The organism is Arthrobacter sp. 10L424, from assembly GCF_056395325.1.
The window spans coordinates 1-115343 of the sequence record NZ_JBFTJH010000006.1; the positions used below are offsets into that span (position 1 = coordinate 1).

General features: G+C 68.1%; 98 protein-coding genes and 6 tRNA genes (1 of these 104 running past the window's edge). 45 read left to right on the plus strand and 59 right to left on the minus strand.

What is annotated here, in order from left to right:
* Positions 1–672: 672 nt before the first annotated feature.
* Both AC1DC5_RS11995 and AC1DC5_RS12000 read right to left on the minus strand, forming a co-directional pair.
* The gene (locus AC1DC5_RS11995; protein WP_476865292.1) at positions 673–1521 is read right to left on the minus strand and encodes a cytochrome; all 849 of its coding nucleotides are present in this window, start codon (positions 1519–1521) and stop codon (positions 673–675) included.
* Between the two features lie 105 nt (positions 1522–1626).
* Positions 1627–1698, minus strand: a tRNA-Val gene (locus AC1DC5_RS12000).
* A 326-nt stretch (positions 1699–2024) separates the two neighbouring features.
* Here AC1DC5_RS12000 and AC1DC5_RS12005 point away from each other — a divergent pair.
* The 6 genes from AC1DC5_RS12005 (at position 2025) to AC1DC5_RS12030 (ending at position 3027) form a co-directional block, all read left to right on the plus strand.
* Positions 2025–2097: transfer RNA gene (locus AC1DC5_RS12005), tRNA-Gly, on the plus strand.
* Positions 2098–2142: 45 nt separating this feature from the next.
* Positions 2143–2213 (plus strand) — tRNA-Cys (locus AC1DC5_RS12010).
* Positions 2214–2252: 39 nt separating this feature from the next.
* Positions 2253–2327 (plus strand) — tRNA-Val (locus AC1DC5_RS12015).
* A 55-nt stretch (positions 2328–2382) separates the two neighbouring features.
* Positions 2383–2455: transfer RNA gene (locus tag AC1DC5_RS12020), tRNA-Gly, on the plus strand.
* Between the two features lie 38 nt (positions 2456–2493).
* A tRNA-Val gene (locus AC1DC5_RS12025) sits at positions 2494–2568 on the plus strand.
* 189 nt (positions 2569–2757) lie between these two features.
* Positions 2758–3027 (plus strand): antitoxin, encoded by a 270-nt coding sequence (locus AC1DC5_RS12030; protein WP_476865293.1) that lies wholly within the window; start codon positions 2758–2760, stop codon positions 3025–3027.
* 263 nt (positions 3028–3290) lie between these two features.
* On the opposite strand, the gene zapE is transcribed toward AC1DC5_RS12030, so the two are convergent.
* On the minus strand, positions 3291–4328 hold the full coding sequence (gene zapE / locus AC1DC5_RS12035) for a cell division protein ZapE (RefSeq protein ID WP_476865294.1): 1038 nt from the start codon (positions 4326–4328) through the stop codon (positions 3291–3293).
* Between the two features lie 242 nt (positions 4329–4570).
* Between zapE and AC1DC5_RS12040 the strand changes: the two genes are divergently transcribed.
* The 3 genes from AC1DC5_RS12040 to ybaK are packed head-to-tail and all read left to right on the plus strand — an operon-like array spanning position 4571 to position 6551.
* Entirely contained in the window at positions 4571–5488 is a 918-nt protein-coding gene (locus AC1DC5_RS12040; RefSeq protein WP_476865295.1) for a sulfurtransferase, read from the plus strand.
* 59 nt (positions 5489–5547) lie between these two features.
* Positions 5548–6006: a SufE family protein gene (locus AC1DC5_RS12045; RefSeq protein ID WP_441406937.1), complete on the plus strand. Its 459-nt coding sequence runs from the start codon at positions 5548–5550 to the stop codon at positions 6004–6006.
* 47 nt (positions 6007–6053) lie between these two features.
* Positions 6054–6551, plus strand: coding sequence for a Cys-tRNA(Pro) deacylase (gene ybaK / locus AC1DC5_RS12050; RefSeq protein WP_476865296.1), 498 nt, complete (start codon positions 6054–6056; stop codon positions 6549–6551).
* A gap of 85 nt (positions 6552–6636) precedes the next feature.
* Here the strand turns inward: ybaK and AC1DC5_RS12055 are convergent, their stop codons facing one another.
* Complete coding sequence (locus tag AC1DC5_RS12055) at positions 6637–7992, minus strand: alpha/beta hydrolase family protein (RefSeq protein WP_476865297.1); 1356 nt, start codon at positions 7990–7992, stop codon at positions 6637–6639.
* A 187-nt stretch (positions 7993–8179) separates the two neighbouring features.
* Between AC1DC5_RS12055 and AC1DC5_RS12060 the strand changes: the two genes are divergently transcribed.
* The 9 genes from AC1DC5_RS12060 to AC1DC5_RS12100 all read left to right on the plus strand — a co-directional run bounded on the left by AC1DC5_RS12060 (position 8180) and on the right by AC1DC5_RS12100 (position 18667).
* Complete coding sequence (locus tag AC1DC5_RS12060; RefSeq protein WP_441406934.1) at positions 8180–8668, plus strand: hypothetical protein; 489 nt, start codon at positions 8180–8182, stop codon at positions 8666–8668.
* A gap of 14 nt (positions 8669–8682) precedes the next feature.
* On the plus strand, positions 8683–9183 hold the full coding sequence (gene msrB / locus AC1DC5_RS12065; RefSeq protein ID WP_476865298.1) for a peptide-methionine (R)-S-oxide reductase MsrB: 501 nt from the start codon (positions 8683–8685) through the stop codon (positions 9181–9183).
* Between the two features lie 265 nt (positions 9184–9448).
* Positions 9449–10858, plus strand: a complete 1410-nt coding sequence (locus AC1DC5_RS12070; protein WP_476865299.1) for a DUF6421 family protein — start codon at positions 9449–9451, stop codon at positions 10856–10858.
* A complete protein-coding gene (locus tag AC1DC5_RS12075) occupies positions 10855–11631 on the plus strand; it encodes an SDR family oxidoreductase (protein ID WP_476865300.1) in 777 nt (258 codons plus the stop codon). Before AC1DC5_RS12070 ends, AC1DC5_RS12075 begins: the two co-directional genes overlap by 4 nt.
* Before the next feature lie 74 nt (positions 11632–11705).
* Positions 11706–12794: a threonine aldolase family protein gene (locus AC1DC5_RS12080; protein WP_476865416.1), complete on the plus strand. Its 1089-nt coding sequence runs from the start codon at positions 11706–11708 to the stop codon at positions 12792–12794.
* Between the two features lie 102 nt (positions 12795–12896).
* On the plus strand, positions 12897–13541 hold the full coding sequence (locus AC1DC5_RS12085; RefSeq protein ID WP_441406944.1) for a DUF3000 domain-containing protein: 645 nt from the start codon (positions 12897–12899) through the stop codon (positions 13539–13541).
* Between the two features lie 86 nt (positions 13542–13627).
* Positions 13628–15019 (plus strand): HRDC domain-containing protein, encoded by a 1392-nt coding sequence (locus AC1DC5_RS12090; protein ID WP_476865301.1) that lies wholly within the window; start codon positions 13628–13630, stop codon positions 15017–15019.
* 232 nt (positions 15020–15251) lie between these two features.
* Complete coding sequence (locus tag AC1DC5_RS12095; RefSeq protein ID WP_476865417.1) at positions 15252–16508, plus strand: thiolase family protein; 1257 nt, start codon at positions 15252–15254, stop codon at positions 16506–16508.
* Positions 16505–18667, plus strand: a complete 2163-nt coding sequence (locus AC1DC5_RS12100) for a 3-hydroxyacyl-CoA dehydrogenase NAD-binding domain-containing protein (protein ID WP_476865302.1) — start codon at positions 16505–16507, stop codon at positions 18665–18667. Before AC1DC5_RS12095 ends, AC1DC5_RS12100 begins: the two co-directional genes overlap by 4 nt.
* Positions 18668–18693: 26 nt before the next feature.
* Here the strand turns inward: AC1DC5_RS12100 and AC1DC5_RS12105 are convergent, their stop codons facing one another.
* The 12 genes from AC1DC5_RS12105 to AC1DC5_RS12160 form a co-directional block, all read right to left on the minus strand.
* Positions 18694–20244 (minus strand): ABC transporter ATP-binding protein, encoded by a 1551-nt coding sequence (locus AC1DC5_RS12105; protein ID WP_476865303.1) that lies wholly within the window; start codon positions 20242–20244, stop codon positions 18694–18696.
* Positions 20241–20999: an energy-coupling factor transporter transmembrane component T gene (locus tag AC1DC5_RS12110; protein WP_476865304.1), complete on the minus strand. Its 759-nt coding sequence runs from the start codon at positions 20997–20999 to the stop codon at positions 20241–20243. The genes AC1DC5_RS12105 and AC1DC5_RS12110 overlap by 4 nt, the downstream gene beginning before the upstream one ends.
* 32 nt (positions 21000–21031) lie before the next feature.
* Entirely contained in the window at positions 21032–21928 is an 897-nt protein-coding gene (locus AC1DC5_RS12115) for a PT domain-containing protein (RefSeq protein ID WP_476865305.1), read from the minus strand.
* A gap of 63 nt (positions 21929–21991) precedes the next feature.
* Positions 21992–23023 carry a nucleoside hydrolase gene (locus AC1DC5_RS12120; protein ID WP_476865418.1) on the minus strand — a complete coding sequence of 344 codons (1032 nt, stop codon included), beginning with the start codon at positions 23021–23023 and terminating at the stop codon, positions 21992–21994.
* Positions 23024–23095: 72 nt separating this feature from the next.
* Entirely contained in the window at positions 23096–24073 is a 978-nt protein-coding gene (locus AC1DC5_RS12125) for an aldo/keto reductase (protein WP_476865306.1), read from the minus strand.
* 153 nt (positions 24074–24226) lie between these two features.
* Complete coding sequence (locus tag AC1DC5_RS12130; RefSeq protein WP_056431439.1) at positions 24227–24445, minus strand: helix-hairpin-helix domain-containing protein; 219 nt, start codon at positions 24443–24445, stop codon at positions 24227–24229.
* A gap of 67 nt (positions 24446–24512) precedes the next feature.
* Positions 24513–25070 carry a hypothetical protein gene (locus tag AC1DC5_RS12135; protein ID WP_476865307.1) on the minus strand — a complete coding sequence of 186 codons (558 nt, stop codon included), beginning with the start codon at positions 25068–25070 and terminating at the stop codon, positions 24513–24515.
* A complete protein-coding gene (locus AC1DC5_RS12140; protein ID WP_476865308.1) occupies positions 25067–25636 on the minus strand; it encodes a DUF402 domain-containing protein in 570 nt (189 codons plus the stop codon). The genes AC1DC5_RS12135 and AC1DC5_RS12140 overlap by 4 nt, the downstream gene beginning before the upstream one ends.
* Positions 25633–27606, minus strand: coding sequence for a 1-deoxy-D-xylulose-5-phosphate synthase (gene dxs / locus AC1DC5_RS12145; protein WP_476865309.1), 1974 nt, complete (start codon positions 27604–27606; stop codon positions 25633–25635). The genes AC1DC5_RS12140 and dxs overlap by 4 nt, the downstream gene beginning before the upstream one ends.
* A 154-nt stretch (positions 27607–27760) precedes the next feature.
* Positions 27761–30574, minus strand: coding sequence for an aconitate hydratase (locus tag AC1DC5_RS12150; protein WP_476865310.1), 2814 nt, complete (start codon positions 30572–30574; stop codon positions 27761–27763).
* 171 nt (positions 30575–30745) lie between these two features.
* Positions 30746–32092 carry a class I SAM-dependent RNA methyltransferase gene (locus tag AC1DC5_RS12155; RefSeq protein WP_476865311.1) on the minus strand — a complete coding sequence of 449 codons (1347 nt, stop codon included), beginning with the start codon at positions 32090–32092 and terminating at the stop codon, positions 30746–30748.
* Positions 32089–34065 carry an APC family permease gene (locus AC1DC5_RS12160; protein WP_441406919.1) on the minus strand — a complete coding sequence of 659 codons (1977 nt, stop codon included), beginning with the start codon at positions 34063–34065 and terminating at the stop codon, positions 32089–32091. The genes AC1DC5_RS12155 and AC1DC5_RS12160 overlap by 4 nt, the downstream gene beginning before the upstream one ends.
* Positions 34066–34196: 131 nt before the next feature.
* Between AC1DC5_RS12160 and AC1DC5_RS12165 the strand changes: the two genes are divergently transcribed.
* Positions 34197–34868 carry a potassium channel family protein gene (locus tag AC1DC5_RS12165; protein WP_224049324.1) on the plus strand — a complete coding sequence of 224 codons (672 nt, stop codon included), beginning with the start codon at positions 34197–34199 and terminating at the stop codon, positions 34866–34868.
* Positions 34869–35594 (plus strand): potassium channel family protein, encoded by a 726-nt coding sequence (locus AC1DC5_RS12170; protein WP_441406918.1) that lies wholly within the window; start codon positions 34869–34871, stop codon positions 35592–35594.
* A 78-nt stretch (positions 35595–35672) separates the two neighbouring features.
* Here AC1DC5_RS12170 and AC1DC5_RS12175 read toward each other — a convergent pair whose 3' ends face one another.
* The 4 genes from AC1DC5_RS12175 to dut all read right to left on the minus strand — a co-directional run bounded on the left by AC1DC5_RS12175 (position 35673) and on the right by dut (position 38369).
* Entirely contained in the window at positions 35673–36467 is a 795-nt protein-coding gene (locus AC1DC5_RS12175; protein WP_476865312.1) for a DUF3159 domain-containing protein, read from the minus strand.
* A complete protein-coding gene (locus AC1DC5_RS12180) occupies positions 36464–36919 on the minus strand; it encodes a single stranded DNA-binding domain-containing protein (RefSeq protein WP_476865313.1) in 456 nt (151 codons plus the stop codon). Before AC1DC5_RS12180 ends, AC1DC5_RS12175 begins: the two co-directional genes overlap by 4 nt.
* Positions 36912–37688 carry a DUF3710 domain-containing protein gene (locus tag AC1DC5_RS12185; RefSeq protein WP_476865314.1) on the minus strand — a complete coding sequence of 259 codons (777 nt, stop codon included), beginning with the start codon at positions 37686–37688 and terminating at the stop codon, positions 36912–36914. The genes AC1DC5_RS12180 and AC1DC5_RS12185 overlap by 8 nt, the downstream gene beginning before the upstream one ends.
* A 180-nt stretch (positions 37689–37868) precedes the next feature.
* Positions 37869–38369 carry a dUTP diphosphatase gene (dut, locus tag AC1DC5_RS12190; protein WP_476865315.1) on the minus strand — a complete coding sequence of 167 codons (501 nt, stop codon included), beginning with the start codon at positions 38367–38369 and terminating at the stop codon, positions 37869–37871.
* Between the two features lie 120 nt (positions 38370–38489).
* Here dut and AC1DC5_RS12195 point away from each other — a divergent pair, with 120 nt between their 5' ends.
* Complete coding sequence (locus AC1DC5_RS12195; protein ID WP_476865316.1) at positions 38490–38972, plus strand: DUF3093 domain-containing protein; 483 nt, start codon at positions 38490–38492, stop codon at positions 38970–38972.
* A 14-nt stretch (positions 38973–38986) separates the two neighbouring features.
* On the opposite strand, the gene AC1DC5_RS12200 is transcribed toward AC1DC5_RS12195, so the two are convergent.
* Entirely contained in the window at positions 38987–39286 is a 300-nt protein-coding gene (locus AC1DC5_RS12200) for a DUF4193 domain-containing protein (RefSeq protein ID WP_476865317.1), read from the minus strand.
* 356 nt (positions 39287–39642) lie between these two features.
* Here AC1DC5_RS12200 and sepH point away from each other — a divergent pair, with 356 nt between their 5' ends.
* Positions 39643–41061, plus strand: coding sequence for a septation protein SepH (gene sepH / locus AC1DC5_RS12205; RefSeq protein WP_476865318.1), 1419 nt, complete (start codon positions 39643–39645; stop codon positions 41059–41061).
* A gap of 66 nt (positions 41062–41127) precedes the next feature.
* Here sepH and AC1DC5_RS12210 read toward each other — a convergent pair whose 3' ends face one another.
* The 3 genes from AC1DC5_RS12210 to AC1DC5_RS12220 form a co-directional block, all read right to left on the minus strand.
* Positions 41128–42351, minus strand: coding sequence for an alkaline phosphatase family protein (locus tag AC1DC5_RS12210; protein ID WP_476865319.1), 1224 nt, complete (start codon positions 42349–42351; stop codon positions 41128–41130).
* A gap of 16 nt (positions 42352–42367) precedes the next feature.
* Positions 42368–43111: a DUF5998 family protein gene (locus AC1DC5_RS12215; protein ID WP_441406952.1), complete on the minus strand. Its 744-nt coding sequence runs from the start codon at positions 43109–43111 to the stop codon at positions 42368–42370.
* A gap of 111 nt (positions 43112–43222) precedes the next feature.
* Positions 43223–45913 carry a bifunctional acetate--CoA ligase family protein/GNAT family N-acetyltransferase gene (locus AC1DC5_RS12220; RefSeq protein WP_476865320.1) on the minus strand — a complete coding sequence of 897 codons (2691 nt, stop codon included), beginning with the start codon at positions 45911–45913 and terminating at the stop codon, positions 43223–43225.
* Positions 45914–45980: 67 nt separating this feature from the next.
* Here AC1DC5_RS12220 and AC1DC5_RS12225 point away from each other — a divergent pair, with 67 nt between their 5' ends.
* Positions 45981–48500, plus strand: a complete 2520-nt coding sequence (locus AC1DC5_RS12225) for a DNA gyrase/topoisomerase IV subunit A (RefSeq protein WP_476865321.1) — start codon at positions 45981–45983, stop codon at positions 48498–48500.
* A gap of 264 nt (positions 48501–48764) precedes the next feature.
* Positions 48765–49283 carry a DinB family protein gene (locus AC1DC5_RS12230; protein WP_476865322.1) on the plus strand — a complete coding sequence of 173 codons (519 nt, stop codon included), beginning with the start codon at positions 48765–48767 and terminating at the stop codon, positions 49281–49283.
* Positions 49284–49298: 15 nt separating this feature from the next.
* Here AC1DC5_RS12230 and AC1DC5_RS12235 read toward each other — a convergent pair whose 3' ends face one another.
* Genes AC1DC5_RS12235 through AC1DC5_RS12250 form a run of 4 tightly spaced genes read right to left on the minus strand, consistent with a single transcriptional unit; the run spans position 49299 to position 56548 of the window.
* Positions 49299–50297, minus strand: coding sequence for a GNAT family N-acetyltransferase (locus AC1DC5_RS12235; protein WP_476865323.1), 999 nt, complete (start codon positions 50295–50297; stop codon positions 49299–49301).
* Positions 50298–50318: 21 nt separating this feature from the next.
* On the minus strand, positions 50319–53858 hold the full coding sequence (cydD, locus tag AC1DC5_RS12240; RefSeq protein ID WP_476865324.1) for a thiol reductant ABC exporter subunit CydD: 3540 nt from the start codon (positions 53856–53858) through the stop codon (positions 50319–50321).
* A gap of 6 nt (positions 53859–53864) precedes the next feature.
* Positions 53865–54914: a cytochrome d ubiquinol oxidase subunit II gene (gene cydB, locus AC1DC5_RS12245; RefSeq protein ID WP_476865325.1), complete on the minus strand. Its 1050-nt coding sequence runs from the start codon at positions 54912–54914 to the stop codon at positions 53865–53867.
* A gap of 38 nt (positions 54915–54952) precedes the next feature.
* Positions 54953–56548 carry a cytochrome ubiquinol oxidase subunit I gene (locus AC1DC5_RS12250; RefSeq protein WP_476865326.1) on the minus strand — a complete coding sequence of 532 codons (1596 nt, stop codon included), beginning with the start codon at positions 56546–56548 and terminating at the stop codon, positions 54953–54955.
* A gap of 357 nt (positions 56549–56905) precedes the next feature.
* Between AC1DC5_RS12250 and AC1DC5_RS12255 the strand changes: the two genes are divergently transcribed.
* Together AC1DC5_RS12255 and AC1DC5_RS12260 are read left to right on the plus strand one after the other, a co-directional pair.
* On the plus strand, positions 56906–57292 hold the full coding sequence (locus AC1DC5_RS12255; RefSeq protein WP_476865327.1) for a BlaI/MecI/CopY family transcriptional regulator: 387 nt from the start codon (positions 56906–56908) through the stop codon (positions 57290–57292).
* Positions 57293–57298: 6 nt separating this feature from the next.
* The gene (locus AC1DC5_RS12260; RefSeq protein ID WP_476865328.1) at positions 57299–58291 is read left to right on the plus strand and encodes a M56 family metallopeptidase; all 993 of its coding nucleotides are present in this window, start codon (positions 57299–57301) and stop codon (positions 58289–58291) included.
* Positions 58292–58393: 102 nt separating this feature from the next.
* Here the strand turns inward: AC1DC5_RS12260 and AC1DC5_RS12265 are convergent, their stop codons facing one another.
* The gene (locus AC1DC5_RS12265) at positions 58394–60502 is read right to left on the minus strand and encodes a DNA gyrase/topoisomerase IV subunit B (protein ID WP_476865329.1); all 2109 of its coding nucleotides are present in this window, start codon (positions 60500–60502) and stop codon (positions 58394–58396) included.
* 241 nt (positions 60503–60743) lie between these two features.
* On the opposite strand from AC1DC5_RS12265, the gene AC1DC5_RS12270 reads away from it, so the two are divergent.
* Positions 60744–60965, plus strand: coding sequence for a DUF7455 domain-containing protein (locus tag AC1DC5_RS12270; protein ID WP_441406963.1), 222 nt, complete (start codon positions 60744–60746; stop codon positions 60963–60965).
* Positions 60966–61125: 160 nt separating this feature from the next.
* On the opposite strand, the gene AC1DC5_RS12275 is transcribed toward AC1DC5_RS12270, so the two are convergent.
* The 4 genes from AC1DC5_RS12275 to AC1DC5_RS12290 all read right to left on the minus strand — a co-directional run bounded on the left by AC1DC5_RS12275 (position 61126) and on the right by AC1DC5_RS12290 (position 66624).
* Complete coding sequence (locus tag AC1DC5_RS12275; RefSeq protein WP_441406964.1) at positions 61126–62463, minus strand: RNA polymerase sigma factor; 1338 nt, start codon at positions 62461–62463, stop codon at positions 61126–61128.
* Positions 62464–62867: 404 nt separating this feature from the next.
* Positions 62868–64175, minus strand: a complete 1308-nt coding sequence (locus tag AC1DC5_RS12280; protein ID WP_441406965.1) for a DUF4192 family protein — start codon at positions 64173–64175, stop codon at positions 62868–62870.
* A 136-nt stretch (positions 64176–64311) separates the two neighbouring features.
* Positions 64312–65649, minus strand: coding sequence for an MFS transporter (locus tag AC1DC5_RS12285; protein WP_441406966.1), 1338 nt, complete (start codon positions 65647–65649; stop codon positions 64312–64314).
* A 36-nt stretch (positions 65650–65685) separates the two neighbouring features.
* The gene (locus tag AC1DC5_RS12290; RefSeq protein ID WP_441406967.1) at positions 65686–66624 is read right to left on the minus strand and encodes a proteasome assembly chaperone family protein; all 939 of its coding nucleotides are present in this window, start codon (positions 66622–66624) and stop codon (positions 65686–65688) included.
* Between the two features lie 307 nt (positions 66625–66931).
* On the opposite strand from AC1DC5_RS12290, the gene AC1DC5_RS12295 reads away from it, so the two are divergent.
* The 4 genes from AC1DC5_RS12295 to AC1DC5_RS12310 all read left to right on the plus strand — a co-directional run bounded on the left by AC1DC5_RS12295 (position 66932) and on the right by AC1DC5_RS12310 (position 72474).
* Positions 66932–68458 carry a leucyl aminopeptidase gene (locus AC1DC5_RS12295; RefSeq protein ID WP_441406971.1) on the plus strand — a complete coding sequence of 509 codons (1527 nt, stop codon included), beginning with the start codon at positions 66932–66934 and terminating at the stop codon, positions 68456–68458.
* A 251-nt stretch (positions 68459–68709) separates the two neighbouring features.
* A complete protein-coding gene (gene lpdA / locus AC1DC5_RS12300) occupies positions 68710–70095 on the plus strand; it encodes a dihydrolipoyl dehydrogenase (RefSeq protein ID WP_476865330.1) in 1386 nt (461 codons plus the stop codon).
* A 126-nt stretch (positions 70096–70221) separates the two neighbouring features.
* On the plus strand, positions 70222–71976 hold the full coding sequence (gene sucB, locus AC1DC5_RS12305) for a 2-oxoglutarate dehydrogenase, E2 component, dihydrolipoamide succinyltransferase (RefSeq protein WP_476865331.1): 1755 nt from the start codon (positions 70222–70224) through the stop codon (positions 71974–71976).
* 147 nt (positions 71977–72123) lie between these two features.
* Positions 72124–72474, plus strand: coding sequence for a hypothetical protein (locus tag AC1DC5_RS12310; RefSeq protein ID WP_441406970.1), 351 nt, complete (start codon positions 72124–72126; stop codon positions 72472–72474).
* 88 nt (positions 72475–72562) lie between these two features.
* Here AC1DC5_RS12310 and AC1DC5_RS12315 read toward each other — a convergent pair whose 3' ends face one another.
* On the minus strand, positions 72563–72934 hold the full coding sequence (locus AC1DC5_RS12315) for a VOC family protein (RefSeq protein WP_476865332.1): 372 nt from the start codon (positions 72932–72934) through the stop codon (positions 72563–72565).
* Positions 72935–73097: 163 nt separating this feature from the next.
* Between AC1DC5_RS12315 and AC1DC5_RS12320 the strand changes: the two genes are divergently transcribed.
* Positions 73098–73526: an OsmC family protein gene (locus tag AC1DC5_RS12320; protein WP_476865333.1), complete on the plus strand. Its 429-nt coding sequence runs from the start codon at positions 73098–73100 to the stop codon at positions 73524–73526.
* 106 nt (positions 73527–73632) lie between these two features.
* On the opposite strand, the gene AC1DC5_RS12325 is transcribed toward AC1DC5_RS12320, so the two are convergent.
* On the minus strand, positions 73633–77211 hold the full coding sequence (locus AC1DC5_RS12325; protein ID WP_476865334.1) for a S41 family peptidase: 3579 nt from the start codon (positions 77209–77211) through the stop codon (positions 73633–73635).
* A gap of 74 nt (positions 77212–77285) precedes the next feature.
* Between AC1DC5_RS12325 and AC1DC5_RS12330 the strand changes: the two genes are divergently transcribed.
* Positions 77286–78188, plus strand: coding sequence for a TIGR01777 family oxidoreductase (locus AC1DC5_RS12330; RefSeq protein WP_476865335.1), 903 nt, complete (start codon positions 77286–77288; stop codon positions 78186–78188).
* Positions 78189–78204: 16 nt separating this feature from the next.
* Here the strand turns inward: AC1DC5_RS12330 and AC1DC5_RS12335 are convergent, their stop codons facing one another.
* Positions 78205–80106: a serine/threonine-protein kinase gene (locus AC1DC5_RS12335; protein WP_476865336.1), complete on the minus strand. Its 1902-nt coding sequence runs from the start codon at positions 80104–80106 to the stop codon at positions 78205–78207.
* Positions 80107–80215: 109 nt separating this feature from the next.
* Between AC1DC5_RS12335 and lipB the strand changes: the two genes are divergently transcribed.
* The 4 genes from lipB (at position 80216) to AC1DC5_RS12355 (ending at position 83230) form a co-directional block, all read left to right on the plus strand.
* Positions 80216–80884 (plus strand): lipoyl(octanoyl) transferase LipB, encoded by a 669-nt coding sequence (lipB, locus tag AC1DC5_RS12340; RefSeq protein WP_476865337.1) that lies wholly within the window; start codon positions 80216–80218, stop codon positions 80882–80884.
* Entirely contained in the window at positions 80881–81888 is a 1008-nt protein-coding gene (lipA, locus tag AC1DC5_RS12345) for a lipoyl synthase (RefSeq protein WP_476865338.1), read from the plus strand. Before lipB ends, lipA begins: the two co-directional genes overlap by 4 nt.
* 89 nt (positions 81889–81977) lie before the next feature.
* Entirely contained in the window at positions 81978–82739 is a 762-nt protein-coding gene (locus tag AC1DC5_RS12350; protein WP_441405380.1) for a DUF4191 domain-containing protein, read from the plus strand.
* A gap of 116 nt (positions 82740–82855) precedes the next feature.
* Complete coding sequence (locus tag AC1DC5_RS12355) at positions 82856–83230, plus strand: DUF3817 domain-containing protein (protein WP_476865339.1); 375 nt, start codon at positions 82856–82858, stop codon at positions 83228–83230.
* A gap of 628 nt (positions 83231–83858) precedes the next feature.
* Here the strand turns inward: AC1DC5_RS12355 and AC1DC5_RS12360 are convergent.
* Positions 83859–84296 (minus strand): RDD family protein, encoded by a 438-nt coding sequence (locus tag AC1DC5_RS12360; RefSeq protein ID WP_476865340.1) that lies wholly within the window; start codon positions 84294–84296, stop codon positions 83859–83861.
* Between the two features lie 297 nt (positions 84297–84593).
* On the opposite strand from AC1DC5_RS12360, the gene glnA (AC1DC5_RS12365) reads away from it, so the two are divergent.
* A complete protein-coding gene (gene glnA / locus AC1DC5_RS12365) occupies positions 84594–86018 on the plus strand; it encodes a type I glutamate--ammonia ligase (protein ID WP_224049282.1) in 1425 nt (474 codons plus the stop codon).
* An 82-nt stretch (positions 86019–86100) separates the two neighbouring features.
* On the opposite strand, the gene AC1DC5_RS12370 is transcribed toward glnA (AC1DC5_RS12365), so the two are convergent.
* From AC1DC5_RS12370 to glnA (AC1DC5_RS12390), 5 genes are all read right to left on the minus strand, one after another.
* Positions 86101–86301, minus strand: coding sequence for an AsnC family protein (locus AC1DC5_RS12370; RefSeq protein WP_476865341.1), 201 nt, complete (start codon positions 86299–86301; stop codon positions 86101–86103).
* A gap of 88 nt (positions 86302–86389) precedes the next feature.
* Complete coding sequence (locus AC1DC5_RS12375) at positions 86390–86905, minus strand: GNAT family N-acetyltransferase (protein ID WP_441405376.1); 516 nt, start codon at positions 86903–86905, stop codon at positions 86390–86392.
* A gap of 69 nt (positions 86906–86974) precedes the next feature.
* Positions 86975–87391 carry a VOC family protein gene (locus tag AC1DC5_RS12380; RefSeq protein ID WP_476865342.1) on the minus strand — a complete coding sequence of 139 codons (417 nt, stop codon included), beginning with the start codon at positions 87389–87391 and terminating at the stop codon, positions 86975–86977.
* Positions 87392–87472: 81 nt separating this feature from the next.
* Complete coding sequence (locus AC1DC5_RS12385; RefSeq protein WP_476865343.1) at positions 87473–90484, minus strand: bifunctional [glutamine synthetase] adenylyltransferase/[glutamine synthetase]-adenylyl-L-tyrosine phosphorylase; 3012 nt, start codon at positions 90482–90484, stop codon at positions 87473–87475.
* A 9-nt stretch (positions 90485–90493) separates the two neighbouring features.
* A complete protein-coding gene (gene glnA, locus AC1DC5_RS12390) occupies positions 90494–91834 on the minus strand; it encodes a type I glutamate--ammonia ligase (RefSeq protein WP_346926188.1) in 1341 nt (446 codons plus the stop codon).
* Positions 91835–92122: 288 nt separating this feature from the next.
* Between glnA (AC1DC5_RS12390) and panB the strand changes: the two genes are divergently transcribed.
* The 3 genes from panB (at position 92123) to AC1DC5_RS12405 (ending at position 94473) form a co-directional block, all read left to right on the plus strand.
* Complete coding sequence (gene panB, locus AC1DC5_RS12395) at positions 92123–93061, plus strand: 3-methyl-2-oxobutanoate hydroxymethyltransferase (RefSeq protein ID WP_476865344.1); 939 nt, start codon at positions 92123–92125, stop codon at positions 93059–93061.
* A gap of 206 nt (positions 93062–93267) precedes the next feature.
* On the plus strand, positions 93268–93663 hold the full coding sequence (locus AC1DC5_RS12400; protein WP_441405372.1) for a PLDc N-terminal domain-containing protein: 396 nt from the start codon (positions 93268–93270) through the stop codon (positions 93661–93663).
* Positions 93664–93705: 42 nt separating this feature from the next.
* Positions 93706–94473, plus strand: a complete 768-nt coding sequence (locus AC1DC5_RS12405) for an MBL fold metallo-hydrolase (protein ID WP_441405371.1) — start codon at positions 93706–93708, stop codon at positions 94471–94473.
* A gap of 39 nt (positions 94474–94512) precedes the next feature.
* Here AC1DC5_RS12405 and AC1DC5_RS12410 read toward each other — a convergent pair whose 3' ends face one another.
* The 3 genes from AC1DC5_RS12410 to AC1DC5_RS12420 are packed head-to-tail and all read right to left on the minus strand — an operon-like array spanning position 94513 to position 97322.
* Complete coding sequence (locus AC1DC5_RS12410; protein WP_441405370.1) at positions 94513–96555, minus strand: phage holin family protein; 2043 nt, start codon at positions 96553–96555, stop codon at positions 94513–94515.
* A gap of 56 nt (positions 96556–96611) precedes the next feature.
* Positions 96612–97145: a P-loop nucleotide/nucleoside kinase family protein gene (locus tag AC1DC5_RS12415; RefSeq protein ID WP_441405369.1), complete on the minus strand. Its 534-nt coding sequence runs from the start codon at positions 97143–97145 to the stop codon at positions 96612–96614.
* A gap of 9 nt (positions 97146–97154) precedes the next feature.
* On the minus strand, positions 97155–97322 hold the full coding sequence (locus AC1DC5_RS12420; RefSeq protein WP_441405368.1) for an SPOR domain-containing protein: 168 nt from the start codon (positions 97320–97322) through the stop codon (positions 97155–97157).
* A gap of 71 nt (positions 97323–97393) precedes the next feature.
* Here AC1DC5_RS12420 and map point away from each other — a divergent pair, with 71 nt between their 5' ends.
* From map to AC1DC5_RS12435, 3 genes are all read left to right on the plus strand, one after another.
* A complete protein-coding gene (gene map, locus AC1DC5_RS12425; RefSeq protein ID WP_441405367.1) occupies positions 97394–98272 on the plus strand; it encodes a type I methionyl aminopeptidase in 879 nt (292 codons plus the stop codon).
* A gap of 89 nt (positions 98273–98361) precedes the next feature.
* The gene (ppgK, locus tag AC1DC5_RS12430; RefSeq protein WP_441405366.1) at positions 98362–99165 is read left to right on the plus strand and encodes a polyphosphate--glucose phosphotransferase; all 804 of its coding nucleotides are present in this window, start codon (positions 98362–98364) and stop codon (positions 99163–99165) included.
* Between the two features lie 4 nt (positions 99166–99169).
* Entirely contained in the window at positions 99170–99928 is a 759-nt protein-coding gene (locus AC1DC5_RS12435) for an SDR family oxidoreductase (RefSeq protein ID WP_441405365.1), read from the plus strand.
* Between the two features lie 113 nt (positions 99929–100041).
* Here AC1DC5_RS12435 and nrdR read toward each other — a convergent pair whose 3' ends face one another.
* The 3 genes from nrdR to AC1DC5_RS12450 form a co-directional block, all read right to left on the minus strand.
* Complete coding sequence (gene nrdR, locus AC1DC5_RS12440) at positions 100042–100533, minus strand: transcriptional regulator NrdR (protein WP_441405364.1); 492 nt, start codon at positions 100531–100533, stop codon at positions 100042–100044.
* A 160-nt stretch (positions 100534–100693) separates the two neighbouring features.
* On the minus strand, positions 100694–102061 hold the full coding sequence (gene hisD, locus AC1DC5_RS12445) for a histidinol dehydrogenase (RefSeq protein WP_476865419.1): 1368 nt from the start codon (positions 102059–102061) through the stop codon (positions 100694–100696).
* A 109-nt stretch (positions 102062–102170) separates the two neighbouring features.
* Positions 102171–102824: a hypothetical protein gene (locus tag AC1DC5_RS12450; protein WP_476865345.1), complete on the minus strand. Its 654-nt coding sequence runs from the start codon at positions 102822–102824 to the stop codon at positions 102171–102173.
* A 206-nt stretch (positions 102825–103030) separates the two neighbouring features.
* Here AC1DC5_RS12450 and AC1DC5_RS12455 point away from each other — a divergent pair, with 206 nt between their 5' ends.
* Positions 103031–103489, plus strand: coding sequence for a flavin reductase family protein (locus tag AC1DC5_RS12455; protein WP_441405393.1), 459 nt, complete (start codon positions 103031–103033; stop codon positions 103487–103489).
* Between the two features lie 108 nt (positions 103490–103597).
* Here the strand turns inward: AC1DC5_RS12455 and dnaE are convergent, their stop codons facing one another.
* The 11 genes from dnaE to murC form a co-directional block, all read right to left on the minus strand.
* Positions 103598–107155, minus strand: a complete 3558-nt coding sequence (gene dnaE, locus AC1DC5_RS12460) for a DNA polymerase III subunit alpha (protein WP_476865346.1) — start codon at positions 107153–107155, stop codon at positions 103598–103600.
* Between the two features lie 94 nt (positions 107156–107249).
* Positions 107250–108347 (minus strand): RluA family pseudouridine synthase, encoded by a 1098-nt coding sequence (locus tag AC1DC5_RS12465; RefSeq protein WP_476865347.1) that lies wholly within the window; start codon positions 108345–108347, stop codon positions 107250–107252.
* Complete coding sequence (gene lspA / locus AC1DC5_RS12470; protein ID WP_476865348.1) at positions 108337–108921, minus strand: signal peptidase II; 585 nt, start codon at positions 108919–108921, stop codon at positions 108337–108339. Before lspA ends, AC1DC5_RS12465 begins: the two co-directional genes overlap by 11 nt.
* 140 nt (positions 108922–109061) lie before the next feature.
* Positions 109062–109748, minus strand: coding sequence for a DivIVA domain-containing protein (locus AC1DC5_RS12475; RefSeq protein ID WP_476865349.1), 687 nt, complete (start codon positions 109746–109748; stop codon positions 109062–109064).
* A gap of 149 nt (positions 109749–109897) precedes the next feature.
* Positions 109898–110206, minus strand: a complete 309-nt coding sequence (locus AC1DC5_RS12480) for a YggT family protein (RefSeq protein ID WP_476865350.1) — start codon at positions 110204–110206, stop codon at positions 109898–109900.
* A gap of 139 nt (positions 110207–110345) precedes the next feature.
* The gene (locus AC1DC5_RS12485) at positions 110346–110876 is read right to left on the minus strand and encodes a cell division protein SepF (protein ID WP_441405358.1); all 531 of its coding nucleotides are present in this window, start codon (positions 110874–110876) and stop codon (positions 110346–110348) included.
* An 87-nt stretch (positions 110877–110963) separates the two neighbouring features.
* The gene (locus tag AC1DC5_RS12490) at positions 110964–111755 is read right to left on the minus strand and encodes a YggS family pyridoxal phosphate-dependent enzyme (RefSeq protein ID WP_476865351.1); all 792 of its coding nucleotides are present in this window, start codon (positions 111753–111755) and stop codon (positions 110964–110966) included.
* A complete protein-coding gene (locus AC1DC5_RS12495) occupies positions 111748–112518 on the minus strand; it encodes a purine nucleoside phosphorylase YfiH/LACC1 family protein (protein WP_476865352.1) in 771 nt (256 codons plus the stop codon). Before AC1DC5_RS12495 ends, AC1DC5_RS12490 begins: the two co-directional genes overlap by 8 nt.
* Positions 112519–112617: 99 nt before the next feature.
* A complete protein-coding gene (gene ftsZ / locus AC1DC5_RS12500; protein WP_441405355.1) occupies positions 112618–113838 on the minus strand; it encodes a cell division protein FtsZ in 1221 nt (406 codons plus the stop codon).
* Between the two features lie 308 nt (positions 113839–114146).
* Complete coding sequence (locus AC1DC5_RS12505; RefSeq protein ID WP_476865353.1) at positions 114147–115034, minus strand: cell division protein FtsQ/DivIB; 888 nt, start codon at positions 115032–115034, stop codon at positions 114147–114149.
* Positions 115027–115343 carry the 3' portion of a UDP-N-acetylmuramate--L-alanine ligase gene (murC, locus tag AC1DC5_RS12510; RefSeq protein WP_476865354.1) on the minus strand. 1135 nt of this gene lie beyond the right edge of the window, so only the last 317 of its 1452 coding nucleotides appear in the window; the start codon falls outside the window, past its right edge; its stop codon occupies positions 115027–115029. The genes AC1DC5_RS12505 and murC overlap by 8 nt, the downstream gene beginning before the upstream one ends.

Sequence of the window (115343 nt, forward strand, 5' to 3'; positions counted from 1 at the left end):
CCTGCTCTGCTCACACCACCACCACCTGATCCACAAAGAACAATGGACCATCCAACTCCGCACCGGCATCCCCTGGTTCATCCCGCCCCCACACATCGACCCACGCCAAAAACCCCGACGCAACTACTACTTCCACCCCACAGACCTCAGCCACGCCGCCTGACTCCGGCCGTAGGTTCAGGCCAAGCCAGATCGGCTCTCCTCCGGACATTCGAAGGGCACCGGGACCTTAGAGGAATCCTCAACCCCAACTGGCTCGGCCGCGGTTTCCGGGGGGCGCGGGACTCAAATGCCCCAGGCAGGCAGGCGGGCCGAGGCGAGACGTCGTCACGGGAACGGGCAGACGTCTGGCACGTAGACGGGCATGGCATGGCCTGCGATGGCGATGCAGCGCAAGGCAAGGGCACGCCATCGGCGCGACACAGCGTAGCTTCGTCGCGGTCGTCCAGCTGCGATGGCAGACGGCCGGCTCGGGAACGGACAGGACGCACATTCGGTCGCGTCCGGCCTACCGGAGGACGCGCGGCGGGCGCGTCAGTCGCGTCAGGACTACCGGAGGACGCGCGGCGGGCGCGTCAGTCGCGTCAGGACTACCGGAGGACGCGCGGCGGGCGCGTCAGTCGCGTCAGGACTACCGGAGGACGCGCGGCGGGCGCGTCAGTCGCGTCAGGACTACCGGGTGATGGGCGGCGGCGCGAGCGGGAGTAGCGCCGTTCCGGCGGCTGTGGTGTCGGCCGACATTTCCCAGACGCGGCGCAGGGCGCAGAACTTCCACCAGTGATGCTTCAGGACGTCCGGGTTGGCGCGCAGGGGGCGGACTTCCGTCTGGCCGACAGCAACCGCCAGCAGGATCGGAGATTCGCCGTGCTGCCAGGCCTCCCACTCCCCTGCAACCGGGTCCACGAGGCTTTCCTCGGCCTTCATGCCGGCCACGAGTTGCATGACTACCTTGTCATCCAAGGGTTTGACGGTGCCGTCTCGGCTGGTGCCCTTGGTCTTGTAATCGATGAGGCAGGTCCGGCCGTTGATTTTGGCAACGAGGTCCAGGGTGCCGGCGTAACCAACGGTCTTGTTCCAGACGGTGATTTCCGGGGCGATCGGCTCCACCTGGAAGAGATCCCACCATTCGTCGAAACGGGCTGCGAAGGCTTCTTCACCGTTCGCGGCGAGGGCTTCGCGGGTTTCCTTCATCTGGTGCGGACGGCCCAGAGCGCGCAAAGCAACCTGCTCACAGTAGTTGTGCACCCTGTCCCCGCGCTTCGCCGCGTCATCGCGGTAGGTCTCCGCCGCCTTCGCCGCGCGGCTCACCGCCTGGCGTACCTTGGCGGGACTGCCCAGGATGCCGGGCAGGGTTGGATCCTGGGCGAGGCTGTTGGCACCCATGTACCCAAACCAGCCGTCCAGGCCGTGCGGCTGCTGGCCGATCACGGTGGTGATTGACGGGACGGAGAACTGCTCCGAGGTGGAGCGGGCATACATCCGGCCGTAGTCCGTGGCGTGGGCGAGAAGTGGGGCGGTCATGGAAAGACTCTTTCACGGGGCTCTGACAGTGGCGAAACAGCGGTCCGGCTGTACTAACAACAATGGTCCGCCCCGCTCGGTGAGCGGAACGGACCATTTCTTGGGTGGGCGATACTGGGTTCGAACCAGTGACCTCTTCGGTGTGAACGAAGCGCGCTACCACTGCGCCAATCGCCCCAATGCCATTGAATGCTAGCCCACCCCGGCGGAATTTAGAAATCGGGGCGCCGCGATGCTCCAGTGTTCCCGAATGCGTCATTTACAGACGCACTACGGACACACCCAGAAACTCCGCAGCCCACCAAGACGCCGTGTCAGGGCCGGAGAAAGTCCAGCGAATTACAGTGCTGTAATTAGCAAGAACCCCTAGAACTCAAGGATGCGACGGCGATGGCGCCCGCCGTCGTCGTTTCGATTTGTAAGTTCCCTGAACCTCCTATAGAGTTCTTACTCGTTGGAACGCGAGGAAATGCCGATTGCGGCGGGGAATTGCAGCCAATAATGCGGACGTAGCTCAGCTGGTAGAGCACCACCTTGCCAAGGTGGATGTCGCGAGTTCGAATCTCGTCGTCCGCTCGCAGGACACTGTCACGGTAAGGTTCTTCGGAATCCTATCTACACGGTGGGTTGGCCGAGAGGCGAGGCAGCGGCCTGCAAAGCCGTATACACGGGTTCGAATCCCGTACCCACCTCGGTGAAAACCCTGGTTTCCGGTCTAGGTCGGATGCAAGGGGCGATTGGCGCAGCGGTAGCGCGCTTCCCTGACACGGAAGAGGTCACTGGTTCGATCCCAGTATCGCCCACCAGAGCAAGGCAACTTGCTTGATGCAGTACCACCGGCCCAGCCGGCATGGACTAAATGCGGACGTAGCTCAGCTGGTAGAGCACCACCTTGCCAAGGTGGATGTCGCGAGTTCGAATCTCGTCGTCCGCTCTCTTCATTACAACTCCACTCCGGATTCTTCCGGTTGCGGGCGATTGGCGCAGCGGTAGCGCGCTTCCCTGACACGGAAGAGGTCACTGGTTCGATCCCAGTATCGCCCACCATAAGAGCAGCTCCCACGGAGCTGCTCTTTTTTGTGTGCGGCTCCCCTGGACCGCCCGGGTCCTTCTCCCCTGTTCTACCGCCGCGATTTCTTTTACCCTATGGGCGGACACCCTTGGCACCCCCGCCACCTCCGGCTAGGGTAGAAAACGCAAGGAGCGATCTGGCTCCGAGACCGAAGGGAGGTGCCCGTGGGATTACTTGACGATCTAAAGGGCAAGGCTCAGCAAGTAATTGGTGGCAACGAACAAGCCATCAAGGACGGCATCGAAAAGGCCGGCGACTTCGTCGACTCCAAGACCGGCGGAAAGCACGCCGACAAGATCGATGCTGTGCAGCGCGGCGCTTCCGACTTCGTGGACAAGGCGAACGACCGGCCCGATGAGGCCCCCGTCGCCGAACAGCCTCCCGTAGCCGGCCAGCCCCCCGTTGCCGGGGAACCCCGCCAGCCAGGCCTCTGACCCAGATACGTCAGCGAGGTGTCGGTCCCGCCGAGAGGCGGCGCCGGCACCTCCGGCGTTTAACGGCCCGGCGTTCAACCACAGGGTGGCCAGCGCCGCGGCTCCCAACAGCACCCAGCGGCCCCCAACAACACCCAGCATTCAACGGAAAGCCCTCTGGCAGCACCTCGTGTAACGGCACTTAACGCAGCAACGCGGGGTCACCTATCGTCCATCCTGTGCATCAGGATGGACGATAGGTGACCCCGCGTCGCTCGGAAACGTTAGGAGGGTTCGTGGTTCTGGCCTTCGCGGGCCAGGGCGGTGAGCCGCGAGACGGCGCGGAAGTACTTCTTCATGTACCCGCCGGTCATCATTTCCTCGGTGAAGAGCTGGTCGAACGGCACGCCGCTGGCCAGGATCGGCACGTCCTTGTCGTACAGCCGGTCCGCGAGCACCACAAAACGCAGCGCGACGGCCTGCTCGGTGATGGTGTGGACGTTTTTCCAGACCACGCCCTCGATGCCGTCGAGCAACTGGCGGTAGCGGCTGGGGTGGACGCCGGCCAGGTGGTCGATCAGCGTGCTGAACTCATCCCGTGCCACCGTCTTGCCATGGAACTCGTTCTGCATGTGGTGCGTCAGCTGCTCGTTCGGCAGCGGCTGCGGCGCGGCCGGCAGTCCGCGGTGGCGGAAGTCCTCGCCGTCGATGCGGACGACGTCGAACTGGTCCGCCAGCACCTGGATTTCCCGGGCGAAGTCGACGGCGGCGAAGCGGCCGTCGCCCAGGGAGCCCGGAAGGGTGTTGGAGGTGGCCGCGAGCTTGACGCCGGCGTCGGCCAGTTCGCGCATGAGCCGGGACATCAGCACGGTGTCGCCCGGATCGTCGAGCTCGAATTCGTCGATGCAGACCAGCTTGTAGTGGCTCAGCGCCTCGACCGTCTTGCGGAAGGACAGGGCGCCAACGAGGTTGGTGTATTCGACGAAGGTGCCAAAGGCCTTGGGCCCTGGGGCGGCATGCCACAGCGACGCGAGCAGGTGGGTCTTGCCGACGCCGAAGCCGCCGTCGAGGTAGATCCCGGCCCGCGAGGTGTCCTTCTTGCCGAAGAGGCGCTTGAAGAGTCCATCGCCGTCGCGCGCTCCGACGTTGGCCGCGAATCCTTCCAGCGCCTTGACCGCGGTGGCCTGGCTGGGCTGGGTCGGATCCGGCCGGTAGCTGGAAAACGAAACCTCACCGAAGCGCGGCGACGGATAAAACCCATTGAGGAGTTCATCCACTGAAACTGCCGGGGTGCGGGCGGCGAGCTGTTCGATCTGTACCAAGGTGGTCCGTTCTGCTGGTCTCTTGTCCCCAGAAAGAATACCGGCAATGCGCGGTCCCCCCGACGGGAGGTATGGACGGGAGGTATGGACGGGCGGACGCCGCGTGACGAAGGCCATATTTCCGAGTGTGAACGCGGTGGAGCAATCCCCGCAGGGCGTGGCTAGTGTTGGAGAAGGCCCGGCGCCGCATTCGATCCTTCCATGGCCCGGCCTCCTGACCGTTTGAGTGAAAGGCTATTCAAATGCCCTACCCCGTTGAGCAGAACGAGAAGTTCGCCGCCTACGCCCACCCCGAGCGCCTCGTATCCACCGAGTGGCTGGCTGCCGCGATCGAATCCGGCGCACTCCAGGACGGCAAGCTCGTGGTGGTGGAATCCGACGAGGACGTGCTGCTCTACGAGACCGGCCACATCCCCGGAGCTGTGAAAATCGACTGGCACACTGACCTGAACGACGAGGTCACCCGCGACTACGTCGACGGCGCAGCGTTCGCCGCCCTCGCCGCGGCCAAGGGGATCTCCCGCGACAGCACCGTGGTCATCTACGGCGACAAATCCAACTGGTGGGCCGCCTACGCCCTGTGGGTTTTCGAACTCTTCGGCCACGAGGACATCCGGCTGCTCGACGGCGGCCGGGACAAGTGGATCGCCGAAGGCCGCGCCATCACCACGGACAAGCCCGCCACCACGCCCGGTGAGTACCCCGTCGTCGAACGCAACGACGCCCCGATCCGCGCCTTCAAGGAAGACGTCCTGGCGCACTTCGGCAAGCCGCTGATCGACGTCCGCTCCGCCGAGGAGTACACGGGCCAGCGCACGCACATGCCCGCCTACCCCGAGGAAGGCGCCCTGCGCGGCGGCCACATCCCCACCGCGGCCTCCATCCCCTGGGCCCGCGCAGCAGCCGAGGACGGCACCTACCGGACCCGCCCCGAGCTCGAGGCCCTGTACCTGGGCGAAGCCGGGCTGAAGGAGGGCGACGACGTCGTGGCGTACTGCCGCATCGGCGAGCGGTCCAGCCACACCTGGTTCGCGCTCAAGTACCTGCTGGGCTTCGATACGGTCCGCAACTACGACGGTTCCTGGACCGAATGGGGCAACGCCGTCCGTGTCCCGATCGCCAAGGGAACCGAACGCGGCACGGTGCCGGCTGCCCTGTAACCCCCCGTGCGCTTCCCCCGACAAGGACACATTCGCCGCGCGTGCGTAAGCTGGAAGTGATGAATACTTCTGCCCTCCCCACCGCACTGGCGGAAATTGTTGACGACTTCCAGGCCGTTACCGAGCCCGAACGGCTCCAGCTGCTGCTCGAGTTCTCCCGCGACCTCCCGGAACTCCCGGATAGGCTCAAGGACCACCCGGAGCTGATGGAGCAGGTTGTCGAGTGCCAGTCGCCGCTGTTCCTGACGATCGAAACGGAAAAGTCCGACGGCGGCGCAGCCGGAAGCGTCCGGCTCTTCTTCAAGGCGCCGCCCGAGGCCCCAACAACCCGCGGCTTCGCGGGTGTGCTGCACGAGGGCCTCGACGGGTTGAGCCCGGCGGAGATCCTGGCCGTCCCCGACGACATGCCGGAGCTGCTGGGCCTCACCCGGGCCATCACTCCGCTGCGGATGCGCGGGATGACGGCGATGCTGGGCCGGATCAAGCGCAAAGTTGCTGCCCTCCCGCAGCAGTCCTGACCGGCCCCGGTCACCCAGGCATTCCGAGACCCGGATCTCCGAACAGAATGGCACGCAAGCAGGCGTCACAGGGAACCCCGGCCACCGCAGCCCTTGCGGCCGCCGGGGTTCCCTTCGTCGCCCACCCCTACAGCCACGACCCATCGGCCGCCAGCTACGGGCTGGAAGCGGCGGAGGTGCTTGGCGTCGACCCGGCCCGGGTGTTCAAGACCCTGATGGTCGACATCGACGGCCGGCTCGCCGTCGGCGTCGTGCCCGTGAGCGGGAACCTGGACCTCAAAGCGATGGCCGCGGCGCTGGGCGGCAAGAAGGCGGCGATGGCGGACCCGGCAGTGGCCGCGCGTCGCACCGGCTATGTGCTGGGCGGCATCTCGCCGCTGGGCCAGCGGCAGCCCTCCCCCACCGTGGTGGATGCCAGCGCCCTGGGCCTGGACACGATCCTGGTCTCGGGCGGGCGGCGGGGCCTGGACATCGAGCTGAGCCCGGCCGAACTGATCCGCCTCACCGGGGCGCAGACGGCACGGATCGGCACCGGCCGGGACTGACGGGTTCCCGAAGCCCCGGGAGCGCACAGGACGCGTCGAGTGTGCAGCAAACGGCAATGTTGTCGCGCAACACTGCCGTGAAGTGTCAACTCGGCGGGGCAGGCGCCTCGGGAGTGGCCGCATCAGGGGCAGGCGCCTCGGGATTGGGCTGGCCGGGGTTCGAGCGGGGCGCGAGCTGCTGCCCGAGCCAGGCTGTCACCAGGCGCTCCCAACGCTCCGGATCCACGTTCCACTCCTTGGTGTGCCGGGCACGCTCGAAGGTCTCGAAGGTGACCATCTCCGGGTTCTTCTCGGCCAGGACCGCGGACGGGCCGTAAGGGACGTATTCGTCGTCGACGCTGTGGATGATCAGGGTGGGCGTCCGCAGCTCCACGGCGCGGGAAACCCAGTCCATCGCCTTCAGGTCCACCGGCGCCGCGAGTCCTGTGAGCCGACGGCCCAGCTTATGGCTCATCATCAGCTGCCCGTACCTGCCCACCGCGGACGGGATCCGGTTGAGTTCGGCATGATGCGCCAAAACGTTGACCCAGTTGATGACGGGGGCGTCCAGCACCATGGCCCGGATCAGGGTGCGGTAGCGGGACAAGTCGGCGGTCTGGAGGCAGATGGCCCCGCCCATGGACCAGCCGAAAAGCACCACTTCGCGGGCACCATGCTCCAGCGCATACCCGATGGCCGATTCGACGTCGCGCCATTCGGTGGAGCCAAGGCCGTAGCGCCCGTCCTGCGCGGAGGGAGCCAGCCCGTCGTTGCGGTAGGTGATCAGCAGGCTGGACATGCCCAGTTCCCGTGCCGTCCGGACCGCCCGCAGGCACTCCTGCCGGCTCGCGCCGCGGCCGTGCACCATAATCGCCCAGACGCCCGACTCCTGCGGGGCCCGGACCAGCCATGCCGGCGCGGTCCCGCCGTCGACGTCGATGTCCACGTCTTCCGACGGCAGGCCGGTGCCGGCCGGGTCCGGGTACACGGCTCCGCTCCAATAGCCGCGGCGCACAGAGCTGAGGTCGCCGCTGTAGACGGCTTCAACTTCGCGCTGCACCGTGCGCTCGGCGGGCGAGTAGGACACGATCCGGCCGATCCGGGCATGCCCCCGGCCGCCGTCGAAGAAAAACCCGTAGACACCCTCGACCGTGGCATCGGGCGTAGCCGCGAGGATAATCTGCAGCCCGTGATCGCCCCGGATCACCGCGAGCACCTCCTGGTCCTCCTCCCGGACCCGGGAAGGCGTGATCACGCGGCGGGCGAAATAGAGGGCAAGGGCTGAGGAACCGGCGGCCAGCAGGCCGGCCGCGGCGCTGCCGCCGATGATGCCCCCCAACGCCCACTTGGCACTGCCCGGGACGGAAACGTCGGCGGCAGAGTTCGCGACGGCGCGGGCGGCCTTCCCACGCGCGGTGGTGATCCGCTGCGGGTCCGGCAGGAGGCGTAGGGAGGAAGCCATGGCACCATTCTTACCGAACTCCCCGCCGGGAGTGGCATTTGGGGGCGCCACGCACCACCGGAGGGCAGGTCGAGCTGGTTGGCAACGCATGCCCCGGAAGCGCCGTCCGGAGCGTTCAAACAGCCCCTCGCGGGTTCTCCGCGCCCTATTCTGTGCGGGCGCACCGGCGCGCGACTAGGCTGGGGGCATGAGTGATCCAATCGTCATTTTGACAGAAGAGCCCCTCGGCGCGGACGACCGCGTCAACATCGAAACCCTGATTGCCGGCGGTGATGCGCCCGTGGTGGTCCTGGTTCCGGCCAGCACCGAGCGGCACCTCCTGGTGGATTTCCTGGAGAACCTGTCCCTGCTGGAAATCTCCAAGGCCTTCCGTGAACTGACGGCACACTCCGATCCCGCAGGGGAACGCGCCGAAGCGGCTGAGACCCTGGCCGCCTCGCTCGCGGCCCTGGCCGGGCTCGGCAGCGGCGTGACCGGCGAAATCGTCGAGGGCAAGGCCGTCGACGGAATGGTCGCCCGGGTAAGGGAGCTCGGCGCCGGACAGGCCGTCGTGATCACGCGCCCGCACGCCGTCGCGGACACCTTCCACACCGACTGGGCCACCAAGGCCCAGGACAAGCTGGGCCTTCCTGTCCTGCATCTGTACGCGGGATCGGGATTTATCGGGGACTCCTGAGCGTTATTCAGGCTATGAGCATCTTTAGCAACAGGCCCAAAGTCTCACCCGTCGCCGCTCCCGAAGGGACCGCGGCCGAAAGTGCCACCGGACCGGGCGACAATCCGCCGGTTGAAAAGTCCGACGCGCAGTGGCGCCAGGAGCTGACGCCGGACGAGTATCGCGTGCTCCGCCAGGCCGGGACCGAGCGCCCCTACACCGGCGAGTACTGGGACACCCACACCACCGGCGTCTATCAGTGCCGCGCCTGCGGCACGGAGCTGTTCACCAGCCAGGAGAAATTCGATTCGCACTGCGGCTGGCCCTCCTTCTGGGCCCCGCTCGCGGAGGGGACGGTCCGGTACATCCACGACCGCACCCTTGGCATGGAACGGGTCGAGGTCCGCTGCGCCACGTGCGACTCCCACCTTGGCCATGTGTTCGAGGGCGAAGGCTACGGAACCCCGACCGACCAGCGCTTTTGCATCAACTCGGTCTCCCTGAAGCTGGTCCCGGCGGACGACGCCGGCCAGTAGCCCGGGCGTGCAGGTAGACAACGCATACCGGACAACTTAGGGCCCTCTTCCGGCACCGCATCAGCAGTTGCCGAGGGGGCCCTTTGCCGTCCAGGCGGGGCGGGAAGCCACGCCTCCGCTGGAGCTGGCCCGGCTTGCGCAGCCCGTTTGCCACAGACCTTCTTATGCTCGGGTTGATTTTGCATTAGGGATCCTGATTGCTTGCTACGCTCGATCTAGACACTGAAGAGCGACGCTCCCAGTCAATAGAAAGGCGCCTGCTGCGATGACCACCACCGCTATCACCACCACTGCCCCGATCTCGGCCACCTCCCCGGAGTGGCTCCAGCTCAAGGCTGCCGCCACCGCCCTGCAGGCGCTCCAGGTCCAGGACGGCTCCGTCCCGGACGCCGCCAACCACGAGGCGGCCGGCGGATATGTCCGCAGCATCTCGGCGGCCATCCAGGCCCTGGCGCCGGCCTTCCCGCACGACGCCGACTACCTCTCCCTGCTCGTCACCGACTTCGGCCGCTGGGCCGACGGCGGCTTCGGCGTGCCGGACTTCCTGGACTCCCTGCAGGCCTTCCAGCCGCAGCAGCACCGGGTCAACGGACTGCAGCACCTGGTGGTCTTCCCGATGTACACGCAGAACGGCAGCAGCAGCCGCCTGGTCGAGGCCGTGCTGATCGAGGTCATCTGGCCCGAGTTCATTGGGGGCCTGGAAGAGGGCGAATACTCCAACAAGCTCTTCGTCCCGATCCGCTTCCTCGACTTCACCCCCGGCTACAACACCAACTCCGCGGTGCTGTTCCCCGAGACGGTCGCCGTCCGCGAGACCCCGACCTTCACGTGGGGCGCGATCTTCGCCGACCGCGAGGCCGCCCGCTTCCGCCGCGTCCTGCGCGCCGCCGCGGACATCACCTCCCTGCAGCTTCCCGAGGACGCCGCCGCGCTCCTGGAGGACCAGGAGCTGACGCAGGAAACGTTCGTGATGTGGGACCTCATCCACGACCGCACCCACATGCGCGGAGACCTTCCCTTCGACCCGTTCATGATCAAGCAGCGCATGCCGTACTTCCTCTACTCCCTCGAGGAACTGCGCTGCGACCTCACCGCCTTCCGCGAATCCGTGAAGATCGAAAAGGATGAGGACGCCGACCCGGAGGCGCGCCGGCACGCCAAGCTGGTCCAGTACGCCGTGATTTTCGACCGGATCTTCCGCTTTGCCATCACCGGCAGCCGGGTCCGCAACTACGACGGCCTCGGCGGCCAGCTGCTCTTCGCCTGGATGCACCAGCACCACGTCCTGCACTGGACCGACAGCAAGCTCAGCATCGACTGGGACGAAGCCGCCGGCGTCGTGGTTGAACTCGGCGCCAAAATCGAGGAGCTGTACTGGCGCTCGATCGACCGCCCGAAGATGGCCCACTGGCTCGCCGCCTATGAGCTGATCTCCGGGACCGTCACCCCCAACCCGGCCTCCGTCTGGGCCAAGGGTCCGGACGCGCTGCCGCTGGCCGGGCCGCCGCGAGGCCTCACCGACCAGGTGCTCGACGACGAGTTCCCGCTCTCCATGTTCTACGAGGCACTCGAGAAGAAGATGCGCCCCGTCATTGAATCCACGGCCGGCATCACGGGCACGTCGGACACGGGCACGGCCGGCACCGCCACAAACGCCGCAATGAACGCCGGATGAGCACCGGGCGCGCCCTGAACGTGCTGGTCACGGGCGGCAGCGGCCCTTCGGGGATCGCCGCCGCCCGCGCCCTGCGCAACGCGGGGCACACTGTCTTCACCGTGGGCTCGGACGGGCCCCGGATCGAGGCGGCCGCCGCCGAGGCCGGCAGCGGCGTCACGCCGCTCGTCTGCGACCTCGCCGACCTCGCGGACGTCCGCAAACTGCACGCCACCGTGCGGGCCCGACTGGCCGAAACGGGCGGGGCCGTCGACGGCGTCATCCATCTCGTCGGCGGCTGGCGCGGCGCCAAAGGCATCACGGACCAGAGCGACGCGGACTGGGAGTTCCTGGAACGCGGCGCGATCACCACGCTGCGGAACGTCACCCGGGTCTTCTATGACGACCTCGCGGCCTCCGACGCCGGGCGCTTCGCCATGGTGTCCTCCACCGCCGTGAGCCAGCCGACGGCGGGCGGCGCCAGCTATGTGGCCGCCAAGGCCGCCGCCGAGGCCTGGACCCTGGCCGTCGCCGACGGATTCCACCGCGGGCAGTCGGGACGCAAGCAGGAGCCCGGCAGTGACACCGTCGCCGTGGAACAGCGCAGCGCCGCCGTGATCTTCGTAGTGAAGGCCCTCGTGGACGCAGCCATGCGGGCAAAGTCCCCGGAACGCACCTTCCCGGGCTTCACCGACGTCGAAGACCTGGCCGCTGCCGCCGTCGGGCTCTTCACCTCCCCCGCGGCTGAACTGAACGGCCGGCGGCTGCTGCTGGGCCCAGAAATCAGACGCTGATCCGAAACCTCAGCCCTGCCCTGGACTTAGCCGTTGGGCCCGAACCTCCTTAGACTGAAAGCGTGAGCAAATCGATGACAAGCACAGTTGAAACTGCCCCTGCCAGCACTCCGGCGCGGCTCCACGATCCCTCCGTCCGCGGCTTTGCCTCGGACAACTACTCGGGTGTCCACCCCGAAGTGCTGGCGGCCCTGGCCGCGGCCAACGAAGGCCACCAGGTCTCCTACGGCGAGGATGACTACACCGCCCGGCTGCAGCAGCTGATGGAGGATCACTTCGGCGAGGGGATCGAATGCTTCCCGGTCTTCAACGGCACCGGCGCCAATGTGCTCTCGCTGCAGTCCCTGCTGCCGCGCTGGGGCGCCGTGGTCTGCGCTTCGACCGCCCACATCAACATGGACGAGAACGGCGCGCCGGAGCGGATCGGTGGCATCAAACTGCTCCAGGTCCCCACGACGGACGGCAAGCTCACCCCCGAACTGATCGACAAGGAAGCCTGGGGCTGGGGCGACGAGCACCGCGCCCAGCCGCTGGCCGTCTCCATCACCCAGACCACCGAACTCGGCACCTGCTACACGCCTGAGGAAGTCCGGGCCATCGCCGAGCATGTCCACGCCAAGGGCATGAAGCTGCACATGGACGGCGCCCGGCTGGCCAACGCCGCCGCCCACCTGGGCGTGCCGCTGCGGGCCTTCACCCGCGACGCCGGCGTGGACATTCTGTCCTTCGGCGGCACCAAGAACGGCCTGCTGTTCGGCGAAGTCGTGATCGCCCTGAACCCGGCAGCCGCCCAGGGGCTGATCTACCTGCGCAAGATGAACATGCAGCTGGCCTCCAAGATGCGGTTTATGTCCGCCCAGTTCATCGCCCTGCTCGAGGGTGACCTCTGGCTGCGCTCGGCATCGCACGCCAATGCGATGGCGGCCCGGCTGCGGGCCGGCGTCGAGTCCATCCCCGGCGTCGAACTGAGCCAGAAGACCGAGTCCAACGGCGTGTTCGCCATCCTCCCGGCCGGCGTGGCCGGCCGGCTCCGCACGTCCTTCCGCTTCTACGACTGGAACGAGGCGGCCCGCGAGGTCCGCTGGATGTGCTCCTTCGACACCACCGAGGACGACGTTGATTCCTTCATCGCTGCCATCAAGCGCGAGCTCGCTGCCGGCTGATCCGGGCGGCGCGCCTGCCGCCATCGCCCGGCCCGGCGCAAGCCGGACCGGGCGGCGGCGGCGAGCCTGCCGGGCTGGAGAGCGCCCCTTGCATAATCTGCCATTGTGAACGCACTCGACCAGGTTCCGGCAGATTTTCTCTTTGCCTTGGGAACCCTTCGGCAGGCACGAACCCGCAGTGAACTGCGCCTCGAGGAAATCCCGGCGCCCGCGCGGCTTGCACCGTTCGCCGTCGCGCTCGGGGCGGAAGTTGTCGCCCCCGGCGAACCCTCCGGAGCCGTCCACGGCCCGGCCGCCGCGGCCCTGGCCCGCGCGTCCGGAAGCGATGACGTCGAGCTGGCCACCGGCCGCTTCATCCTGCTGCACGACCCCGACGGCTCCGCCGTCTGGGAGGGCGAATTCCGGGTGGTCACCTACATCCGCGCGCAGCTGGAACCCGAAATGGGCAACGACGAAATGCTCGGCTCCGTCGCCTGGACCTGGCTCGTCGAAGCCCTGCAGAACCACGCCGCGCCCTACCGCTCGGCCGGCGGAACTGCCACGCGGGTGCTGTCCGAAAGCTTCGGAACCCTCTCGGACCGGCCCGACTCGATCGACATTGAACTCCGAGCGTCCTGGACGCCGGCCACCCCGGACATCACCTCGCACCTGGAGGCGTGGTCCGATATGGTCTGCACCTTCGCGGGCCTCCCGCCGCTGCCCGAAGGCGTCACGCCCCTGGCGCGCTGGCGCCGCGGACAGGCCTGAAATGCGGGGCGGGAACCGGGACAATCCGCCCGGTTTTGGCGAATGCGCGGCCCTCAACACCGTGTTGTCGCTAAACTGAAGTCATCATGACCCCTCATATTCCGGAAATCACCGCCGCGGGCGCGGCCGCCAACACAGCACCAACCACAGCAGCGGCCGCGGACGCCACAACCCACATCGCGGTGGACGGCTTCGACAGCCTGGTCCCCGAGGTCATCGACCTTGACGCCCCCCGCGACGGCGTGCCGCTCGTCATTGAAACCCAGTCCGGCCTGGAGCGCTGCGCCGCGGCCCTCGCCGCAGGACATGGCCCCGCGGGCGTGGACGCCGAACGCGCCTCCGGTTTCCGCTACGGCCAGCGCGCCTTCCTGGTCCAGATCCGCCGCGAAGGATCCGGCACCTGGCTGATCGATCCGGAACCCTTCGGGGACCTGAGCATCATCAACCACGCCCTGCGCGGCGTCGAATGGATCCTGCACGCGGCCAGCCAGGACCTGCCCTGCCTGTCCGAACTCGGCATGTGGCCGGACAAACTCTTTGACACCGAGCTCGCCGCCCGCCTCGCCGGGCTCCCCCGCGTCGGCCTCGCCGCGGTGATCGAACAGCTCCTTGGCTTCGGCCTCGCGAAGGAACACTCCGCCGCCGACTGGTCCACCCGGCCGCTGCCGGAACCCTGGTTGCGCTACGCCGCGCTCGACGTCGAGGTCCTCACCGAACTGCGCGAGGAACTCATCGAACTGCTCGTCGCCGACGGCAAGCTGGACTACGCCGAACAGGAATTCGCCGCCATCCTCGAGGCCGGCCAGGCGCCGCCGCGCGTGGACCCTTGGCGCAAGACGTCCGGGCTGCACCAGATCCGGGACCGGCGCCAGTTGGCCGCGGTTCGGGAACTGTGGCTGGAACGCGACTCCCTGGCGCAGAAGCGCGACGTCGCTCCCGGCCGACTCATCCCGGATTCCGCCCTCGTCGCCGCCGCCAAGGCCATGCCCACCACCGTCCCGCAACTCCTGGGCACCAAGGGCTTCCACGGCCGCGCAGCCCAGCGCGAGGCGCCGCGGTGGCTGCGCTGCATCAGCACCGCCAGGGCCCTGGAGGAACTCCCGCCCCTGCACCTGCCCACCAATGCTCCCCCGCCCCCGCGTGTATGGGCCGACCGGGACCCGGAGGCCGCCGCGAGGCTCGCCACGGCCCGGCCGCTGCTGCAGGCCAAGGCCGAAGAGCTGAACATGCCCGTGGAGAACCTGCTGACACCGGATTTCCTCCGCCGCGTCTCCTGGCGACCGCCGGCCGAGACCAGCGAGGAAGGCATTGCCGAGGAACTGGCGAACCTAGGGGCGCGGCAGTGGCAGGTTGAACTTGTCGCGCCGCTGATAGCCGCGGCCTTCCAGGATCCGCAGCCGCTCCCGCCCCGGGAAGCGAAATCCGTGCCGGCCACAGCTGCCGCTGCAACCGCGCCGGACACGGCACCCCAGCTGTAGTCCAAACCCGCCCCGCCCGCCTCACGGGGACTCGTTCGACGGCACCATGCCCTGAGGGCAGCACAGACTCCTTGCCAGCTATGTTACTCACGAGTAACATGTTGTCTGATGTCGCGCGGATCCGTGCTGCCCTGGCGTTGCGCCCAGGGTACGGAACCGGCACCCATGTCTCGATGAGGAGTATCACGTGAGCCAAAGCCCGAGCAGCGGAAGTAACAGCAGCGGACCCAGCATTGCAAAGCCGGGCATCGGCAGAGACCGCTCCATCCGCGACGTCGTCTTCGTCGACGGCGTCCGCACCCCCTTCGGCCGCGCCGGCGAGAAGGGCATCTACGCGGGCACCCGCGCCGATGACCTCGTGGTCAAGTGCATCCGCGAACTGATGCGCCGCAACCCGTCCCTGCCGGCCGAGCGGATCGACGAGGTGGCCATCGCCGCCACGACCCAGACCGGCGACCAGGGCCTGACCATCGGCCGCACGGCCGCCCTGCTGGCCGGGCTGCCGCGGACCGTGCCGGGCTTCGCGATCGACCGGATGTGTGCCGGCGCCATGACCGCCGTTACGACGACGGCGAGCGGCATCGGCTTCGGCGCGTACGACGTTGCGATCGCCGGCGGCGTCGAGCACATGGGCAACCACCCGATGGGCGCCGGCGCGGACCCCAACCCGCGTTTTATGTCCGAACGGATCGTGGACCCGGCAGCCCTGAACATGGGCAACACCGCCGAGAACCTGCATGACCGCTTCCCCGCGATCACCAAGGACCGCACGGACGCCTACGCCGTCGCCTCCCAGGACAAGCTGGCCGCCGCTTACGCCAAGGACCAGATCCAGCCGGACCTGGTGCCCGTCGCGACGATGAAGCCGGGCCAGGGCTGGACCGTGAACACCGTGGACGAGCCGCCGCGGCCGGGCACCTCGGTGGCCGACCTCGCCTCGCTCAAGACCCCGTTCCGCGCCCACGGCCGTGTCACCGCCGGCAACGCCGCCGGCCTCAACGACGGCGCCACCGCGGCCCTGCTGGCCTCCGCCGACGCCGCCGAGGAGCTCGGCCTGCCGGTCAAGATGCGCCTGGTCAGCTACGCCTTCGCCGGCGTCGAACCCGAGGTCATGGGCATCGGCCCGGTCCCGGCCACCGAAAAGGCCCTCAAGAACGCCGGCCTGGGCATCGCGGACATCGGCCTGTTCGAAATCAACGAGGCCTTCGCCGTCCAGGTGCTCAGCTTCCTGGACCACTTCGGCATTGCCGACGACGACCCCCGGGTCAACCGCTACGGCGGCGCGATCGCCGTCGGACACCCGCTCGCATCCTCCGGCGTCCGGCTGATGAACCAGCTGGCCCGCCAGTTCGAGGAGGACCCCACGGTCCGCTTCGGCATGACCACCATGTGCATCGGCCTGGGCATGGGCGCCACCGTGATCTGGGAGAACCCGCACCACGCCGACTACGGTACCGAATACACCACCAAGACTGGAGCCGCAGCATGAGCGCCGCCGATTTTCGCAAGCTTGCGGATCTGTTCCCGAACGAGACGGTGACCCACTCCTACGTCCAGGACATCCAACTCCCCGCCGTGAACGGCACGAGCCCCGGCACCTTCGCCCTGGTCACGCTGGACAACGGGCTGGACCACTCCAAGCCCACCACGCTGGGCCCCAACACCCTGATCGAACTCGGCACCGTGCTGGAGGGACTCAAAGAGCGTGCCGCCCGCGGCGAGATCGTGGGCGTGGGCGTCACCGGAAAACCCTATTTCCTTGTTGCCGGCGCCGACCTCTCCACGGTCAAGTCCATCAGCGGCCGGGAACACGGCCTCTGGATGGCGCAGCTCGGCCACGACGTCTACGGCACCCTGGCGAACCTCGGCGTCCCGAGTTTCGCCTTCATCAACGGCCTCGCCCTGGGCGGCGGGCTGGAGATCGCCCTGCAGTCCACCTACCGCACCGTGTCCACCGGCGCCGGGGCGCTGGCCCTGCCGGAGGCCTTCATCGGGCTGATCCCGGGCTGGGGCGGCGTGTACATCCTGCCGCGGCTGATCGGCCCGGAGAATGCCCTCAAGGTGATGATTGAGAACCCGCTGAGCAACAACCGCACGCTCACCGGGCCGCAGGCGTTCAAGCTCGGCGTCGCCGACGCCATGTTCGAGCCGGCGGACTTCGTCGAGCAGTCCGTCGCGTGGGCGGCCCAGGTCATCGCCGGCGCCGTGGCACCGGAGCGTGCCAACGCCGTCGACCCTTCCGCTCCGGAGGTCGCCGCCCGCTGGGCCGGCGCCATAGCCGCGGGCCGCGCCTTCGTCGAGGCCAAGACCTCCAACGCCTCCCCCGCACCGGCCAAGGTCCTCGAGGTCATGGAGGCGAACCGCACGCTGACGCAGGCCCAGTCCGCGGAGCTGGAATGCGAGACCCTCGCGGACCTCATGCAGACCGACGAGTTCCGCTCCACCGTCTACGCCTTCCTGGACCTCGTGCAGCGCCGGTCCAAGCGCCCGGTCGGCGCCCCGGACCGCAAGCTCGCGCGCCCGGTGACGAAGGTCGGCGTCGTGGGTGCCGGCCTGATGGCCGGCCAGCTGGCCCTGCTCTTCGCCCGCCAGCTCAAGGTGCCCGTCGTGATGACGGATATCGACCAGGCCCGCGTGGACAAGGGCGTGGGCTACGTGCACGCCGAGGTGGACAAGCTCCTGCAGAAGGGCCGGATCAGCCCCGATGCCGCCAACCGGACCCGGGCGCTGGTCACCGGCTCGGTGTCCAAGGAGGCCTTCGCCGACGCCGACTTCGTGATCGAGGCGGTCTTCGAGGAGCTCAACGTCAAGAAGCAGGTCTTCAAGGAAGTGGAAGCGATCGTTTCGCCGGAGTGCATCCTCGCGACGAACACCTCCTCGCTGTCCGTCACCGCGATGGCTGAGGATCTGGAGCACCCGGAACGCCTGGTCGGCTTCCACTTCTTCAACCCCGTGGCGGTGATGCCGCTGCTGGAGATCGTCCGCGCCCCGAAGACCGACGACGCCGTGCTGGCCACCGCGTTCGAGCTCGCCAAGGGCCTCAAAAAGTCCGCCGTGCTGGTCAAGGACGCCCCGGCGTTCGTGGTGAACCGCCTCCTCTTGCGCCTGATGGGCGAAGTGACGGCGGCTTTCGATGAGGGCACGCCCGCCGATGTCGCGGACAACGCGCTGCGCCCGATGGGCCTGCCGATGACGCCGTTTGTACTCGGCGCCATGGTGGGACTGCCGGTCGCGCAGCACGTCCAGGAATCCCTCCACACCGCGTTCGGGGACCGTTTTCCCGTCTCGCAGAACCTACAGAACCTGATCGACAACGGGGTGAAATCCATCTGGGATCCGGCCTCGGTGCAGGCCGCCCAGCCCGCGATCCCGGCCGAGACCCTGGCGCTGATGTCCTTCGGCAGCACACCATCCACCGGCGAAGAGGTGCTGCGCCGCACACAGGACGCCCTGGCCGAGGAGATCGGGCTGATGCTGGACGAAGGCGTGGTGGCGGGCCCGGAGGACATCGACCTCTGCATGATCCTCGGTGCGGGCTGGCCGATGTTCCTCGGCGGCATCACCCCGTACCTTGACCGGGTGGGTGCCTCCGAGCGGGCCACCGGCCGGAAGTTCCTGGCCCCCGGGGTGGCGTCCGAACCCGCCTAGGCAATGTACTGCGGCGGCGGTGGGCTTCAGGACTCCTGGAGCCCGCCGCCGCTGAGCTTTAAGGCGCGGTGCGCCGCGGCCCGGGCGTAGGCGGCATCGTGGGTGACCAGCACGACGGCGGCGCCCCGCGCCGCGGAGTCCAGGATGGCCCGGTGCAGGTACTCCAGTCCGTGCCGGTCCAGCCCCACCGTGGGCTCATCGAGGGCGAGCACGGCGGGTTGCCGGGCCAGCAAGGTGGCAAGGGCAAGCAACCGCTGCTTCGAGGCCGGCAGCTCCGCCGGGTGCACTCCCGCATCCCCGGACAGCCCCACGGCCTCCAGCGCCTCGTAGGCCCTGGCGCTGGCGTCCTTGCCCACGAGCCTCCGCAGCCCGAAGCTGACCTCCCGCAGCACCGTCCGTTCGAACAGCTGGTCCCTGGGCTGCTGGAAGAGCAACCCCACCGAACTGGCCACCCGGCCGGCCGGAAGACCGGCAATGCTGGTGCCCGAGACCCGCACGTCCCCCGCTGCCGGGCGCAGCAGGCCGTTGAAGTGGCGCAGCAGCGTAGACTTGCCGGCCCCGTTCCGCCCGGTGATGGCCACAATTTCGCCCGGCCGCACGGTGAGGTCCAGATCCCGCAGCAGCGGCTCCGCCACGGATCCGCCTGCCCGCGGGAAGGTGAAACCGACGCCGTCCAACTCCAGCGCCGGCGCGGGTGCCACCGGGTCCGTCCCGGCGTCCCGGACGGCAGCCGAAGCACGCGTACCCGCCGCAGTGACCCCCGCCGGATGGGTCACCGCGTCGATCACGGTCCCCGTCCGGCCGAGCTCCGCGGACCGGATCAACTCCCCGGGCGGACCGCTGGCGGTGGCGGTGCCGCCGTCGAGGACGAGCCAGTGCGAGGCCGAACGGGCCAGCCCGTCGGCTGCCTGGCCCAGCACCACGACGGCGGTGCCGGCACCCGTGAGCCTGCCGATGAGGTCACGGACCAGGATGACGCCGGCAGCGTCCAGGGAGGCCAGCGGCTCGTCAAGCACCAGCACTCCGGGGCCCTGGATGAAAGCGCAGGCGATGGCCAGGCGGCGCAGTTCCCCGCCGGACAGGGTGGCGGGGTCCCGGTCCAGGAGCGCGGCCAGGCCGGTCAGCTCCGCGGCGCGGGCCACCTCCCGGAGCATGTCCGGCCGCGCGGCGCCCCGGTTCTCGAGGCCAAAGGCCAGTTCCTCGGCCACCGTGGAGCGGATCGTGGTGAGCATGCCGGCCGCCTCCTGCGGGACGTAGCCGACCCGGTCCGACCAGGCGGAGGGGTTGATCCGGGGGTCGTCGTGGCCGCCGCTGAACTCCAGCACCTCGCCGGCCTGGGCGAGCGAACCGGTGAGCGTTCCGGAGTGTCCGGGCCGCAGCCAGCCGGCCAGTAGTTTGCCGAATGTGGTCTTTCCACTGCCGGATCCGCCGAGGACGGCTGTCAGCGTGCCGGGACGGACGCTGAAGGCGATGTCGTGCAGCGCAGCGGCGGACTCGCCGTGGAAGCTGAAGGTGCCGATCCGGGCGGCCAGCACGGCGTCAGTCCGGGGCGCGGCGGTGGAGTCAGCGGTTGTCATGGCAGTCCCGCCCCCGGCCAGGAGACGGCCAGCCGGACTGCCACGGCGGCCGCGGCCAGCAGCAGCAGGACGCCCCGGACCCGGCGCTGGGCGGGCGGGTCCGTGAGCTCCCGGTAGGCGGTCCGGGGACCCTGGCGGCCGAATCCGCGGGCGTCGAGCGCCTGGGCCCGGCTTCCTGAGTCCTCGATGAGGCCCAGCACCAGTGGGACCATCTGCACCCGCACCGCAGCGAGCCGGGACACCAGGCCGCGGCCCACCACCAGCCCGCGGGCCTCCTGCGCCGCCCGGATCGCCGCCAGCCTGCCGGCCATGGCCGGCAGGAGCGTCAGCGCGGAGGCCAGGACGAAGCCGAACTGCGGCGGCAGCCCCTTCGCGGCCAGCGCGGCGACGAGATCGGGGGCGCTGACGGTGAAGGAGAAGAGCAGCAGGACCAGCACGCAGGCGCCCGTGCGGGTGCCCGCCTCCAGGGCGAAGGCCAGTCCTTCCTGCGTGACCCGGGCGGGGCCCCAGGCCGCCAGGACAGTGCGGCCCTCCGGGAAGAAGAGCCCGTGCAGCATCAGCAACGACAAGCCCAGGGGCACCAGGACCGCCGCCCCCGCGGCGAGCACACGTCGGCCGACGCCGGCACGCCCGGCCAGCACGGCCGCCGCGAGGGCGACCGCGAGGGACAGCGGCCAGCAGCCTGCCGCCGTCGTGATCACCGCGGCGGAGCCGGCCGCCGTCAGCGCGGTCAGCGGGTGGAGGGTGGAGGTCATGGTGCGGAGAGTCGGCTTCCGGCGGCTCGGGCTCAGGCTTCCGGCTGGTTCGCCGGCTGAGTCTCCGGCTGGTTCTCCGGCTGAGTCTCCGGCTGGTTCTCCGGCTGGGCCGGATCCTTGCCGGCGAGCACCCGGAAGCGGCGGACGAAGGCGAACTGGAAGGTGGTGCGGCGCGGCAATGCGTAGACCAGCAGGGCTGCGATGGCGAAGACGATGGCCTTGTCCATGGGGTCCGAGATCAGTGCCTGCTTGGTGATGGCAGCGAGCAGGGTGTCGCCCATGGCGCGGAATGCGCTGACCACTGCTCCCGTGCCGAGGCCGGCTGTGCCGCCAAAGACGAAGGCCGCGATCGGGGCGGACACGACGCCGGCGAGAATGCCGGTGACGAAGCCGGCGACCGGTGCGAGGTAGAAGCGGCGGAACAGTCCGCCGCGGGCGGCCAGGCCGGCGAGGAAGCCGATCAGCGCCGCGCCGGCGGCGAAGGGCAGCACCGTCGGGTTGAAGAAGGACCACACGATGGTGCTGAGGGCGCCTGTGGCGGCACCTGCGGCCGGGCCGGCGAGGACCGCGATCAGGACGGTGCCGATGGCGTCGAGGTAGAACGGCAGCCCGGTGGTGCCCATGAGCTGGCCCAGGACAACGTTCAGGACCAGGGCCACGGGCATCAGGACCAGTGTGGACGTGGGAAGGACCGGAAGCGCCGCGGCGATCAGCAGGACGGCGCCAAGCAGGAATCCGCCGAGGGCCACTAGCGCCGCGAAGCTGGCCGGTCCGTTGGCGATGTCCGCGGGCTGGGTCAGGACCAGGAACAGGTAGGTGGCTGCGATCGCGGCGGCACCGGCGAGTTCCAGCAGGCGGCGGTTGCGCCGTGACTTGGCTGTGCCGGGGCCGGAGCCGGTGGCAGGAAGGGTCAGGGACTGCTGTGACATGGGGATGGTCCTTAAGTGGGAGCTGCAACATCCGCCTCATGTCACCTCGGCGCAGCTACCATCCTAACCAGAGGCGGGGGTACCGGCGGACGTGCTCCCCCGGGCCAGCGCGCCGACCGAGGAAATCAGCTCCGCGAAGCACTGCTCCGGGTCGTTGGAGGACACGATTCGGGCGTTGGGCGGCAGTCCCCAGAGGCCGCGGAAGTCCGCCACCGTGGTGCCGGTCAGCAGCGGCGAGGCGGTTTCGACGTCGACTGTGGCCAGGCGGGCCGTGAACGGGGTGCGTCCGACGGCGGCGCAGGCCGCGAAGGCGTCATGCATGTGCGCGACGTAGCCCTGGTCGTAGAGCCGGTGGAATTCCATGTAGAACCTGATCGCGTCGGACAGGCAGGCCACGAGCGGGCTGGCGGAGGTGCTGCGGAGGCCCTCCGGCTGCTCCGGCAGGACCAGCTCCGGGCCGGCCCCGGCGGCCTCCCCGAGGCGCCGGAGGTGTTCGGGGAGCATTTCGATCCGCTCCGTCGTTTCCAGCGCGCACACCAGGGGAAGCTTGTCTTCCGGCAGGCCGCGGTACGCGGCGAAGACCTCCTTGGCCGCGTGCGGGTCCACCGAGGTGTTCCATTCCGCCGTCGGCGTCGTGTTGCCCTGGTAGTAGTAGCTCCCGCCCATGATGACGAGGCCTTTGAGCAGCCGCGGCAGCTCCGGTTCGCGGCGCAGGGCGAGGGCGAAGTTGGTCAGCGGCCCGGTGATGAGCCCGGTGATCTCCCCCGGGTGCGCCCGCACTTCGTCCACCCAGACGTCGACGGCGTGCCGCTGCGAGATCTGCTGCGCGGGCGCGGGCAGCTCGGCGTGGCCGATCCCCTGTGGCCCGTGGGTCTCCTCGGTGGTGACCAGCGGGATTTCCAGGGGCACCTCGGCGCCGATGGCCACCTCGACGCCGGACCGGCCGCACAGTTCCAGGAGCGCCAGGTTGTTGAGCGCGACCTGGCGGGCACCGACGTTGCCGGCCGTGCAGGTAATGGCCTGCAGGTGCACCCCGGGCCGGGACAGCAGGTAGACGAGGGCCAGGGCGTCGTCGATCCCGGTGTCGACGTCCATCAGGACGGTGTGGCGCGCTGCAGGCACGTCAGGCAGGGCCCCCGGGCTGGGAGCCGTTGAGGACAGACCCATCTAGAACAGTGCGACCTTCGGCGTCCGCGGAAAGAGATCGTTCAGTTCGGCACGCTCCGCGGCGCTGGGGACCCAGGCCACGGCGGCGGCGTTCTGCCGGACCTGTTCCGGCCGGGTGGCACCGGCGATGACACTGCTGACGGACGGCTGGGCCGCAAGCCAGGAGAACGCGACCTGGATCTCGTTCAGGCCGCGTTGGGCCGCGAAGCCGCTGAACGCGCCCAGCTGGTCCCAGTCGGCGTCGTGGACCAGGTTGGTGCGGGTGTGGCTGAGGCGCGAACCCTCGGGTGCCGTGTCCTTGGCGTATTTGCCGGTCAGGAGGCCGTTGGCGAGCGGGAAGTACGGCAGGACGCCCAGGCCGTACGCTTCGGCGGCCGGCGTGACCTCGAGTTCGGCGCGGCGGTCCAGCAGGTTGTAGTGGTTCTGGCTGGAGATGAACCGTGCTCCCCCGCGGGCGCGGGCCACGAATTCGGCCTCGGCGATCTGCCAGCCGGCGCGGTTGGAGTGGCCGATGTAGCGGACCTTGCCGCTGGTGACGAGCTCGTCGAGGGCGTCGAGGGTCTCCTCGATGGGGGTCAGCGGGTCCGGGGTGTGGAACTGGTAGAGGTCGATCCAGTCCGTTCCCAGCCGGCGCAGCGAGGCCTCCGCGGCCTTGATGATGTACCGGCGGGAGCCGCGGGCACCGAAGTCGTTGCCGTTGGCCCCGCGCATGTCCATGCCGAACTTGGTGCCGATCACGGCGTCGTCGCGGCGGCCCCTGAGGGCCTTGCCCAGCATCGTCTCGCTGAGGCCGGGTTCCTTGCCGTAGGTATCGGCGACGTCGAAGAACGTAATGCCCGCGTCCAGGGCGGCATGCACGACGGCGTCGGTCCCCTCCTGCGACTCGGTGGCAGTATTAGCCCGGCCCAGGTTGTTGCAGCCAAGGCCGACGACGGAGACGGACAGTCCGGAGTTTCCTACACGGCGGTATTCAGTCATGGGGTTCAGCCTATAACGGCCGGCAGCGGCTCCCGGGCATGGCGGCCAGGTTGCTGCCGGGTGCCGGCGGCCGGAGTTAGGCCGGGCCCCGTTCCGCCAGCGGCGGGAGTTAGGCCGGGCTCCGGCGTTCGGCCGGCAGCCGGCCCGCGCGGGTCACCCCGCGGGCAGTTCCAGTCCGCGTTCGTCCAGGGCATCCTCGAGCTGGGCAAGGGTCCGCGGGCAGATCCCGTGCATTCCGGCAAGTCGGCGCCGGCCCAGCTGCACAAGATGCTCGAGAGTTTCCACCCCCGCATGTGCGAGCGACTTGCGTGCCGGTGCCGCCAGGCCCGCCGGGAGCGGGGTGCTGCCTGGTTGAGAGGATTTGCGCGTCATGGCGTTGCCTTTCAGTCGGTTGCCCCCAAACTGATGTGAGCCGTGCCCGACTCCTTGCAGGTGTTACCTAAAGCGTGAAGCTGTTGGCCGGCTTCGGTGAGTGCTTGAGCTTAAAGGACTCCTCGCCGAAGGCTGCGGCGCCGATGCTCAGCTTGGTGAAGTCCAGGTCTTCGCCACGGATGCAGACCTTGATGGCGTTGACCGTCTTGTTGACGTCCGGGGTGAGGATGAAGATGTTGAGTTTGGCATCGGCAAATTCGGAGCGGTCCACAATCCCGAGACCCCGCCAGGCCAGGTGGCCGATCAGGGCGTCCTTGGCTTTTTCCTCGAGGTACCGGTCGCGGGTGGTCCCGTCCTTGGTTTTCAGGGCGTACTGGGCCACCACCCAGAACTGTTCCTCGTCCGGAATTTCGGCGTACCCGTCCTCGGCGCACTGCCCGGCGAAGGCGTCCATGAGCCGCTCCGCGGCCTCGGCGTCGGCGGCGTCGGTCTCTTCGGTGGTGCTCTGGTGCCCCACGACGCCGTGGTTCATGACGAATTCGTTGAACTCCTCGTCAATCCAGGCCTCCCTGAACTGCAGGGTGCCTTCTTCGTCACGCTTATAAACCCGGATAATTCCGCTCATGCCCGTCCTTTCCTGAACCATTCGCGGTCTGTGCCGTCGAACGGTGGCTGTTGTGCCTTGACGGCCTGGTACAGCTGATCCGATGCCGTGGTGATCCGGTCCACCACGTCCGCGGGGTAGTCCATCTCGATCCGGTGCTCGGCAAACTCGTCCTCATCGTCCACGTACACGCCGCGGTCCACGGTCCGGATCACATCCAGGTCCATGTCGATCAGGTGGAACTCGGTGACGCCCGGCCGGATCGTCGTCCAGCCGTGGTCCGTCGCCAGGTCCACGTAGACCTGAACGCCCGCGGGGTGGGCTTCGTCGTAGAAGGTGGCCACGAACTCGCCCGAGCGCGGGACCAGCAGCACGGCGTCGGATTCGGCGTAGAACGCCGCGCCCGGGCGGGAGCAGAACTCATTGGTTCCCTGGAAGATCCACCAGCCGTGGGCGTCCTCGCCGAGATACGTCCCGGGCACCACCCAGTGCGCCTTGCCGTTCCATTTCCGGTTCCGGGCGACCACCAGGTCGCCCGGCACCAGGCTCTCGGGGGTCCTCACGGGGGTTCTCGCGGGTGTCCTCACAGAATCGGCAGGCTGCCGGTGCTGGGGTGTTCCTGGCCCGGGAGGGGCCGGGCGAACGGCACCTTGGTGCCCAGAACCTGCGCCACGACGTCGTGCGTGATCTGCTGCGCGGTCAGGCCGACCCGCTCGAGCACCTGGCTGCGGGAGCCGTGGTCCAGGAACTCCACCGGGAGGCCCACCTCATTGAGGGCGGTGTCCACCCCGGCGGCCCGCATTTCCTGCCGGATCCGGGACCCGACGCCGCCGGCGCGGACCCCGTCCTCGATGCAGATGACGAGGCGGTGGTGCGAGGCGAGGGCGACGACGGATCTGGGGACCGGGAGGACCCAGCGCGGATCCACGACGGTGGAGCTGATGCCCTGCGCGCCGAGCCGGTTCGAGACGTCCAGTGCGAGTTCGGACATCGCCCCGACGCTGACGATCAGCACGTCGTTGTCGCTGGCGCCGGCCGGACGGCGTGCCAGCACGTCCACGCCGTCGCTGAGCCGCTCGATGGCCTCCACCTCGGCACCGACAGTGCCCTTGGAGTAGCGGATCACGCTGGGGGCGTCCTCGATGGCGACTGCTTCGCGCAGTTCCTCGCGGAGCCGGCTGGAGTCGCGGGGCGCGGCGAGGTGCAGGCCTGGCACGATCTGGACCATGGCCATGTCCCACATGCCATGGTGGCTGGCGCCGTCGGGCCCGGTGACGCCGGCCCGGTCCAGGACGATCGTGACGCCGGCTTTGTGCAGGGCGACGTCCATCAGGAGCTGGTCGAAGGCGCGGTTCAGGAAGGTCGCGTAGACCGCGACGACGGGGTGCAGCCCGCCGAATGCCATGCCGGCGGCCGAGGTGAGGGCGTGCTGTTCGGCGATGCCGACGTCGAACACGCGTTCCGGGTGCCGCGCGGCGAACTTGTGGAGCCCGACGGGGATGAGCATGGCGCCGGTGATGCCGACGATGTCCTGGCGCTCATCGGCGATGTCGGCGATCTCGTCGGCGAAGACGGACGTCCAGGACTTGGCGCCGCCGGCCTCGGTGGGTTCGCCGGTCTCCGGGTCGATGATCCCGACAGCGTGGAACTGGTCGGCTTCATGGGCGCGGGCGGGTGCGTAGCCGTGGCCCTTCTCCGTCATGGCGTGCACAATGACGGGCCCGGCGTAGGTCTTGGCGGTGGACAGGGCGTTCTCCAGGGCCTGGAGGTCATGGCCGTCCACGGGTCCGATGTACTTCATGCCGAGGTCCTCGAACATGCCCTGCGGGGCCCACCAGTCCTTGACGCCCTTCTTCATGGCGTGCAGGCTGCGGTAGGTGAACTGGCCGGCGGGTCCGCCGTTCTGCAGCTTCCGCCGCCACAGGTCCAGGGTGCCTTCGTAGCCGGGTGCGGCGCGGAAGGAATCGATGGTGGGGCGCAGCGAGGCGAGGTAGTCCGCGAAACCGCCCACGGTCGGGGCGTAGGAGCGCCCGTTGTCGTTCACAACGATCACGACGCGGCGCTTCTTGTCGGCGGCGATGTTGTTGATGGCCTCCCAGGCCATGCCGCCGGTGAGTGCGCCGTCGCCCACGACTGCGATCACGTACCGGTCGCCGTCGCCGGTCAGCTGCCGGGCACGGGAGATCCCGTCCGCCCAGGAGAGCGAGGAGGAGGCATGCGAGCTTTCGACGATGTCGTGCTCGGATTCGGCGCGGTCCGGGTAGCCGGACAGGCCGCCCTGCTGGCGCAGGGTGCTGAAGTCCTGGCGGCCGGTGAGGAGCTTGTGCACGTACGACTGGTGGCCGGTGTCGAAGACGATGCTGTCGCGGGGGGAATCGAAGATCCGGTGGACCGCGATGGTGAGTTCGACGACGCCGAGGTTTGGGCCAAGGTGCCCGCCGGTCTGGGAGACGTTGCCGATCAGGAATTCCCTGACCTCGGCTGCCAGCTGATCCAGCTGCGCCTCTGACAACTTGCTCAGGTCCTGCGGATTCCGGATGGTCTCCAAGATTCCCAACGGCCCCTCCTTCGGGTGGTAGACATGCCTTCTAACTCTAACGCCTCCGGAGTGGCCGTGGTGCCGGAACGGGAAAGCCCCGGTCCGTCGGTGACGGGCCGGGGCTTTCTCGTTGGACTGCTGGGTCTCCGCTGGTTGGCGGGGACGATCTCCGCTAGTTGGCGGAGATCTGGCGCAGCACGTACTGCAGGATGCCGCCGTTGCGGTAGTAGTCAGCCTCGCCCGGGGTGTCGATGCGCAGGACCGCATCGAAGGACGTGACCGTGCCGTCAACCGCAGTGGCAGTGACCTTGAGCGTCTTGGGCGTGGTGCCCTCGTTCAGGGCGGTGACGCCCTCAACCGCGAAGGTCTCCGTGCCGGTCAGCCCGAGGCTGGCAGCGTTCTGGCCGGCCGGGTACTGCAGGGGCAGGACGCCCATGCCGATCAGGTTGGAGCGGTGGATGCGTTCGTAGCTTTCGGCCACGACAGCCTTGACGCCCAGGAGCGCGGTGCCCTTGGCTGCCCAGTCACGGGATGAGCCGGAGCCGTACTCCTTGCCGGCCAGGACAACCAGCGGGATGCCGGCGGCCTGGTAGTTCTGCGCGGCGTCGTAGACATAGGCCTGCGGGCCGTCGGCCTGGGTGAAGTCGCGGGTGAAGCCACCCTCGACGCCGTCCAGGATCTGGTTCTTGATCCGGATGTTCGCGAACGTTCCGCGGATCATGACCTCGTGGTTGCCACGGCGTGAGCCGTAGGAGTTGAAGTCCTTGCGCTCCACTCCGTTGGCCAGCAGGTACTGCCCGGCCGGGGTGTCGGACTTGAAGGAACCTGCCGGTGAGATGTGGTCGGTGGTGACCGAATCGCCAAGCTTCAGCAGCACGCGCGCGCCGGTGATGTCCTTGACGGGCTCCGGCTGCGCCTTGATGCCGTCGAAGTACGGGGGCTTCCGGACGTACGTGGACTTCGGATCCCAGGCGAAGGTGTCGCCGGCGGGGGTGTCGAGTGCCTTCCAGCGCTCGTCGCCTTCGAAGACGCCCTCGTAGCCGCGGGCGAACATGTCCTTGTCGATCGAGGAATCGATGACCTGCTGGACCTCGACCGGGTTCGGCCAGATGTCCTTCAGGAAGACGTCGTTGCCGGCCTCGTCCTGGCCCAAGGCGTCGGCGTCGAAGTCGAAGTCCATGGTTCCGGCCAGGGCGTAGGCGATGACCAGCGGCGGGGAGGCCAAGTAGTTCATCTTCACGTCCGGGTTGATCCGGCCCTCGAAGTTGCGGTTGCCGGACAGCACGGCGGTGACGGAAAGGTCGTTGGCCTGGATGGCCTCGGAGATTTCGGCGTCGAGCGGGCCGGAGTTGCCGATGCAGGTCGCGCAGCCGTAACCGACGATGTAGAAGCCGAGCTTCTCCAGGTACGGGGTCAGGCCCGACTTGTTGTAGTAGTCGGTGACAACCTTGGAACCGGGAGCAACGGAGGTTTTGACCCACGGCTTGGAGGTGAGGCCCTTGTCGACGGCGTTGCGGGCCAGCAGTGCGGCGGCCAGCATCACGGACGGGTTGGACGTGTTGGTGCAGGACGTGATTGAGGCGATGGACACCGCGCCGTGGTCCAGCTCGAACTCGCGGCCGTCGGCGGTCTTGACGCTGACCTTGTTCGACGGGCGGCCGTCCGACTTGGGGCCGTGCGCGTGCGGAGCCTGGTCGGTCAGGTGCGTTCCCGACGCAGTGAACGACGGCGCATCGGAAGCCGGGAAGCTTTCGTCAATCGCCTCGTCCAGGCTGCCGTCGGCCAGGTCTTCCTTCACGTAGTTGCGCAGGTCCTCGCGGAACTGGTCCTTGGACTCCGTGAGGATGATGCGGTCCTGCGGGCGCTTCGGGCCGGAAATCGACGGGACAACCGTCGACAGGTCCAGCTCGAGGTACTCGGAGAACTTGATCTCCTTGGAAGGATCATGCCAAAGGCCCTGTTCCTTCGCGTAGGACTCCACGAGGGCGACGTTCTCGTCCGAGCGGCCGGTGAGGCGCAGGTAGTCGAGGGTGACGTCGTCGATCGGGAACATGGCGGCCGTGGAGCCGAACTCCGGGCTCATGTTGCCGATGGTGGCGCGGTTGGCCAGCGGCACGGCCGCGACGCCTTCGCCGTAGAACTCTACGAACTTGCCGACCACACCGTGCTTGCGCAGCTGTTCGGTGATGGTCAGGACGACGTCGGTGGCGGTCGCGCCGGCCGGGATGGACCCGGTCAGCTTGAAGCCCACGACGCGCGGGATCAGCATGGAGACGGGCTGGCCGAGCATGGCCGCCTCGGCTTCGATGCCGCCGACGCCCCAGCCCAGCACGCCCAGGCCGTTGACCATGGTGGTGTGGGAGTCGGTGCCGACGCAGGTGTCCGGGTAGGCGCGGAGCGCGCCATCAACTTCGCGGGTCATGACGGTGCGGGCCAGGTACTCGATGTTGACCTGGTGCACGATGCCGGTTCCCGGCGGAACGACCTTGAAGTCATCGAACGCGGTCTGGCCCCAACGCAGGAACTGGTACCGCTCGCCGTTGCGCTGGTATTCGATCTCCATGTTGCGCTCCAGTGCGCCGGAGTTGCCGAAGGCGTCGATCTGCACGGAGTGGTCGATCACCATTTCGGCAGGTGCCAGCGGGTTGACCCGCTTGGGGTCACCGCCGAGTTCCTTGACTGCTTCACGCATGGTGGCAAGGTCCACAACGCAGGGCACGCCAGTGAAGTCCTGCATGATCACGCGCGCCGGCGTGAACTGGATTTCAGTGTCGGGCTCGGCGCTGGGGTCCCAGCCGGCCAGTGCTCGGACGTGATCGGCCGTAATGTTGGCGCCGTCCTCGGTCCTCAACAGGTTTTCAAGCAATACCTTGAGGCTGAACGGAAGGTTTTCTGCACCTTCAACGGAGTTCAACCGGAAAATTTCGTATTCGGTACCGGCTACATTAAGTTTGCCTTTTGAACCGAAGCTGTCCACAATGCTCATCGCAGGACTCCTCTCGCAACAGTTTCATCTTTGTCGCGCCGCAGACCCCTTGCTAGTTAGGTGGCCCTAACTAGTGCTTGGCCTTGTTTGGACAAGACTCGGTACAGGGTGCAGGAGGTCAGCCGTGATTACGGAGCGCGACGTCGGACTACTCCGCCCATCCTAGTGGCCTCAGGCCCCGGGAGTCAGCAGCGCCACAGTCTCCATGTGGTGGGTATGCGGGTACAGGTCGAAGGCCCGCAGCCCGTTCAGTTCCCAGCCGGACTCCTGGAAGTAGCCCACATCGCGGGCAAAGGACGCCGGATCGCAGGACACATAGGCGACGGCACGGGGGCCGGCCTCAACCAGCTGGTTCACGACGGCCTTGCCCGCGCCGGCCCGGGGAGGATCGAGCAGGACGGCGTCGAACGTGCGGGCTTTCTCACGCAGAACCCGTTCCACCCGGCCCTGGACGATCTCGACCTGGGAGGCATCATGGAGGTTCTTGCGCGCGTCCCTGCTGGTGCCGGGCGACCCTTCGACGGACAGGACGGAGCCGGTGACGCCGACGGCGTCCGCGAGCGGTGCGGTGAACAGCCCGGCCCCCGCGTACAGGTCGGCCACCGAGGCGCCGGCGTCCAGGAAGCCGCCGTCCTGCAGGAAGCCGGTGACCGCTCCCACGAGGGTGTCCGGCCCGTCCCGATGGATCTGCCAGAACCCGTCGCCGGTGACGCGGAAGCTGTGACCGGCGGCGCTCTCCTGCACGTAGGTACGTCCGCGGAGCCGCAGGACCTCGCCCTTGACCGGATCGAAGCTGGCCACGGACACGTCCTCGGGCAGCTGGGCAAGGACCGCGCTGAGCCGCTTCGCGCGGGTTCCGGCGGCCGGGACCAGGAGCACCAGCGGGCGGGAGCCGTTGGCCGGGGCGGCGACCTCAATGCGTTCGATGCCCTGCAGGTCGATGTCCCAGAGCCGGAGCGCGTTGATGGCATCCGCTGCCAGGGGCATCTCCCCGACCGGGAGGACCGTGTCGGAACGGTGCGCGTGCATGCCGAGTTTCCCGGCCGGCGTCACCGCGAACCCGGCGCGGGTCCGCCAGGCGAGGCCCGCCGTCGCCGGCGTGCCGGGCTCCCCCACGGCTTCCACGGTGATGGGACGTTCGACGCCGGCCAGGCGGCGCAGCTGTTCGGCGAGCACCTCGGCCTTGAGGCTGCGCTGGCGCTCCAGGGAGATGTGGCCGAGTTCGGCGCCGCCCACGGGAGGGTGGCGGTGGGACCAGGAGCGGGCGGAATCCGCCAGGTCCCAGAAGTGTTCCACCCGGTCCGGGGAGGGTTCCAGGACTTCCACGACGTCGCCGCGCCAGAACTTGGCGTCCTGGCCGGACTCAGTGAGGCGGACCCGGACCTTTTCGCCGGGGATGCCGTGGCGGACGAAGACCACCCGTCCCTCATGCCGGGCCACGCAGTGGCCGCCGTGGGCGACCGGGCCGACGTCGACGGTCAGTTCGGTGGAGGATTGCGTCTGGGTCTCGGAGCTCATTGGATGTCCTGCAGTCTCTTGGCTTCTTCGGATGATTTCAGCTGCCACGGCACACTGGCCACCATCACGCCCGGCTCGAAGTGCAGCCGGGTCTTGATGCGCAGCGCGGTCTGGTTGTGGACCAGTTGCTCCCACCACTTGCCGACGACGTACTCGGGGATGTAGACGACAATCAGGTCGCGGGGCGAATCGCGGCGCATGTTCTTGATGTATTCCATGATGGGCGTCACCGTTTCGCGGAACGGACTGGCCAGCACGGTCAACGGTACCGGGATTTCCAGCTTCTCCCAGTCCGCGACCGTTTGTTCGGTCTCTTCGGGGCTGATGTCCACGGTGATGGCGTCCAGCCGGGAGGGCCGGGACGCGCGGGCGTAGGCCAGCGCCCGGAGCACCGGCTTGCGGACGTGCGAGACGAGCAGCACGGCGTGCACGCGGGTGGGCAGGGCCCGCGGCGAGGTGTCCTCGTCGACGGCGAGTTCCTTGGCCACGTTGTCGTAGTGCGCCCGGATGCTCCACATGATCAGGAACAGGACGAACATGGCCAGCAGCGCGATCCAGGCGCCCTGCTGGAATTTTGTGATGAGGACGATCAGCAGGACCAGCCCGGTCATGCCGAAGCCGACCATGTTGATGGTGCGGGACTTGAGCATCCGCCGCTTCACCGCCGGGTCCTTGGCGAGTTTCAGCTCCCGCCCCCAGTGCCGGACCATGCCGAGCTGGCTCAAGGTGAAGGAGATGAAGACGCCCACGATGTAAAGCTGGATGAGCTTGGTGACGTCCGCGTTGAACGCGATGATCAGCACCAGCGCGCCGGCAGCCAGCGCCAGGACTCCGTTGCTGAAGGCCAGCCGGTCCCCCCGGGTGCGCAGCTGGCGGGGCAGGTAGCCGTCCTGGGCCAGGATGGAGCCGAGCACCGGGAAGCCGTTGAACGCGGTGTTGGAGGCGAAAACGAGGATCACGCCGGTGGCGGCCACCACGATGAAGAAGGGGATGGACCCCGCACCGAAGATGGTCTGGGCGATCTGGCTGATCGCCGGGCTCTGGATGTAGCCCTCCGGCAGCGGCCGGCCGTCGAGCAGGAACTCCTTGGCCGGGTCCAGCACGATGTGCACCTTGGTGGCGTTGGCCAGGTAGATGATGCCTGCCAGCATGGCGGAGGCGATCACGCCGAGCAGCAGCAGGGTGGTGGCGGCATTCTTGCTCTTGGGCTTCTGGAAGTTCGGCACGCCGTTGCTGATCGCTTCGACGCCGGTCAGCGCCGCGGCGCCGGAGGAGAAGGCCCTCAGCAGCAGGAACGCGCCGGCGAGGCCGACCAGTCCTTCGTCGAAGCCGGGCGCGGGAACGATCGTGAAGGCTGCCGAGGGCGCCTCGCCCAGCCGGCCGGTGGCGGCCTGGAAGACACCGATCGCGGTCATGCCGAGGATCGACGCCATAAAGATGTACGTCGGCAGGGCGAACACCGTGCCGGCTTCCTTGATGCCGCGCAGGTTCACGAGCGCCAGGACCACGACGCCGATCACCGCGATGCCGGCCTGCTGGCCATGCAGCGCGGGCACCGCCGTGGTCAGGTAGGTGGCGGCGGAGGACATGGACACCGCAACGGTCAGCACGTAGTCGACCAGCAGGGCGGAGGCGACGGTGAGTCCTGCGTGCTTGCCCAGGTTTTCGTTGGCGATCTCATAATCGCCGCCGCCGGAGGGGTAGGCGTGGACGTTCTGCCGGTAGGAGGCGACCACCGTCAGCAGCACCACCATGACGGCCAGGCCCACCCAGGGCGAGAACGCCACAGCGCTGACGCCGGCCAGCGCCAGCGTCAGGAGGATTTCGTCGGGTGCGTACGCCACGGAGGACAGCGCGTCGGAGGCGAAAACGGGGAGGGCGATCCGCTTGGGAAGCAGGGTGTGGGCCAGGTTGTCGTTCCGGAACGGTCTGCCTACCAGCACCCGCTTCACGGCATTGAAAATTGTCGGCACCACACAAAGCTAGTCCCATTCGCACGCGATGTCATGACGGCGGCTTTCCCCGCCCGGGGGCGGGCTCCGCGCGCGGCGGTGGCCGGTATTGTTTTACGCAGCAGCAGTCAAAGGAACTATAGGAGGCACGGTTGGCGCACTTCGTGATCATGGGTTGTGGCCGGGTGGGGGCAACCCTCGCGCACACCCTCGAGGACGCGGGCCATTCCGTGGCCATCATCGACCAGGACGACCGCGCTTTCCGGCGGCTCCGGGCGGGTTTCACGGGCCGTAAAGTCACCGGCGTCGGTTTCGACCGGGAGACCCTGAAGCAGGCCGGCGTCGCGGACGCCTATGCGTTCGCAGCTGTCTCCAGCGGTGACAATTCCAACATCCTTGCCACGCGCGTGGCCCGCGAAACCTTCCACGTCCCCCACGTTGTGGCCAGGATCTACGATCCGGGCCGCGCGGAGATCTACCAGCGCCTGGGCATCCCCACGGTGGCTGCCGTGCGCTGGAGCGCCGACCAGGTCCTCCGGCGGATCCTGCCCGAACAGCACCTCGCCGGCGACTTCCGGGATCCCTCCGGCCGGCTTGTGCTGGCCGAGGTGGACCTGGACCCGGAGTGGATCGGGCACCCGGTGACCTCCATCGAAAAGGCCGCCGGAATCCGCGTCGCCTATCTGACCCGCTTCGGCGAGGGCATGCTGCCGGTGGCCGGCACCCTGTACCAGGACGGCGACACCGTCCATGCGATGCTCGGCGTGGACCGCAGCACCGAAGTCGCCCACATTCTTGCCAAGTCCCCCGCCAAGGAGTCCTAAGTGAAAGTCGTCATTGTCGGGGCGGGAAGCGTCGGTTCCTCGATCGCGCGCGAACTGCTGGCCCACAAACACGAGATCCTGCTGATTGACCTGAAGCCCGAGGTGATCGGGCGCAGCGGCCTGCGCGGCGCGCACTGGCTGGTCGGCGATGCCTGCGAGCTGAGCACCCTGCAGGACGCGAAACTGGAGGACGCCGACGTCGTGGTCTCCGCGACCGGCGATGACAAGGTGAACCTGGTGGTCTCGCTCCTCGCAAAGACCGAATTCGGCGTCGGACGGACGGTGGGCCGGGTCAACAACCCCAAGAACGACTGGATGTTCGACGATTCCTGGGGCGTCGACGTCGCGGTCAACACCCCGCAGCTCATGACCGCCCTCGTCGAGGAGGCGGTGGAGATCGGCGACCTGGTGCGCCTGCTGACCCTGCAGACCGGGGTGTCATCCCTGGTCGAGTTCACGGTTCCCCACGATTCGCACGTGATCGGCCTGACGGTGGGCAGCATCGACTGGCCGGAGGATTCGACCCTCGTGGCGATTCTGCGGGACCAGGCGCCCATCACCCCGAGCCGTGACGATGTGATCGACGGCGGCGACGAGCTGTTCTTCGTGACCACGATCGCGGCCGAGGACGATCTGCGTGCCCTGCTCTCGCCCGAGTCGGCCGGCGATGACGGGCACGCTGACGAACAGCTCCCCGCCGCGGCGGACGACGGCTTCGACGGCTAGTTGGATTTGCGCTGACGGTTGATTTGCGCTGTCAGTTGGAGTGGTTATTCCGCCCGGATAACCACTCCAACTGCCAGCTCAACTGGTTTTGTCGGCCGGGGCGGGGCGGGTAAGCAGCCAGGCGACCCAGATGCCCAGGATGTACAGCGGTGCGCCCATCAGGAGCCGGGTCGTGGCGAGGGCGGCGAAACCGGCGTCGCCCATGAAGTACAGCGGGACCTGAACCAGCAGCCGGAGGGCCAGCACCGCGATAATCACCCAGGTGCCGATCTGGTAGGCCTTGACCCTGGCAGGGTTCTTCCGCCAGTCCAGGCCCTCGTTCCGGATGAACCCGAAAATCAGGCCGGCAAAGGGCCAGCGGACGGCAATCGAGATGGCCATGCCCACGATGTAGGCAGCGTTCGTGAAGAACCCGAGGACATAGAAGTCCTCGGCCTTGCCCGTGCTGTTGGCAAGCCACGCGGAGAGGCCGACGCCGGCGATCCCCGCCAGTGCCTGCGTCAGCGGTTTGCGCTGGACCAGCCGCGTGAGGGTGAAAACAGCAGCCACGGCCAGCGCAAGGATCAAGGCCAGCGTCAGTTCACGTGTGATCGTGAACGCGACGAGGAACACCAGGCCGGGGAGGATGCTCTCCGCAATGCCCTGGATCCCGCCGGCGCTTTTGAGTACGTCGATGTTGCCGTTGGTGGAACGGTGCAGGCCGGCCTTGGCCGCGTAGCCTTCGGCGAGCTGCGCCACTGTCGGCTGGTCGGCTGTTGGCTGCTCTGACCTCGGCTGGTCTGACGTTGGCTGGTATGCCGTTTGCTGGTCAGCGGCATCTTTCCCGGCCGATCCCTGCCCGGCTGCTGTCTCAGGTTTCTCGGGCAAAGTCATTGCTCCTCCTGGCGGGAAAGTATTTCGTAGCGGGGGTTGAACATGGTGGGCAGGCCGTCGCGCACGGTGACCATGCCCCGGAGGCGGAGTTCCGTGCCGGCCTCGACGCCGGGGATGCGGCGGCGTCCAAGCCAGACCACGCGGAGCCGGTCCTTGGGGCCGAAGGGCCGGTGCCGCCGGGCACCAGGGGCGGCCGCGGACGCGGCGGGTGCGGCAGCGCCGGCGGCGGACCCCGCCGCGGCACGGGTAGCCTTGGCGCCGGGTGTTTTGGCGCCGGGTGCCTTGATGCTGGGCGCGTCGTGGTCGACGACGACCGCGGTGAAGGCAGCCACCTGGCTTGCCGGCGCGTAGGTGACCGACTCGATGTAGCCGTGGCACACCACGCGGCCGCGGTCCGGCAACCCCCTCACGGAGACGGAAGAGGCCGGATCCTGGCGGGGGGCATCAGCCAATCTGGGTAATCTCCGGTCCACGTTCGGGCCGCTCGAGGTCCGGGGCGGACTGCGGCGCGGGGGCGGCATTGTCCTTCGGCAGGCGGAGCTGCAGCAGGTCGCGCGGCGGCATCGGGTTTTCACCGCGGACCACCACGATCTGCCGGAACAGGCTCTCAAGCCCTGCGGCCGCCTCGCGGTCCACGGCGGCCTCGCCGCCGAATACTCCGCGGAGGAACCAGCGCGGGCCATCGACGCCGATGAAGCGGGCAACGCGGTAGCCGTGGCTCTCGTCGGCGCCGCCGGCCGGCAGCTTGGCGAGCAGTTCGGTGCCGAAGCCGCCCGGGATTTCCTCGATCTGGCCGCCCTGGCTGCCGACCGACTGGCCGATCTGCTCGCGGATTTCGTCCCAAAGGCCCTCGGAGCGGGGCGCCGCGAAAGCCTGGAGCTGGAGGCTTGAGCCGTTCAGGTCCAGGGTGACGGCCACAACACGCTGGGTGGCCTCTTCGACCTCGAGCCGGAGCTGCAGGCCTTCCGCGGGGGCAATCAGCAGTGCACCGAGGTCCACATAGCCGTCCTGGTCCTCGATTTCCGAGACGTCGAAGGGACCCGTGGCCCCGCGGCCTGGAACAGCGGAAGTGATCCCGGCGGAGCCGGGTGCAACGGAGCCGGGTGCAACAGCGCCGGGTGCGGCGGAGTCATCGGCGGAAGCGTCAGCAACTGCCTCCTGGGTTTCCCCGGGGTCGGTCAGCTGTTCCTGCTTGGCTTTCCTGCCACGCCCAAAAACCATGGGGTTGTCTCCTTAGTTGTGATCCTGTGCCGCCGCGCCGCCCCGCGTCCGCGTGGCGCCCGCCGTCTGCTGCTGTTTCATTCTGTGCCCCTGCAGAAACTCCGGCCGGCTGATACGTCCTGAAAATAGGTCCTGCTCATCAGTCCCTGCGTAAATACTGCGGGTTTTGCCGGCTGCCGGTCAGACCGGCGCGCCGAAGCCGCCGGTGGATCCGAAGCCTCCGCCGCCGCGAACCGAGTCGCTGAGCTCCTGGACGGGCAGGAACCGGGCGTACTCCACGCGCTGAATAACCATTTGTGCAATTCTATCGCCGCGCTTGAGTTCGATCGCCTGCCGGCGGTCGGTATTGAGCAGCGTCACGGCGATTTCTCCGCGGTAGCCGGCGTCGACGGTTCCGGGGGCGTTCACCACGGTCAGTCCGTGCTTCGTGGCGAGCCCGGAGCGGGGGTGGATCAGGGCCACAAAACCATCGGGGAGGGCAATGGATACACCCGTGGGGACCAGCCTGCGCTCCCCCGGTTCCAGCACCACGTCCTCGCGGGCGCGCAGGTCGGCTCCGGCGTCGCCAGGGTGCGCATACGACGGCGGCTCCAGGCCGTCGTCGAGCATTTTCAGTTGAACCGTCAGCGTGGGGGTCCCATATTCTGCCACTGCCTCTACGGCAGTCGTTTCTTCAGTCACAGTCCCTCACTCTAACGCCAGCGGGGAACATCAGCCTAGCCACGGCCGGTGGGAAGCGGCGGCCACGGCTGCAACAGGGGCCAAGGTGAAATAGCCCGGAAAAAGTGGAAAGCTGGGCCTATGCCCGAATCCAGTGCAGCCGTGCCTGCCCCCAACAGCACCCCCAGCGACGCCGTTCTGTACAACGAGAAGCTCTGGCCGAACGTCTGGATCTGGCTGGTGTCGGCAGGAATGTCGGGCGCCGGGATCCTGGTGTTCGCCCCCATCAGCCTGGGCGCCGGGCTCACCGCGGCGGTTGTCCTGTTCGTCATCGTCGCGGTGCTGCTGGTCCTCTCGACCCCTGCCATCACCGTCACCGGCTCCACCCTGCGCGTCGGCCGGGCCACGATCGAACGCCGCTTCGTCGGCACCGCGACCGCCTTCCGGGGCGCGGAGGCGACGGCAGAACGCGGCACCCGCCTCAACGGCCTGGCCTTCCTCTGCATCCGCGGGTGGATCGATCCGGTGGTCCGCATCGAGATCACCGACCCCTCAGACCGCACGCCCTACTGGCTGACGTCCACCCGCCACCCGGACCAGCTGATCGACGCGCTGAAGTCCTAGCCTTCGCAGAGGCTTTAGCCTTCGCAGTCCTTGCAGTACTTGAGTCCGTCCTTCTCGCGGGCAATCTGCGAACGGTGCCGGACCAGGAAGCAGGACGCACAGGTGAATTCGTCGGCCTGGGCCGGCAGGACAAGAACCAGCAGCTCCTCCCCGGACAGGTCCGCGCCGGGAAGTTCGTAGCCCTCGGCAAGGTCCGATTCGTCTTCATCGACCACTGTGGACGGCTTTTCCGTGCGGCGCGCTTTCAGCGCCTCAAGGGAGTCCTCGCTGAGGTCCTCCTCGGTCTTGCGTGGCGCATCGTAGTCTGTCGCCATTATTTGTCGCTCACACTCCGCAGTCGTTCGGTTGGGTCGCCGTGCCCGGCGGTCCTTCCGGGATGTAACCCTGGACCCCCGGTAGCGGTTCTCCGGTGTCAACGCCGGCCACGCGGTTTTTGTGCCCGATGTCGGGTCATTTTTGCTTAAGCCTCCAGTGAACGCCAGAGTCCGATGGTCTGTGACGGCGGGCCCCCGCCGCCGCTTCCGGGACCGGGAGACCCGGGGAACTGCGAAGGGGTCCAAAAATAGCGTAAATTCGCGGAAAATTACGGCGCGCCCTCCGTCCTCACCCGAATTGGCCCGCTTCGGTGGCAGAGTTTCGATTGTTAGTAATGCCAGGGTGGAGGATTTGTATGCAGGATCTACGGCTTGTAGGCGTCCACGACGACGGGGAGCATCTCCTGTTGAGCGGCACCGGCGGCGAGATGTTCCAGCTGCCAATCGATGAAGCACTTCGGGTGGCAGCCAGCCGGACGACGGCCAAAGCCGCGTCCGTCGCGGCGGCTACCCCTATTGCCATGTCTCCGCGCGATATCCAGGCGCGGATCCGCAGCGGATCGACGGCCGCAGAGGTGGCGGAACTCTCCGGCATTCCGCTCGCGAAAGTCCAGCGTTACGAGGGTCCGGTACTGGCAGAGCGCGAGTACGTTGCCCAGCAGGCCCGCAAAGTGGAAGTCGCCGCCCCCGCCCCCGGCCATGACGTGTACCGATCGGTGTTCGGGGACCACCCGGCGTCGCTCGGCGACATGGTGGCCCACCGGCTCAGCGCGCACGGCATTGAAGCCTCCACCGTCGAGTGGGACTCCTGGCGGCGTCCCGATGGCAGCTGGAACGTGGTGGCCCGCTTCGAACCCAAGCCCGGCGGCCCCGCCGGTATCGGTGAGGAACCGCCGGCCATGTGGACGTTCAGCCCGGCCCGGAAATCCCTGCAGAACGCGAACCGCTGGGCGCAGCAGCTCAGCGAACTGGAGCCCCTCGACGGTCCTGTACCGGCTCGCCGGCTCACCGCCGTCTCGGACCGCCCCTTTGATTTTGAAACCGACGCGGAAGCTGCCGCGCGCACCGCAACCGCCCAGCTCCAGGTGGTCCAGCAGCTCCAGTTGCACCAGGAACAGGAATCCGACGGGCTGTTGGACATGCTGCGCTCCCGCCGCGGGCAGCGCCTCGGAGTGGACGAAGACGCCGACGACGCCCTCGCCAAGCTGCTGACCAACGGTGTCCCCGCAGCCCACCCGCGGCCCTCCGAGGTCCTTGCAGAGGTCCCGGCCGGCCCGGACAGCAATGAGCAGGACAGCGACAATCAGGACGACGGCGCGACGGACAGCGGCGAGTCTCCTGGAGACGAGTCCGGGGCCGCTGCCCCGAAGCCGGAGCACGTGCAGGCAGCCGGGACGGAACCCCGTCCGGTCTCTGATCCGTGGGAGCGCCGACGCGACGGCCGGCCCTCGATCATGTCCCGCCTCACCCTGGCTCCGCGTCATGAGGACGGGCCGGACGATGCCCTGAAGCTCCATGACGGCGTCAGTACCGAAACCCGGGAGATCACCATCGCGGCGTCACAGCTGCGGCCCGTGGGTCAGCAGGGACCCACCTCCAGCCCGGGGCTGGACGAGCTGCTGGGCGGCGGAACCTCGCGGCGCCAGCAGCGTGAATCCCCGGCCCCTGCCCGCGAAGACCGCGATGCGGAGCAACCGGAGCGCCAGCCGGCGAAGCCGAAGCGCTCCAGCATTCCGAGCTGGGACGAAATCGTTTTCGGAGCCCGCGGCGACTAGCTGAGTCCGCGGACCCCAGGGTCCCCTGGGCTGGCAGTGCAAATGCTTAGCAGTGCGAATGCGCTGTCAGGCGCCGGGGGCCCTTTTTCCGTCCGCCTGGAAACAGAGCAGCGGGACTTCGCGTTCGGCTTTCGTCAACGAACCGTGCTGGCCCACCACCTCGAGGGCTGTGGGCCGGACGCGCCGGGTGTCGTAGAACGCCAGCGGGTCCCGGGCAGCGATCATCACGTCGCCGATCCGCGGGGCGGCCTCGGCCCGAACTTCACCGAAGAGCCCCGCGTTGATGGCTTCCTCGCGGGTGAAAGCCCAGATCCTCTCGCCGAAGCGGGCACGCCAGGCCTCGATCAGGCGGGCGCGGCCGGCGTCGCCTTCACCCTCCTCCAAGTAGAGGTGGACCATCCGCGGTTCGCCGGCCGTGTGGCGGACCCCTGCAACGAGGTCAGGGTCGGCGGAATAGTCGATCCGCTGGGATTCCGGCACGTCGAGCATGCCGTGGTCCGCCGTGAGCAGGATGGTGGTGCCTGCCGGCAGGGTGGCGCTGAGCCGTTTCACGGTGGCGTCGAGTTCCTCGAGCTGGTGCTCCCACTGCGGGGACTGGCAGCCGTGGCGGTGCCCGGCCTTGTCCAGTTCATTGACGTAGAAGTACATCAGGGAGCTGCCGGCACCGGCCATCGCCTCCGCGGCGGCCGCGGTCCTGGCGTGGGAGGTGAGGGCGGTGACATGGCGGCCCCCGCGGAGCGCGGCCCGGGTCATGGCGGAGTCGCTGAACTGCGGGAGGCTGACCGTGAAGACGTCGACGTGTGCCGCGGCACGTTCGAACACGGTGGGGAACGGCTGCCACACCTGGGGATCGACGCCGGCGTCCCAGCCGCCGAGCATGTTGACCACCCGGTCCTGGTCCGGGTCCAGCACGTCGTAACCCACCATGCCGTGCTGCCCGGCAGCGAGTCCGGTGCCGAAGCTGGCCAGTGAGGCTGCGGTGGTGGAGGGGAAGGCGGAGTCCAGGGAGACGGGCACCTGCCCCTGGCCGGCCTGCATGACGGAGCGAAGGAACGGTGTGTGCGCCGATTTCTGCTTCAGCAGGTTGCGGCCCAGCCCGTCGGCGAGGATGACGCAGACGCGTTGGGAGGCGGGCAGGTTCAGGCGGTTCTCGAAGCCGGGAACACCCAGGCTGGCCGCGGCGCTGGTGAGCACCTCGGCGACGGACCGGTCGCCGAAGGCCGGGGCTGCGGGAAGGCTCCCGGCTGCAGTCCGGACGGGGGCCGGGGCGGAGCACAACGGTTCAGGCACGCGGACCGGCGTCATCTCAGCGCTGGTGGCCGCGGCTGACGCGGCTCCCGAAGACACCCATCCGCGGGCGGGGCGGGAGCCCGGGGCCGGTGTGGGGCACCGGGGCGGTGGATCCCGTGTTCACGGCGCGCAGGGCACGGGCGAACAGCTTGGCGTCCTGGACGGCCTGCAGGCCGTCGGCTTCGGCGCTGATCCGGAGCACGATGTCCTCCTGGGAGATGGTGCCGCTGTAGCCATGGTCGGCCTCGCACTGCGGGTCACCGCAGCTGGCCGGGCCCATGTCGAGGCGCTGGCCGCCGGACCACGCGATGGACAGGGTCAGCTCGCGGACTGGATCCGACGGTTTGTAGTCCTGGGGCTGGGCGTACACGTAGCTGAGCACCACGGAGCCGATCTGCGTCACGGGCACGGATTCAGTGGAGACCTGCGCCACCGTCTGCTCCCCCGCCTCGTCGAGCTGCTGGTCGTCCACGTGGGTGATCACCAGCATGTCCTCGGTCAGGACCAGGACGGTGATGTGGCGGCGGACCTCGGCGCGGTCGAAGTGCGTCTCCAGATGCACGAGGTGGGCCACGCAGTCGCGCCCGTCAAGTGCGTCGGCGACGACGTCGGCCACCAGCCGGGGGTAGAAACCGGCCTGCTGGAGCGCCCCCTCCAGGCTTTGACCCTGCGCACTGTGGTCATGCAGGCCGTGGTGGTGCGCGCCCGGGCGTCCGGAGATGGTCGCCTGGGGCTTGGGTGTCGGAGACTGAAAGCTCATGGTCTCCATTTTCACAGATCGGCTGGGGACATGCTAACCCTCGCCGGCCAGGCGGCGCCCCGCCTCACCCCGGCACTTCCCCGCCGCGTGCTTAAAGTTGTCCCAAGGCTGTCAGCTGCGCATGGCGCGGCGGGCACTGTCGGTGCGTTGGGCGGCGTTCGCGATCCGGACGTCGGCGGACAGGATGGCTGCACCCTCCGGCCCGGCGAGCACGGGGTTGAAGTCGACGAGGGCAATCTCCGGATGGTTGTCCTTGAGCCTTGTCAGCCTGGCGGCGAGGTCCTCCAACGCCCTGGCATCCACGGCCGGCAGGCCCTGGTAGCCGAAGAGTTTCCGCGAGGCCCGGGGCGCCCGGATGAAGTCATGCAGGTCGGAGCCGGAGAGCGGCGGCACCCGGTGGGCCCAGTCGTCAAGCAGGTTGACGGCGTCACCGGCCAGGCCGAACGACACCACCGGGCCCAGCAACGGATCCTCGATGGCGCGGAAGGTGCAGGCCTGCCCCACCGGCGCCATGGTCTGCACTTCCAGCGACGGCGAGCCGTAACGTTCCAGCGACTTGCGCATTTCCAGCACATTCCGCCGCAGCGAGTCCGCGTCCTGGATGTCCAGGCGCACCCCGCCCAGGTCCAGCCGGTGACGGAGCGCTGGGTCGGTGGTCTTCAACGCCACGGGCCAGCCGAGCCGGTCCGCGGCGGCGACGGCCTCATCGGCGGTTTCAAAGCCGACGGACGGGACCACCCTGATGCCGTAGCGGGCCAGCAGGCCCGCGGCCGTCTCTGCGTCCAGCCGGACCAGATGCTCGCCGCCCACTTTGTCCAGCAGCCGTTCCAGCTCATCGTGCGTACCGTCCGGGTCGCAGCCCTCGGGTTCCACGAACAGGCCCTGGTCCCGGCCCAGCCACTGGGCATAGCGGACCACGGAACCCAACGCGGCCACTGCCGCCCCGGGGTTGGAGTAGCAGGGAACCACCGTTGAGCCCGCCTGGTCCCCCACCATTCCCTCCACATAGATGGACGGGTCCAGCAGCCCGCTGAATGCCGCCACCACGGGTTTACCGGCCGCCACCGAACATTCGGCAAGCACTCCGGCGATCTTTTCCACAGTGAGGCCGTGGGCCGGCAGCAGCGCCACTACCACCGCGTGGACGGAGTCGGCGGTGAGGACTTCCTGCAGGCTATGCCGCAGCGCGGGCAGCGCCACGGACATCCCGGCGTCGAGGTCGACGTCGGTGACGATCCGCTCCACCCCGAGACCCTGCGCCGTCGCACTGTCCGCGACAACCTTGCCGAGCGCGCGGGAGTTGCTGAACACGGCGACTCCCGGGCCCTGCGGGAGGGGCTGGCTGGAAACGATTTGGGCGACGTCCATAAGCTGTTCGATGGTCTCGACGCGGATCACTCCGGCCTGGCGCATCATCGCGTCCAGGGCGTCCGGCGGGGCCAGCGTGGTGCGGACGGCGTGGCCGGGAGGCAGCCCGAGGCCCATCGCGTCGGACTTGGCCACGATGACCGGTTTGGTCCGGGCCAGGCGGCGGGCCAGCCGGGAAAACTTGCGCGGATTGCCGATCGATTCCAGGTACAGCCCGACCGCGGTCGTGTCGGCGTCGTCCTCCCAGAACTGCATCATGTCGTTGCCGGAGACGTCGGCGCGGTTGCCGGCCGAGAGGAACGTGGAGATCCCGACGCGGCGCCGGCTGGAGGCGGCGTAGAGGGAGACGCCGATCGCTGCCGACTGGCTGAACAAGCCCAGGCCGCCGCGGCGGCCCAGCGAGGGGGCCATCGAGGCGTTGAGGGACACGGCAGGGTTGGTGTTCATGATGCCCAGTGACGCGGGGCCGATCACGCGCATGCCGTTGGCGCGGGCCTGCCTGACGAGTTCGCGCTGCCGGGCGAGGCCGCGTTCGCCGTCGTCCGCGTAGCCTGCCGTGGCCACCACGATCCCCTTGACCCCCGCGGCGCCGCATTCCTCCACGACTTTCGGGACCTCGGCGTAGGGGACGGCGATGATGGCGAGATTGACGGGGCCCGGCACCTCGGAGAGCCGGGCGAAGGAGAGCATGCCGGCGAGCTCGAACGCCTCGGGGTTGATCGCGTAGACGGGCCCGGTGAAGCGGCCCTCGATGATGTGCTCCAGCAGCTGGTAGCCCACGGTGCCCCATTTGCGGCTGGCCCCGATCACCGCCACGGAGGACGGGGCGAGCAGTTCCTGGATGCTGCGGGCCTCGGCGCGGTGTTCGCGGGACTCCATCACGGCGCGGGACTTGTCCGTGGGGTCGATGTTGAATTCGAGGCTGACCACACCGTCGTCGAAGTGGCGTTTGACGTCGTATCCGGCGTCGGAGAACACCATCAGCATCTTCCGGTTTTCCGGGAGCACCTCGGCACTGAACTTGCGGATCCCGTTCTCCCGGGCGGCGGCGGCGAGGTGTTCGAGCAGGATGGACCCGATGCCGCGGCCCTGGTGCGCGTCGGCGATGTTGAACGCGACTTCGGCTTCTTCGGGGTCATCGAGCCGGTCATACCGGCCGATGCCCATGATTTCGCCGCCGATGGTGATCACCAGGGCCACACGGTCCTTGTAGTCCACCTCGGTGAACCGTTTGAGTTCCTTGGCGGAGAGTTTGGACTTGAACGCGAAGAACCGCATGTAGATGGACTTCTGCGACTGCCCTCCGTGGAAGGCCTGGACGGCGTCCGCATCAGCGGGGTGGATCGGGCGCAGATGGGCGGTCCCGCCGTCGCGCAGGACAACATCGGCTTCCCAATATTCCGGATATACGCCGTCCGCGGGCTGATCCACCATAGGCTTAGCCTAGTCATAATCTTTTGCAGCACACGTTCAGCACCCCTCAGAAGGACCCACCAGCCTCATGGCCCGCCGCCAAACCACGCCCCCGGCAGGGGAAGCCAGCACCGATTTCGTAGAGAATATCGTCGACATCGACGTCACATCGGAGATGGAAGGATCGTTCCTCGAGTACGCCTATTCGGTGATCTACTCGCGTGCCCTTCCGGATGCCCGCGACGGACTGAAGCCGGTGCAGCGGCGCATTCTGTACATGATGAGCGAGATGGGCCTCCGCCCGGACCGCGGCCACGTCAAGAGCGCCCGCGTGGTGGGCGAGGTCATGGGCAAGCTGCACCCGCACGGTGACACGGCGATCTACGACGCGATGGTGCGCATGGCGCAGGACTTCTCGCTGCGGCTGCCGCTCATCGACGGTCACGGCAACTTCGGCTCGCTCGACGACGGCCCGGCGGCCCCGCGGTACACCGAGGCCCGGCTGGCGGCCGCCGCACTGACCCTGACGGACCACCTCGACGAGGACGTCGTCGACTTCGTCCCCAACTACGACAACCAGCTGACCCAGCCGGACGTGCTGCCGGCCGCGTTCCCGAACCTGCTGGTCAACGGCGCCACCGGCATCGCCGTCGGCATGGCCACGAACATGGCACCGCACAACCTGGTGGAAGTGATTGCCGCCGCCCGGCACCTGATCGAGCACCCGGACGCCACGCTCGAGGACATCATGAAGTTCGTCCCCGGCCCGGACCTGCCCACGGGCGGCCGGATCGTAGGCCTGGACGGCATCCGCGACGCCTACGCCACGGGCCGCGGCTCGTTCAAGACCCGGGCCAAGGTGGAGGTCGAGCAGCTCTCGGCCCGCCGCACCGGTCTGGTGGTCACGGAACTGCCGTACATGGTGGGCCCGGAGAAGGTGATCGAGAAGATCAAGGACGCCGTCAACGGCAAGAAACTCACCGGCATCAGCGACATCGTGGACCTCACGGACCGCAAGCACGGCCTCCGCCTGGTCATCGAGCTGAAGAACGGCTTCAACCCCAACGCCGTGCTCCAGCAGCTGTACCGCTACTCGCCGATGGAGGATTCCTTCGGCATCAACAACGTCACCCTCGTGGACGGGCAGCCGCAGACGCTCGGGCTGCTGCAGCTGCTCTCCGTCTACGTTGAGCACCGCATCAACGTCGTCCGCCGCCGCACCGCCTTCCGCCTCGGCAAGAAGAAGGACCGCCTGCACCTGGTGGAGGGCCTCCTGATCGCGATCGTGGACATCGACGAGGTCATCCAGATCATCCGGTCCTCGGACGAGGCGGCCGCGGCCCGGACCCGGCTGATGTCCATCTACGACCTTTCCGAGATCCAGGCCAACTACATCCTGGAGCTCCGGCTCCGGCAGCTGACCAAGTACTCCCGGATCGAACTCGAGAAGGAACAGGACGAGCTGCGCCGCGAGATCGCCGAGCTGGAAGCCATCCTCGGCTCCAGCGAGCGGCTCCGCGCCCTGGTGTCCGCCGAGCTGGCCGAAATCGCCGAGAAATACGGCACCCCGCGCCGCACCGTCCTGCTCGAATCCGAGGCCGTCTCCCCCACGGTCGCCGCCCTGGCCGCCGCTCCGGGAGCCAAGGGCAAGGCCGCTCCGCTGGCGCTGGAGATCGCGGACGATCCCTGCTGGGCGATCCTGACCGCGTCCGGCCAGATCGCACGCACCGCCAACCAGGACAGCCTCGCCGAGGCTGGCCCGCGGACCCGGCACGATGTGTTCACCTCCGTGGTCAAAACGTCGGCGCGCGGCGAGCTCGCAGCCGTCACCTCGCAGGGGCGCATGCTCCGCCTCCAGGTGATGGACATGCCGGTGCTGCCGCCGACCTCCGGCACGCCGAACCTGGCCGGCGGGGTGCCGGCCAAGGACTTCATCACGCTGCTCAAGGGCGAATCCCTCGTGGCGTTCGCGCCCCTGGATGAGGTGCTGGCGATCGGTACCGCGCAGGGCGTGGTCAAGCGGGTCCAGCCCGACTACCCGCTGAACCGCGAGGACTGGGAAGTCATCGCCCTCAAGGACAAGGACACCGTGGTGGGTGTTTCCCCCGCGGGGTCCGACGACGTCGACCTCGTCTTTGTGACGCGGCAGTCGCAGCTCCTGCGCTTCCCCGCCTCCGCTGTCCGGCCGCAGGGCCGGACCGCCGGCGGCATGGCCGGCATCAAGCTGGCCGCCGGGGACCGGGTCATGTTCTTCGGCACGGCCAGCCCGGCCGACAGCGACGCCGTCGTCGTCACCATCGCCGGCACGGACGGGGCGCTGCCCGGCACGGCCCCGGGGGCAGCCAAGGTGACCGCACTGTCCGAGTACCCTGCCAAGGGCCGCGCCACCGCCGGGGTCCGGGCACACCGTTTCCTCAAGGGCGAGGACACCCTGCTCCTCGCGTGGGCCGGCCACGGCCCCGCCAAAGCATCCTCCCTGGCCGGTGTGGCCCGCTCCCTTCCCGGGGAACACGGCCGCCGCGATGGGTCCGGCATTCCGCTCTCCCAGGCCGTCGACGCGATTGGCCCGAGCATGTCGTGGCCGCAGGAGCCCGGGGCGGAAGCCTAGGCCCGCTGGGGGGGTGGGGCTGCGGGTGGCACGTTGCGGTGTCCGGGGGGGGCTCGTCGCGCCCGCCGCTCACTCAATCACCACGAGCGGCCGCTAGAGCTCACCGATTCACCACGAATGGCCGCTATATGGCCTGCCAATGCGGCCATTCGTGGTGAATGGCCGACGCGGGGCTCAGTCACGTGCCCCGGCACCCCTTATGCGGGCCGGACAGGAATCGCTTGGGCGCCTCGGCTCCGGGAGAAATGCCCCTAGACTGCTCGCATGCCTATCATCCCGGATATCAAGGATTGGACCTGGGTCCTGCAGCGGCCCTGCCCCGAATGCGGTTTCGATGCCTCGGCGGCGACGCCCGCGACGGCGCCGGGAATCGTGGAGAGTATGCTTCCCCGCTGGCGTGTGGCCCTGCGGCGCCCCGACGTAGCGGAACGGCCCGACGAGAACACCTGGTCCGTCCTCGAATACGCCTGCCACGTGCGCGACGTCTTCACCCTGTTCGACCACCGGCTCGGCCTGATGCTGACCGAGGATGACGCCCGGTTCGCGGATTGGGACCAGGACCTCTCTGCGGTCGAGAACGATTATGCCAACGCCGACCCGGCCGAGGTCAGCACCGAGCTCACCGCCGAGGGCGAACAGATTGCTGCTTCCTTCGGCCGCGTCCCGGAAGATCAGTGGGGACGCAAAGGCACCCGCAGCAACGGCTCGGAGTTCACCGTCCTGACGTTCTCGCAGTACTTCCTGCACGACGTCGTCCATCATCTCCACGATGTGGATGGATAGCGCGTGGATGGGTAGCTACAGCTCCTTGTCCCACGCCATGCTGGTGTTGACGGCGACGTAGCCCATCTTGGCGTAGAGGGCCAGGGCCCCGGTGGGGTTTTCCGAGTCGACGTCGAGCGAGGCCTTGTCCATGCCCGCCGCGGCGAAGCGGCGCATCGCATCGGCGAGCAGGGCCTGCGCCACCCCGCGGCCGCGGAACTCACGCCGCACGCCCAGCAGGTCCGTGTAGCCCTCTTTGTAGCCGCGGGACACGGCCCCCACCTCGTCGTGGCTGGCGAGCTGGTAGCCGGCCACTTTCCCGGTGGACCGCTCCAATGCGACGGCGCTCAGATCCGGCCGGGCCAGCGGATCGTTCACCACGAAGCCCCAGCCCTCCTCATCGCGGGGCTCGCTTCCCCAGTGGTCCCGGAACGCGTCGTTATGCGCCAGCCGGACGGGCTCGTGCAGTTCGGGGCCGAAGCCTACGAGTTCCAGTCCCTCGTCCAGCACGGCATCGGGAAGGCCGTCGTTGAGGGGCCGGTGCATCTCGTTGTAGTAGCGGACAATCCGGTAACCGGCGTCCTCGAACAGGGCGGCCTGATGCGTATGCTGCTGCTCGCTATGGAGCCGCAGCCTCGGCGTGGAATCCGGCACGGCGTCGTCGGCGAAACGCTGGCGGGTCCTCGCCTCCATCCAGCCCAGCAGTCCGGTGCCGATCCCTTTCCCTTGCCAGGCGGGATCGACGCAGCCGTACCCGATGACCTTATCGCCGTCCGGGTTCTTAGTGATCCGGCCGTAGGCCCGGGCCACCCCGTCCGGGTCGAAGCCGAGGATGGTGTTCGCGTCGGCCGGGTTCTTCCGGGAATCGAGGACCTGTTCCAGATCGGCGCGGCGCTCGAACCAGACGGGCTGTTCGACGGCGGCCGTCCGGGCAATCAGCTCCGCCCAGCCGTCCAGGTCTGCGGTCCCGGCGGGCCGCCAGTGCAGGCGTGGGTCCAGGCTGGTTTGCGGCCCTGCGTCGGGGTGTCCGTTCATGCCAACAGGCTAACGTCCGGCCTACCCCCGCGCCAGCAAAGGCGTTGACTCCGGTGTTGGCCCGGTGGCCGGTGCGGCCGCACTGTCCAGGTCGAGGCGGCTGTCATCCGGGGAGATGTCGTCCGGGTTATGCGTCACGAGGACCACGGTGCGGTCCCGCAGCCCGTTCCGGAGTTCGGCCAGCATCGCCCGGCCGGACTCCGCATCCAGGTGGGCGGTGGGTTCGTCCAGCAGGATCACGTCCGCCCCGGTCAGGAGCGTGCGGGCCACGGCAAGGCGCTGCCGTTCGCCTCCGCTGAGGAAGGCCCCTCCCGGTCCGATCCGGGTGTCCACGCCGTGCTCCAGCCGCCCGATCAGCGGCGCGAGGCCAACAGCGGCCAGGGCATCCTGCAATTGCTGCTCCGTTGCTCCCCCGCGCTGGCCTTCCGGAAGGCCCAGCAGCAGGTTGCCGCGGATGGTCGAGTCGAAGAGGTGCGCCTCCTGCGGGCACCAGGCCGCACGCCCGCTGAGCAGGACCTGACCGCCGGCGGCCGGGAGGAAGCCCAGGACGACGGCGAGCAGCGTGGATTTTCCGGACCCCGAGCCCCCGGTGACGGCGAGCCAGCGGCCGGGTTCGGCGGTGGCGGTGACGCCGGTGAAGACCGGCGGGCCGCCCGGCCACGCGGCCGCAAGGTCCCGGAGCTCGATCCCGGCGTGGCCGCCAGGCCTGCCGGCCACGGGGACCAGCCCACCGGACGCGTCGGCGTCGGCGCCGTCGAGGACGCCGGCTTCGCCGACCCGCCGGAGCACGGCACGCAGCGCCGGGTACTGGCGGACCGCCGTCGTGATGGCCGCGTAGGGCTCCACCAGCGCGAGTTGGAGCAGGACCACGACGGCGACCGTCGACGCTTCGACCGCACCGCTAAGGGCCAAGGGGGCCGCCAGCACCGCGCTGGCCAGGGCGGCAGTGCCGCAGGCCAGCACCGTCAGGCCCTGGCCAAGCCCTTCTGCCCATGCCGAGCGTTGGGAGGCTGCGGTTGCCGAGCGGTCGGCCCGCGTGATGGCGGCGAGCACCGGCGCCGCGACGCTGTTGGCGTGGAGTTCGGCGCGGGCGTCGAGGGCCGCCGCGACCTGGCGGAGGACGCCGGAGCGCAGCCGCTGCTCGTTCCTGGCGGACATCCGGTCCGCGGCCAACGCGAGGGCCGGAGCTGCCGCGAGGCTCACCAGGGCGGCCGCGACGACGGCGGGAAGCGCGGCCGGCAGCAGCAGGGCGATGCCGGCGACGGCCGCGGCTCCGACGGCGACGGCGGTCAGCGGCGGCAGGACCACGCGGGGCAGCAGCTCCCGGACCGTGTCGACGTCGTCCACCACGGTGCCCAGGACGTTGCCGCCCTGCAGCAGCCGGCGCAGCGAGAGGGCGCGGCGGCTCAGCGACTCCCAGAGCCTGCCACGGAGCCGGGTCAAGGCGGCGAAGACGGCGTCATGCAGCAGGAGCCGTTCGAGGTAGCGCAGGCATGCCCGGCCGATGCCGAAGAACCGGACGCCCACGATCGCCGTGAGCAGGTACAGGATGGGCGGCTGCTCGCTGGCGCGGATGATCAGCCAGCCGGAGAGCCCGGCGAGGGCGACGGCGAAGAGGGCCGCCAGGGTGCCGACAACGCCGGCCGCGGCGAACTTGGCCCCGACCGGGGCGAGCAGCCGGCGGAGCTGGGCGGCCGTGGAAGCGCTCTCGGTGCTTCCGGCGGCCCCGTCGTGCGGCATGCCGGTGTTCCCGGCCGGCCGGAATCCGGGCTGACCGGGCTCGGCCGGTCCGGCGTCGGCCCGGCGGACCTCAAAGTGCGGGGCTTCGACGCCGGGCACGCCGGCAGCGGCAGTGGCAGTGGCAGTGGCGGCCGCAGACTCGATCGTGGCGCCGGGTGCCACTGCCACAAGGTTGTCGGCGAGTTCCCGGGTCTGCCGGTCGTGGGCCACCAGCAGCACGGTGACCTTTCCGCGGAGCGCGGTGATGGCGCCGCTGACCGCGGTGGCCGATTCCCGGTCCAGGTGGGCGGTGGGTTCATCGAGCAGCAACAAGGTGGCGCCCGCCTCGATCCGGGCGAGGCCGCGCGCCAGTGCGGCGCGGCGCAGCTCCCCCGGGCTGAGTTCGGCGGGATGCTTCGCGGCGAGGTGCTCCGCGGCGCAGGCTGACAGGCAGCGCAGGGCCGTGGCGTCGCCAATGCCGGACAGGGAACCAGGTCCGGCGCCGGATGCCGCGTCGGCCGCCGCAGCTCCCAGATACAGCCGGACTTCGTCCAGCACGGTCGGGGCGACCATCACGGGATGCTGCGGCACCCAGGCGATGTCCGCCGTCGTAAACCCTTCGAGCCGTCCGGTGACCGTTGTTTGCCGGTCGGGCCGGTCAGCGTCGCCGCCGGTTCCGATGGTGCCCGCCAGCACGCCCAGGACTGTGCTCTTGCCGGCGCCGCTGGGGCCGTCGAGGGCGGTGATCCGTCCCGCGGAGGCGGTGAAGCTCAGAGGCCCGACGGCGGCATCCGCCCTGCCGCCGTAGCGGACCGTCAGTCCGGCCACGCTGAGGGCGGGCGGGCCCGCGGGGACACCGGATCCGGCGTCGGAAGCGGAGGAGGCGGCAGCGGGCCGCAGCGGAGCGGGCTCGGGCGCTTCCAGGACGGTGGTGGTTTCGGCGAGCGCGGCACGGCCTTCATCGCTGGCGTGGTGTGCGGTGCCCAGTTCGCGGAGCGGGAGGTAGCAGTCGGGGGCGAGGATCAGGGCCAGCAGCCCCGCCTCGAGGGCCATGTCCCCGTGCACGAGGCGGACACCGATGAAGACGGCGACGACTGCGACGGAGATGGTGGCGATGAGTTCCAGTGCGAGGGCGGAGAGGAAGGCGGTCCGCAGGGTGCCCATGGTCCGGTGGCGGTATTCCTCGGAGAGGTCCTCGAGGGCCTTGCGCTGGGCGGTGGCGCGGCCCAGGCCCACGAGGACGGGCAGGCCCTTGGCGAGCTCCAACATGTGACTGGACAGCCGGGCCAGGGTCGACTGGGCCTCCCGGACGCGGTCTTCGGTGTAGCGGCCGATCAGGACCATAAAGAGCGGCACCAGCGGCACGGTCAGCACGATCACGGCGGCGCTGATCCAGTCGGCAAACAGGATGCGGGCGCCCAGCAGCAGCGGGATCGCCGCGCAGTTCACCAGGGCGGGCAGGAACTGGGTGTAGTAGTTGTCGAGGGCGTCCAGTCCCCGGGTGGCGAGAATGGCGAGCCCGCCGTCGGAGGGGCCGGCGGCCCGGGTGCCGTTGCGCAGCGTACGCTCGAGCAGTTGCGAGCGCAGCTCCTCCTTCACGCCCAGCGCGGCCCGGCGCGAGGCAACGGCCTGGGCCCAGACGGTCAGGGACCGCAACACCACTCCGGCGACCCCCCAGTACAGCTGGTCACCCCAGCCGGGATCGCCTGCCATCAGCCCGGCAAGCATGGAGGCTACGGCCTGCCCCATCAGGACGAGGGACAGTGCCTTCAGGGCAGCAAGCAGGCCCAGCAGGTAGAGGGCGGCGCGGTTGGCGGGGCCGGAGGGGAGCTGCGGTCTCATAAGTTGTTAGTCCTTTGGTGCCAGCGCCCTGGCGGCAATGGCGGGGAGGAAACTGTGGGCCTCGGGAATGTGCGCGCTGCTCACCCGGCGCCGGAAGACCCAGTACGTCCAGGCCTGGTACGCGAGGACCAGCGGCAGCCCGATGCACGCGACGATGCTCATCAGCCCCAGGGTGTAGTCCGAGGAGGAGGCATTGGAGATAGTCAGGTTGAAGTCCGGATTCAGCGTGGACGGCAGCACAACGGGGAACGCGGCACCGAAGATCGAGGCGCTGCCCAGCAGCAGGAACGTGCCCAGGGACAGGAACGCCCGGCCTTCGGCACCCGTGCGGGCAAAGTTCCACGCCAGGACGGCGGCCACGACGGCGGCGACGACCGCCAGCACTGTCCACGCCTCGCCGCTGAGCAGCTGCAGGCTGACCGCCCAGCCCGCCATCGGCAGCAGGAGGACAGGCAGGAGCCGGACGAACCACTGGCGTGAGCGGTGCCGGACGTCGCCGTCGGTCTTCAGCGCCAGGAAGGCAAGGCCGTGCAGGAGCGAGAATCCGACGACGGCGAGGCCGCCGAGAACTGCGTAGGCGCTGAACCAGGCGAAGGGCCCGCCTTCGCGGTCGCCGTTGGCGTTCAGCGGAAGTCCGGTGGTGGTGAGCCCCAGGGCGGCTCCGATACCGAAGGCCGCCACGAGGGAGCCCAGGGAGATGGCCCAGTCCCAGCGGGCACGCCACCGCGGGTTATCCACCTTGCCCCGGTACTCGAAGGCCACGGCGCGGAAGATGAGGGCCACCAGGACCAGCAGCAGCGGCAGGTAGAGCGCGGAGAACAGGGAGGCGTACCAGAGCGGGAAGGCCGCGAACGTGGCGCCGGCGGCGGTCAGGAGCCAGACCTCGTTGCCGTCCCAGACCGGGCCGATCGTGTTGAGCAGCACGCGGCGTTCGGTGTTGTTCCGCGCGAAGCCCTTCATCAGCATTCCGACGCCGAGGTCGAAGCCCTCGAGAAAGAGATAGCCCGTCCACAGCACCGCGATGGCGATGAACCAGATGGTGGGAAGCAGTTCCATGCTGAGTATCCTCTGCGTTTCTTGTGGGAGCGAAGGCTTTAGTAGGCGAAGGCCAGGACGTCGTCCCCAGGCTTGCCGGGGCCACCGTCCTTGGGGGTGGCGTCCTCGTTCTCGTCGACGGGGACGTGCGCGAGTTCCGGCATGGCGCCCGCCACGCCGCCGCGGATGTACTTGACCAGCAGCTTGACCTCGACCACCAGCAGCACTGCGTACACGGCGGTGAGCACGATGAGGGAGGTCAGCAGCTCGCCGGCAGAGACTCCGGGCGAGACGGCCGCGGCGGTGAACATAAACACCTGGTCGATTCCGCTGGGGTCCGGGTTGGGGGCGACGACGAACGGCTGCCGGCCCATCTCGGTGAAGATCCAGCCGGCCGCGTTGGCCCCGAACGGCGCCAGGATTCCGAACACGGCCAGCCGCATCAGGCCGCGGGAGGCGGGGACGGTCCCCTTGCGGGTGAGCCAGAGCGCGACCGGCGCGGCGGCCGCCGCCAGGATGCCGAAGCCGATCATCATCCGGAAGCCCCAGTAGGTGACCTCCATGACCGGGACGTACTGGATCTCCTGGCCGGCCCGTTCCCCGTAGATGGGGTTGTCCGGCATGTGGGTGCCGTAGTCGGCCTTGTACTGGTCCAGCAGGCTGTTCACGCCCTGGACCTCGGTGGTGAAGTCCCCCTTGGCAAGGAAGGACAGGATGCCGGGGACCTCGATCACGGCGACGATGTCGTCGCAGTTCTTGGAGCCAAGGTTGCCGATGCTCAGGATGGAGAAGCCGGTGCCGTCGTGGCAGGCCGCTTCGGCGGCCGCCATTTTCATGGGCTGCTGCTCGAACATGAGCTTGCCTTGCAGGTCGCCGGTGAAGGCGGTCCCGGCGAAGGAGATCATGGCGACGACGGCGCCGATCCGCAGGGAGCGGATCCAGACGGCGTGGTCGGTGCGGTCCCGGCCGGGGATTGCGGACTCGCCGGGAACCACCTTGCCGTCCGCCCCGATCGTGTCGATCCCGTCGTGGCGGCGGCGCCACAGGTGGTACCAGGCGATGCCCAGCAGGAAGGCGCCGGCGACGGCGAGGGCGCCGAAGATGGTGTGCGGGACGGCAACGAGGGCGGTGTTGTTGGTGAAGACCGCCCAGGCGTCGGTCATCACGGGACGGCCGTCGATCATCTCGACGCCGACCGGGTGCTGCATCCAGCTGTTCGCCACGATGATGAAGTAGGCGGAGAAGACCGAGCCGATCACGGCGATCCAGAGGCAGGCCAGGTGGACGGCGGGTTTGAGCTGCTTCCAGCCGAAGATCCAGAGGCCAAGGAACGTCGATTCCACGAAGAACGCCAGCAGGGCTTCCATGGCCAGCGGAGCCCCGAACACGTCGCCCACGAAGCGGCTGTACTCACTCCATGCCATGCCAAACTGGAACTCCTGCACAATGCCGGTGGCGACGCCCATGATGAAGTTGATCAGGAAGAGCTTGCCCCAGAACTTGGTCATCCGGAGGTACTCCGGATTGCCGGTGCGGTGCCACATGGTCTGGATCACGGCGACGACCAGGCCCAGGCCAATGGTGAGCGGCACCATCATGAAGTGGTAGACGGTGGTGATTCCGAATTGCCAGCGTGCGATTTCCAAGGCGTCCAAGGCAGTCCCTAACTTTGCTCGGCGAGCAACTTCTACGTCACGTAGAAATCTTCTTCTACAGAGTGTAGAACACTTTGATGGTTGCCCGCACACCAGAGTCCCACGGGGCGCCGCGGCCCGCAATGGAGGCGCCGCCGGTCGGCGCAGACCCCTTCCCGGCCCCAGCGCCGCCTTCAGCCAGGCCTCCCCCGCCGGCTGAAGGAAACGGCCCGGGGGCGGGGCGCGACACGCCCGGGCGGCGTAGTTCTACTTCATGTAGAAACTATCCGCAAAACACGGTAAATTTAGGACTGAAGTATCCACTTACCGCCCGGCCGAATCGATTGGCCGAAGCGGCACTCAAGAAGGACGTACGGAATGGCAAGTCTCGGTGAACTGGAACGGGCAGTGATGGACCTGCTCTGGGCAGGCCATGAGGCTGCAACGGCGAACACGCTGCGGGATCTGCTGGCGCAGAGCACCCGCGCGGAAAACGGCGCCGCGGGGCATGAGGGCAAGGACCTGGCCGTCACGACGGTCCTGACCGTACTCTCGCGCCTCGAGCGCAAGGGCCTGGTGGAGCGCGAACGCGGCACCCGCCCGCACCGCTACCAGGCAGTTTCCAGCCGTGAGGACCACACCGCTGAATTGATGCACGAGGTCCTGGGATCCGCGCCGGACCGGGAGGCCGTGCTGGCACGCTTCATTGGCTCCGTCACCGATACCGAGGCAGAAACGCTGCGTAAGCTGCTGGGACTCAGCTAGCACCCGATGTTCTGGACCTCATGGTTTCTGGCGGTCCTGGCGGTAGTGCTGGCCTGGCCGGTGCCTATCCTGCTTTCCCGCGCCCAGTGGCCGGCGCGTTCGCCGTTCACGGCCATGCTGCTCTGGCAGGCGATCGCCCTGGCCGGCGGGCTGTCCATGATCGGCGCCATGCTGGTCTACGGCCTGGAACCGGTCGGCGACAACCTGCTGGCCGGCCTGGAGGCCCTGGCCGGGATGGTGTTCAACAATGCCCCCACCACGGAACTGGGCTTCTGGCATATCTTCGCCCTCTCGGCCGCGGCGCTGCTCACTGCCCATCTGGTGTTCACGCTGCTGCTGACCTACTACAAGATCCAGCGACAGCGGCGGCGGCACCGGGAACTGCTGGCGCTGCTGGCCTCCCCCTCCGCGGACGGGCCCCGGACCATGGTTATCAACGTCGACTCCCCCGTCGCGTACTGCCTGCCCGGAGGCGCGCGTTCGGTCACAGTTCTCTCGGACGGGCTGATGGCGGCACTGGAACCCGCAGAGCTCCGCGCTGTCCTGAACCATGAAAACGCCCACCTGGACCAGCGCCACCATCTGCTGCTCTGGGCCTTTGCAGCCTGGCGGCAGGCCCTTCCCTGGCTGCCCACCACGCGGCTGGCCCAGGAAGCGGTCAGCTCGCTGATCGAGATGCTCGCCGACGATGTCGCGCTAAGGACCGCGAGCAAGGCCACCCTGATCAAGGCGATCGCGATTGTGGCCAGCGGATCGCCTGGCGCCCCGGACGCCCGGATGGCCTTCGGCGGACCGGAACTGTCCGACGTCGAGCCCGGCCAGCCCGGTGCCACCGGCGGCTCCGGTTCGGCCCGGACGACGGCGTCCCGCGTCAGCCGCTTGCTCTCCCCGCAGCCTCCCCTGCCGGAGCCCGTCCGCGCCGCGGTGGTGGCGGCCTGCCTGCTGCTGCTGGCGGTCCCGACGGCCCTGCTGATCGTCCCCGGCCTGCTCGGCGGCTGAGTCCCTCCGCGGGGGTGCCGACTGGGGGTGCCGCGAATGTCCGCCGTGGGCAGCCCAGCGCAGACGCCGGGCCCGCCGGCTGTCTCCGGCTGGCGCCTGGTGTCAGGCGTCGATGCGCTCCCGGTCCAGGCTCGCGGCGCCGGCGATGATGAAGTCCTTGCGGGGCGCGACGTCGGAGCCCATCAGCAGATCAAAGGTCTCCTCGGCCTGCTTGGCGTTGTCGATGCCGACCTTGCGCAGGGTGCGGTGCCGGGGGTCCATGGTGGTCTCGGCCAGCTGCTCCGCGTCCATCTCGCCCAGGCCCTTGTAGCGCTGGATCGGTTCCTTATACCGCTTGCCTTCCTTGGCAAGCCTGGCCAGCAGGACGTGCAGTTCGGCCTCCGCGTAGGTGTAGATCATCTCGTTGGCCTTCTGGCCGGCGTTGATGACCTCCACCCGGTGCAGCGGCGGGACGGCAGCGAACACGCGGCCCTCCTCGATCATTGGGCGCATGTAGCGGAAGAACAGCGTCAGCAGGAGCGTGCGGATGTGAGCGCCGTCGACGTCGGCGTCGGTCATCAGGATGACCTTGCCGTACCGGGCGGCGCTGATGTCGAAGCTCCGGCCGGAACCTGCGCCGACCACCTGGATGAGGGCCGCGCATTCGGCGTTGGAGAGCATGTCGCCCACCGAGGCCTTCTGGACATTGAGGATCTTGCCGCGGATGGGCAGCAGCGCCTGGAAATCGGAGGAGCGCGCGAGCTTGGCGGTGCCCAGCGCGGAGTCGCCTTCCACGATGAACAGTTCGGAGCGCGCGACGTCGTCCGTGCGGCAGTCCGCGAGCTTGGTGGGCATGGAGGACGTCTCGAGGGCGTTCTTGCGGCGCTGGGTTTCCTTGTGGACGCGGGCGGAGATGCGCGACTTCATCTCGCTGACGACCTTTTCCAGCAGCAGCGCCGACTGGGCTTTGTCGTTGCGGTTGGATGAGGTCAGCTTGGCGTTGATTTCCTGTTCCACCACCTTGGCCACGATGGCCCGGACGGCGGAGGTGCCCAGGATTTCCTTGGTCTGGCCCTCGAACTGCGGCTCGGCAAGCCTGACGGTGAGGACGGCGGTGAGCCCGGCGAAGATGTCGTCCTTTTCGATTTTGTCGTTGCCGGCCTTGAGCTTGCGGGCATTGGTTTCGACCGCTTTGCGGAAGGTCTTCAGGAGCGCCTGCTCGAAGCCGGACTGGTGCGTTCCGCCCTTGGGCGTGGAGATGATGTTAACGAAGGTGCGTACGGTGCTGTCGTAGCCGATGCCCCAGCGGAGCGCGACGTCGACCTCGCAGTCCCGCTCGAGCTCCTTGAGGTGGCTGTGGCCCTTCTCATCCAGGACCGGCACGGTTTCCTTGAACTTGCCGGCGCCGTGGAGCCGCCAGATGTCCGTGACTGCGGGGTCGGCGGCGAGGAACTCGACGAACTCGGAGATGCCGCCGTCGTGGTGGAACACTTCCTCGTGCGGGCCGGACTCGCCCGGGGTGCCGGGGAGCCTGCGCTCGTCCCGGACGGTGAGTTTGAGGCCGGGGACCAGGAAGGAGGTCTGCCTGGCGCGGGCGGCGAGTTCGTCGTAGGAGAACTTCGCGTCCGGTGTGAAGATCTGGCGGTCCGCCCAGTAGCGGATCCGGGTGCCGGTGACGCCGCGCTTGGCCTTGCCCACGATGTCGAGGACGGAACCGTCGATGAACGGCTCGAACACGGCGGCCGGGTCCGGCCTGGTACCGCTGTCCTTGAAGCGGCCGGGCTCGCCCCGGCGGAAACACATCCGGTAGGTCTTGCCGCCGCGGTCGACGTCGACGTCGAGACGGGCTGACAGGGCGTTCACGACCGAGGCTCCGACGCCGTGCAGGCCGCCCGAGGCGGTGTAGGAGCCGCCGCCGAACTTGCCGCCGGCGTGGAGTTTGGTGAAGACGACCTCGACGCCGCTCAGCCCGGTTTTTGGTTCGATGTCCACCGGGACGCCGCGGCCGTCGTCGTGGATCTCCACCGAGTTGTCCGCGTGGAGGATGATTTTGATGTCGTGGCCGAAACCGGCTAGGGCCTCGTCCACGGAGTTGTCGATAATTTCCCAGAGGCAGTGCATAAGACCGCGGGAGTCGGTGGAACCGATGTACATGCCCGGGCGCTTGCGGACCGCTTCGAGGCCTTCCAGTACGGAGAGATGCCGGGCGGTGTAATCAGAACTGGGTGCCACGGGGCGGAGACTCCTTCAGGAACGGGACCGTCGTCATGGGGACGGGCAAAGCTGTTTGGCGCTCTTCCTAGGGTAGTCGGAGTGCCGCCGTCCGGCGTGCTGCCACTCCCCACGGCGGCTCCGCGCGCGGGAAGCCGTTACCGAGACGTGATACGCGTACAGCGAAAGTGGGCCATCCCAGCCATGGTTTCGCTGCGAATGCTGGTTATATAGGTATACCGATCTACCAAGGAGGCCGAACATGACAACAGCAGTTGCGGACCGCACACTCAGCACCGTCGACCGGTGCGATCGCTGCGGAGCACAGGCGTATGTCCGGGTTGTTCTCGGCGCCTCCGGGGGTGAGCTTCTTTTCTGCGGCCACCACGCCCGTGCTGTAGAACCGACGCTCAGGCCGCTCAGCTCCGACTGGCACGACGAGACGGCTCGTCTTCACGAGAAGCCGCCGGTTCCGGTCGACTAGACCAATTGAGAAAGGGTCCTTCCGTTTTGGAAGGGCCCTTTCCGCTTTAACCCGGCTCCAAGCGGTGCTATCCCGCTCTTAACGAAAACGCGGGGTCACTTCCGGCCCAATCCTCCGAAGAGGATGGGCGGGACGTGACCCCGCGTTGTTTGGTTCGTGACTAGTCCAGGTAGTCCCGGAGGACCTGGGACCGCGACGGGTGCCGCAGCTTGGACATGGTCTTGGATTCGATCTGGCGGATCCGCTCACGCGTGACGCCGTAGACTTTGCCAATTTCGTCTAAGGTCTTCGGCTGTCCGTCGGTCAGGCCGAAGCGCATGGCGACCACGCCGGCCTCGCGCTCGGAGAGGGTGTCCAGCACCGAGTGCAGCTGCTCCTGCAGCAGGGTGAAGCTCACGGCGTCGGCCGGGACCACGGCCTCGGAGTCCTCGATGAGGTCACCGAATTCCGAGTCGCCGTCTTCGCCCAGCGGGGTGTGCAGGGAGATCGGCTCGCGGCCGTACTTCTGGACCTCGACGACCTTTTCGGGCGTCATGTCCAGTTCGAGGGCCAGCTCTTCCGGGGTGGGTTCGCGTCCGAGGTCCTGCAGCATCTGGCGCTGCACGCGGGCGAGCTTGTTGATGACTTCCACCATGTGCACCGGGATGCGGATGGTGCGGGCCTGGTCGGCCATGGCGCGGGTGATCGCCTGGCGGATCCACCAGGTGGCGTACGTGGAGAACTTGAAGCCCTTGGTGTAGTCGAACTTCTCTACAGCACGGATCAGGCCCAGGTTGCCTTCCTGGATGAGGTCCAGGAAGAGCATGCCGCGGCCCGTGTAGCGCTTGGCCAGCGAGACCACGAGGCGGAGGTTGGCCTCCAGCAGGTGGTTCTTGGCACGCTTGCCGTCGTGGATGACGAATTCAAGCTCACGCTTGAGCTTTGGCTCCATGGACCCGTCGTCGGCCGCGATCTTTTCCTCGGCAAAGAGTCCGGCCTCGATGCGCAGGGCGAGGTCGACTTCCTGCTCGGCGTTCAGCAGGGCGACCTTGCCGATCTGCTTCAGGTAGTCCTTGACGGGGTCTGCGGTGGCACCGGCGGACATGACCTGCTGCACGGGGGCGTCGTCGTCGTCGGCATCGGAGTAGACAAATCCGGAGCCGGTGGCGGCTGTGGCGGCCTTGCCCGGGATCTCCTCGCCGTCTTCACCGATCTCTACGGCTTCAACGACGGCATCGTCGAGGTCAACCTCGACATCGTCGTCGGCGTCGTCGTCACCGTTTGCGGCTTTGCCTGCGGCCTGTGCCGCGGCTTTGGCGCCGGGCTTGGGCCCGCGCTTCTTGGGTTCAGGCTTGGCGACTGCCGATGCGGTGCCGTCACCTTCGGCCAAGGCTGCGTCTTTGACAGCCTTGTTGGCTGCGCGCGTGGCGGCGCGCTTGGCGCTCGTCGCCGCCTTCTTCTCCTCAGGGGACAATTCGGCCTGGTCGGCGGGTTCCTTCTTCGCGGAAGACGGGGTCACAGAAAACCTTTCTAGCGGCGGTCTGTGGAATCACCATACGGGCAACACCACTATGACCCTGTCAAGTCCGTGTTTTCCATCAGGTGCAATCACGACCAGCAGAGCCACTAAGTAGAACTCCTGGGGCGACCGTAATGTTCCCTGTTTCCAAGGTCGACTACGAGCACTTAATACACGGACCCAACCGGGTCTCGGCAACCATTGTCTCACGATTTTCGGAATCGACACCGCTCGCCGCCGATCGTGGCCAGCCAGCTGCAATATCCTGCGACCGGCGCCGCGGCCCGACCGCGGCGGGGGCCGCGCCGCCCCGCCTTACGTCACCCCACCCCACCCCACCCACCGCACCGCACACCGCTTCCGCTTGCCCGCCCCGCTTCCGCACCGCCCCGCTATGGCTTTCGTCAGGCCACGTCCGGCTCGAAGCGCTGCCAGGCCGTCTCCCTCCTGCCCGCCCAGCCACAGAGAGTGCCGCGGCTTGTGAGTTCGTCCAGCAGTGCAGCCAAGCGGTAGCCCGGGTGTTCCGCGTCCGCGCGGCTGAACAACGCGTGGGCGTAGGACCCCTTGCCCCGGCACCATTCAATCCACCCCCGCCCGGTCAGTGCGGCTGCTCCGGCCTCGCCGCCGTCCGTCCCGAGCTGCTCAAGAATCCGCTCCAGGCTGGCCATCCTGGGCCAGTCGGGCACCGGTGGCGCCAGTCCCAGCAGTACCTCCCCGTAACCTGCCACCTCCGGCGGCGGCTGCTTCACAAAAGCGCTGCCGGACCCGGCTCCCCGGCCACGCGGCTCCCGCGGCGGGAATCCGTCCAGCGGCGGCAACGGAACAGGCGCCAGCGCCCCCGCTACTGATTCAGGCGGCCGACCATTCCGCCCGGCGCCGGGCGCACCGCCGCCCGGTGCCCCGGAGTCGAACACACCGAACTCCTCGGCGCCGCGTTCGGCGGTCTCGGGCCCGGCCGCGGCCATCACCAGGACCGCGTCGCGCCAGGGCAGTACGCACAGGGACGCCCGCAGGTACCCGGTGAGCGCCGCCGGCATCTGGGGCAGCGGCGAGGCCGCGGCCAGGACCCGGGACCAGACGTCCAGGACCTGGGCGAACTGCGCCTGGTCCCGCGCGCGGGAGGAGAACAGCCGCGCCCAGTCCCGCTGGGCCTCCAGCACTGCGGGATCCGCAACCGCCGGCGACGTTCCGAGCTCGGCGCCGGGGGCCGCGCCGACAGTACTGCCACGGAACACCATCTCGGCGTTCAGCCGGCTGTTCCTGATCTCGTCCACGGGCCGGCCCGGCGGTGCACAGCACGACGGGTCAAGGCAGTAGGCATTGCGCCAGTACTCCGCGCCGACGAGCCAAGCATCCCGGACCGGCATGCCGGCGTCGGCCAGCGCATGTTCGAGCTCGGCCAGGAGCGCCGCCCAGGGTGCACTGTCCTGGCGGGCGTCGGCGTCGGTGAAGAAGGCGAGCAGCGACCCGTCCGCTTCGTCGTCGGCTTCCAGATAGGACGCCACGGAACGGGCAAAGGCGGCCGGCCCGGCCGACCCCGGGCCCTCGGGGCTCTCAGGGGTGGGAAGGTCCACCCGGAGCGTGGCTCCGAGCCGTTTGCCCTGCATGGTCATGGCCACGAGGCTGCTGGCCGGCCAGTAGCCGAGGGAATGCGGTATGAACCCGAGGATATCCTCCGGGCCGGTGATTCTCAGGTGATCTTGAGCTGTCATAAGGCCAGCTTGGCCGGGCCGGCGGGCCCGGGTCAGGGGCGGGGTGCGCTATGTGGACAACCCCGGGGGAAACCGTCGGGGGCAACCGTCGGAGGCGAGACACGTTCCGCCGATCAGGGAGCCCAACAGCAGGGCGTCAGCGATCTGGCGTTCGGCGCCGCTCCGCGCTGAGCCGGCGCTGTTCGGCGAGGGCCTCGAGCAGCGGCGGCACCACGACGCCCTGGGCTGCCATCTGCCGCCGCACCTTCCGCCGGATGACCAGGATGGCCGCGGCCCCGCCTCCCAGCAGCAGGAACTGCACGCTCAGGGCGATCCGGAACGGATCGAGCCCGTACAGCTCGCCCCGGGAGAATCCGGTGGCGTAGAGGACATCCAGGACCAGTCCGATGAGGTAAATGGCGATGAGGGAGGCGATGAAGCCGCCCACGTTCACGATCCCGGTGGCAGTGCCGATCCGGTGCGCCGGGTTGAAGGTGCGGGCAAAGTCGAAGCCGATCATGGAACCGGGGCCGCCGACGGCGAGCACCACCACGAGCCCGGCCAGCAGCCATAAGGGGGAACGCCCCGGAAGGATGAGCACGGCCGCCCACGCCGCGGCGGTGGCAGCGGAGATCAGCAGGACCATGGTGGACCGCCGCAGGGGGTGCCGCGCAACGAAGGTGCCCATCAGCGGCCCGGCGGCGATGCCCGTGGCCACGTACAGAGTCATGAGCGCCGAGACCGTGGGGGTGTCCAGTCCCTGCGCGGAGATCAGGAACGGGTAACCCCAGGTCATCGCGAACACGGTGCCGCTGAACTGGACGGTGAAGTGGCTCCACAGTCCCAGCCGGGTGCCGGGCTGGCGCCAGGCATGGGACAGCGAGATCCCGGTGGCGCGCAGCCCGCTGGACGGTTCCCGCGCGGGGTGCCCCGGCGGGAAGTCCTGGAGCAGGACCAGCACCAGCACCAGGGCAAGGGCCGACATGGCCGCGAGCGTCAGGAAGGCGGGGGTCCAGCCGGCCAGATGCAGGATCATGGCGAACGGCACTACGGAAAAGAGCTGGCCGAGCTGGCCGGACATTCCTGTCAGCTGGGTGAGCAGAGGGACACGGGCGGGGGCGAACCAGATCGGGAGCAGCCGGATCACGCAGATAAAGGTCATCGCGTCCCCTGCGCCCACCAGTACCCGGCCCAGCACGCCGCCGGGGATGTTCTCGGCAAACGCCAGCTGGAGCTGCCCCAGGCCCATGAGCACGGCGCCGCCGGCAATCATGGCCCGGGAACCGAAACGGTCCACAAGGATGCCGACCGGAATCTGCAAGGCGGCGTAGACGAGGAGCTGCAGCACGGTGAAGAACGAGATTTCGGCCGCGCCGGCCTGGAAGCGTTCCGTGGCCTCGAGTCCCACCACGCCGAAGGACGTGCGCTGGCTCACTGCCACGAGGTACGCGAAGACCCCGATGATCCAGATCAGCCAGGCACGCGGTGAAGTCACTCCTCCATTATGCCCAGCAGGTGGAAAAAATAGTATTTATTCGCCGGGTTCTTTACGGGCCAGGTAGGCCTCGACGGCGGCGCCGAGGGCATCCGCATTGGGCAGCTGGTCGTTCTCGTCGGCGAGCAGGGACCGCCGGACGGTCCCTTCGGCGTTCTCGTCGTAGCGGGTTTCGAGCCGGGAAACCACCTGCTGCACATCCTCCGAGGCGTCAATCTGCTCGGCGATCTGGCGTCCGACCTCCCGGCCCGCTTCGCGGAGACGGTCCGTGGGCAGCATCAGCGAGGTGGCCGCGCCAAGGTATTCAAGGCCGGCGACGGCGGCGGTCGGGTATTCGGCTTCTGCAAGGTAATGCGGGACATGCATGACATAGCCGGCAACATTGCGCCCGGCTTCCGTGAGCCGCAGTTCCAGGAGGTGGCCGACGGCGGCGGGCACCTCGACGGTGGGCTTCCAGACCGAAATGCCCTCGATGAGGTCCGGCCGGTTGCCGTGCACCGTCACGCCGACGGGGCGGGTGTGCGGCACGGGCATCGGGATCGAATGGATCCAGGTGACGAGGTTGACGTCCAGCTCCTCGATGATTCCGACGACGGCGCGGGCGAACCGCTCCCACTGCAGGTCCGGTTCGAAGCCGGCCAGGAGCAGGAACGGGCTGCCGAGCCCGTCGACCAGACGGTACAGTGCCAGGCGCGGCGCCTGGTAGTCCTGCAGGTGGTCCTCGACGAAGCTGATCTGCGGGCGTCGGGTGCGGTAGTCGATGAGCTGGTCGGCGTCGAACTCTGCCACCCTCCCGACGTCCGGGGTGTCCAGCAGTTCGGCGGTGATCTGCTTGACGACGTGTCCTGCGTCGGCGAACCCGGTGAATCCCATGACGAGGTTCAGTCCGCGCAGTTCGGGGCTGTGGAACAGCGCGTCATCACGCAGGTAGAGCGTTTCGGGGTCCAGCAAGGAGCCGGAAATCCGTTCAATCACGGCATGTTCCTTTCGTCGTAGTCGTGGGGAGCGTCCGGGAGGGCCCTGCGGGGCGGCGGCGCTGTTATCGGGTACAACACGCCGGACCGCGGCGGCATTCCTGATCGGGGTGTGCTCCAGCTCTCATTCAATTGAACACCCGCGCCGGAGAGAGACTACGATCGGAGCTGGCCCCATGACGGCTTGAAGACACGATGTCTTTGTCCCGAATGGTCCCGTCTCAAACCGACAGTGGCTTCCGTTCCATGGCAGGGCGCCGAACATGCAGTTCCTGCCGAAAATACTCAAAGAATTGAGGACTTTCCTCGTGGTCAAGAATACCGAAGTGAAACTCAGTGCAATCGCAGGGGATCTCAAGAAGTCCCCCAGCGACGCCCTCGTCATCGGCGTCGGGCAGGGAACGGACGGCCCCGTCCTGCTCAGCAACCCCCTGACGGCCAAGGCCGCCGAGGCCCTGGCGGAATCACTGAGTGTTCTTGGCATCACCGGCGCAGCCGACCAGGCCCACCGCCTCCCCGGCCTGGCAGAAGCCGGGGCGAAGGTCCTGGTGCTCGCCGGCGTCGGCAAGGTATCCGCCACGCAGCCGCTCACCGAAGAAGCCCTCCGCCGCGCCGCCGGCTCGGCCGTCCGCCAGCTGGCCGGCGTCAGCACCGTCGCACTGGCCCTCCCGACGTCGTCACTCGGCGATGTCGCCGCCGTCGCCGAGGGCGCCGCGATGGGCGCCTACTCGTTCACCGAGTACCGCTCCTCCAAGGACGGCCTCAAGGACCCGGTAAAGAACGTCTTGATCGTCACCGACCTCGCCGCGGACAAGGGCCTCAAGGAGGTCCTGGACCGTGCCGCGCACATCGGCAAGGCCGTGAACGCCACCCGCACGCTGGTCAACCAGCCCCCGAGCCACCTCTACCCCGAATCCTTCGCGGAAGCGGCCAAGGAACTGTCCAAGGGCCTGCCCGTGAAGGTGACCGTCTGGGACGAGAAGCGCCTCGAGAAGGAAGGCTTCGGCGGCATCCTCGGTGTCGGCAAGGGCTCCACCCGGCAGCCGCGCCTGGTCAAGGTCGAGTACTCCCCCGCCAGGGCCGCCGCCAAGATCGCCCTCGTGGGCAAGGGCATCACCTTTGATACCGGCGGCATCTCGCTGAAGCCGCACCTCGGCATGGGCGACATGAAGTCCGACATGGCGGGCGCCGCCGTCGTCCTTAACACTGTGCTGGCCCTTGCCGGCATGGGCCTGCCCGTCAAGGCGACCGCATGGCTGTGCATCGCCGAGAACATGCCGTCCGGAGCGGCCCAGCGTCCCGCCGACGTCATGACCATCTTCGGTGGCAAGACTGTCGAGGTCCTGAACACCGACGCCGAGGGCCGTCTGGTCATGGCGGACGGCATCGTCGCCGCGAGCCAGGAATTCCCGGACGCCATCATCGACGTCGCCACCCTGACCGGCGCGCAGCTGATCGCCCTGGGTGACCGCACCGCCGGCCTCATGGGTTCGGACTCCGTCACCGGACCGCTCAAGGCCGCCGCCGACCGCGCCGGCGAGCTGGTCTGGCCGATGCCGCTCCCGGAGGAGCTGCGCCCCAGCCTTGACTCACAGGTCGCGGACATCGCCAACATCGGCGAACGCCACGGCGGCATGATGACGGCAGCCGTCTTCCTGCGCGAATTCGTCGGCAAGGGCAAGGACGGCGAGCAGATCCCCTGGGCCCACGTCGACATCGCGGGCCCGTCCTTCAACAACGGCAGCCCCTACGGCTACAACCACAAGCAGGGCACCGGCTGCACGGTGCGCACGCTCGTGGCATATGCCGAGGACATCATCGCCAAATCCGCCTGACCGCGGACATCCAACCGTCCTCGCGGGTTTGTGACCGGGGCTGATCCCCCGGCCACAAACCCGCGTGACACTGGACACAAGCGCTCCACAAACGCCACGGCAAGGTGGAGCATGTATTAGTGGTTCGCTAAGGTGAACTCCGGTAGTTCCAAACGAAAGGGAACTGGCCTGCTGGCATAATCACGGCAGGGAAGTTCCAAGACCAGATGATGCGTACTCTCGTGTCATCGTTCACGCGAGGGAGCGTTTTAGTGGCCGATCAGGCAACTGCGCAAGAATTCGACATCCTGGTACTCGGCGGCGGCAGCGGCGGCTACGCAACTGCCCTGCGTGCCGTTCAGCTCGGCCTCACCGTCGGCCTGATCGAAAAGGGCAAACTCGGCGGCACCTGCCTGCACAACGGCTGTATCCCCACCAAGGCCCTGCTGCACTCCGCGGAACTGGCCGACCACGCCCGTGACTCGGCGAAGTACGGCGTCAACGTCACCCTCGACAGCATCGACATCACCGCTGTCAACGCCTACAAAGACGGCATCATCGCCGGCAAGTTCAAGGGCCTGCAGGGCCTCATCAAGGGCAAAAAGGGCATCACCGTCATCGAGGGCGAAGGCAAGCTCCAGGGCACCGACACCATCGTTGTGAACGGCACCGCGTACAAGGGCAAGAACATCGTCCTCGCGACCGGCTCGTACTCCCGCACCCTTCCGGGCCTGGAAATCGGCGGCAAGGTCATCACCTCCGACGAAGCCCTCACCATGGATTTCATCCCCAAGAGCGCCATCATCCTCGGCGGCGGCGTGATCGGCGTCGAGTTCGCCTCCGTCTGGAAGTCCTTCGGCGTCGACGTGACCGTCATCGAGGGCCTGCCGTCGCTGGTCCCGAACGAGGACGCCACGATCGTCAAGGCCTTTGAGCGCGCCTTCAAGAAGCGCGGCATCAAGTTCTCCACCGGCACCTTCTTCCAGGGCGTCGAACAGAACGCCGACGGCGTCAAGGTCACCCTCGTGGACGGCAAGACCTACGAAGCCGACCTCCTGCTCGTCGCCGTCGGACGCGGACCGGTCACGGCCAACCTCGGCTACGAAGATGCCGGCCTGACCATTGACCGCGGCTTCGTCATCACGAACGAACGCCTGCACACCGGCGTCGGCAACGTCTACGCCGTCGGCGACATCGTCCCCGGCGTCCAGCTCGCGCACCGCGGCTACCAGCAGGGCATCTTCGTCGCCGAAGAAATCGCCGGCCTCAAGCCCGTTATCGTCGAAGACGTCAACATCCCCAAGGTCACCTACGCCGAGCCCGAAATCGCCACGGTGGGGTACACGGAGAAGGCCGCCAAGGAAAAGTTCGGCGACGACCAGATCCAGACCCAGGAATACAACCTCGCCGGCAACGGCAAGAGCTCCATCCTGGGCACGTCCGGCCTGGTCAAGCTGGTCCGTCAGAAGGACGGCCCCGTCATCGGCGTCCACATGATCGGCGCCCGCATGGGCGAGCAGATCGGCGAAGCCCAGCTGATCGTGAACTGGGAAGCCTACCCGGAGGACGTGGCCCAGCTGGTCCACGCCCACCCGACCCAGAACGAATCCCTGGGCGAGGCGCACCTGGCGCTGGCCGGCAAGCCCCTTCACGGCTAGCAGTTACGCCCGCACCACCGCAAGAACATTGCGCTTAGTGCACCCGGTCCGAAATGCCGGGTGCACTAAGCTCAACCAAGGCAGCAATCATCCGCACTACAGATCAATAAGGAGAACGGGGACGACATGTCTGAATCCGTTAACTTGCCCGCCCTCGGTGAGAGTGTCACCGAAGGAACCGTCACCCGCTGGCTCAAGCAGGTAGGTGACCGGGTAGAAGTGGACGAGCCGCTGCTCGAGGTTTCCACCGACAAAGTAGACACCGAGATCCCCTCTCCGATCGCCGGCGTGATCGAGGAAATCCTCGTCGCCGAAGACGAGACCGCTGAAGTCGGCGCACCGCTCGTGCGCATCGGCGACGGCTCCGGTTCCGGTTCCGGCGAGGCTGCGGCCCCGGCCGCCGAAGAGGCGCCCGCCGAGTCCCCCTCCGCTGCCGAGGCTCCGGCTCCGGAAGCCGAAGCACCGGCTGCCGAAGCCGCCGCGCCGGCACCCGCCGCCGAGGCCGCTCCCGCCGGAGAAGGCCACGAAGTCACGCTCCCCGCCCTGGGCGAGAGCGTCACCGAAGGCACCGTCACCCGCTGGCTCAAGAGCATCGGCGACACCGTTGAGGTCGACGAGCCGCTGCTCGAGGTCTCCACCGACAAGGTCGACACCGAGATCCCGTCCCCGGTCGCCGGCACCCTGCAGGAAATCCGCGTCGCCGAGGATGAAACGGCCGAGGTCGGCTCCGTCCTCGCCGTGATCGGTTCCGGCGCTGCCGCCCCTGCTGCGGCACCGTCGTCGGAAGCTCCGAAAGAAGCAGCAGCCCCGAAGGAAGCGGAAGCTCCCAAGGAAGAGGCCCCCAAGCAGGAAGCTGCTCCGGCTGAAGCCCCGAAGCAGGAGGCTCCGAAGCAGGAAGCCCCCGCCGCACCGGCCAAGGAAGCGGCCCCGGCCGCAGCTCCTGCTGCTGCCGCAGAGTCCGGCTACGTCACTCCGCTCGTCCGTAAGCTCGCCAACCAGCAGGGCGTGGACATCTCCTCGCTGAGCGGCACCGGCGTCGGCGGCCGTATCCGCAAGCAGGACGTGCTGGCAGCAGCAGAAGCCAAGGCAGCCCCGGCTCCCGCGGCCGCTGCAGCTTCCGCTGCCCCGGCTGCGCGCCCGTCCGCTGACCAGTCCTCGCTGCGCGGCACCGTGCAGAAGGCTCCGCGGATCCGCCAGGTCATTGCCCGCCGCATGCGGGAGTCGCTGGACATCTCCACCCAGCTGACCCAGGTGCACGAAGTGGACATGACCAAGGTCGCCAAGCTGCGGGCCAAGGCCAAGAACTCCTTCCAGGCCCAGAACGGCTCGAAGCTGACGTTCCTGCCGTTCATCGCCAAGGCTGTTGCCGAGGCCCTGAAGCAGCACCCCAAGGTGAACGCCTCCTACGACGAGGACAAGCAGGAAATCACCTACCACAACGCCGAGCACCTGGCGATTGCGGTGGACACGGACAAGGGCCTGCTGGTTCCGGTCATCAACGACGCCGGCAACCTGAACCTGGCCGGCCTGGCCGGCAAGATCGCCGACGTCGCCGGCCGCACCCGCGACGGCAAGATCGGCCCGGACGAGCTCTCCGGCGGAACCTTCAGCATCACCAACATCGGTTCCGTAGGCGCCCTGTTCGACACCCCGATCATCAACCAGCCGCAGGTGGCCATCCTCGGCACCGGCGCGATCGTCAAGCGCGCCGTCGTGGTCGCCGATGAGAACGGCGACGACTCGATCGCGATCCGTTCGATGATGTACCTCTCCCTGACGTACGACCACCGCCTGGTGGACGGCGCCGACGCGGGACGCTTCCTGCAGACGCTGAAGGCACGCCTTGAGGAAGGCGCCTTCGAAGCCGACCTCGGGCTGTAGGCTCCAAAAAAAGCACGCCGACGGCGGTGCGGGCGCCGGTGGGAAACCACCGGAGTGCCCGTGCCGCCGTCGCCGCTTGCTGGTCCATTGTGAGCCGCACCGCGGGTCCTACTACGGTGCGTAGAAGACTCTGGCTAGACTGATGCCATGAACATCGCTTATAACGTCATGGTCTTCCTGCACATCGTCGGCGCCGCCATGATCGTCGGCATCTGGATCGGCCAAATGAAAAAGCCCACCGTCCACCCGCGCCAGTTCGACGGCGCGTCCCTGCAGCTCATCACCGGCGTCGTCATGATGGGTCTCATCCCGGCCCTGGACATGCAGGCGAACTACCCCAAGCTCGGCGTCAAGTTCGGGATTGCTCTGGTGGTCTTCGTGCTGGCGTTCATCGGCCGCCGCAAGTACAAGAAGGACGAGCCGATCAGCAAGGGCCTCGCGCACGGCGTCGGCGGCCTGGCACTGCTGAACGTGGCCATCGCCACGCTCTGGCAGTAGTCCCCCGACTTAACGACGACGGCGACGCATCCCGCGCGGGGTGCGTCGCCGTCGTCGTTAAGCCGCGTCGCAGCCCGGTTTCAAAAGCTCAATCGCCGGCAATGCAGAACTCGTTGCCTTCGGGATCCTGCATGACGTCCCAGTGGAAATCGCCAATGTCGTTGCCTTCGACGAAGCCGGCACCGAGCGACTCGGCGAGAGCGCGCAGCGCCGCGGGATCGGGCCCGTGGATATCCAGGTGCAGGCGGCGCCTGCCTTCCGTGGGCTGCTCGACCTGCTGGAAGGCCAGCTGTGGTGCTCCGGGGCCGGCGGGCTGGAGCCAGACGAACTGATCGAAGCGCGAAGATACCGCGGTACCCAGCAGAGCCGCCCAGAACTCTGCCAGCCGCTCGGCATCCACGGCGTTGACCATGATTGTGGCGATGCGCGCCGCGGGCGCATCGGGTTCAGTGATTTCCATGCCGACACTGTACCGATGGCCCATTGCCGGTGGCGCCGTGCGCGGGTCACAATCCACTGACAGCGGAACCCCCGTGCGCCGGCCCGGCTGAATCCCTAGGATGGGACACGGCACGACCGGCGCACGCGCCGGATCACGCATTGAACTATGACGAGGAGTGGACATGGCAACAACACGCACCGCACACACCGTTTGGAACGGCGACCTGATGTCAGGCGCCGGCAACACCACCCTGGACAGCTCCGGACTGGGCAACTTCGACGTCACCTGGAAGGCACGCGCTGAAGCGGCCGAGGGCAAGACGAGCCCCGAAGAACTCATCGCCGCCGCGCACTCGGCCTGTTTCTCGATGGCCTTCAGCCACGCCCTGGCCGGCGCCGGCCACACGCCCGAAGAAGTCAACACCAAGGCGGACGTCACGTTCGTTCCCGGGACCGGCATCTCGGACAGCCACCTGACCGTGAGCGCACGCATTCCGGGCATCTCCGAGGACGAATTCCAGCGCCTCGCCGAGGAAGCCAAGGTGGGCTGCCCCGTCTCGGCCGCCCTCACCGGCATCAAGATCACCCTGGACGCCACGCTGGTCTCCTAGCACCTGCCGCTAGACGGCGAAGGCCCCCGCTCCCTGCTGGTCAGGGAACGGGGGCCTTCGCCGTCGGGGGGTGTGCCCGTCGGGGGTGCCCGTCTGGGGGTGTTGGCTAGCTGCCCTGGCGGCGGGCCGGCAGCGGGGCAGGCCGGACGAGGCGGTAGCCTTCGCGCAGCGGCGGCCGGTCGGTGGGCAGCTCCTGGATCATTTCCTTGAGCGCGCCGATGCCGTATTCCAGCTGCGGGTCCGTGCCGGCGGCATAGGCATGCGGCGGGAAGGTCACTTCGATGTCGGGCGCGACGCCGAAGTTCTCGACCCCCCAGCCCACCCCGCCGGAGAACCACGTGGCGTAACGCGGCTGGGTCACGCCGGTCCCGTCGGCCAGGGCGAAGCGGTTATCGATGCCGACGACGCCGCCCCAGGTCCGGGTGCCGATGACGGGGCCGATCCCCCGCAGCTTGGAGACCTGGGTGATGATGTCGCCGTCGGAACCGGCGAATTCGTCGGTCAGGATGATGACGGGACCGCGCGGCGCGTGGTGCGGGTAGGTCCGCGGCCTCTCGCCGCGCGGCATGCTCCAGCCGGTGACCTTGCGGCCGATGAGTTCGGCAACAAGCTGGGAGGTGTGTCCTCCCCGGTTGCGGCGGACGTCGACGATCAGCCCGTCGAGGGCCGTCTCGGTGTCAAGGTCGCGGTGCAGCTGGGCCCAGCCGTTCGCCATCATGTCCGGAACGTGCAGGTAGCCGAAGGTCCCCTGCGAGGCCTGCCGGACAGTCCGGCGGTTGGAAGCCACCCATTCCTGGTACCGCAGCCGCTCCTCGTCCTTGACCGGGACCACGGCGACGCGGCGCTGCTTCCCGGCCTGGTCGCCGTGCCCGGCACCGTTGCGCAGGGTGAGCTCCACCGCGCGTCCTGCGGCGCCGACCAGCTGCATGGCGGGAGTGCGCGCCTCGGTGAGCTCGACGCCGTCGATCGCCAGCAGCACGTCGCCGGGCTTCGCGTCAGCACCGGGCCGGGTCAGCGGCGAGGTGGCGAGCGGGTCGGAGGACTCCCCCGCGAGGATCCGGGTGATCTCCCAGCCCTCCCCGGCGAAGACGAGGTCCGCGCCAAGGCGACCTTGGCCGTTGCTGCCGTTCTCGGTGACGGCGGCCGGGCGGACGTAGGCGTGGGAGGTGCCCAGTTCACCGTGGAGCTCCCACAGCAGGTCCACGAGGTCATCGTGCGAGCCGAGCCGGTCCACGATGGGACGGTAGCGGGCGTGCACGGAGTCCCAGTCCTGCCCGGCCATGTCTTCGGTCCAGAAGAAGTCCCGCTGGAGCCGCCAGGCTTCATCGAAGGCCTGCCCCCAGACGCTGAGCGGATCCAGCTGCACGCGGATGCGGCTGAGGTCCACCTTGACCAGCTGGCCGGACTCCTCGTCCGCCTTGGCGCCGGCGGGCGAGACGCGGATTTGCTTGTCGTGCAGGGCCACAACCTTTTCGCCGTCGCCGGAGAGCCGGTAGCTGTCCAGCGCGTCCACGATCGTGGTGGTCTTGCGGCGGGCCAGGTCGAAACGGACGAGGCAGGGTGCCGCGTTCTTGTCCTCGACGCTGGCGCGGCCCTCGCCGGTGGCACCGGAGAGTTCGCTGTCGAGCCAGAGCAGGGCCCCGGCGGCGGCGGTGAGGGCGGAGTAGTTGCCCTGCGGAACCGGCACGCTGATGACGCGGTGGGCCAGGCCCTCGGCGTCGACCCGGACTACCGGAACGTGCTGCCCAACGGACTTCTCCGCCGGAGTCCCGGCTGTGTCGTCCCGCAGGGGGTCCCGCAGGTCTTCCTGCAGGTCAACGCTCGGGCCGAAGGGCGAGGGGGTGTCCGCGGCGAGGGCCACGAGGTAGGGCTTGATCGGGCTGGGGAAGGACAGGTCGAAGGAGTGCCCGTCGTAGACCGGGTCGAAGCTGCGGTTGGAGAGGAATGCGAGGTACTTGCCGTCGGGGGTGAACGACGGCGATTCGTCGCGGAAGCGTCCGTCGGTGACCTCGACGATGGCGCGCTTCCCGTCCGCTGCGTTGCCGGCGTCGTCCACGGCCGTGATCCGCAGCCGGCTGCGGGAGCCGAAGGACGTGACCGGCTCGGACCAGCCCAGCCAGGCGGAGTCCGGGGACCAGCTGAAGCCTTCGATGCTGCCCTCGCCGATGCTGCTCACGAGGGACAGTGCGCCGGTGCGCGTGTCGGCGAGGTAGATGTCGCCGAAGGCCGTGCCGACGGCGAGCCAGTTCCCGTCCGGGCTGGCCTCGATGGCGCTGGCCCGCGTGGGCTTGGGGAAATCGATCCTGGTGGACTGGCTGGACTGGCGTGACTGCCCCTGCTGCGCAGCGGGGTAGCCTTCCGCCGCACCAGCGGCGTCGTCTGCGTTGCCGCCGGCGGTGTCGGCTGTGTTCGCGGGGTGGCGGTCCGGTCCGTCCGCTCCTGCCGCCGGGACGGCGGTCACGGCGTCGGGCCGGGTGAGGGCTGCAGCCGAAACGGGCCTGGGCAGGGGCGCGCCGGCGTCGGAATCCTGCATAGACGAGGGGGCCTGCTGTGCCGGAGCTGCTGGCTGGCTGCCGGACTTCGTGCCGAAATCGGGGTTGCCGGCAATTGCCCGCAGGTACAGGGCCTCGACGCCGTCGTGATCGGCGACGTAGGCGATCCGTCCCTCGCCAAAGGGTCGGGGCAGGCGGGCCCGGACGCCGGGGGTGGCTTCCAGGACGCGGGAGGGCCCGTCCTTGTGCCGCAGCCAGTGCAGCGTGCCGTGGGATTCCACGGCGCTGGAGCCGCCGGTGCGGTCCGGAACCACGTCTCCCAGATGCCGTGAGGTCTTCAGCGGCGCCGCGCGGCGGGCCTGGGAAGCCGATCCCAGCGAAATCTCGAGTTTGACGGCGTCCGAGCCGAGGTCCGGCAGCAGCCACAGTTCGCCGGCCGATTCGAAGATGATGCGCCTGCCGTCGGTGGCGGCGTGGCGGACGTAGAAGTCCTCGCGGTCCGTGTGGCGGCGCAGGTCGGAGCCGTTGGGCAGCACGGAGTAGACGTTGCCGTAGCCCTCGTGGTCGGAGAGGAAGGCGATCCGTCCGTCGACCCACATCGGGTCGGTCAGGTTGCCGTCCAGTTCTGCGGCGAGGCGTTCGAATTCGCCGTTCCCGTCGCCGTCGATCCACAGCTTGCCGGCGGTGCCGCCCCGGTAGCGCTTCCACCATGCGGGTTCGCGGGAGAGCACGCTGGCCAGGACAACGGGACGTTCGTCGCCGACCACCGGCCCGAAGGCAACGGACTCCACCGGGCCCAGCGGGAGTTCAGTGGCCCAGCCGCCCGTGACGGGAAGGCTGTAGGCATGGGTGAGGCGGCTGTCGGCCTGGCGGAAGGCGCTCGTGACCAGGACATCGCCGTCGGGCGTGAAGCCCTTGACCTTCGTGGACGCGTGGCCGAAGTAGCTCAACTGGCGGTAGCCGCCGCCGTCGACATCCGCGGTGACAACTTCCGGCGCCGTTCCTTGAACGACCGTCCACACCAGCTTCTTGCCGTCCGGCGTGAAACGGGGGTTCCGGGCGGGCAGCTGCAGCGAGGACACGCGCCAGGCGCGGCCCCCGCCGAGGGGCGCAATCCAGACGTCGTCCTCGGCCACGAAGGTGACCAGATCGCCGTGCAGATGCGGGAAACGGAAGTAGCGCGAAGAAGTCATCGTCCGATCATAGTCAAGACCGGCCCTCCCGCCCGGGAGGTGTCCCGGCCGTGCCGGGCATGGTGAGATGGATCATGCGAATCATTGTTGCCGGAGCCTCCGGGCTGATCGGAACCGCCCTTTCCAGCACCCTGCGCAGCGCCGGGCACGACGTCGGCGCCCTAGTCAGGCGGCCCCCCGCCGCACCCGGCGAGTTCCAGTGGAATCCCGGCGAGGGCCGCATCGACGACGCCGCACTGAAGGGAGCGGACGCCGTGATCAACCTCTCCGGCGCCGGCATCGGCGACCGGCCGTGGACCCGGGCACGGATCAGCGAACTGCGCAGCTCCCGGCTGGACGCGACGCGGACACTGACGTCGGCCATGGCCCGCCTGGATACCCCGCCCGCGGTCTTTCTGAGCCAGTCCGCGTCCGGCTACTACGGCAGTGCCGGTCCCGAGCTGCTCCGCGAGAACTCACCCGCCGGCAGCGGCGTCCTCGCCCGGATCTGCGCCGACTGGGAGGCAGCCGCGCACGAGGCTCCCGCCGGCGTCCGGGTTACCACGCCCCGAACCGGCGTCGTGCTGAGCCGTTCGGGCGGCGCCTTGGGACGCTTGATGCCGCTGCTGCGCCTGGGCGTGGGAGGCCCGCTGGGCAACGGCCGGCAGTACTGGCCGTGGATCACGCTGCCCGATGTCGCCGGCGCCTTCGCGTTCCTGCTTGAGAGTCCGCTGTCCGGGCCGGTGAACGTTTGCGCCCCGGAGAGCGCCGACGTGAACTCCCTGATCTCGCAACTGGCCGGCGCCCTGCACCGGCCGGCGGTGCTCCGCGTCCCGGCGCCGGTGTTGCGCCTGGTGATGGGCCAGCTCGCCGACGAGCTGCTGCTCGCCAGCCAGCGGATGGAGCCAGCAGCCCTCAGCGGGGCAGGCTTCGAATGGCAGCACCCGTCCCTCGCGCAGGCCGCCGCCTGGGTGGCGGAACGCGGTACGAAATCCTGAGCATCCCCGACGTCCGTTAGCCGCCGGCGTCGGGGGTGCCAGCTGCGGCACCGCCGGCGTCGGGGGTGCCGGTACTCGCGGGAAGAATGTCCTGGATCCGCCAGCGGCCCTCGACCGGGGCCAACACCAGCCGCAGCCGCTGTTCCGGCACGGCAGCAGCCTCGCCCACCACAACCCCGGTGGCGGCCCGTTCCTGATACGCGGACGTGCTGACAGTGACGGCCACCACGGCGAGCAGTCCGCCGCTGTCTTCGGTGGCCGCCGCCTGGGTCACGACAGTGGTGAACGCTGCCAGCACCCGGCCCGACTCCTCGAGGCCGGAGCTGATGCGTCCGTCCGCCACGGCCGCAGACGACGCCGGGACGTTGACCTGATCCAGCAGCCGGAAGTCCCCCGTGCTGAACGCCAGAGAGCGAAGCCAAGCCAGCCCACGGACCGCTTCCTCGGGGTTCTGTGAGTCAAGCTGCGCCCGCACCTCGGGCGGAACGGCGGCCGCATCCATGGCTGGCGTCGCAGGCTCCGGAGCGGGGTCCGGGACAGCCTGCGCGGGCTCCTTCGCAGCCTCAGCCTCCATCGCGGCGAAACCCGGGAATGCCGGGGGTACCGGGCATCCCGCGAGGCCCCACCCTGCAACGAGGACAGCCAGGACGGCCAGTCCCACAGCTGCGGCCCGGAAACCGCGGAGGCCCAACGGATTTCGGCGGGCTGCGCCAGTGCGGGCGGCGCCTAAGCGGACAGCATCCGAGCGGACGACATCCGAGCGGGGGGCGCCTGAGTGGACACCAACTGAGCGGACGACACCTGAGTGGACTGCGCCTGAACCGGCGGCATCGGAGGCTTCCACGCCCGAACGGGCCGAGTGGCGCGCGCCGGCGTTCCGGGAGGGTCTCCCGGTGCCGGACGGCCCTCCCGGCGGAGGGGGCCAGGCCACGCGGGGCTTGTGGAAGCGTCGCCGAAAGACCCGGAACTGTTCGACCCGCCGTTCCCGCGCCGTGGCGGGCAAGGAGCGCCGCGTCAGCAGTTGTGGGATGACCGTGGGGTGGACGGAGACCGACAGGTCAACCGGTGCTGCCACGGCGCTGCGGTGGACGGCAATAGCCAGCTCCGCAGCAGAAGGCCGCAGCCTGCGGTCCTCATGAAGTCCGGATTCCAGCGCTGCGGCCAGCTCCGCCGGAACTCCGGGAACCAGCAGCGGCAGCGGCGGCCGCTGCGCACCAGGCTCGGGAGACCGTCCGGTCAGGCAGTACCAGCCCAGCGCCGCGAGCGAATACACGTCACGCTCCGGTTGCAGTCCGGCCCGGACGGCGTCCACCGGCGCGGGGTCGCGGAAGCCGTCGGTCCCGGCGCCGGCCACGGCCGTGGCGTCAGCCACCATGCGCGCCACGCCAAGGTCCGCCAGCAGCGGCTTGCCGTGCGCGGTGAACAGCACATTGCCGGGCGAGACGTCGCCGTGCGTGAATCCCTGGCCATGCAGGTACGCGAGGGCCTGGGCAATCGGAGTCAGGACCGTCACCGTCTCCCCCGGCCCCAGCTCCCCCCGGCCGGCCACGAGCTGCTCCACTGAACCGCCCGCCGCATAGTCCATGATCAGCCCGATCGCCTCGCCCCAGTCGGCGTCGGCGTCGTCATCGCCCGAACGACCCACCTGGCCGCCCGGCAGGCGCACCACCGAGTGCGCCCGCACCAGGTGCTCATGGTCAAGGACGGACAGGATCCTCACCTCGCGCCGAATGGCTTCCTCCGCGTCGCCCCGTTCGAGGCCATCGCCGGCAGGGAAGCACTTCAGGGCGTACTCGCTGCCTGTCTGGCGTTCGGTCACCAGCCACACGGTGGCGTTGCCGCCGCGCCCCAAACAGCGGCCGACGTCGAACCCGGGCACCTCGGGCGCCGAACCGCTGGTCCGTGCGTAATCCTCCATGTCCAAGGAATACCGGATCTGCGGAAATCCCGCAGAAGTTATCCACAGGACGGTGAGAGCTTCACCACAGAATCAGCTGCTGGGACGGCCGGGGTCTAAGCTGGATGCCATGACTCTTGAGTTCTCCCAGCTGGGTCTCGCCCCGGAATTCGTCGAATATACCCGCGGCTGGGACATCCAGCGCGAACTCCATGAGCGCGTCGCCGCCGGCGCGGCCCCCAGCACGGTCCTGCTGCTCGAACACGCCGCCGTCTACACGGCAGGCAAACGCACCGAAGACCACGAGCGCCCCTTTGACGGCACCCCCGTGGTCCCGGTGGACCGCGGCGGCAAGCTCACCTGGCACGGTCCCGGACAGCTCGTCGGCTACCCCATCATCAAGCTGAAGAACCCGGCCGGGATCCGCGACTACGTGGAGCGGCTCGAAGCCGTGATCATCGCCGTCCTGGCCGACTACGGCATCGAGGCCGTCCGGATCAAGGGCCGCGCCGGCGTCTGGATCGACCAGGACGAGAAGGGTCCGGCGCGCAAGATCGCCGCGATCGGCATCCGCGTCCACGAGGGCGTCACGATGCACGGCTTCGCGATCAACTGCAACAACGACCTTGCCCCGTATGCCCAGATCATCGCGTGCGGCATCACCGACGCCGGCGTCACCACTATTTCCCAGGAGACGGGCCGGGAAGTCACTCCCGCCGACCTCGTTTCACGGATCATCGAAGAACTGCGCAACAATGAAGAAGCGCTAGTTGCAACCCATGAAGGAGCTCTACTGTGACCCTGGCACCAGAAGGCCGGAAAATGCTGCGCATCGAACAGCGCAATGCGGCCACCCCGGTGGAACGCAAACCGGAATGGATCAAGGCCAAGGTCCAGATGGGTCCGGAGTTCGTGCAGCTCAAGAACCTCGTCAAGAAGGAAGGCCTCCACACCGTGTGTGAAGAGGCCGGCTGCCCCAACATCTTCGAATGCTGGGAAGACAAGGAAGCCACCTTCCTGATCGGCGGCTCCGAATGCACCCGCCGTTGCGACTTCTGCCAGATCGACACCGGCAAGCCCTCCCCCGTGGACGTTTTCGAACCCACCAAGGTGGCCCGCTCGGTCCAGTCGATGCAGCTCCGCTACGCCACCGTCACCGGCGTGGCGCGCGATGACCTCGCCGACGAGGGCGTCTGGCTCTACGCCGAAACCGTCCGCAAGATCCACGAACTCAACCCGGGCACCGGCGTCGAGCTCCTGATCCCGGACTTCTCCGGCAAGCCCGAGCACATCGAGGCGATCTGCGACTCCAAGCCCGAGGTGTTCGCGCACAACGTCGAGACCGTGCCCCGGATCTTCAAGCGCATCCGTCCGGCCTTCCGCTACGACCGGTCGCTGGATGTCATCACCCAGGGCCGCAAGCTCGGCATGGTGACCAAGTCCAACCTGATCCTGGGCATGGGCGAGACCCGCGAGGAAATCTCCGAGGCGCTCCGCGACCTGCACGAGGCCGGCTGCGACCTGATCACCATCACCCAGTACCTGCGCCCGTCCGAGCGGCACCTGCCGGTGGACCGCTGGGTCAAGCCGCAGGAATTCGTGGACCTGCAGCAGGAAGCCGACGAGATCGGTTTCCTCGGCGTCATGTCCGGACCGCTGGTGCGTTCCTCCTACCGCGCCGGACGTCTCTGGGCAACCGCGATGCGCAAGAAGGGCTGGGAAATTCCGGCCCAGCTCGCCCACATCGAAAGCTCCGGCAGCACCCGCCAGGAAGCCAGCTCACTGCTCGCAGCGCACTCCTGAATCCAGCTGTAACGATTGCGGCGCACGGCCGGCACCGGATTAATTCGGCGTCCGGCCCTTCGCCGTCCATCACGTAGAATTAAGGCACTATGGCGACTTCCCCTGATTCCAGCAACTCCACACCGGCTTCTGATGCTCCGAAGCGCGGCCTCTTTTCCCGTAAGCCCAAGGCGGCCAAGGTCAAGAAGCCGAGCCGCCTGAAGCAGATTGGCGAGGTCTTCCAGATGACCCGCCAGCACGATCCGATGGTTCCGTGGCTGATGCTGCTGGCGTTCCTCGGTGTCGTCGCTGTCAGCTTCGGCGTCGGTTTCGCGCTGGACAACTGGATTACCGGCCTGATCATCGGTATCCCGCTGGGCATCCTGGCCGCCACCCTGATCCTGTCCCGCCGCGCCGAGCGCGCGGCTTTCGCACGGATTGAAAACCAGCCCGGCGCGTCCGGCGCTGCGCTGGGCACGCTCAAGCGCGGCTGGATCGTCGAAGAGCAGCCCGTCGCCGTGAACCCCCGCACCCAGGACGCCGTCTTCCGCGCCATCGGCCGCCCCGGCGTCGTGCTCGTCAGCGAAGGCCCCACCACGCGCGTCAAGCCGCTGCTCGACGCCGAACGCAAGCGTCTCGCCCGCATCCTGCCCAACGTCACCATCCACGTGATCGAAACCGGCCGCGGCGAAGGCCAGGTTCCCATCAGCCAGGTCGCCAAGAAGATGACCAAGATGAAGAACGAACTGACCAAGCTCGAGGTCAGCACCGTCTCCAAGCGCATCTCCTCGCTCGGAAGCCGCCTGCCCATCCCCAAGGGCATCGATCCCTACAAGGCCCGCCCGGACCGCAAAGCCGCCCGCGGACGCTAGGCCACACGCCAGACTCAAGAGACGCCCCGGTAACCGCCTTTCAGGCCGGCAGCCGGGGCGTTTTCTTTGCTCACGACCTTCTTATACGTCCCTCGGACAGAACCGGAGACTCCACTATGAAACTGCCTTCCACCACTGCCGTGATCCGTATTTTCCGGGTCCTCGCGATCGCCGAGGCCTTCAGCTGGGCCGCGCTGCTGGTCGGCATGTTCCTCAAATGGGTCACCCGGACCACGGAACTGGGAGTGGAAATCGCGGGGCCGATCCACGGGGCACTCTTCATCGGCTACGGGATTGCAGCACTGAGCCTATGGGGCCTGCAGCGCTGGCCGTTCCGGGTGGCGCTCTTCGCCGGGCTCTCCGCGGTGTTCCCTTTCGCCACCGTCTGGTTTGAGCGCTGGGCCGGCCGTAGCGGCTACCTGACGGTGAAAGCGGGACAGGATGCTTCCGTTGTGGCGCAGGAAACCGTCGGCGAGACGGCCGGAGTCTAGCCGCGGTCGACTGCGCCGTCCTGCGGGAGATCCGGCCGAGTTCCGGCTAGCCGAACACGTCCATCTGACGCAAATGGCCGCTATGCGGGGTGGTTTGGCGGCCATTCGTGGCAAACGGACGCCGAATCGCCGCGGCCCAGGCAACCTCGAGGCGCCCATCTGACGCAAATGGCCGCTAAGCGGGATGGTTTAGCGGCCGTTCGTGGCAAACGGACGAGGGCTCCCTGCGTCCTGCCAAACTCGCGTCATCCTGCTGACTAAATTGGTGGCTAAGTGGGATGGTTTGGCGGCCATTCGTGGCAAACGGACGCCGGATCGCCGCGGCCCAGGCAACCTCCCGGCGCCCATCTGACGCGAATGGCCGCTAAGCGGGGAGGTTTGGCGGCCATTCGTGGCAAACGGACGCCGGATCGCCGCGGCCCTGGCAACCTCCCGGCGCCCATCTGACGCGAATGGCCGCTAAGCGGGAGGTTTAACGGCCGTTCGTGGCAAACGGACGAGGGCTCCCTGCGTCCTGCCACACTCGCGTCATCCAGCTGACGAAATTGGTGGCCAACCGAAGAGGTTCGTGGCAACCAGCCGCGTGGGCGGCCTCGGGACTGTGCCCGCCGCCGGACACCGGCAGGAGCTACATGCGGACGAGCACCGTGTTCATGGCCTTGTCGTGGATTCCGCGGTGGTCCGGGTCGAAGATGACGGCGGGGATCACGAGGCACAGCAGCAGGCTGCGGACCAAGGCGGGAACCGGGCCGGCCGGGCCGCCGCCGAGCCGGACGACGTGGATCCCCATGATGCGGTGGCCGATGCTGTAGCCCAGGGTGCCGACGAGCAGCGCCTGTTCGACGGCGAACACGGCCAGGGTTGCCCACGGGTTGCCGGCGAACGCGTAGTTGCTGATCACCAGCGCGATTGCCCAGTCAATGCAGATGGCGACGATGCGCCGGCCGGCCCGGGCAATGGACCCGGGCCCGGACTCGGGCAGGCCCAGCCGCTCCCCCGGGTACTTCGAGATGCCGGACGTGTCCGGCCCGCTGAGCCATGAGCCTATGTCTTTACGATCAACCACTCTCCAAGACTATCGGCAATGCGGGCCCTGCCGCGCTGTTCAGAGTGTGGACATCCTAGGGCCACACTCTGGTCACGGATAGGCCACGTTGTGGACAACGACTACCGTTTACATGTCAGGGCATTCTGTAACCTGCCGGAAACAAAGCGGACACCATGGGGAAATCCCGTGTCCTTAGGGTGGTAACAGTTGCTAGCGGCATAGGAGCGGGGCAGACCTTTGTGTTTACCCCGCTGTCGGACTGCGCTGGACCACACGGCCTGACGGCCAGATCTTTCACATGCATAAGGAGCATAGATGTTCAAGACTGCGGACGAAGTCCTCAAGTTCATCAAAGACGAAGACGTTAAGTTCGTCGATATTCGCTTCACCGACCTCCCTGGCGTTCAGCAGCACTTCAACGTGCCCGCCAAGAGCGTTGACGCCGACTTCTTCGTCAACGGCCAGCTCTTCGACGGATCTTCGATCCGCGGCTTCCAGGGCATCGCCGAGTCGGACATGCAGCTCATCCCGGATGTTACGACCGCGTTCCTCGACACGTTCCGCATGGAGAAGACCCTTGCGTTGAACTTCTCGATCGTGAACCCGCGCACCGGTGACCCGTACCACCGCGATCCCCGCGGCGTGGCCGAAAAGGCAGAGGCATACCTGGCTTCCACCGGCATCGCCGACACCGCGTTCTTTGCACCCGAGGCCGAGTTCTTCGTCTTCGACAACGTCCAGTACCAGTCCTCCCCGCAGGGCAGCTTCTACAAGATCGACTCCGAGGAAGCCCACTGGAACACCGGCCGCGAAGAAGAGGGTGGAAACCTCGGCTACAAGACTCCGGTCAAGGGCGGTTACTTCCCGGTCTCCCCCACCGACAAGCAGGCCGACCTGCGCGACGCCATGTGCATCGCCCTGGACGAGGCCGGCCTTGAGGTCGAGCGCAGCCACCACGAGGTCGGTTCCGCCGGCCAGGCCGAGATCAACTACAAGTTCACCACCCTGACCCACGCGGCTGATGACCTGCAGAAGTTCAAGTACGTCATCAAGAACACCGCCGATGCCTGGGGCAAGTCGGTCACCTTCATGCCGAAGCCGGTCTTCGGTGACAATGGCTCCGGCATGCACTGCCACCAGTCGCTGTGGAACGGTGGCGAGCCGCTGTTCTACGACGAAAAGGGTTACGCCGGCCTCTCCGACATGGCCCGCTGGTACATCGGCGGCCTGCTGAAGCACTCCTCGGCCGTGCTGGCCTTCACCAACCCGACGGTGAACTCCTACCGCCGCCTGGTCAAGGGCTTCGAGGCTCCGGTCAACATGGTCTACTCGCAGGGCAACCGCTCCGCCGGTATCCGTATCCCGATCACGGGCTCCAACCCGAAGGCCAAGCGCATCGAATTCCGCGCTCCGGACCCCTCCTCCAACCCGTACCTGGCCTTCGCGGCCCAGCTGATGGCCGGCATTGACGGCATCCGCAACCGCATCGAACCGCCGGCTCCGATCGACAAGGACCTCTACGAGCTCCCGGCCGAGGAAGCCAAGGACATCCCCAAGGCTCCCGGCACGCTCGAAGAGGCACTGGATGCACTGGCCGAGGACAACGAGTTCCTCCAGGCCGGCGGCGTCTTCACCCAGGACCTGATCGACACCTGGATCGAGTACAAGTACGAGAACGAGATCCGTCCGCTCTCGCTGCGCCCGAACCCGTACGAGTTCGAGCTGTACTACGGCGTCTAGTCGCCCAAGAAATGACGACGGCGGCCCCCACCATTCCGGTGGGGGCCGCCGTCGTTAACGGGCCTCGCCAGATGGTCGCCGCTCAGCGTTTTCCGTACTTCTTGTGCACGGCCTGCTTGCTCACACCCAGACACGCGGCAATGGCCTCCCACGACAGGCCGGCCCGGCGGGCGCGCAGCACGGCCTCAGTTTCGGTACGCGCCACTTCCTTGCGCAGTTCCGACACCGCGTAGAGCGCCTCTGCCGGGCTCTTGCCGTCCATCGATCCGATCAGGGTTTCCATCAAGAACCTCCTGGCGTCAACCTTAGATGACGCCGCCGGCGTCGTCAATGAATGTTGACGTAATCCTGCCGGGGGCAAGAAGACCAGATCAGAAGGGCCGGTACATGGTCCGCTGCGGGCCGGCGTCGCTGCCAAGGTACCGTCCGCAGTCCTCGAAGCCGGCTTTGCGGTAGGCGGCCTGCCCGGCGGGGTTCTCTTCGTTGACGGAAAGCACGACGCCGGTCTGCTCCCCGCCGAGGGCGGCGTTGAGTTTCGCGGCTGCCTGCACGGCGGCGTCGGCCGCCAGGGAACCGAGGCCCTTGCCCTGCTGCCGGCGGTCGACCAGGAAGCCGCGGAGCAGCCAGACCGAGTCGTCGTCGGGCCAGCCGGCCAGCGTCGCGGCTCCTGTCTGCAGCGTCAGCACGCCAACTGCGGCGCCGTTGGCGTCAATAGCGATGGGGTGGCGGGATTCCTCTTCCAGCCCGATGAGCATCATCCGCAGCGGCTCGCCGACGAACCGCCGCTGCTCCCCGGTGACCGAAAGTTCGGCGATCTCCCCCAGTTTGATGGCACGCGCGTCGTCGTCGAGGTTCTTCAGCGGCAGCAGCCACACATGTTCAGGCATAACAGAAGCGTACCCAAACCGGCGGGCTATCCCCGCCACAGACCGGGCCAGAGAGTGCCGCCGGCCGGGTTAGAGCGCTGCGTCCTTCGGCGGTCCGGCCGGGTCCATCCAGAAGACTTCCCAGAGGTGGCCGTCCGGGTCCTGGAAGCTGTGGGTATACATAAAGCCGTAGTCCTGCGCTTCCTGTGACGGTGAGCCGCCGGCGGTGAGTGCCTTCCGGACGAGCTCGTCGACCGCCTCGCGGCTGTCCAGCGAGAAGGACATGATCACCTCGGCGGCCGCGGAAACCTCCGCAACCGACTTGGATGTGAAGGTCTTGAAGTACGCCTCGACCAGCAGCATCACGAACGCGTCGTCGTTGACGATCATGCAGGTGGCGTTCTCATCGGTGAAGTCAGGATTGAAGGAGAACCCCAACGCGGTGAAGAACTCCACCGTCTTGTCGAGGTCCTTGACGGGGAGGTTCACAAACAGTTTTCTGGCCATCCGGCTAAGGTAGCACCGCGTCCGTGGGGTGTCAGCCCCCGGGCCCTCCCGCCGGTTCCGGGCGGGAGGGCCGGGGGGCGCTCACTGGTCGTAGAAGACCCGTTCGAACACGCCCCGGGCCCGCCGGCTCAGCCTCAGGTAGTCCTCCTCAAGCTCTGCGGCGTTGCCCTGACCGTAGCCGCACCAGCGGGCGACCGCTTCCAGGTCCCGGCGGGAGGACGGCAGGACATCCGACGCCCGCCCGGTCCAGACCACGTTGGCCGAGCGGATCCGGCTCGCGAGCCGCCAGGCCCGGAGCAGAATCACGACGTCGCCCGCCTCAAGGAGTCCGACGGCGGCAGCGGCCTCGAGCGCCTCCACGGTGGACGTGGTCCGCAGGCCGGGGTGGCGTCCGGCGTGCTGCAACTGCAGCAGCTGGGCCAGCCATTCGACGTCGCTCAGGCCGCCGCGGCCCAGTTTCAGGTGCCGGGCGGGGTCCGCGCCGCGCGGCAGCCGTTCCGCCTCTACCCGTGCCTTCACCCGGCGGACCTCCCGGACGTCCTGTTCGGAGATCGTCTCGGGGTAGCGGATCGGGTCGATCAGCGCCACATAGTCGGCGGCCAACTCGTCGTCGCCCGCCATGGGCCGGGCCCGCAGCAGCGCCTGCGCCTCCCACACGAGCGACCAGCGGCGGTAGTACTCGGCGTAGGATTCCAGCGACCGCACCATCGGGCCGCTTTTGCCCTCGGGCCGCAGGTCGGCGTCGACCATCAGGACGCGCTCGGCGAGGATGGCGGGCTTGAGCGGCTGGGTCAGCAGGTTGGAGAGCCTGCTCACGATCTGCAATGCCTGCTGCTGGGCCTCGTCCTCCGGGACGCCGGGCAGTCCGCGGTGCACATACATGACGTCGGCGTCGGAGCCGTAGCCGATCTCCCGGCCGCCCTGCCGCCCCATGGCGACCACCAGCACGTGGGTCTTGAGCGGCTCCACGGCGGTGACAACGTTTTCCGCCACGCGGAGGGCGCCGAGGACGGCGGCGCGGTCGGTGTCGGCCAGCGCCGCGCCCACCTGATCCTGGTCCAGCAGCCCGGCGCTGTCCGCGATCGCAATCCGCAGGATCTCGCGGCGCCGGATCAGCCGGATCAGGCGCATCGCGCTTTCCGGCTCGGCGTGGCGGGACATCTTGGAGACGATCTCCAGCCATTGCGCCTCAAACGTCAGCGGCACCAGGTCCTTGTCCGAACCGAGCCAGGCCACGGATTCAGGCGAAACCTCCAGCAGGTCTGCTATCAGCCGGGAGTTGGACAGCACGTGGCAGAGCCGTTCGGCCGCCGCCGTCGAGTCCCGCAGCATGCCGAGATACCAGTGCGTGGTGCCCAGAGCTTCACTGACGCGGCGGAAGGCCAGCAGGCCGGCGTCGGGGTCCACGCCCTCCGCGAGCCAGCCGAGCAGGATCGGCAGGAGCTGGCGCTGGAGCGCGGCGCGGCGGCTGACGCCGCCGGTGAGCGCTTCGATGTGCCGCATCGCGCCGCTCGGGTCGAGGTAGCCCAGCGCTGCGAGGCGGCCCTGCGCCGCTTCCGGGCTCAGCCTGGCTTCCTCGCTGCTGAGCGCCGCCGCGGTGTTCAGCAGCGGGCGGTAGAAGATGCGTTCGTGCAGTTCGCGGACGGAGCGTTTGGTCTTGCGCCAGGCCTCGGCCAGGGCGTCAGGTTTGGGCCGTTCGCTGGAGAACGGCCCCAGCACTGCTTTGGCCAGCGCCCGCAGCGAGTCGTCTTTGACCGGCATGAGGTGGGTCCGGCGCAGCTGGAAGAGCTGGATCCGGTGTTCGAGGAGCCGGAGGTAGCGGTAGTCGCGGTCGAATTCGGCGGCGTCGGAGCGGCCGATGTAGCCTCCGGCGGACAACGCGGCAATCGCCGAGGTCGTGTCGCGGCAGCGCAGGGTTTCGTCGGATTTGCCGTGGACCAGCTGCAGCAGCTGGACGGTGAATTCGACGTCGCGCAGTCCCCCGCGGCCCAGCTTGATCTGACGCTGCTCCTCGTCGACGGGAATGTGTTCGGTGACCCGGCGGCGCATGGAACGGACGGACTCCACGAAGCCTTCCCGGCCGGCGGAGGACCAGATCAGCGGCGCGACGGCGGCCTCGTACCGGGCCCCTAGCTCGGTGTCCCCGGCGATGGTCCGGGCCTTCAGCAGGGCCTGGAACTCCCAGCTCTCAGCCCAGCGGGCGTAGTAGCTTTCGTGCGACGCGAGGGTCCTGACCAGCGGCCCGGACTTGCCCTCCGGGCGCAGGTTGGCGTCGACCTCCCACAGCCCGGGTTCGCGGCCGATGGACATGATCGCCCGGGAAATGCCGGAGGCCAGGGCGGTGCCGATCGTGTTGGCGCGCGGATCGTCGAGCTCGCCGGATTCGATCACGTAGATGACGTCGACGTCGGAAATATAGTTCAGTTCGCGGGCGCCGCATTTGCCCATGCCGATCACGGCAAGCCCGACGTCGGCCACCTCGGTGGCGCTGAAGTGCTCGGCGGCCTCGGCCCGGGAGACCGCCAGGGCCGCCTCGATCGCGGCGCCGGCGAGATCCGCGAGTTCTGCACCCGCGGCGGGCATGAAGTCCAGGGGGTCGGCGGCGCAGAGGTCTTTGATGGCCAGTTCGACGAGCCCGCGCCGGTACTCCGTGCGCAGCGCCTCGTAGCCTTCCTGCCCGGTCAACGCCGCGACCGGCCGGCCCGATTTCGGATCGGCCCGCACGGACTGCAGCAGCCTGGCGCGCAGGACGGCGGCGTCCGCGGCGCGCGGTTCCGGGCTGGCCGTCACCTCAAAGGCGTCAAGGTGTTCGGGGTGGCGGATCAGGAACTCGCCCAGCGCCTCGGAGGCCCCAAGCACCCGGTACAGCGGCTCGCTGCGTTCGGACTCCGCGGCCGCGAGCTTGCGCAGGTCCGGGTGCTTCTCGATAAGCCGGACCAGGGACTGCAGCGCCGTGTCCGGGTTCGCGGCCAGCTGAAGTCCGGCGAACAGGACGTCCTGGTCCAGGCCCTCCAGTTCGGGGGCGGCGAGGAACCGCTCGCCCTTCTCCAGGTCGCTGAAACCGGCGGCGATGAGACGACGTGCCAGGCTCACCCGGGACGCCTAAAGGATGCCGAGGTTGCGCTGCAGCTCGTAGGGCGTGACCTGGAGACGGTAGTCCTGCCACTCGGCCCGCTTGTTGCGCAGGAAGTGCTCAAACACCTGCTCGCCGAGGATCTGCGGCATGAGTTCGGAATCCTCCATGGTGCGGATGGCGTCGTGCAGGCTGGCCGGGAGCGGGTCGTGGCCCATTGCGCGGCGCTCGGCCGAGCTCAGCGACCAGATGTCGTCCTCGGCGGCGGCGGGGAGCTGGTAGCCCTCCTCGATGCCCTTGAGCCCGGCGCCCAGCAGCACGGCGTAGGCCAGGTAGGGGTTGGCCGCCGAGTCGATGCCGCGGTACTCGATGCGGGCGGACTGGCCCTTGCCGGGCTTGTACAGCGGGACGCGGACCAGGGCGGAGCGGTTGTTGTGGCCCCAGCTGAGGTAGCTGGGGGCTTCTCCCCCGCCCCACAGCCGCTTGTAAGAGTTCACGAACTGGTTGGTGACGGCGGTGAACTCCGGGGCGTGCTTGAGGATGCCGGCGATGAACTGCCGTGCTGTCTCGGACAGCTGGAACTCGGCACCGGCTTCGTAGAAGGCGTTGGTGTCGCCCTCAAAGAGCGAGAAGTGCGTGTGCATGCCGGAGCCTGGGTGGGCCGTGAACGGCTTCGGCATAAAGGTGGCGTAGGTGCCCTGCTGCAGCGCGACCTCTTTGATCACGGTGCGGAACGTCATGATGTTGTCGGCGGTCTGCAGCGCGTCCGCGTAGCGCAGGTCGATTTCGTTCTGGCCGGGGCCGGCTTCGTGGTGGCTGAACTCCACGGAGATGCCGACCGATTCGAGCATGGTGACGGCGGTGCGGCGGAAGTCCTGGGCGACGCCGCCAGGGACGTGGTCGAAGTAGCCCCCTTCGTCCACCGGCACGGGAGCGCCGTCGGGGCCCGGATGCTGGGACTTCAGCAGGTAGAACTCGATCTCGGGGTGGGTGTAGCAGGTGAACCCCATGTCGGCGGCCTTGGCCAGGTTGCGCTTGAGGACGTTGCGCGGATCCGCGGCGGAGGGTTCGCCGTCGGGGGTCAGGATGTCGCAGAACATCCGGGACGTCGCTTCCGTCTCGCCGCGCCAAGGCAGGATCTGGAAGGTGGCGGGATCCGGCTGGGCCAGCATGTCGGATTCGAAGACCCGGGCGAGGCCCTCGATCGAGGAGCCGTCAAAGCCCAGGCCTTCCTCGAAAGCGCCTTCAACCTCGGCCGGGGCAAGCGCGACGGACTTCAGCGAGCCCACGACGTCGGTAAACCACAGCCGCACGAACCGCACGTCGCGCTCTTCGATTGTCCGCAGGACAAACTCTTGCTGGCGGTCCATAGTGGCCTCTTTCCGGGTTCAACGTCCGTGCCCGGGCCCGTCCTGACTCCCGCCAGGCATGGGTCCCGCAGCTGCTCAGGATTCACTTTACTAATCATTGCCATCGTTTGCTGGAGCAGCCGACTCACGTAACACAGCGTTAACATAACTTCCCGGGATCCGGTAGCCGGAAGCCTGCGCACCGGGACCCGCGACGGAGGCTGTTCACCCGGCCGTGTGATGTGATTCACCGGCCCGGCGTCCGGGGCCCGGTAGCTAGGACGCGCGGTATCGCACTACGCTCGTGCCATGGCCACAAGCAAAAGCCCCGATTCCAGCATGCCCGCAGCCGAAGTTGCGGCACCCTACGGCAACGGTCCTTCGGCCGCAGGCCCCGCGCAGCCCGCCGGTGCGGCGTCGGAAACTGCAGCGGCACCTGGCGGGCGGAAGCCGGTGACGAAGATCCGCACCCACCACCTGCACCAGGCGAAGCTCAACGGTGAGAGGTTTGCCATGCTGACGGCCTACGACCAGTACACGGCGGAAATCTTCGACCAGGCCGGCATCGAGGTCCTGCTCGTCGGCGACTCGGCCTCGAACAATGTGTTCGGCAACGAAACCAGCCTGCCCGTCACCGTGGACGAACTGCTCCCGTTGTGCCGCGCCGTCACCCGTTCGGCCCGGCGCGCCCTGGTGGTGGCCGACCTGCCCTTCGGCAGCTACGAGGTCTCCGCCCAGCAGGCCGTGGCCACCGGTGTGCGGTTCCTCAAGGAAGGGCTCGCCCACGCGGTCAAGATCGAGGGCGGCAAGTTTTATGCGGAGACGGTCCGGGCCATGGTCCAGGCCGGGATTCCCGTGATGGCGCATATCGGTTTCACCCCGCAGAGCGAGCACGCCCTCGGCGGCTACCGGGTCCAGGGCCGCGGCGATGACGCCCAGCGGCTGATCGACGACGCCGTCGCCCTGGCCGACGCCGGCGCGTTCTGCGTCCTGATGGAAATGGTTCCGGCGGAGACGGCGGCGGCCGTGGACGCCGCCGTCGAGGTCCCCACCGTCGGCATCGGCGCCGGCAACGCGACCACCGGCCAGGTGCTGGTGTGGCAGGACATGGCCGGCCTTCGTGGCGGCAGGATGGCGAAGTTCGTCCGGCAGTACGCGGACCTGCGCACCTCCCTCAGCGACGCCGCGAAGGCGTACGGGGAGGACGTGCGCTCCGGCCAGTTCCCCGGCCCCGAGCACTCCTTCTAAGCGGTCACCGCGGGCCGGCCTCCCGGCCGCCGCCGCGGGTTGGCCGGGCCACCTCATCCTTTTCGAACGATGCGGAGTTCCGCGCGCCCGGGCAGTCTGGCCATTAAGGGCCTGCATCGGGCCCCGGCAGATGTTCCGCCGTTCCTGCCCGCTTCGTGCGCGAAGCGACAGGCCGGACACCGGCGGGCACTAGTGGAGGAGTAGCCATGGGCTCAATTTCGACTAACTTCTGGGACATCCTGCTGTGGAGTTTCTGGTTCTTCATCTGGATTTCCGCCCTGATGGTGTGGTTCCGTTGCCTGTTTGACCTGTTCGGCGACCCCGATCTCAGCGGCTGGGGCAAGGCAGGCTGGGCGATACTGCTGATCTTCGTCCCGTGGCTCGGCGCGCTCATCTACCTGATCGCTAGGGGCCGCAGCATGGCCGGCCGGCAGATGAAGGCAATAGCCGAACAGCAGGCCGCCCAGCAGGATTACATCCAGCAGGTGGCCGGCAAGTCGACCAGCCCGGCCAGCCAGATCTCCGATGCGAAGGCACTGCTCGACTCGGGCGCCATCAACCAGGCCGAGTTCGATTCCCTCAAGGCAAAGGCGATGGCCTGAGCTGAACTGGGAAGGGGCCGCGCCGCGATCAGCCGTGCGTCCATGAGAGTCACGTGGCTGGGCCATTCCTCGGTGGTGCTGGACCTTGACGGGGTCCGGATCCTGACCGATCCGTTGCTACGCCCCCACGCCGGACTGCTGCGGCGCCTGGCGCCCCGGCCGGACCCGGCGTCCTGGAGCCGGTCCGACGTCGTGCTCCTCTCCCATCTGCACCACGACCACGCCGAACTGCGCTCCCTCCGTATGCTGCCCGGAGCAACCCTGATGAGCGACCCGGCGAACGTCGCCTGGTTACGACGACGACGGCTGCCGGACACTGTTCCCCTGGGGGACTCCTGGACCGCAGCAGGCAACATGACCGCCACGATCCAGGTGCGCCAGGTACCCGCCGACCACCGGCAGCGCCCCATGCCGCACCGTCCCAACGCCGCCAACGGCCAGCTGGTCCGGGGCGCATCGGGTACCGCCTGGATCGCCGGCGACACGGGGCTGTTTCCGGCGATGGCCGCGATCCCCGCGATGGCGGGCGGCACCATCGATGTTGCGCTGGTGCCGGTCTGGGGGTGGGGGCCCAGGCTCTCGGCCGGCCACCTGACCCCGGAGACGGCCGCACAGGCCGTCGCCTTAAGCGGCGCCCGGTTCGCCATACCCGTGCATTGGGGGACCCTGCACCCGCCGTTTGTCACACACTTCGCCCGGAGCTGGCTTGAGCTGCCCGGACGCCGGTTTGCCGAGGCCGTGGCGGAGCAGGCACCGGGCTGCACGGCCGTCGTCCTTGCACCTGGCCAGTCATGGGTTGCCCCCGCGTGAGCTCAAGGCCTTGAACCGGCCTCAACACGCACGCACTCCTTAGGGCGGGGCATCCCGCACCATGGCGCGCTGGCCACAGGATTCAAGCATCGCCACCAGCACGCGGTGGAGCTCATCGGCACCCTCGATCCGCTCCGGCAGCCCGGCCATAAGATCCGCCGGGCCCAGCAGCACCGCACGGTCCTGCCAGCCCCCGAGGCCTCCGTGGGATCCGACCAGCCCCTCGAACGCAGCGACGTCGTTGGTCATCGGATCGACCGTGCTGTTGACGTAAAGGTCCGGCGCCTCGGGCTGCCGGAGGGCGCGCAGCAGCACCCGCGGGGCGTGGAACCCGAAGTCTGCCAGCGGATCCGTCCCCTCCACGTCACCGCTGCCAATGTTGCGGCGCCCGCTGCTCCCGACCGCCCACGCCCGGCCTTCCTCATCGATGCCGGCGACGAACCCGATTCCGGGATGGCCGGCCAGGCCCGGCACCAGGGCCGGCCATTCCTTCGCAAGGCCCTGAAGCGTCCAGCGCCGGTCACCCCGCACGTAGACCAGGCCCAGGTTGCCGGAGCCCAGCACCACAACCGGCTCCTCCGCGCCGTCCCCGGGCGCCGACGTCTGGGTATGCTGCGCCTTGGCCAGCCCCTCCCCGGCGCGGACGGCGAGTTTCCCGGTCAAACCTCCAGTCGCGATGTCGCCCGCGATGGAGTCCGCGCGCCCCAGACCTTCGACGGACGCGTCAACATTTTGCACGGTCTCCTTCATGAGTTCCGCACACAGGTCGCCGAGCGTCTGGCCATACCGGTCGGCGAACGGCGTGCCCTGGGACTGGCCGTGGTCCGAGAGCACCACCAGCCGGTAGCGGCGCGCAGCAGAACCGGCGAGCTGGGCCAAGGACCCCAGCGTGCGGTCCAGGCCATCCAGGGAGGCGAGCGCCTCGGGCCGGAACATGCCTGCGTGGTGGGCGATCTCGTCATAGTCAACGTAGTCGACGTAGATGCACTTCGTGCCGCGATGCAGCTCCTCTGCCACCAGGGCGGTGTTCAGGTCACGCAGGATTCCGTTGGTTACGGCCCGCAGCAGGGCAAAGGTCCAGTCCCGGTGCACTCGCGGGTCGAGGTCACGCTTGACCTGCCGCCGGGCCTGCCACCGCTCCTTGAGGATCTCCCCGACGGTCCGGGTAAAGCTGCGCATGAACCCGTTCGGCGAGGTGAAAAACCAGGCGAAGGCACGCCGGGTCTGAGTGGAGCCGCGGCTAATCTCCACCCTGCTCATCGTCAGCAGGGACCTGGCCGCGTCACCGGTGAACAGGTTCGAGATGGAGACGCCGTCGTCGCACAGCAGGCCGCGGCCGTTGCTGTGCCGGCCCTCGATCACCCGGGCGTCTGCCGGGCGGTTTGCCACGAGGACCCTGTTGAGCTCACGGTCGTACCACCGGAAGGCGGGGATCCCGTCAACTGTGCCGTGCAGAATGCCCATCTGGCTGGCCGGCGTGGTGCATGGCAGCTGGGGAGTCCATTCGCGGAGCGTGTACTCGCCGGAGGAAAGCCAGCGCCGGATGTGGGGCACTCCCCCGGACTGGACCGCCCACTGAAGGACCGGGAAGGGGACACCGTCGAGCTGCACGAACAGCACGCCGTCGACCTCCGGATCAGTCAGCGCTGGTTGCCGGCGTGTCCTGCCGGCCAACGAGGTAATAAGGCCGTCATCCGTTCCGGCCGTGGTGGTCCACGAGAGGAGCGTGCCCACGGCGGCACTGACCCAGGTGGCGACAAAGGCGGTCCACGGCGTCGATTCAATGCCGGGCACCAGGCGGATGGCGGCGTACATGATCAGGGCCTGCCCCAGCAGGGCGGCAAGCAGCACGGCCAGCCAGCCCACCCTGGCCGAGATTTCCACGAGGAGGGGCCGGAAGACCAGTCCGACAATTCCGGCCGCCGCCGCCACGGCGGCGTAATCCCACCAGCTCGTTGCAGAGAATCCCGGCACCAGCGCGCCGGTGACGATGAGTGCCACGGTCGAGGCAGCCCAGGCGGCTGCCAGCCTGGCCAGGTCGGTGATTCGGACGCCGCGGCTGCGGGTGACGCTCGTCGGCATTTCCCCAGTATGGCCGGGCATAACCGGCCGGCCCTCATCCGCACCGGGTGAGAAAATCAGTCCCCGGGGACCAGCAGGGATTCCAGCTGCCTGCGCAGCGGCGGGACGTCGACAGGGCCCTCGGTGTTGACCTCCAGGACCGGTCCCAGCCCCAGTGGACCCGCCTGCCGGACCCACCGGGACCACAGCTCATCGTCGTCGTGTGCGGCGTGGTGCACGGGATGCCGTTCGCGGTTCCGGCAGCGCTGCCTCGCCGTGGCCGGATCCAGCACACACCAGACTTCTGCCGCCGCCGTCCCGCCGGCGTTCCGGAGATCGGCGCGCAGATACTCCAGGTCCCGGGGCGCGAACCAGAAGGATTCGACGACGGCCGGCCCCGATGCGGCGGCGATCCCCGCCCACATGAGCTCCAGCGCACGGCGCCCCAGCGCCGTCGATTCCGCCGCGCCGGGCGGCCGGGCGCTGTCCCACAAGCCCTCTTTGCAGGCGTCCTTGGAGAACAGCGGCAGCTCCAGGACGGCCGACAGTTCACGGGCGAGCGTCGTCTTGCCGGACCCCGGCAACCCGTTGACCAGGATCAGTCCGTTCATCCGCCGGTGCTAATTGTCCTCGTCGCCCTTTTCCCAGGTTTCATTGCGGGCCTTGACCTTCTCCAGGGCGTGTTCGGCTTCTTCGCGCGTCTTGTAGGGGCCAATCAGCTGGCTCCAGTCGGACATGGCGTCCTCTTCGACCTCGTGGGTGTTGACGTTGTACCAGTACTCCGGCATGAAAGCTCCTTACGCTGATGATTCTTGGCGTTTGTTTATCTGCCCCCGGCATCGCCTTATATGATCAATCTATGCCTTCTCTAGCCTCGACTGCACCCATCGGCACCCTGGTCCCGGGAACAGTCAGCCCGCAACTCCCCGTTCCGGCGTCGATCCCGCGCCCCGAATACGTGGGCAAGCCCGGACCGGCCAAGTTCACCGGCTCCGAGGTCAAGACGGCTGAGACCATCGAGAAAATCCGCACCGCTTCGAGGATTGCCGCCCAGGCGATCGTTGAGGTCGGCAAGCACATCGAGCCCGGCGTCACCACTGACCAGCTGGACCGGGTGGGCCACGAGTTCCTGCTCGACCACAACGCTTACCCCTCCACCCTCGGCTACCGGGGATTCCCCAAATCCCTGTGCTCGTCCTTAAATGAAGTCATCTGCCACGGCATCCCGGACACCACGGTGGTCCGGGACGGGGACATCCTCAACATCGACATCACGGCCTTCGTCGGCGGCGTGCACGGGGACACCAATTACACCTTCCTGGTCGGCGACGTCGACGAGGAATCCCGGCTGCTCGTCGAGCGCACGCAGGAGTCCCTGAACCGCGCCATCCGCGCCGTGGCACCGGGCCGCGAAATCAACGTGATCGGCCGCACCATCGAGTCCTACGCCAAGCGCTTCGGCTACGGCGTCGTCCGCGACTTCACGGGCCACGGCGTCGGCGAAGCGTTTCACACCGGCCTGATCATCCCCCACTACGATGCAGCGCCCGCGTACAACACGGTCATTGAGACCGGCATGGTCTTCACGATCGAGCCCATGCTGACGCTCGGCACCGTGGACTGGGATATGTGGTCCGACGACTGGACCGTCGTCACCCGTGACCGTAAACGCACCGCGCAGTTCGAGCACACCCTGCTTGTCACGGAGTCCGGCGCCGAAGTCCTGACCCTGCCCTGATTCCCGCCCCACCAGAAGATTCCGGTCTTCACCCGCCGGCCCTGGGCCGCACCCCGCCAGCCCCGCCCCCTGCCACGAACGGAACTCCATTGGCCAAGAAGGACGAGAAGTCGAAGAAGAACGCCCCGCTGATCGGCATTGACATCGGCGGTACCGGGATCAAGGGCGGGATCGTGGACCTGAAGAAGGGCAAGCTGATCGGCGACCGCCTGCGCATTCCCACCCCGCAGCCCTCCACGCCCGAATCCGTGGCCGAGGTCGTGGCCCAGGTTGTGGCCGCGCTGTCCGCCCGGCCCGACGCGCCGGCCCCCGACTCGCCCGTGGGCGTCACCTTCCCCGGCATCATCCAGCACGGCGTGGTCCACTCCGCCGCCAATGTGGACAAGTCGTGGCTGGAAATGGACATTGACGCCATGTTGACCGCGCGGCTGGGCCGCCCCGTGGAGGTCATCAACGACGCCGACGCCGCCGGCCTCGCGGAGGCGCGGTTCGGCGCCGGCGAGTTCGTGAAGGGGACCGTCCTGGTCATCACGCTCGGCACCGGGATCGGTTCCGCCTTTATCTTCGACGGCAAGCTTGTCCCGAACGCCGAGCTGGGGCACCTGGAGATCGACGGGTTCGACGCCGAGTCCAAGGCCTCGGCGGTGGCCCGCGAAAGGGATGGCCTGAGCTGGGAAGAGTACAGCGTGCTGCTGCAGCGCTACCTGTCCCATGTGGAGTTCCTTTTCTCCCCCGAACTGTTCATCATCGGGGGCGGCATCTCCAAGCGCGCCGACGAATACCTGCCGCGGCTGCAGCTGCGCACGCCGATTGTTCCGGCGGAGCTCAAGAACGACGCCGGCATCGTCGGCGCGGCCCTTGAGATCGCACTGAAGCACAAACTGGCCAAGTAGCACCATGACGGAACCGGCGCCCGGGGTTGTCATCGTCACGGGCGCCAGCCGGGGCATCGGCGCGGCGGTGGCGCTTCGTGCCGCCCGGGCCGGGTATGCCGTCGTCGTGAATTATTCCGCCGACGCTGCCGGGGCGGACTCAGTTGTGGAAGGCATCATTGCCGACGGAGGCGAGGCGGTGGCCGTCCAGGCGGACGTCAGCGACCCGGCCGCCGTCGTACGGCTGTTCGACGCCGCGGCTGCCCTCGGGACCCTGGCCGCCGTCGTGAACAACGCCGGGATCACCGGCAACCTGATCGGCCCCCTCACGGACGTCCCGGCCGCGACCGTCCGGCGCGTGCTCGATGTCAACGTCGCCGGCGTCGTCTATGTCTGCCAGGAGGCCGTGAGGCGGCTCAGCACGGAGCGGGGCGGCCGCGGCGGCTCAATCATCAACATCTCCTCGACCGCCACCAAGGCAGGCTCGCCGGGAACCTGGGTGCACTATGCGGCGTCCAAGGGGGCGGTCGATGTGCTGACGGCGGGGCTCGCGGCCGAGGTCGCCGCGCAGGGCATCCGGGTGAACTGTGTTGCGCCGGGCAGCACCAACACTGGATTGCATGCGGCCGCGGGGATGCCGGACCGGGTGGAGCGGCTCAATCCCACGATCCCCATGGGCCGGGGCGCCGAACCGGATGAAGTAGCCGCCGCCGTGCTCTGGCTGCTCTCCGGCGAGGCCGGCTACATCACCGGGGCCGTGCTGCCGGTCTCCGGCGGCCGCTGACGGTTGTTTGCCCCGGCGGCTTTATCCTGCCGTCGCGGGGCTAAACGGGAAGTTGGTGCCGGTGGTGGCTGCGGCTTCCCCTCCGCTGCCACCACCGGAGTGTGTGGGCAGATCTAGAGCGGGCTCTTCTGCTGGCTGGTGCCTTCGCGCCCCTTGGTCGCGGCCTCATGGCGGAGCAGGGAGATAGCGGCTTCGAAGTCCTCGAGGGATTCGAAGGCCTGGTAGACGCTCGCGAAGCGAAGGTAGGCGACCTCATCCAGCTTCTGGAGCGGGTTGAGGATGGCGAGGCCAACCTCATGCGCATCGATCTCCGCCGCGCCGGAGGCCCGGATGGCTTCTTCGACCTCCTGCGCCAGCATTGCCAGGTCGTCTTCGGTGACGGGACGGCCCTGGCAGGCTTTGCGGACGCCGTTGATGACCTTGCTCCGGCTGAAGGGCTCGCCGACGCCGGACCGCTTGATCACCGTAAGGCTGGTGGTTTCAACAGTGGTGAAGCGGCGTCCGCACTCGGGGCACTGCCGGCGGCGGCGGATGGCTGAGCCGTCGTCGGCGATCCGGCTGTCCACCACGCGGGAATCAGGGTTCCGGCAAAACGGGCAATACACGTTATTTCCTCCCCTGTCGCATGGCTGGACACCGTCTAAGAAGCCGGTTCAATTTAAGAGCCGGGTCACCTTAAAAGCCAGGCACCCTGGCGGTGCCTACGGGACCAGTCTACGACTAGATGTAGCTGAATAACAAGCCTGTAATTACTACATGTTGTGGTCAGGGGCCAGCTGTGAAGCGGGCCGTGACAGCTTCACCGTGGGCCGGCAGGTCCTCCGCCCCGGACAGGCTGACGATGTGCCCGCTGACCTCCTCGAGGGCGGCGCGGGTGTAGTTGACCACCTGGATGGAGCGCAGGAAAGTGGTCACGTTCAGCCCCGAGGAGAACGCCGCCGTGCCGCTGGTCGGCAGCACGTGGTTGGAGCCGGCGCAGTAGTCGCCCAGGCTGACCGGGCTGTAGTCCCCCACGAAGATCGCACCGGCGCTGCGGATCCGGCCCGCGACGGCGGCCGCGTCCGCCGTCATGATTTCCAGGTGTTCGGCAGCGTACGCGTTGCACGCCGCGATGCCCTGTTCGAGGTCGTCCACCATCACCACGCCGGACTGCGGCCCGGAGAGGGCCTCGCGGACCCGCCGGCCGTGCTTGGTCGCTGACGCCTGGCGGTCCAGCTCCACCCGGACGGCGGCCGCGAGGGCCTCGGAGTCCGTAATCAGCACGGACGCCGCCTTGGGGTCGTGCTCGGCCTGGCTGATCAGGTCGGCGGCGACCAGTCCCGGCTGTGCGGTGGCGTCGGCGAGGATCGCGATCTCGGTGGTGCCGGCCTCGGAGTCGATGCCCACGACGCCCTTGACGAGGCGCTTTGCCGTGGCGACGAAGACGTTGCCCGGGCCGGTGACGACGTCCACCGGGTCCAGTCCGGCGTTGTCCCCCACGGCGGGGATACCGTAGGCGAAGGCCGCGATGGCCTGGGCGCCGCCAATGGCGTAGACCTCGTCGATCCCGAGCAGGCACGCTGCGGCAAGAATCGTGGGGTGCGGGAGCCCGCCGAAGTCCTTCTGCGGAGGTGAGGCCAGGGCGATTGATTCGACGCCGGCGGCGAGGGCCGGGACGACGTTCATGATCACGGAGGACGGGTAGACGGCCAGGCCGCCGGGAACGTAGAGGCCCACCCGCGCCACGGGGACCCAGTTCTGGCTGACCACCGCGCCTTCGCCGAGTTCGACGTCGGTGTCGGCCGGACGCTGGGCGTCGGCGAACTGCCGCGCACGCCTGATGGACTCTTCCAGTGCCGCCCGCACTGCGGGATCCAGCCCTGCGAGGGCCGCCGTCAGCGCTTCGGCGGGGACCCTCGGGTGTACCTGCTCGACGCCGTCGAAGGTCCGGGCCAGCTCGCTGAGCGCTTCGAAACCGCGGGTGCGGACGGCGCCGATGATGTCCAGGACCTTCTGCTCGGCATCTGCCATGGTGCCGGCCTGCGCCCGGGGCACAGCGGCGCGGAGACCGGCCAGGGTAAGCCGCTGGCCGCGCAGATCGACGGTCCGGAAGTCGAGGTCGGTGGAAACCGGGTACCCGGTAACGGAGGGCACGGCAATGGCGGGCACGGTATTCGAGGGCACAGGTTTGGCGGGCACAGTGCTGTCAGCTGAAGGGGTCACCCGTTCATTTTACGTGCCGCCCCGGAGAGTCCCGCCCCTGTTACTCGGAGGCTTGCGTGGAAGACTGTTCCGCGGCTGCGTCTTTGGCCCCGGGCTTCGGCGTTGCGAATACGGTGTTCAGGAACAGGGTGAGTGCGGCGGCGGCCGGCCAGATCGCCAGCACGGCGAGGGACCGCAGGGAAAAGGCGATGCTGGCATTGGCCGAGGTGTCCTCCGGCGCTGCCCACCACAGACCGCACAGCACGCCGGTACCCCAGGCTGCGAGGGCGCCCGCGGCCCCGGCACCCACCGCCAGAAGGACGTCCCGCCCGGACGGTTCGGCGTTCTGGCTGCCGGATGCCACTGCGCCTGAAATGCAGCCGGCGAGCAGGAACAGTCCCGCCAGTACCAGGTCCCGCGGCAGCCACCCCTCCGTGTTGCTCCCGCCCCGCAGTTCCGGATTGCCGGAGAGCAGATTCAGGCCCGAGGGGGCCAGGAGCCACCACAGCAGCCCCACCGGGATGCCGGCAGCTGCGATCACCGCGGCCTTCCGCCACGTAACGGCACGGCGGGTCGCGGCAAGTGCCGGCTGGTCCGGGGCGGCCTCCGGCCCGGGACCCCGGGCCGGATCATGGGCGGCGGTCCGGCCCTCGGCCTGGTCGGCGTCGAGCGGGGCGTCCTGCGGGAACTGGCCGTGCACTGCGGGCTGTGTCATGGAACAAACCTTAACAAGCTTTGCGTCCGCCGGCACATGACACCGCGCGTCCCCGTATGAGTCCAGATGACGCCGTCGGATACACAAGTACCGCGGCCCGCCGCCAGCGGAATACGCTGGCAGGGTAGGAACACCACACACGTGCAGCAGGGAGATGGATAGCAGTGGCCACAGAGGACCAAGCCTTCGAGGGAACTTTCCGGGAGATGTTCCGGCGGCACGCGGCGGGGGTGGCCATCATCACCGCCAACTTCAACGGGGTACCCTATGGCTTCACAGCGACCTCCGTGGCCTCGCTCTCGGCGAAGCCGCCCCGGTTCACCTTCAACATGGCCCGGACCTCCAGCTCCTGGCCGGCCGTGGCCAACACCACGTACATCGGCGTCCACATGCTGGGGCTGGACAACCAGGAGCTGGCCGACCGCTTTGCGCGGACCAGCAACCGCTTCGAGGGCGATCACTGGGCGCTCGGGCCCCATGACGTGCCGGTCCTCAATGGCGTGGCCGGCTGGCTGATCGGCAAGGTCCAGATGCGGCTCTCCTTCGAGAACAACGCCGTGGTGGTGGTCGAGGTCGTCGAAGGTGAAGTGGGCACCGACGGCGCTCCCCTGCTCTACCACTCCGGCGCGTACGGCCAGCCGGCACCGCTCGACTACGAGATCTGAGCGGCAACGCCGAGGTAACAGTCAATGCCCATGTCCCTGAGGGGCATGGGCATTAACTGTCACCTCGACGAACTGTCACCCCGGCGGGCGGGCTGCCGCCGGCCGCTCCTAGTTGTCCAGGCAGGTGGGGCCGAGGAGCACCTTCAGGTCCCCGAACAGTGACGGGCTCGGGTTGACCCGCAGGTGCACGGGCAGGCCCATGACCTCCACTCGGGAGTCGCCCTGCAGGTGCAGCCGGACCTCGGACTTGCCGCGGTGGGTCCGCAGCACGTCCCCGAGTTCGGTCACGACGGCCTCGGTCGCCTTGTGCGTCGCCATGGTGATCACCAGCGGCCCGTTGAGCCCCTCGCTGAGGTCCGGGACGGAGAGTTCCATGCAGTTGAGGGCTACGGCGCCGTCATCGCGGCGCTGCAGCCGGCCCTTGACCACCACGATCAGGTCCTCGGCCAGTACGGACGCGATGGGGCCGTAGACCTGGCCGAAGAACATAACCTCGACGGAGCCGCCCAGGTCCTCGATCTCCGCGCGGGCGTAGGCGTTGCCGCTGGCCTTCGCGATCCGCCGGCTGAGGGAGGTGATCATGCCGGCGATGGTGACGATGGCGCCGTCGTGCGGGCCGTCCTCGGCAATGAGCGAGGTGATGGACTGGTCGGCGTGCTGGCTCAGCAGCCCCTCCAGCCCCTGCAGGGGGTGGTCCGAGACGTAGAGGCCCAGCATGTCCCGTTCGAAGGACAGCTTGTCCTTCTTCTCCCATTCGGGAAGGTCGGGGATCTCGATGCTCAGGGACGCCTCGGATTCGGCCTCATCGAAGCCGGCAAAGAGGTCGAACTGGCCGATCGCCTCGTTGCGCTTGAGCGTAATGACGGAGTCGATAGCTTCTTCGTGGATCATCGCCAGGGCGCGGCGGTGGTGGTTCAGGGAGTCGAAGGCGCCGGCCTTGATTAGGGACTCGATGGTGCGCTTGTTGCACACCACGGCCGGGACCTTCATCAGGTAGTCCTTGAAGGACGTGTAGGCGCCTTCCTTCTCCCGCGCAACCACCATGGCTTCGACGGCGTTGACGCCGACGTTACGGATGGCGCCCATGCCGAAGCGGATGTCGTTGCCGACCGGGGTGAAGTTCAGCGCGGACTCGTTGACGTCCGGCGGCAGCACCGTGATGCCCATGCGCCGGCACTCGTTGAGGTAGATGGCCGACTTGTCCTTGTCATCGCCGACGGAAGTCAACAGGGCGGCCATGTACTCCGGCGCGTAGTGGGCCTTGAGGTAGGCGGTCCAGTAGGAGATCACGCCGTAGGCGGCCGAGTGCGCCTTGTTGAACGCGTAGTCGGAGAAGGGCAGCAGGATGTCCCAAAGCGTCTTGACCGCTGCCATCGAGTAGCCGTTGTCCTGCATGCCCTGGGAGAAGCCGGCAAACTGCTTGTCCAGCTCGGATTTCTTCTTCTTGCCCATGGCGCGGCGCAGGATGTCGGCCTGGCCCAGGGTGTAGCCGGCGAGCTTCTGCGCCACGGCCATGACCTGCTCCTGGTACACGATCAGGCCGTACGTCCCGCCCAGGATCTCGGCGAGCGGTTCCTCGAGCTCCGGGTGGATCGGGATGACTTCCTGGATCTTGTTCTTGCGCAGGGCGTAGTCGGTGTGGGCGTTGGCGCCCATCGGCCCCGGACGGTAGAGCGCCAGTACGGCGGAAATGTCTTCGAAGTTGTCAGGCTTCATCAGCTTGAGCAGCGACCGCATGGGGCCGCCGTCGAGCTGGAAAACGCCCAGGGTGTCGCCGCGGGCCAGCAGCTCGTAGGACGCCGCGTCGTCGAGCTCCAGGGACTCCAGGTCCAGGTCCACGCCGCGGTTCATCTTGATGTTCTCGAGGGCGTCGGAAATGATCGTGAGGTTCCGCAGGCCGAGGAAGTCCATCTTGATCAGGCCGAGGCCCTCGGACGTCGGATAGTCGAACTGGGTGATGACCTGGCCGTCCTGGAAGCGGCGCATGATCGGAATGACATCGATGATGGGGTCCGAGGACATGATCACGCCGGCCGCATGGACACCCCACTGCCGTTTCAGGCCCTCGATGCCAAGGGCCGTTTCGAACACCTTGGCGGCTTCCGGGTCGGTGGCGATCAGCTGCCTGAAGTCACCGGCCTCGCTGTAGCGCTTGGAGTCCTTGTTCTGGATGTCCGCAAGCGGGATGTCCTTGGCCATCACGGCCGGCGGCAGCGCCTTGGTCAGCGTCTCGCCCATGCTGAACGGGTAGCCGAGCACGCGCGAGGAGTCTTTGAGGGCCTGTTTGGTCTTGATGGTGCCGTAGGTGACGATCATCGCGACGCGTTCGTCGCCGTATTTGCGCGTGACGTAGTCGATCACTTCGGAGCGGCGCCGGTCATCGAAGTCGACGTCGAAGTCGGGCATGGAGACGCGGTCCGGGTTGAGGAAGCGCTCGAAGATCAGGCCGTGGTGCAGCGGATCGAGGTCGGTGATGCGCATGGCATACGCCACCATGGACCCGGCGCCGGAGCCACGTCCCGGCCCCACCCGTATGCCGTTGTTCTTGGCCCAGTTGATGAAGTCCGCCACCACGAGGAAGTAGCCCGGGAACCCCATGGAATTGATGACGCCGAGTTCGTAGTCGGCCTGGGTGCGGACCTTGTCCGGGATGCCCTTGGGGTAGCGGTACTGGAGTCCCTTGTCGACTTCCTTGACCAGCCAGGACGTTTCGTCTTCACCCTCAGGGCAGGGGAACCGGGGCATGTAGTTGGCGCCGGTGTTGAAGGAAACTTCGCAGCGCTCGGCGATCAGGAGCGTGTTGTCGCACGCCTCGGGGTGGTCGCGGAAGAGTTCGCGCATCTCCTGCGGGGACTTCAGGTAGTAGCCGCTGCCCGAGAAGGCGAACCGGGATCCGCCGTTGTCGTAGGTCGGCTCCAGGAGGGTGGAACCGGACTGGATGGCCAGCAGGGCCTCGTGTGCCTTGGCGTCGTGCTCGTGCGTGTAGTGCAGGTCGTTGGTGGCCACCAGCGACAGGTTCAGTTCCTTGGCCAGGCGCAGCAGGTCGCCGGTGACGCGCCGCTCGATGTCCAGCCCGTGGTCCATGAGTTCGCAGAAGTAGTTCTCGGCGCCGAAGATGTCGCGGAACTCGGCGGCGGCCTCGACGGCTTCCCGGTACTGGCCAAGCCGGAGCCTCGTCTGGACCTCGCCGGACGGGCAGCCGGTGGTGGCGATCAGGCCTTCGGAGTAGGTGTTCAGCAGTTCCCGGTCGAGCCGGGGCCACTTGCCGAAGACCGAGTCCAGTGAGGCGATCGAGGACGCCCGGAACAGGTTCCGCATGCCCACGTTGTTGTAGCTGAGCAGCGTCATGTGGGTGTAGGAGCCACCGCCGGAGATGTCGTCCTTGCGCTGGTTTTCCTCGCCCCAGCGGACGCGGGTCTTGTCCCCGCGCGCCGTGCCCGGCGTGACGTAGGCCTCGACGCCGATGATGGGCTTGATGCCCTGGTCCGTGGCCCGCTTCCAGAAATCGAAGGCGCCAAAGAGGTAGCCGTGGTCGGTGGTGGCCAGGGCGGGCATGCCCAGCCGTTCGGTTTCGTCGAACAGCTCCCCGAGCCGGGCGGCACCGTCCAGCATCGAGTATTCGGTGTGGTTGTGGAGATGAACGAACGAGTTGTTGCTGGAAGTCACCGAATCATTCTAGTGCCGTGCACGAACGTTTCAGCGCGGCACTCCGGCCAGGCGCGACTCCGCCCGGATCAGGGCAGCCGGACCGGGCGGCCGCTCAGGCCTGTCCGGACTCCAGGACTTCGAGCGCGAACCGCAGGTCCTGCGGGTATTCGCTGGTGACGGTGACCTGCTCCCCCGTCCGGGGGTGGGCGAAGGACAGCTGCCGGGCGTGCAGCCACTGCCGGGTGAGTCCCAGCGTGGCGGCGAGCCGCGGGTCCGCACCATAGGTCAGGTCACCGGCGCAGGGGTGGCGCAGGGCAGAGAAGTGGACGCGGATCTGGTGCGTGCGGCCGGTTTCGAGGTGGACTTCCACGAGCGATGCCTTCCCGAACGCCTCCAGGACCTCGTAGTGCGTGATGGAATCCCGGCCGTCCTCGATCACGGCGAAGCGCCAGTCGTGGCCCGGGTGGCGGCCGATCGGCGCATCAATGGTGCCGGCCAGCGGGTCCGGAAGGCCCTGGACGACCGCGTGATAGACCTTGTCCACGGTGCGTTCCTTGAAGGCGCGCTTGAGCGCCGTGTACGCCTCTTCGGTCTTGGCGACCACCATCACCCCGGAGGTCCCGACGTCGAGCCGGTGGACGATGCCCGCGCGCTCCGGCGACCCGGAGGTGGAGATCCGGTAGCCGAGGCCGGCGAGGCCACCGACCACGGTGGGCCCCACCCAGCCGGGTGAGGGGTGCGCGGCCACACCGACCGGTTTGTCGATGACAACGAACTCGTCATCGTCCAGCAGGATATTCAGGCCTTCCACTACTTCCTCCACAACTTCCAGGGGGTCCCGGCGTGCCGGGACGACGACGTCGAGCACGGCGCCGGGGGCAAGCTTGAGCGACTTTCCGACCGCCTTGTCCTTGCTGCTGACGTTGCCCTCGGCAATCAGCGCGGCGGCCTGGGAACGGGAAATGTCCATGAGCTTCGCCAGTCCGGCATCCACCCTGCTCCCCGCCAGTTCATCCGGCACCACGAAACGGAAGGACGACGCCGGCGTCGCGCCCGTTCCGCCCCCGGCGTCACCGTCGATGTCTTCCTCCAGGAGGTCGTCCGGCAGGAGATCTTCCGGCAGGACGCCTTCCTGCGGACCTGCCGGTGTCAGGTCTTCAGGAGTGAGGTCCTCGGGGGCCGTGTGGCCGGGCGCCATGTCAGGAGTCATGCTTCACTGTGTCTTTCGTAAGGTGTGAGCCGTCCAGCGAGATCCCGCGCAGCGTGAGCAGGCAGATGATCACCACGGAGGACACCACGGCCGAGTCGGCGATGTTGAAGATCGCAAAGTTCGGCAGCTGGATGAAGTCCACCACATGGCCCATCGCGAAGGACGGTTCGCGGAACAGCCGGTCCGTGAGGTTGCCAAGGGCGCCGCCGAGCAGCAGCCCGAGCGCCAGGGCCCACCAGACTGACCCGAGTTTCCGCAGTTGCAGCAGGATGGCAATGGCGACGGCGGTCATGATGATGGTGAACACCCAGGTGACGTTCTCGCCGATCGAGAAGGCCGCGCCGGAGTTCCGGATGTAGTACCAGTGGAGCAGCGGAGGCAGCACCGGGATCCGCTCCCCCTCAGTCATGTTGGCGGTCACCCACAGTTTGGTCAGCTGGTCGAAGACGTAGGCGAACACCGCCAGGCCAAAGAATACGGAAAGCAGCAGGGCCCGCCGCGGCCGCGGCTTGGGGGTACCCGCCGGGGCGGACTCAGCGGGCTGCACGGCGTCGGGTGAGGGTGCGTCAGTCATAAGGCTTTCGTTCACGGGCCAGTGCGGGCACTGGGAGCTGGGTACTGGGGCACTGCCGCCGGCGGAACCTGCGGTTAATGCCGAAAGCCGGCGGCCGAGGAATCCTCAGCCACCGGCTTTCAGAATACTTGCTTAACGTCCTAGCTGTTGGCTTCAACCTCAGGGGCAGCCACGGAGCCGCGGGCGTCCAGGTCGCGCAGCTGGCCCTCGATGTAGGCCTTCAGGCGTGAACGGTAGTCGCGTTCGAAGCCGCGGAGCTGCTCAACCTTGCGTTCCAGCACGGAGCGCTGCTGCTCGAGGGCACCGAGGATCTTGCGGGACTTCTCCTGGGCGTCGTTGACGAGGCTGCTGGCCTCGATCTGCGCTTCGGCGATGATCTTGTCGCGCTGCTGCTCGCCGTCGGCGACGTGCTTGTCGTGCATCTGCTGCGCCATGGCGAGCAGGCCGGCGGCGGACTCTGCTGCCGGAGTAGCGGCACCGCGGGCCGGGGCGGCTGCCTGTTCGGCTTCCTTCTTCTTGGCAATCTCAGCAGCCTTGGCAGCCTCAGCGGCCTTTGCCTCGGCTTCTGCCTTGGCGCGGTCTTCCTTCTCGGCCTTGACGGGTGCCGGAACCTTTTCCACGACGGGAGCCGCGGCGGCGGAGCTGGCAGGCGTGCCGGCGCCGGATTCGGCGAGCTTCTTGCGCAGCTCGTCGTTCTCCTGGTTCAGGCGTCGCAGTTCGACGACGATCTCGTCCAGGAAGTCATCAACTTCATCCTGGTCGTAGCCTTCGCGGAACTTGGTCGGCTGAAAGCGCTTGTTGACAACGTCTTCTGGCGTCAAAGCCATCTGGTCACCTCGTTGGTCTAGTTAGTCAGTAGGCCTTCCGGCCGTCAAAACTACGGTACCTAAATATGGTCTGGTTCCTCTAATTCAACACCGCAGTGTCAAACCGGAGTTTCTATCTGTTTCGGCTGCGGACCGTGTCCGCCGCCCGGCTACGCCGCGATCGGCTGGGAGAACACCAGGAACTTGGCTACTGCCATGGCGATGGTGACAGCCACGAACAGAAGCAGGAATCCGAGGTCCAGGGATAGTCCGCCGAGCCGCAGCGGCGGAATCAGCCGCTGGAGCAGTTTGACGGGTCTGTCTGTGACCGAATACACAGCATGGGCGGTGACGAGCGCCACGCCGCGCGGCAGCCAGCTCCGTGCGAACATCTGCACCCAGTCGAAGACCAGCCGGACGATGAGGGCAACAAAGAACAACAGCAGCGCGATATAGACAAGTCCGAAAACAATTCCCATGACTTAACTCATATCTCCATGTTCATTCCGGATACCGCAGTGTCCTCGTGATAGTTACGCCTCTATTTCAACACGGATAATTCAGCAGCGATGCCAGACAGGGTGTCCCTGCCTGGCATCCTGGCCGAAAAATCCCGGACTAGCTCTGGTTGAAGAAGCTCGCCTGCGTCTCGCTGACCTTCTTGTCATCGCCGATGACCTCAACATACGACGGCGACAGCAGGAAGACCTTGTTGGTCACGCGCTCGATGCTGCCGCGCAGTCCGAAGACCAGCCCGGCGGAGAAGTCGACGAGGCGCTTGGCGTCCGCCTCCCCCATGTCCGTGACGTTCATAATGACGGGAATGCCATCACGGAAGCTTTCACCAATGAGTTTGGCATCGTTGTAGGACCGCGGGTGGATCGTGGTGATCTGGCGGAGTCCGGTGGGCTCTTCGCGGCTCGATGCCGCTCGCTTGATGGGTGTCACAGGTGCGCGATATTCCTCTTCAGCGGCGTAGGGCTCTTCCCTGGGGGCCTCGCGGACGGGCGCCGGGGCACGGCGTTCCTCGCGGTCATGCTCCATGGAATCGTCCTCATCCTTATGCGATGTTTGGTGCTCGGACTCGTAATGTTCATCGCCATCGGCGAGCCCAAGATAGATCATTGTCTTGCGCAGAGCGCCGGCCATGGTCGACTCCTAATCGTGTCCGTGAGCGGGCCGATCAACGACTTAACAGCCTTGGAATCCCCGCCATTACCTTCCAATACGTTGAACCTACCGCAACGCCGGACGCGGACCGAGAATATCGGAGCCAACGCGAAGGTGTGTCGCCCCGAACCGGACGGCCTGTTCCAGGTCCTGGCTCATGCCCGCGGAAATGCCCGTGGCGTCCGAAAATTGTTCGATCAGCCGCCCGGAAATGCCTGCGAGCTTCTCGAAGGCAGCGGCCGGATCGGCCCCGAGCGGGGCTACGGCCATGACGCCGGCGAGCCTCAGTCCCGCAGCACCAGCCAGCTGTTCGGCCAGTGCGGGCACCTCGTTCGGGGCCGCGCCGCCGCGGTGGGCGCCGGCGTCGTCGTCGAGGCTGACCTGGATGAAGCAGTCCAGCGGCGCCCGCCCGGTGCGTTCGCTTTCGGCTGCCATCGCTTTGCCGAGTGCGGACGCCACCGCCTCCCGGTCCACGGAGTGCACGGCAGACGCGTACTTCACCACAGACTTGGCTTTCTTGCTCTGGAGCTGGCCGACGAAATGCCAGCTCAGGCCAAGGTCTTCGAGCTGCGCCGCCTTCTCCGCCGCCTCCTGGTCCCGGTTCTCCCCGACGTCGGTGACGCCAAGGGCGGCGAGCCGCCGGACATCCTCGGCGGGGTGGAACTTGGTGACTACGATCAGCCGCGGCGGCCGGGCCGCACGCCCGGCAGCGGCAACGGCGTTGTCTATCCGCTCCCGGACGGCAGTGAGCCGCTCCCGGAGCTGCTCCAGCCGGGGATCGGGCTGCCCGCCGCCTGGCTGAACAGCGCCTGGCTGAACAGCGTCTGACTTAACACCGGGGGGCTGCTGCTCATTCATCGGCTGGCCCGCCTGATCGCCCATCGTTGGCCGTCGTGGGTAGGGTCCACACCAGTCCGGCGAATCGTCCGGTGTTCGGGTCGCGGCGGTACGAGAACAGGTTCTCGTCTTCCAGGGTGCAGTTGCCGGAGTATTCGACGCTCACGTCCGCGTCCTGCAGTTGGCTGCGGACGGCGGCCGGCAGGTCCAGGCCCGGCGTTCCGCGGGAGGTTGTGCACCAGGCAGCGGGAACGCGGGCGGCCACGTCGTCGCGCATGTCCGCGGGGACCTCGTAGCATCCTCCGCAGACGGACGGGCCGATCCAGGCGCTGAGCCCCGCCGCACCGAGGTCGCGCATGCGGGCCACGGCCGCAGGGATGACGCCGGATGCGACGCCGGGGCGCCCGGCATGGACGACGGCGAGGACCGGGGTTCCGCCTCCGGCCCTGTCTCCGACCAGGACAACCGGCACACAGTCCGCCACCATCACGGCGAGGGGTTCCCCGAGGGAGACCATGGCGTCAGCGGTCGGGGCATCGGCTCCAAGGCCGTCACCACCGCTGCCGGGGGCAGCCGCTGCGCCAATGCCGGCGACGTCGCTGCCGTGGACCTGGTTCATGTACCGGAAGGGCCGGCCGCCGAGTCCCACCGCCGCTTCGATGCCCGCACGCCGGTGCCGGACCTCCACCGGATCGTCGCCGACATGGAGCGCCAGGTTTCCGGCCCCGGCGTCGGTGAAGGCCACCCAGACGCCGGGCCGGACTTCCGCCCGCCAGGAGAACACGCTAAACCCCAAATCGTTGCCGAACTTGTTTGCAGAACTTCGATCCTACGAGAAAGCACCATGGCACTGCCATCCGGCAGTGCCATGGTGCTTCAGGACCTACTTGAGGAAGTCAGGGACATCCAGATCGTCGGAGTGGCGGCCCGAGAGGTCCGGCTCCACGACGGACGGCAGGTCGACGTCGAAGCCGGAGTCAGCCGGGACTGCGGACGGGCGCTGCTGGCCCCAGCCGCCGTAGCCGGACGCGCCGACCGTGGCGTGCAGGGGCTGGACCTGGGCGGAGGACGGAGCCTGGACCGGAGCTGCTGCCGGGGCGGCCGGGCGCTGCGGTGCCGACTGCGGAAGGGACTGGTCCATGGACGGCGAGGTGGCCTTGACGTCGTCGAAGCCGGCCGCGATGACGGTGACTCGTGCCTCGTCGCCAAGGGCATCGTCGATGACCGCGCCGAAGATGATGTTGGCCTCGGGGTGGGCCACTTCCTGGACCAGGCGGGCGGCCTCGTTGATTTCGAAGAGGCCCAGGTCCGAGCCGCCCTGGATGGACAGCAGGACGCCGTGGGCTCCGTCAATCGACGCTTCCAGCAGCGGGGAGGCGATGGCGAGCTCCGCGGCCTTCACTGCGCGGTCTTCGCCGCGCGCCGAACCGATGCCCATCAGCGCAGAACCGGCGCCCTGCATAACGGACTTGACGTCGGCGAAGTCGAGGTTGATCAGGCCGGGGGTGGTGATCAGGTCGGTGATGCCCTGGACACCGGAGAGGAGGACCTGGTCAGCGGAACGGAACGCGTCCAGAACGGAGACGTTGCGGTCGCTGATGGACAGCAGGCGGTCATTCGGGATGACGATGAGCGTGTCGACTTCGTCGCGGAGGGCGTCGATGCCGGCCTCGGCGGAGCCAGCGCGGCGGCGGCCTTCAAAGGTGAACGGGCGGGTAACAACGCCGATGGTCAGCGCGCCGAGCGAACGGGCGATGCGGGCGACGACGGGCGCGCCGCCAGTGCCGGTGCCGCCGCCTTCGCCGGCGGTAACGAAGACCATGTCAGCGCCGCGGATGACCTCTTCGATTTCTTCGGCGTGGTCCTCGGCAGCCTGCCGGCCGACCTCAGGGTTCGCACCGGCTCCCAGGCCGCGCGTCAGCTCACGCCCGATGTCGAGTTTGACGTCTGCATCGCTCATCAACAATGCCTGCGCATCGGTGTTGACAGCAATGAATTCGACGCCTCGAAGACCGACCTCGATCATGCGGTTGACTGCGTTCACGCCACCGCCGCCGATGCCGACGACCTTGATGACGGCCAAGTAATTCTGCGGAGCTGCCACGTTACGTGTCCCTTGTTCGTGTTCTATTGCGAAAACTGTTGGAGTCGGGCTTGAAGCTTTGAACCTTAACCTTCGACTTGAAGGTTATAGTTATGTCAAGTAACTCATGCTGTGACGCTATTTCCTTGCGTGGTGACATTCAATAACCGCCGCCGCGTGTCGCGGTAATACCGCCGAAATAGCTTCTTTTGGTGCCGTCCTAGTGACCGTGCTTCGGACGGCGTTGCTGCTGGTGTCGCTGCGGCGGCCGGCCGAGGGCCCAGCGGGTTGCGGGCGCCCCTGCCCTTTGCCGGCCAAGTGCTGGGCAGCTATCGGGTGACCGGGTGCCGCGGCACACTCACATCGTAGATCCGGACGGGGTTCTTCGGGTCCGCAGGTGCCTTCAGCAGGGCCTCGAGGACCTTTGCCTTGAGCTCCTTCTCCCCCGAGTTTCCCCAGACGATGGTCTGGCCGTCGACGAGTTTGAGCTCAACGGCATCCACCGACTTCGCCGAGGCGTTGGAGAGCCGCGCCAGCACATCGGCGGGCAGCGCCCCCAGGACCCCGGTGATGGCATGGAACAGGTCCTTCGGCAGGGTGCCGCCTCCGCCGTCGATAACCGGAAGCTGCGTGGCAGCCGGGTCTGCTGAGTCGCTGAGCGTCACGCCGTCGGCGTCCACCAGCTGGTGCGCGTCACCCTGTTTGACCAGCGCCACCGGCACGCGTTCGGTCACCTTGACCTGCAGCGTCGACGGCGGGCGGGCCTGCGTGCTGACTTCCTTGACCTGGACCAGCGGCTGCAGGAGTGCGGTGACGTCGCCGTCGCTGATCTGCGGCAGCGGCTTGCCCTGCAGCGGCGCGAGGGCGGTCTGGATCTGCTCCGTGGTCAGCAGTTTGGTGCCCTCCACGGTTACGGTCTGCAGCGCCAGGACCGGCGAGTAGACAGCCGCGGCGAGGATCCCCGCGACCAGCGCGGCCAGGGCACCGATCGTGCCCAGCAGGATGCGCTTTCGGCGTTTGGCCTTCGGTTCGGGAAAGGACAGGACATTGTCCCGGGCCGCCGGGGCCACCGGGGCGGCCCCGGCACCGCTGGCGGTGCTGTTGGGCCCGCCTGGGCTCTCCTTGGATGCCGAGATGACATCGGGCGTCGCCGTCTGGCGCGCGGACGGCGAACGGCCCGCGCCTGCCTTGTAACTGGGGCGGCGGGTGCTAGGCACCGGGAGCACCGCCGTTCAGGGCTGCACTGTCGTTGAGGGCCGCACCGTCGTTCAGGGCCGCAACAATCAGCGGCCCGTAGGCCGTGACGTCGCCGGCTCCGGCCGTGAGCACGATGTCCCCCGGCGCGGCGGCGGACACCATGGCCTGCACAGCCTCACCGCCCGGCCCGACAAGCCGGCCGCCGGCGCCAAGGTGGTCGGCGATCAGCTGGCTGCTGACGCCCGGAATCGGGTCTTCGCGGGCGGGATAGATATCCAGGACCAGGGCCGTGTCAGCGGCGTTGAGCGCTGCGGCGAACTCTTCGGCGA

Bases quoted from the DNA above. Each gene is read 5' to 3' on its own strand.
- AC1DC5_RS12270 (WP_441406963.1), top strand. From the start codon at position 60,744: ATGACAACAGCAGTTGCGGACCGCACACTCAGCACCGTCGACCGGTGC.
- AC1DC5_RS11995 (WP_476865292.1), bottom strand. From the start codon at position 1,521: ATGACCGCCCCACTTCTCGCCCACGCCACGGACTACGGCCGGATGTAT.
- AC1DC5_RS12330 (WP_476865335.1), top strand. From the start codon at position 77,286: ATGCGAATCATTGTTGCCGGAGCCTCCGGGCTGATCGGAACCGCCCTT.
- cydB (WP_476865325.1), bottom strand. From the start codon at position 54,914: ATGGAACTGCTTCCCACCATCTGGTTCATCGCCATCGCGGTGCTGTGG.
- AC1DC5_RS12350 (WP_441405380.1), top strand. From the start codon at position 81,978: ATGGCGACTTCCCCTGATTCCAGCAACTCCACACCGGCTTCTGATGCT.
- AC1DC5_RS12235 (WP_476865323.1), bottom strand. From the start codon at position 50,297: ATGAACGGACACCCCGACGCAGGGCCGCAAACCAGCCTGGACCCACGC.
- AC1DC5_RS12090 (WP_476865301.1), top strand. From the start codon at position 13,628: ATGACCCCTCATATTCCGGAAATCACCGCCGCGGGCGCGGCCGCCAAC.
- AC1DC5_RS12110 (WP_476865304.1), bottom strand. From the start codon at position 20,999: ATGACCTCCACCCTCCACCCGCTGACCGCGCTGACGGCGGCCGGCTCC.
- AC1DC5_RS12480 (WP_476865350.1), bottom strand. From the start codon at position 110,206: ATGGGAATTGTTTTCGGACTTGTCTATATCGCGCTGCTGTTGTTCTTT.
- lipB (WP_476865337.1), top strand. From the start codon at position 80,216: ATGACTCTTGAGTTCTCCCAGCTGGGTCTCGCCCCGGAATTCGTCGAA.
- AC1DC5_RS12355 (WP_476865339.1), top strand. From the start codon at position 82,856: ATGAAACTGCCTTCCACCACTGCCGTGATCCGTATTTTCCGGGTCCTC.
- AC1DC5_RS12325 (WP_476865334.1), bottom strand. From the start codon at position 77,211: ATGACTTCTTCGCGCTACTTCCGTTTCCCGCATCTGCACGGCGATCTG.
- cydD (WP_476865324.1), bottom strand. From the start codon at position 53,858: ATGAGACCGCAGCTCCCCTCCGGCCCCGCCAACCGCGCCGCCCTCTAC.
- AC1DC5_RS12415 (WP_441405369.1), bottom strand. From the start codon at position 97,145: ATGAACGGACTGATCCTGGTCAACGGGTTGCCGGGGTCCGGCAAGACG.
- AC1DC5_RS12455 (WP_441405393.1), top strand. From the start codon at position 103,031: ATGTTCCGGCGGCACGCGGCGGGGGTGGCCATCATCACCGCCAACTTC.
- AC1DC5_RS12120 (WP_476865418.1), bottom strand. From the start codon at position 23,023: ATGGACGTCGACACCGGGATCGACGACGCCCTGGCCCTCGTCTACCTG.
- AC1DC5_RS12420 (WP_441405368.1), bottom strand. From the start codon at position 97,322: ATGCCGGAGTACTGGTACAACGTCAACACCCACGAGGTCGAAGAGGAC.
- AC1DC5_RS12100 (WP_476865302.1), top strand. From the start codon at position 16,505: ATGAGCGCCGCCGATTTTCGCAAGCTTGCGGATCTGTTCCCGAACGAG.
- AC1DC5_RS12195 (WP_476865316.1), top strand. From the start codon at position 38,490: ATGCCCGAATCCAGTGCAGCCGTGCCTGCCCCCAACAGCACCCCCAGC.
- lspA (WP_476865348.1), bottom strand. From the start codon at position 108,921: ATGACTGACGCACCCTCACCCGACGCCGTGCAGCCCGCTGAGTCCGCC.
- panB (WP_476865344.1), top strand. From the start codon at position 92,123: ATGGCCACAAGCAAAAGCCCCGATTCCAGCATGCCCGCAGCCGAAGTT.
- msrB (WP_476865298.1), top strand. From the start codon at position 8,683: ATGAGCATCTTTAGCAACAGGCCCAAAGTCTCACCCGTCGCCGCTCCC.
- AC1DC5_RS12115 (WP_476865305.1), bottom strand. From the start codon at position 21,928: ATGTCACAGCAGTCCCTGACCCTTCCTGCCACCGGCTCCGGCCCCGGC.
- AC1DC5_RS12375 (WP_441405376.1), bottom strand. From the start codon at position 86,905: ATGCCTGAACATGTGTGGCTGCTGCCGCTGAAGAACCTCGACGACGAC.
- AC1DC5_RS12185 (WP_476865314.1), bottom strand. From the start codon at position 37,688: ATGGTTTTTGGGCGTGGCAGGAAAGCCAAGCAGGAACAGCTGACCGAC.
- AC1DC5_RS12485 (WP_441405358.1), bottom strand. From the start codon at position 110,876: ATGGCCGGCGCTCTGCGCAAGACAATGATCTATCTTGGGCTCGCCGAT.
- AC1DC5_RS12200 (WP_476865317.1), bottom strand. From the start codon at position 39,286: ATGGCGACAGACTACGATGCGCCACGCAAGACCGAGGAGGACCTCAGC.
- AC1DC5_RS12075 (WP_476865300.1), top strand. From the start codon at position 10,855: ATGAGCACCGGGCGCGCCCTGAACGTGCTGGTCACGGGCGGCAGCGGC.
- AC1DC5_RS12255 (WP_476865327.1), top strand. From the start codon at position 56,906: ATGGCAAGTCTCGGTGAACTGGAACGGGCAGTGATGGACCTGCTCTGG.
- AC1DC5_RS12175 (WP_476865312.1), bottom strand. From the start codon at position 36,467: ATGACTTTGCCCGAGAAACCTGAGACAGCAGCCGGGCAGGGATCGGCC.
- AC1DC5_RS12040 (WP_476865295.1), top strand. From the start codon at position 4,571: ATGCCCTACCCCGTTGAGCAGAACGAGAAGTTCGCCGCCTACGCCCAC.
- AC1DC5_RS12475 (WP_476865349.1), bottom strand. From the start codon at position 109,748: ATGGCTTTGACGCCAGAAGACGTTGTCAACAAGCGCTTTCAGCCGACC.
- sucB (WP_476865331.1), top strand. From the start codon at position 70,222: ATGTCTGAATCCGTTAACTTGCCCGCCCTCGGTGAGAGTGTCACCGAA.
- AC1DC5_RS12320 (WP_476865333.1), top strand. From the start codon at position 73,098: ATGGCAACAACACGCACCGCACACACCGTTTGGAACGGCGACCTGATG.
- AC1DC5_RS12215 (WP_441406952.1), bottom strand. From the start codon at position 43,111: ATGAGCTTTCAGTCTCCGACACCCAAGCCCCAGGCGACCATCTCCGGA.
- AC1DC5_RS12130 (WP_056431439.1), bottom strand. From the start codon at position 24,445: ATGACGCGCAAATCCTCTCAACCAGGCAGCACCCCGCTCCCGGCGGGC.
- AC1DC5_RS12400 (WP_441405372.1), top strand. From the start codon at position 93,268: ATGGGCTCAATTTCGACTAACTTCTGGGACATCCTGCTGTGGAGTTTC.
- AC1DC5_RS12220 (WP_476865320.1), bottom strand. From the start codon at position 45,913: ATGGTGGATCAGCCCGCGGACGGCGTATATCCGGAATATTGGGAAGCC.
- AC1DC5_RS12335 (WP_476865336.1), bottom strand. From the start codon at position 80,106: ATGGAGGATTACGCACGGACCAGCGGTTCGGCGCCCGAGGTGCCCGGG.
- AC1DC5_RS12070 (WP_476865299.1), top strand. From the start codon at position 9,449: ATGACCACCACCGCTATCACCACCACTGCCCCGATCTCGGCCACCTCC.
- AC1DC5_RS12380 (WP_476865342.1), bottom strand. From the start codon at position 87,391: ATGGCCAGAAAACTGTTTGTGAACCTCCCCGTCAAGGACCTCGACAAG.
- AC1DC5_RS12370 (WP_476865341.1), bottom strand. From the start codon at position 86,301: ATGGAAACCCTGATCGGATCGATGGACGGCAAGAGCCCGGCAGAGGCG.
- AC1DC5_RS12060 (WP_441406934.1), top strand. From the start codon at position 8,180: ATGAGTGATCCAATCGTCATTTTGACAGAAGAGCCCCTCGGCGCGGAC.
- AC1DC5_RS12080 (WP_476865416.1), top strand. From the start codon at position 11,706: ATGACAAGCACAGTTGAAACTGCCCCTGCCAGCACTCCGGCGCGGCTC.
- AC1DC5_RS12155 (WP_476865311.1), bottom strand. From the start codon at position 32,092: ATGAGCTCCGAGACCCAGACGCAATCCTCCACCGAACTGACCGTCGAC.
- AC1DC5_RS12150 (WP_476865310.1), bottom strand. From the start codon at position 30,574: ATGAGCATTGTGGACAGCTTCGGTTCAAAAGGCAAACTTAATGTAGCC.
- AC1DC5_RS12260 (WP_476865328.1), top strand. From the start codon at position 57,299: ATGTTCTGGACCTCATGGTTTCTGGCGGTCCTGGCGGTAGTGCTGGCC.
- AC1DC5_RS12410 (WP_441405370.1), bottom strand. From the start codon at position 96,555: ATGCCGACGAGCGTCACCCGCAGCCGCGGCGTCCGAATCACCGACCTG.
- glnA (WP_346926188.1), bottom strand. From the start codon at position 91,834: ATGGACCGCCAGCAAGAGTTTGTCCTGCGGACAATCGAAGAGCGCGAC.
- AC1DC5_RS12105 (WP_476865303.1), bottom strand. From the start codon at position 20,244: ATGACAACCGCTGACTCCACCGCCGCGCCCCGGACTGACGCCGTGCTG.
- AC1DC5_RS12405 (WP_441405371.1), top strand. From the start codon at position 93,706: ATGAGAGTCACGTGGCTGGGCCATTCCTCGGTGGTGCTGGACCTTGAC.
- AC1DC5_RS12135 (WP_476865307.1), bottom strand. From the start codon at position 25,070: ATGAGCGGAATTATCCGGGTTTATAAGCGTGACGAAGAAGGCACCCTG.
- AC1DC5_RS12280 (WP_441406965.1), bottom strand. From the start codon at position 64,175: ATGACAGCTCAAGATCACCTGAGAATCACCGGCCCGGAGGATATCCTC.
- AC1DC5_RS12435 (WP_441405365.1), top strand. From the start codon at position 99,170: ATGACGGAACCGGCGCCCGGGGTTGTCATCGTCACGGGCGCCAGCCGG.
- AC1DC5_RS12315 (WP_476865332.1), bottom strand. From the start codon at position 72,934: ATGGAAATCACTGAACCCGATGCGCCCGCGGCGCGCATCGCCACAATC.
- AC1DC5_RS12310 (WP_441406970.1), top strand. From the start codon at position 72,124: ATGAACATCGCTTATAACGTCATGGTCTTCCTGCACATCGTCGGCGCC.
- AC1DC5_RS12125 (WP_476865306.1), bottom strand. From the start codon at position 24,073: ATGACTGAATACCGCCGTGTAGGAAACTCCGGACTGTCCGTCTCCGTC.
- AC1DC5_RS12225 (WP_476865321.1), top strand. From the start codon at position 45,981: ATGGCCCGCCGCCAAACCACGCCCCCGGCAGGGGAAGCCAGCACCGAT.
- AC1DC5_RS12465 (WP_476865347.1), bottom strand. From the start codon at position 108,347: ATGACTCCTGACATGGCGCCCGGCCACACGGCCCCCGAGGACCTCACT.
- glnA (WP_224049282.1), top strand. From the start codon at position 84,594: ATGTTCAAGACTGCGGACGAAGTCCTCAAGTTCATCAAAGACGAAGAC.
- AC1DC5_RS12450 (WP_476865345.1), bottom strand. From the start codon at position 102,824: ATGACACAGCCCGCAGTGCACGGCCAGTTCCCGCAGGACGCCCCGCTC.
- AC1DC5_RS12055 (WP_476865297.1), bottom strand. From the start codon at position 7,992: ATGGCTTCCTCCCTACGCCTCCTGCCGGACCCGCAGCGGATCACCACC.
- sepH (WP_476865318.1), top strand. From the start codon at position 39,643: ATGCAGGATCTACGGCTTGTAGGCGTCCACGACGACGGGGAGCATCTC.
- AC1DC5_RS12490 (WP_476865351.1), bottom strand. From the start codon at position 111,755: ATGAATGAGCAGCAGCCCCCCGGTGTTAAGTCAGACGCTGTTCAGCCA.
- ybaK (WP_476865296.1), top strand. From the start codon at position 6,054: ATGGCACGCAAGCAGGCGTCACAGGGAACCCCGGCCACCGCAGCCCTT.
- AC1DC5_RS12230 (WP_476865322.1), top strand. From the start codon at position 48,765: ATGCCTATCATCCCGGATATCAAGGATTGGACCTGGGTCCTGCAGCGG.
- map (WP_441405367.1), top strand. From the start codon at position 97,394: ATGCCTTCTCTAGCCTCGACTGCACCCATCGGCACCCTGGTCCCGGGA.
- AC1DC5_RS12045 (WP_441406937.1), top strand. From the start codon at position 5,548: ATGAATACTTCTGCCCTCCCCACCGCACTGGCGGAAATTGTTGACGAC.